Here is a 112,819-nt window from a genome sequence, read left to right on the forward strand (position 1 = left end):
CCGAACTCAGCAGTGAAACCGCTCAGCGCCGATGGTAGTGTGGGGTCTCCCCATGCGAGAGTAGGTCATCGTCAGGCATTTATCCCAAAACCCCAGCTTCCAAAGAGGCTGGGGTTTTTTCATGCGCCCTGGAAAAAGGCGCAGTAATGTTTATGGAACGGAGACACCATGAGCAAAATGATGATGCGTAAGCTTGCGATGCTGTTGCTTGTCGGAATGACGGCTGGAGGCCTGTTGGGTTGCGAGAATGATGCGGGCCCTGCCGAAGAAACGGGCAAGAACATTGACGATGCCATGGAGGAGGCCGGGGAAAGCATCAAGGAGGTGGGCGACAGTATCCAGGAAGAGGCCGAAAGGGACTGAAGTCTCGTTGTGACCGAGCGAAAGCACCGCTGCAAGGGCTACATTTTTCTCCCGTGCTGCCGATGTACTTATATTGACCATGTGGTCAATAGTGGGCAGGTCCATCCCGAATGGGCTCGGGAGAAAATAGAATGAAAAACCTGACGATTTCCCAGAAGCTGATGTTCTGTATCAGCCTCACGATGATAGTGATCGTCGGCGGGGCGACTGCCGTACAGTATCGCCTGTTCAGTGGGCTGGTGACGGAGCGTGTCACAACGGCAGAGCTCCCGGCCACCTTGGAAAGCATTCGCAATGATATCAATGCAACTCTGACGGAGCCGATCACCCTGTCGCGTAGCATGGCGACCAACCCATACTTGCATGCCTGGCTCGATGAGGGTGAGCCCGACCAGGGAACTGAGCGAGCCGTAGACTATTTTCAGGATATTCAGCACCGCACCGGCGCCAGCATCGTCTTCTATGTATCGGCGCTCAGTGGAAACTATTACACGGCAGAGGGCCTCGAGCGTACGCTTAGCCGAGAGCAGGACACCTGGTTCTATAGGCTGGTCGATGATGCCGAGGGCGACGCCTACGGACTGAATATCGATTTCGAAGGCGAAGAGCTTCAAGTATTCATCAATTACGTCATTGAGCGGGAGGGTGAGCGAGTCGGCATCGCTGGGGTCGGCTATACCCTGGCGGGAATGGCCGAGGCGATCCGCAGCTATCGGCTCGGCGAGAGTGGCCTGGTATTCCTGACTAGCAGCGAGGGTATTATCAACCTTCATCCCGATGGCGCATCGATGGTCGGGGAGTCCGTCCTGTCGCTTCCCGGCTGGGAAGGCGTGGCCGCTGAGTTGCTTGCCGATACGGGCTATCGTTCGGGTATGGCACAGGACGCCAATGGTTCGGATCAACTGGTAGCCGCCATTGATGTGCCGGGCACCGATTGGATCGCTTTTGCCCAGATTCCTGAAAATGAACTCTTTGCGGATCTCAACAGGGCTGTGGGGGTGGTGATACTGGCCGTCGCTGCAATCCTGCTCGCCAGCCTCGTGGTGATAGGCGTATTGCTGCGCACCCTATTTCGCCCCTTCCGGCGAACCGCGGATGCCATGCGAGAAATTGCCGAGGGGGATGGGGACCTGACGCAGAGGCTACGCGTTCGGGGCAGGGACGAAAGCACCGAGCTGGCAACTCAGTTCAACGCCTTCGCGGACAAGGTTCATGATGTGCTCTTTCACGTACGAGTCAGTAGTGAAGCGGTTCGCGTTGCGGCCATGGAGATCGCAAGCGGAGGGCGCGACATGTCACAGCGCACCGATAATGCCGCTTCCAGCTTGCAGCAGACCTCGGCCTCCATGGAGGAGATCACCAGTACGGTAGAAAACACCACGGCTTCCTCGCGGGAAGCCAGCAGCTTGTCGCAGACTGCCGCACAGCTTGCTCAGCGTACCGGAGACACCGTGGGCCAGGTGGTGACCACCATGGGTGAGATCCAGAGTTCTTCTCAGCAGATTGCCGATATCGTCAAGGTCATCGACAGCATTGCTTTCCAGACCAATCTGCTGGCATTGAATGCCTCTGTCGAAGCGGCACGAGCCGGCGAGAATGGGCGCGGATTTGCCGTGGTTGCAGGTGAGGTTAGACAGCTGGCGACGCGCAGCGCGGAGGCCTCGCGGGACATTCGTCAGCTGATCGAGGCCTCTGGTAAGAAGGTGGAGGGCGGTACCAGGCTAGTGCGTGAAGCCGGCGATGCCATGCAGCAGCTGGTCGATGGGGTGAATCGTGTGGCGACAATGCTGGGTGAGATCAGCCATGCGGCGAGCGAGCAGAGCGATGGTATTGGCCAGATCAATGTGGCTGTGTCCGAGCTTGACCGCATGACACAGCAGAATGCGGCCCTGGCGGAAGAGTCGACGTCAGCAGCCGACCAGTTGAGGGGGCAGGCAGATCGGCTTGCAGAAGTGGTGGCAAGCTTCAAGTTGCGCAATGAGGCGATAAGCCATGCCGGCTACCTGCAGCAGCACAATCGAGTCGAGGCCACGAACGAGGAGACGTGAAGCCCGCCGCCCGTCAACCAAGTGACGGGCGGCCCTGTACGCTGATTGGGTTCACGCCTGATTGGCACCGTTCTGTTCGATGCCCTGGAGGTACCAGGGCTCGCCCTCACGCAACGCTCGGGTCAGATGCCAGGTCTCGTTGAATTCGACCGGCTCGCCGTTCTCTTCGAGCACGCCATGGAAGAGCACGGTGGCTTCGGCCTGCGGGCCAAGCTCGCGGACGTCACCGAGCTCAACGAAGAGGCGCGCGATTTCCGTCCGATTGTTGGCCGGATGTTTGCTCCGCTCCTCGCGTAGCAGGTTGTAGAGCTCGGGGGTGACGTACTCCTGAATGCCGGCGAAGTCGTTGTTGTCCCAGGCGCGCTGGAGCGTCATGAAGTGCTCCTTCGCCCCGTTCAGGAACTGCTCCCTGTCGAACCAGGCCGGCACGCTTCCGAAGTCACCTCCCAGGGTCGCATTGGAAGCCGGCTGAAAAGCCTGGGTCGGTGCTTCCGACGCCTGATAGGGTGCCGGTGATCCGCTTGCGCCTGCGGTGCGTTGCCGAGCCAGCAGGCGGAACAGCAGGAAGCCGAGTCCGGCGATCAGCAGGATATCCATCAGACGCAGCTCATCGAAGGCGCCACCGAAGAACAGGGCCGCGAGCAGCCCGCCTGCCAGCATGCCCCCCAACATGCCTGGCATGCGAGAGCCGGCCTGATTCGGTTGAGCCTGTCGTGTGGGTGCCGCCTGGTTAGGGGCGGTTGCCGGTCGATCCGCCGAACGGGAGAAGCTGCCGACATTGCCTCCGCCGCCCATGCGGCGAGCTTCGGCGTAGTCCGCAGCCAGGGTGAAACCGAGAATGCCGACTACAAGCATGACAAGAAGGTGACGCATGGAAGGGGCCTCGCTGAACGGGGACTGAAAGAATGGGTTCAAGAGATGCCATTCTAACGGCTATGCTGATGGACGTAATCGAGAAATGACGAGGCAAGAGGAGCGCTCATGCGCCTGAAACGTGAAGAGAGCCTGCTGTTGATCGTCGACCTTCAGGCGGGGTTGCTGCCGGTGGTCGATGGTGGCGAGCAGGCCGTCGCCGAAGCGACCTGGTTGGGCGGCATCGCCGAGGCGTTGGCGGTTCCTGTTTGGATCACCGAGCAGTATCCGGAAGGGCTGGGAGGTAGCGAGCCCAGCCTGGTTGAGGCGCTGCGTGGTCATCGGCTGTGGAAGAAGGTGCACTTCAATGCCCACGCCGAGCCGGACTTTGCCGCCGCCCTGGCCGAGAGCGGCAGGCGGCAAGTCGTGCTCTGTGGCTCCGAGGCGCACATCTGCGTCATGCAAACGGGGCTTGGCTTGCTGGAAGCGGGCTACGAGGTGTATTGGCTGAGCGAAGCCTCGGTGAGTCGGCGTGCGGCGGAGGCGCAGCTGGCACGGGAGCGAATGGTGCGCTGTGGGGCGGTGCCGGTCAGTGCTGACATGGTGGCCTATGAATGGCTGCACCGCTGCGACGGTGAACGCTTCAAGGACGTCCATCGTCGCTTTCTCAAGCCCCGCTCTGCACGGCCGCTGCGTTTTTTCTAGGCGCTATCTGAAAAGTCAGCGAGCTGCCTGGCTCTGGTCCTCACGGCGCGTGAAGACCCATGTATCGCCTTCCGACATGGCCGCATTGAAGCCATATCCCGCCACATCGAAATCCTTGAGACCATCAGGGTCGTCCAGCCGCTGGCGGATCATCCATGCCGCCATGAGGCCGCGTGCCTTCTTGGCATAAAAGCTGATGATCTTGTAGGAGCCGTTCTTCTCGTCCTTGAATACCGGGGTGATGACCCGGGCATCAAGCCGTTTGGTATCGATCGCCTTGAAGTATTCGTTGGATGCCAGGTTGACCAGCACCGGCGAGCCGCTTTCTGCCACCGCCCGATCCAGTGCCGGGGTCAGGGTTTCCCTCCAGAAGGCATAGAGGTCCTTGCCGGCGGAATTGGGCAGGCGGGTGCCCATTTCCAGCCGGTAGGGCTGGATCAGGTCCAGGGGGCGCAGCAGGCCATAAAGCCCGGAGAGGATGCGCAGGTGCTCCTGGGCGAAGGCGTTGTCGTCATCGGTGAAGGTGTTGGCCTCGAGGCCGACGTAGACATCGCCCTGGAAGGCCTGGGCGGCAGGCTTGGCGTTACTCGGCGTGAACGGCGTCTGCCACTCGGCAAAGCGTGCCGCATTGAGCCCTGCCAGCTTGTCGCTGATACCCATCAGTTCGCTGAGCCGCCGAGGTGAATAGTCGTGCAGAATGTCGATCAGTTCACGGCTGCGGTCGAGGAAATCCGGCTGCGAAAAGCTGGACGTCGTGGCCGGGGACTCGAAGTCCAGCGTCTTGGCGGGTGATATCACGCTCAGCATATGGCACTCCTGTACCGGTAAGGTAGGTCTCGAGATGTGCCGAGTATATCAAGGGCGAAGAGAGGGCGGGGCTATCGAGCCGATAGCCCGCCACCCCCGCACGACGTCGCGTTCGTGCAGGGGTGGCGCACTGGTTCAGGAGCAGGTTCTCAGGGGCAGGGGTTGGGCAGGCGCCGATGTACCTCTTCGATGTCATCCAGAACATCCTGCTCGAGCTTCATGGACTCGCTCGCCAGATTGTCCTCGAGCTGGTCCATGGTCGTGGCGCCGATGATGTTGCTGGTCAGGAAGCTGCGCGAATTGACGAAGGCCAGCGCCATCTGTGCGGGGTTCAGGCCATGCTCGTGAGCGATGTCGACATAGGCCCGGGTGGCGTCCTCTGCCTGGGGAGAGGTGTAGCGCTGGAAGCGCTCGTAGAGAGTTAGCCGTGCCCTCGCCGGGCGCGCCCCATCAAGGTACTTGCCGGAGAGCACGCCGAAGCCTAGCGGCGAGTAGGCCAGCAGGCCGACGTTCTCGCGATGGGCGATTTCGGCGAGGCCGACCTCGAAGGTGCGATTGAGCAGGTTATAGGGATTCTGGACCGAAGCGACACGTGGGAGGTCGAGTCTCTCGGCCAGGTTCAGTGCATGCATGACGCCCCAGGGCGTTTCGTTGGAGAGGCCGATGGCGCGCACCTTGCCCGCATCCACCAGTTCCTTAAGGGTACCGAGGGTCTCCTCCAAGGCAATGGCATCCTCTTCGTCGTCATGCTCATAGCCTAGTTTGCCGAAGAAGTTGGTACGCCTGTCGGGCCAGTGCAGCTGGTAGAGGTCGACGTAGTCGGTCTGGAGTCGCGACAGGCTGGTATCGATGGCCTGGAGGATCTGTTGGCGGGTTAGTCGTGAGCCGCCCCGAAGGTGGTCCATTCCCGGGCCGGTAACCTTGGTGGCAACGATGACATCGTCACGGCTCTCGCGTCGTTTGAGCCAGCTGCCGATATAGGCTTCGGTGCGCCCCTGGGTCTCGGCCTTGGGCGGTACCGGATACATCTCGGCGGTATCGATGAAGTTGATGCCGAAGGCGACGGCGCGGTCGAGCTGCTCATGGGCCTCACTTTCACTGTTCTGTTCGCCAAAGGTCATGGTGCCCAGGCACAGGCGGCTGACCTCGATGCCCGTGTTGCCTAGCTGTCGCGTCTGCATCACTGCTCCTGTCGCGGTTTCGTCCGGTATCGAATGCCATGCTAGCCGAGGCCTCTCAAGGCAGCAAATGGCAGGGGTTGAGTCGCCGGCAGGGCGGGCGTATGCTGGCCACCCTCAACGGCCCCGGCGGAGTCCGGACGGCGAGCTTACGACAGGCCATGACGATGACCAGGGGATGGTGCATCTCGTCATGCTACTGACACACGCACGCAAGGTTGTTTGCCCATGACGCAGGCATCGTCACTGTTCACTCGGCTCGAGTACCGTCTAGCAGAGCAGCTGTTTCATACTAGCTGGTTGCCGCGATCCCCGCGTACCCAGCGCCTGACCATGCGCCTCTTCAAGCGTTGCGCCGATGCCGGCCATCCTGGGGCGCTCTCGCTCTATGGACATGTGCTGTTCCATCGTGGCGCCAGCCCCCAGGACAAGGCCAAGGGAGCTAGCTATGTATTGGAAGCTGCCCAGGCGGGAAATCTCAAGGCACAGTACCAGGCAGCTCGGATCCATGAGCATGGCTGCCTGCAGTACCCGAGGCGTGAGGACAGAGCCGTGACCTGGTATGCGCGCGCAGGCGAGGCGGGACACCCCCTGGCAGCGGCGCGGTTGGCCAAGGCCTATCGCCATGGCGAACTCGGGTTGACGGTGGATGCGGCTCACGCTGCTCACTGGCAGGCGCTGGCCGACCGACACGCCAGGCTGGAAGGCGCCGAGCTGGACATCCACGGTGCTCAGACACGACACTAGACTGCCGGCCACCTGGCGACGCTGACATCGCCCGGCCCCATCACGAGGAAGCGCCCATCCGTGACGCTGCCCACACTGTTGGATATCGAGGCGTCCGGATTCGGGCGCGGTAGTTACCCCATCGAAATCGGCCTGGCCAGGGCCGACGGCAGCAGCTGCGCCTTTCTCGTCCAGCCGCTGGACGAATGGACCCACTGGGATCCCAAGGCCGAGCTGTTGCATGGCATTTCGAGGGCGCGGCTGCAGCGCGAAGGATTACCTGTCCAGCAGGTAGCGCGCTGGCTCAACGACGAACTGGGCAGCATCGGGATCGCCTATAGCGACAGCTGGGGATATGACAATACCTGGCTCTCGCTGCTCTTCCATCACGCCGGTATGCTGCCGGCCTTCCGCCTCGAGGCGCTACGCATCCTGCTCGAAGAGCGCCAGCTGGCTCTGTGGCATGCCACACGGGAAGCGCTGATCGAGGAACTGGACATCCACCGCCACCGTGCGGGTGAGGACGCCCGCCTGCTGCAGCTCACCTATCTGCGGACGAGAGAGCTGTCGAGCGAAACCTGAGCCAGGCTTTCCTGCTCGACTGCCGTGGCATTCATTTGCGATCTCCTCTGTGGATACGTCAGCCGCTGGCCAGGCGAGCTTCCAGGGCATCGAGCAGTGCGGCCGGCTCCTCGGCATCAATGAGACAGGTTCGGGTTCGAGAGTTGAGAAAGCCGTGTTCCACGGTGCTGTCCAGGAAGGCCAGCAGCGGCGAATAGAAGTCCGCCGTGTCCAGGACACCGATGGGCTTGTCGTGCAGCCCCAGGTACTGCCAAGTCCAGGCCTCGAACAGCTCCTCGAGGGTACCGATACCGCCCGGAAGCGCAATGAAGGCGTCGGCATGGGCGGCCATGCTGGCCTTGCGCTCATGCATGTTGTGGACGCGTATCAGCTGGGTCAGCCCCTCGTGGGCCTGTTCGCGTTCCACCAGATGGTCGGGCATCACCCCGATCACCTCACCACCTTCGGCCAGCACGGTGTTGGCCAGTTCGCCCATCAGGCCGATGCGCGCACCGCCATAGACCAGCCCATGGCCGCGTGAGACCAGCTCGCGCCCCAGCGATCGGGTAGCTTCCACAAAGGCAGGGTCCCGTCCGTCGCGGGAGCCCAGGTAGACGCAAAATTTCGACATGCTTTTCTCCTTGGCAAGGGAGGTATCCTAGCAGTCGAGGCATGCGAAAAGGAGTGTCAGGGTAGACAGTCGGCAACGGCGTATTCCCGGTCCATCCACTGGCCGACGACGTTGTCGCCGCACAGGTGGTGCGCATACTGCGTATGCAGGCAGCGAACCTGGTCCCAGTTGGCGATGCCGCCGATGCCGCGCTCGCGCAGCACCGTTTCATAGCCCAGCCGGGCCACCTGTTCGCGCTGGGCCGGGGCCATGTAACGCCAGCGTGCCTCGACATAGTCCCGGTGGCTGGCATGGTAGGCGGCGAGGAAGTCGGCGTCCTCATGGAGCCGGGTTTCCAGTGCCTTGATCACGCCCCGGGCTTCGATGCGCGATATTTCGATCTTCAGGCGCTCGGAGCAGAGCCAGTAGAGGGTCGGGAAGGGCTTGCCTTCGACGATAGGGGACATGCGCAGCACCAGCGGCGTGCCTTTACCATCGGTGGCCGCCACGGCCTCGATACCCCGGGGGGCCCGCCCCAGCTGGCGGGTAATGATCGCCAGCTGATGTTCATCAGGCGTCTGATCGGTCTGGATTACCATCGCTTGGGTCCCGTACGAACTTGTTGGAGCGGCCCACGGCGCGGAAGAAGGTCCGATTGAGCTGCTCGGGAGAGGGCACATAGCCCACCCAGCGTCGTTCGCAGTACTCGTTGGCCCTTGCCATCAAGACGTCGTAGAGGCGATTGAACGGCGCATCATAATCGTAGGGGTCTGCTCCGAACAAGCGGATGTGGGGGTAGTCCGCGAAACGCTCCATGAAGTAGCGCTCCAGATCCTCTTCCACCGCACGGTGCTGATCGACGTTGTCGGGATCGAGCCAGAGGTTGTAGCGGATGGCCATGATCAGCTCCTGGCGAAATGTATGGGCCCAGGTGGGGCATGGTTTTGTGACCGCAAAGCAGTAACCACAATGCGGTGACCACTATTCTGTGACTACAAGGGAGCAGTTTTGGCTCAGGGCGATGTCAGCGCCGTGCGAGTGGTGCCAGCCTTGCGCCACTCAGGCGTACCAGATCGTCGGGCGCCAGGCGGATCTCCAGGCCGCGACGGCCACCACTGACATGTATCACAGTGAAATCCTCGACGCTCTCGTCCAGAAAGGTGGGCAGGTGTTTCTTCTGCCCCAGGGGGCTGATACCACCCAGTACATAGCCGGTGACCCGTTCCGCCTCGGTGGCCTCTGCCATGCCCGCTCGCCGGGCCCCGGCTGCCTTGGCCAGCGCCTTGACGTCGAGCTGGGTCGTGACCGGCACAATGCCCACGACCAGGCGGCCATCATCCAGCCGCGCGACCAGGGTCTTGAACACGCTCCGGGGATCCAGTGACAGCGCACGGGCGGCCTCTTCACCATAGGCTGCAGCGTGGGGGTCGTGGTCGTAGCTGAGCAGCTCGAAGGAGGCGCCATCCCGCTCCAGCAGCTTGATCGCGGGTGTCATGCCTTCGTCGGCTCCTCGACGGGGCGCAGGTGCTCCTCCAGCGCAGCGCGTAACTCGCCTTCGATAGGCACGGACCGCTTCTCGCCATGGTCGAAGTGTACCAGCACGGTATTCCCCAGGTTGGTGAGAACGCCCTTCTGCCACGCCTCCTGGGTGACGGTGAAGGAGCTGTTGCCAAGCCGCGAGAGATAGGTGCGCAGCTCGATGTCGCTGCCGTAGTGGAGCTCGGCGCGATAGTCGATTTCCATGCGGGCCATTATCAGCCGCCACTTGCGCGGATCCAGGTCCGGCGTGAACAGGCGAAAGAGGTCGTTACGAGCCATCTCGAACCAGGCCGGAAGCCGGGTGTTGTTGACATGGCCGAGGGCGTCGGTGTCGTAGAAGGCGGGCTCGATGGTGCGCACGAACATGGCAGTGATCCTTGTTGGTCAGACAATGTTGTCCTGTCTAGGCGAGGCGGTAAAGGCCCCCGAGGCCAGCATTGCCCCGAGCAAGCGCTAGGTCAAGTGCCTGTCGCCGTCCGAGCCGCCCGCCAGGCGTGTAGCCGAGTCCATGCCAGCAGCCAGAGCGTGGCCACCCCGAACCCGGCCAGGGTGCCCAGGAAGAGACCCAGGGTGGCGTAGGTGAGGGAGACGCACAGGGCGTAGCAGAGCAGGGCGCCGAGGCCGGCCGGATAGTGTTTTATGACCGTGGCGGCCGGCGCCGCGCCGTGGGTGAGATGCAGGATCACGAGCAGCGGGAACATGGAAATCGGGAAGGCCGCCAGCATACCCGCCCAGGAGGCGGGCAGCACATGAGCGAGACCGGTCACCAGGAACACGATGGCGGTAGCCAGTGTCGCCCGCATACCCAGTGCCGGCCAACGGAAGCCGCCGGGCCTGCTAGTGGTCTGTGTCTCCGCAACGTGCCGATAGAGCCAGGTAAAGACAAGGATGGCCAGCAAGGTGGTAAGGGTGCCGGTCAGGCGGGTGAAATCGAACCGGGTCAGCAGCAGGCTGACCAGGAACCAAGCCGTCAGGCCGCCGGCCGTACCCGCAAGCACTCCCCTGATGCCGTCGCGCCGGCCGCAGATCAGATAGCCGCCGCCCAGCGCCATGGTGGCGGTAAAGCCGGCCAGGCTGTATACCGCACTTTCGGCGGCAAAGCCTGGCGATATCTCAAGCCCGATGAAGAACAGGGCAATGGCTGTACCCAGTGGGTAGCCTGCGAGCAAGCCGGCCATGCGGGTGCTGACGCGCTCGGCGACCATCGCCAGGCCCAGTACGATGCCGATCGACACCGCCAGCTTGGCCAGCTGCCAGCTGAGAGGAACATCCATTGAGAGGGTCCTTGTGGTCTAGACGAGTCGAAGACCCTGGCGGTCGGCCCAGGCGGCGCCGACTGCATGGGTGAGTTTGTCATGAAGGTGCGCCGGGAGGGCGGCCCTGGCGGCCTCCACGTCATCGAAGCTTCGGTTGAGCAGCCAGCAGTAGGCCCAGGCGCAGGCCTCGTCGTCACTGTGAGGTACGGGGCGTGCTGGCATCTGCATCAGCAGGAACGCGGCGGTACGTGCCGCCCAGAGCGGGATGACGTCGCTGGCTGCGGGACGACTCCAGGCCACGAGTGTGTCACCGTTGGGCGTTTCGTCGGGTTGGCCCAGCTTGGCGACTCGGGCGGTCTCGGCCAGTATCAGCGCGAGCCTGTCCGGGTCGCCGCTACCCAGCTTGCGCCACTGTTCGATCAGGGCGGGCATGCCTCGACGTACCTTGGCATAGAAGCCGCTTTGCGGCATGGTTTCGTTCATCGTCGTTGCTTCCCGAGGAAAGAACATGGAGTTCGATTTTGCCACGCTCGTCGAGCGTCGCCACCCCGAACAGGGAAAGAACCCGTCACAAACGTGGCCTTCGCAGAAATGGCACCGCTATGACGACAGGGTGCTGCCACTGTGGGTTGCCGATATGGACTTTCGATCACCGCCAGCGGTCATCGAGGCGCTGCGGGCCCGCGTCGATCATGGCGTCTACGGTTATGGCATGGTACCCGACTCGTTACGCCGGACTCTATGCGAGTGGAGCGCCAGGGAGTACGGCTGGGCGATCGAGCCCGAGTGGCAACTGTGGCTTCCCGGCGTGGTGCCGGCGCTGCACCTGGCCAGCATGGCACTGACCGAGCCGGGTGACGGCGTATTGACCATCACGCCGATCTATCCGCCCTTCCTCAAGGTGGCCGAGCGTACGGGTCGGCTGCCCCAGCGGGCCGCGATGGCTCCGCCCCAGGCATCGGGCGAGCAGTGGCGCCTCGACATCGAGGCGCTGGAAGCGGCGATCACCCCGCGGACTCGTCTGCTGCTTTGGTGCCATCCTCATAACCCCACCGGACGGGTCTGGCGGCATGAGGAGCTGGCCGCCCTGGCGGAGCTGGTGGAACGCCACGACCTGCTGCTGGTCTCCGATGAGCTGCACTGCGACCTGCTGCTGGACGAGGGTGCTGCGCATCGCCCGCTTGCGGCGGCCTTCCCCGAGTTGGCTGCCCGCACGATCACCCTCTGGGCGCCCTCCAAGACCTTCAACCTCGCAGGTTTGACCACTGCCTGTGCCGTGATCGAGAACGAGGCGCTGCGCCATCGTTTTGCCGCCGCCCTTCGCGGCCTGATGCCTGACAGCAACGTGCTTGGCCTGGTGGCCGCCGAGGCGGCCTATGTCCATGGCGATCCGTGGCGCCGGGCGTTGATCGAGGTGCTGCGCGGTCATCGCCATACTCTGGTCGATCGGGTGGCCGCCTGGCCCGGTGCTGCCCTGAGTGTGCCCCAGTCCACCTACCTGGCATGGCTGGACCTGCGTGGCGCCGAAGGGCTGGCCGGAAGAACGGGTTCACCCCAGCAGGTGCTGTTGGAGGATGCCGGGGTGGCCCTCTCCGAAGGCAGCGATTTCGGCTGGCCGGGGTTTGTGCGCCTCAACTTCGGCACCACCGCCGCTCAGCTCGATGAGGCCCTGACACGGCTTGATGGTGTGTTGAAGCGGTGAACCGAAAAAGAGGCGGTCCCTGGTGGGGCCGCCTCCTGAAACGATCAATCCTGCGAAATGGTGCTCAACAACGTCGCGCTCAGTAGAGCAGGGTGAAGAGCCGGCGACGGTAGGTCACGGTCAAGGGGTGATCGGCCCCCAGGGCATCGAAGACCCTCAGCAGCGTCTTGCGGGCGGCGTCGTCGCCATAGGCGCGGTCCGCCTGCATCAGCTTCAGCAGCGCTTCCAACCCCGCCTCGTACTGGCCATCGGCCACCTGGCGCAGCGCGCGCTTGAACTGCGCTTCGCTGTCGTCGCGCCCGGCCAGGGCTTCCAGCTCCTCACCGCTGGGCGCCTCCTCCCTGAATTCGACGCTGGCACGGACTCCCCTGGCCGGTGCCGCGTCTCGCTCTTCGGGAGGCAGGTTGTCGAGCAGTGCCAGGGCCTCCCCGCTACGCTCCTGAGCCACCAGTGCCCGCGCCAACTCCACCTGGTAGGCGTAATGCTCGGGATGCTGCTGGACCAGTTCCTCGTAGAGGGAGCGGGCCGTCTCGGCGTCGCCCTGGGCCAGGGCCTCGGCGGCCTGTTCCTCGGGGCTGGCTGGGGCGTCTTCCGGGGCGGGGAAATAGCGTCCGAGCCACTCGCGGATCTCCTTTTCGGGCAGCGCACCCTGAAAGTGGTCGACCAGGCCGCCCTGGCTGATCAGCTTGACGTCAGGGACCGAGCGTACGCCCAGCTGGGCAGCGATGTCCTGGTTGTCTTCGATATTGAGCTTGGCCAGGATAAAGGCACCGTTGTACTCCCGGGTGAGCTTTTCCAGGATGGGCATCAGGGCCTTGCAGGGCTCACACCAGGGGGCCCAGCAGTCGAGCAGTACCGGCACCTGGGTGGAGAACTCCAGCACTTGCTGGATGTTGTTGCGATCGACATCGATGATCAACTGCTCATCGCTCGGGGCCGCTGCAGGCGATGGGGCGGGCTCCGGGGGTGTCAGGGGGGCGCCGCTGCGGGGATCGACGATGGACATGAGCACAGACCTTTTATAAAGGTGAATTTGTTCGATAGATGCGGGTGACGGGCCCATGATTCAAGGGCAGGGGTGCGAATCGTTTCAGCCTGGCGTTGGCGATCTGGCCAAGCCGGCGGGGCATCCTGGCATGCGCTGTGGTAGTCTCGGATTCGTCTGGCCGGAACGGTGCCAGGCGTCACGATACGAGGAGCCGTCGATGGCGACATACCAACTCAACAGCAGTAGCGACCTGATCGAGAACCCCTCTCCTCGCTGCGCCTGCATGCTGGTGCTTGACACATCCGCTTCGATGTTCGGCCAGCCGATCCGTGAGCTGAACTCGGGTGTTCAAGCCTTCATCTCTGCGATCAAGGAAGATGACATGGCAGCCTGCTCGGTCGAGCTTGGCGTTATCACGGCGGGAGGCAAGGTCACCGAACAGCTGCCGTTCACCACCGCCATGAATATCTCCCAGTGTCGTCACTTCGCTGCCTCCGGCCTTACTCCGCTGGGGGAGGCCATGGAGCTGGCGCTGGATCGGCTGGAAGAGCGCACGGCCGCCTACCGCAAGGCCGGTGTTGCCTACTACCAGCCATGGCTGGTAGTCATCAGCGACGGTGTGCCCACCGACCAGTGGCAGGCGGTATCGGCCAGGGCTCGCTCCCTGGCACAGCAGCGCAAGATGGTGGTGATGCCAGTGGGGGTCGAGGAAGCCGACCTCGAGGCACTCAGCGCATTTTCCACGCGCCCGGCCAAGCGGCTCGACGGCCTGAAGTTTCGCGAGTTCTTCCTCTGGCTTTCGGCCAGCATGAGTCGCGTCTCCGCCTCGGCCTCTACCACCGAACAGGTCCGGCTACCGCCGACCGACAGCTGGGACAGTATCTGAGCATGTCCCCCGGCGTCGATGGGAGGGAGGACTAGTGGCATTGCGGGCAAGGGTCGTGACCGATTCGCTGGGCAAGACGCGCCGGCTCGGCAAGCGCCTGGAGCGCGGCGGGGAAGGGGAGATATTCGCCCTGCAGGAGCGCCCCGACGTGATCGTCAAGTGGTACTACCCCGAGGTGCTCAAGAAGCGCGGCGACGAGCTGCACCGCAAGGTGGAAGCGATGCGCGAGCTGCGCGATGCGCACATGACCCGCGATGTCTGCTGGCCCTTGATCCGCGTCTTCGACGACAAGCACCGCTGGATCGGCTTCGCCATGTATCGGGCGCGGGGCGTCAGGATGGGCTTTCTGGCCCATGCCCTGCTCTATCAGCGCTACTTCCCTGGGCTGGATCGCCGGCAGATCGTCGACTATCTGATCCGCTTCGTCGAGATCGTCCAGCAGTTGCATCGTGCCGGCGTCTGCATCGGCGACTATAACCTCAATAATATCTTCTGCGTGCCCTCGACCCAGGAGGTCACGCTGATCGACTGCGACAGCTACCAGCTGCGCATGGGCGGCACCTTCTACCCCTGCCCGGTGGGCAGCCCCGACATGACCCCCAAGGAGCATCAGGGCGTCGCCTTCCGCGATATCGTGCGGACGCCACGGAGCGAGGCGTTCTCGCTCGCCATCGTGCTCTTCAAGTGCCTGATGCTGGGACGTCACCCCTACGACATCGTTGGCGGCGACGATCCGGTTCGCAATCTCCGTCGCGGCAACTTCGCCTACGGTCACGGCCAGCGCGATGTACCCCAGGGGGCCTGGTACGACCTCTGGCGCGAGCTGCCAGAGCCGATTCGCGACTTGTTCGTCACCACCTTTACCGCGGGCGCCACTGCACCGAGTCGCCGCGCGACACTCGCGCAGTGGCATGCCGCCTTGACGACATATCGTCAACAGTTGGAAGCCGGTGAGTGCCCCCGTGAACTTGCCAGGCCAAGCGCGAAGCCGGATTCGCAGGTGCTGCATGCCCGATGAGCTGAGCCACGCCGAACCCGAGCGGCAGGAGGGGGCCTGGGCGGCCCTGGCCACGGCGGTGCCGGGGCTGGCGCACCTGGAGGCGGCCGCGCCGCTGCCCTGCCAGGACGCCGCCGCCGCTGTGGGGGGGCGACGTCCCGTTGCGATAGTGGCCGATGGCGCCGGCAGCTCGCTGGCCTCGGACATGGGGGCACGCACACTGGTCGCCGCCATGTTGCGTCTGGCCGACACTTTGGAACCCCAGATATCCTGGTTGCTTGATGGGCAGGATGCTCCCGGGGCGGAGCCGCTTGGTCAGTTCGCCGAGCTGCTGGTTCGCCACGCCAAGGGAACCCAGCTCGACCGCGCCGCCGAACTGCAGCGCCCGGTGCGCGACCTTCGCTCAACGTTATTGCTGGCGCTGGGGGGCCGCGAAAGGCTGCTGTGGCTCAAGGTGGGGGATGGCGAGATCGTGCTGGAGCGGGCGGTGCCCATCGAATCTCCGGCGGGCGACGAGCCCGCGCTGGCGCCCGAGCTTGTCACGCTGGGCGAGCGGGGTAAGGGCGAATTCGCCAACCAGACGCTGTTCGTCGACGATCGGCTGACATTCGAACAGGTGCAGTACGGCTGCGAGCCGATGGCGGCCATGACTGGCATCGCCCTGATGAGCGACGGCGCCGCCGAGAAGCTGGTGGCACACGACGGCGGACGGGTGGCAGGACAGCTCAGCCACTGGCTCGACGACCTGCGACGGGGCCGGCTGCGTCAACGTGACCTGATCCGGCTCTTCTACAGCGATGCCTTCTGTCGCGGCACCAGCGGCGATGATCGTAGCGTCGCCCTCGCCGCCCGCGACCTTACGTCCCACGATATAGTCCAAACGTAGTGAGAACGTAGTGATTTCAGGAAGACTTGCAGCTGGCTGCGAGAATCACATCGTGCATGCTGACAGTCCAACCCTTCCTCTCCTTCAGCTCTCCAGCGTCGGGTGGCTCTGTACGTCACCGAACAGATAGCCCTCTCGCCCTGTTTTATTCTGCGGACAGCTCATGCGTCCGGCCCTCTCCATGCCCTTCATGTCGGCCTCGATGTCCACGCTATCCATTCAGCGATTAACCCCCAATAGGCCCGATCACATGACACAGAAACCCAAGCTCATAAACCTCGCCCTTCAGGGCGGAGGTGCGCATGGCGCTTTCACGTGGGGGGTGCTGGATCGGATTCTTGAGGACGGGCGGTTGCAGATCGCCGGGATTTCGGGGACTTCGGCGGGAGCGATGAACGCGGTGGCGCTGGCCGATGGCTTTACCCGCGATGGCCCCGAAGGCGGGCGGGCTGCCCTCGAGCACTTCTGGCGACGCATGGGCGAGGGCGCGAAGAACAGCCCGCTGAAACGCACGCCCTACGACGTTCTGACGGGCCGCTGGGGGCTGCAGAACAACCCCATGTATCACGCCATGGATGCACTCTCCCGAGTGGCTTCGCCCTACCAGCTGAATCCCATGAATATCAATCCATTGCGTGATCTGGTGGAAAAGAGCATCGATTTCGACAGGGTGCGTAGCTGCACTGCGTTCAAACTGTACATTTCGGCCACCAACGTGGAGAGCGGCAATGTCAAGATTTTCCCTCGCGAGGAGATAACGTTGGACATGTTGATGGCCTCGGCCTGTCTCCCGCATATCTATCAGGCGGTTGAGATCGACGGCGTGCCATATTGGGATGGCGGCTACATGGGTAATCCGTCGCTGTTTCCCTTTCACGGCGAGACCGGTACCAACGATATCGTGGTGATCCAGATCAATCCGATCGAGCGTAAGGGCGCGCCGAAGAACTCCCAGGACATACAGAACCGGATGAACGAGATCAGTTTCAACAGCAGTCTGCTCAAGGAACTGCGCGGGATCGACTTCGTTGACCGGCTGATCCGTCAGGGCAAGCTATCGGCCGATGAATACCGTCAGGTTCGGGTGCATGTCGTGGAAAACCAGGCGGAGCTGATACCGCTCGGCGCTTCATCGAAGATGAATGCTGAATGGACGTTTCTCACCAAGCTGCGCGACCTCGGCCGTGACACCGCTACGCACTGGCTGGAGGAAAATTTTTCCGCTATCGGTGAGCATTCGAGTGTCGATCTTCGTCAGATTTTCCAAGGCATCGGCGCCCAGCACCAGGGTTAGGTTCGACAGCAAACTTAAGCATGAGGCTAGCCGGCCATTCTTTGGGGCGTCGGACAGCCATTCGGTGGCTGGCCACAGGCGTGCCACCATCGGATTTTATGGCGGGCAACGAAAAGAGGCGGATCGGCAATATGCTGATCTGCCTCTTTAAGTATTGGTCGCCGGAACGCTGACGTTGAATAGAAAGCGAACCGATGACTGTCGCCGTAATGGCGCCCAATAAAAAACCGAGGCTTGGAAGCCTCGGCCTTTTCGAAGATGGTAGCGGGGACCGCTGAATTGGTATCGAAAGCGAACCAGTGACCGGTCATCGTGCTGACGCCCAATAAAAAAACCGAGGCTTGGAAGCCTCGGCCTTTTCGAAGATGGTAGCGGGGACCGCTGAATTGGTATCGAAAGCGAACCGATGACCGGTCATCGTGATGACGCCCAATAAAAAAACCGAGGCTTGGAAGCCTCGGCCTTTTTGAAGATGGTAGCGGGGACCGGATTTGAACCGATGACCTTCGGGTTATGAGCCCGACGAGCTACCAGACTGCTCCACCCCGCATCAACGTGGGGCAAATACTACTCCTTTTCTGCGTCATGTCAAGGGTATGGTCGTTGTTAGTGCACTTGCCGCTCAAGGGTCCATAATCATAAGGGATGCTTGAAGGGGGACCGTTCAGGAAGCATCCTGTTAAGGCTGGCCTGCTGCTTCAGGTCACGCCATTTTGCATAAGCATGCGCCATGATCAGGGAGGTGGAATATGACCCAAACAGCACCCGTTGCCTGGGTAACCGGCGGAACCGGTGGTATTGGCTCGGCGATATGCCGCGGCCTGGCCTCATCGGGCTATCTAGTGGTCGCCGGGTATCATAATCCGGAGAAGGCGAAGACCTGGCTTGAAACCCAGAAGGCCGACGGTTTTGACAACATCGCCCTGTCGGGCGTCGACCTGACCAGCTTCGAAGCGTGTGAGGCCGGTATCAAGGAGATCGAGGAGAATCACGGCCCCGTCAGCGTGCTGGTCAACTGTGCCGGGATCACTCGGGACGGCACCATGAAGAAGATGACCTCCGAGCAGTGGCACGAGGTCATCGACACCAACCTCAACAGCGTCTTCAACACTTGCCGTAGTGTCATTGGGGGTATGCTCGATCAGAAGTATGGCCGCATCATCAACATCTCCTCGATCAATGGCCGCAAGGGGCAATTTGGGCAGGTCAACTACTCCGCCGCCAAGGCAGGCATGCATGGTCTCACCATGGCGTTGGCCCAGGAGACCGCCACCAAGGGGATTACCGTCAACACCGTGTCGCCGGGCTACATTGCCACCGACATGATCATGAAGATTCCGGAGAATGTGCGCGAGGCGATCCGCGAGACTATTCCGGTCAAGCGCTATGGCACGCCGGAAGAGATTGCGCGCCTGGTCGTCTTCCTGGCCGACAAGGAGTCAGGTTTCATTACGGGGGCCAACATCGATATCAACGGTGGCCAATTCATGGGCTGAGACCACTACGCCGGTATTCCATCCAGCTGCGGGAGGCGATGCCTCCCGTTTGCATGTCTGCGGGTGTGAATGCCTTGCCGTTCGGCGTCGCTGTATCGGCCGCTCAGGGGGGTGGCAGGTGGGTCAGTCGTGTCAACAGGGCGTCGAACTCACCAACCTCACGCGCCCATTGGTCCGGCGAGACCGGGCCGGTGGCCAGCAGGTTGCGCAGCACGATACGAACTTCCTCTGCGCGATCAAGCTCACGGCTCAGCCCTTCGTTGAGCCGTTCGACCTGAATGGCCAGGCGCAGCGGCTCGTCATGCTGGCTGACGCGGCCCATGGCCAGTAGCGAAAGGTGAACGCGCAACCGTGCCAGCTGCTCAGCCACGTCGGCCTCGGAGGGGGGGGAAAGCCGTACCGCATTACGCTGCTGATGAGCCGTGCGCATATCCTCTGGCAGTGAGAGGTGGTCATCGGCGGCCACGTTCTCGACAGTGCCCTGTTCGATCAGTCGAGCGTCGGCCTTCAGGTGGGCATCGAGCAGGGGGCGGTAGGCCTGCCAGTGCTGGATCTCCTCGGCTACCGCCAGGCGGTTGAGACGCTCCCGCCGAGCACGCACGATACCGCTCCAGCGGCGCCGCATTCCCTCCGTCCGCCGCCCTGAGGGCAGTGGCTCCAGGGCCGCCGCCTCATCGAGCGCCTGCTCCAGGGTCGTGCTGTCCGCATGACGGCTAGGCTGCCAGGCGTCCAGTCGGTCGATCAGCGCCTGCATCGCCTCAAGGCGTTGGCGGGCCCGCTGAGAGCGATCATCCCGCTGGGCTTCACGAACCGCGAAGATCTGGTCGCAGATCTCGCGAAACTCTCGCCACAGCGTCTGCTCCTCGCCTCGCGGGGCGCGGCCCAGGTCACGCCAGCGCTGCTGCAGCATCTTGGCCTCTTCGGCTCGGGCGGCTGCCGGCAGCTGTCGTTCGAGCAGGGCTCGGGCTTCGTTGACCAGAACTCGCTTGGTGTCGGCCACTTCCCGGGCCCGTTGGTCGATCAGGCCCTGCAGGGCGTAGCGAATGCGACCGAACCGCCGCCCGATGGCTTCCGACTGATCTCTGGGGACCGGGGAGTGGCGACGCCACTCTTCCCGGGCGTGGTCGCGGATACGGCGCAAGGCGTCAGGGTCGGCGTTCGCCGCGGGGGCTTCCAGCAACTCTTCCAGCTGTTCGCAGAGTGCCGTACGGGCTTCGAGATTGCGGATGCGCTCGGCGTTGAGCCGGTCGCGCCAGGGTGCCAGGCGCTCGTGAATGCGGTCCGATGCCGCGCGAAACTGCTCCGAGAGTTGGCGGTTGGCGGCGGCATCGCCGAGCATCTTCCAGTCACGCACCAGCTGCCGGTGCTGGCGGTCGAGCTCGACGTCGGTCAGCGATGATTCCTCGGCCAGACGATCGATGGCCTGGCAGAGCTGCTCTCGCTTGGGGCCGGCAACGAAGCCACGCCAGTCGCGGAGTTCGGCAAGCCTGGCGCCCAGGCGCTTGAGGGTGGCCCGGTGGGGGCGGAGCCTGTCGGCAGGAAGCGATTCGGCACGATGCCTGAGGCTCTGATGCAGACGGCTGGCCCCCTTGAAGGCGCCTCGGTCGAGCAACTGTTCCAACTGCCCGAGGTCGGCGGCGAACCGCTCCAGACGCGCATCGAGGTCGCCATCCGTGTTCTTTTCGCCAGCGAGTTTGTATCGGGCGCGGGCAAGCAGCGGCGTGGGGGGAAGGGTGTCGGGCCACTGGCAGGCGTCGACGCTGGCTGCCAGGCGTTCTGCATCCCGCTCCGACAGGGCCGCTTCGATCTCCGGCACCTGCGTGACCAGCCGCTCCCAGGCGGTGAGAACCCGGTCATAGTCGGCCAGCACGGCGTCATAGCGCTGGCGTAGCGCTTCATCGGTGACATGCAGGTCGGAGAGTGTCTGCCAGCGATTGGCCAGCAGCAGCTTCTGCGAGCGCAGGCTGGCGATATCCTGCTCGGTGAGAAGGTCCCCGCGAGGCAGGCCGGCAAGGCTCTCTTCCAGTGCTTCGAGCAGCGATTCACGGGCCTCGGTCGCCAGCTCGCGGCGGCGGTCCGCCTGGGCGTGGGCATGCTCTCGTGCCTCGTGGTCGGAGATGACCTTGCGGCAGCGTTGGCAGGCATCCTGATAGCGACGCTCCTGGCTGGCATCGGGAAGACCCGGCATCGACTCCCACTCCCGGGTCAGGTGTCGGTACCGGCCGGCATAGAGCGGCTCCCAGGGGGCGCGGCCGTGAGCTTCCAGCTTGTCCAGCAGTGCCTTGCGATTTTCGCGCTCGGCGGTCAGGGAAGCGGCGTCGGCTTTCAGGCGATTCAGGCGCTCCCTGGCCTGACGCATGACCTGGCGGTCGCGGCGGGCCTTCTGGGCCAGTTGCTGCAGGCCGATTTCGCTGGATACCCGGGCCGCCGCAGCGTGTCGGACGGCGGCGATTCCGTTTTCACAGGCCTGGAGGATGAGGTCCTCCTCCGCGCTGAGGCGTGCCAGGGCGGCCAACCGCAGTTGCTGGTTGTCGCCCTGCATGGCCACAGCGGAGAGCAGCCCGCGATCGTCGATGCTTTCCAGCAGTGCCAGGCGCCGAGATAGTTCCACGCCTCCGGTCTTGCCGGTGAGTACGTCGATCAGGCGGCGATGCAGCTCGGGGTTGTACGGCTGTTCGCCAAGCAGGCGAAGCAGGGTATCGGGCGCTTCGATCCGCTCCAGTGCCTTCCTTCGAACGTCGGGGTCGCCGTCGAGGCAGAGACGCTCCAACGCCTGTCGCTGGTTCGGGTGCGACGGGTCGAGTTTGTCGACGGCTAGGCGTCGGACCTGAGCGTCGTGGTGTTGCCAGCGAGGGGCAAAAAGGCGTCGAAGGAATCCGGGCATGGGCTATCCTGAGCGTGAAGTGCGCAAGGCTCAGTGCCTGCGCAAGCCGTATTATTGCTATCGTGTCGGCATCTTTCGTCTAATGTATGTATCTAAGCACGCGCCGCGGCTGGGGAAAAGCCTAACTCCGCCGGGTGTGGCCAATCTGCGACTCTGTCATCCCGGCCCGGCTGGCCGTATGATCAGTTGCAGGGGCGCAGGGAGTCGCTTAGCTTTAGACCCACGACCCGACAACACCCGAGTGGAGTCCGGCAATGAGCCTCAAAGTGGACAGGGCAAGCATGGCATTTACCTTCAAGGGGGGCATGCTGCCGATGACGGTCATGGAACTGGCCAGCGCAGACCCGGAACGCATCCGCGAGCAGCTTTCCGGCAAGCTCAGCCAGTCGCCTGCCTTCTTTCAGCATACCCCCGTGGTTCTCAGTGTAGAGAAGCTCGATGAACCTCACCTGGCACTGGAACGCATCTGTGCCGTGTGCCGTGCGCACAAGCTGTTGCCGGTGGCGGTGCGCGGTGGCCCCGACCCGGTCAAACAGTCGGCCTGGGCACTGGGGTTGGGCTGGTTTCCGCCCAATGACGGCGCCCGTGCTCGCACGCTGGAGGGCGTATCTACTGTCGAGCCGTCGCCTGCCGTGCCGGAACCTTCTCCGGAGCCGGCCAGTACGGCCAGCGGTGGCCGTATCTACCGGGGGACGGTACGTTCCGGGCAGCAGGTTACCGCCCCGGATGGCGATCTGGTGGTGATCGGTGCCGTCAACGCCGGTGCCGAGGTACTGGCCGCAGGCAGTGTGCATGTCTATGGGGCCCTGCGCGGGCGCGCCCTGGCCGGTATTCATGGCGATACTCTGGCCGGTATCTTCTGTCGCGAGCTGCGTGCCGAATTGCTGTCGGTTGCCGGCAACTACAAGCGCCTGGAGGATATCGACCCTCAGCTGCTTGGGACCTCGGTCCAGGTCAAACTCTGCGATGCCCAGTTGGGGATTACCTCGCTCTCCTGACCGGCACACCTGTACCTGATTGACGCGCCTTTTTTCACCGTTATCCATAGGGAAGCACAACTTGGCCAAGATTATCGTAGTGACCTCAGGCAAGGGTGGGGTCGGCAAGACAACCAGCGCAGCGGCCATCGCTACCGGCCTGGCACTGCGAGGCAACAAGACCGTCGTCATCGATTTCGACGTGGGGCTGCGCAACCTGGACCTGATCATGGGCTGTGAGCGTCGTGTGGTATACGACCTGGTCAACGTGATCCAGGGGGAGGCGGGGCTCAATCAGGCGCTGATTCGCGACAAGCGCGTCGATAACCTGCATATCCTGCCGGCCTCTCAGACCCGCGACAAGGATGCCCTGACCTCAGAGGGCGTGGAGAAGATACTCGAGACCCTGAGCAAGGATTTCGACTATATCCTCTGCGACTCGCCTGCCGGCATCGAGCGGGGCGCTCAGCTGGCCATGTACTACGCCGACGAGGCTATCGTGGTGACCAACCCCGAAGTGTCCTCGGTGCGCGACTCCGATCGTATCCTGGGGTTGCTGGCCTCCAAGACCCGCCGCGCCGAGCGTGGCGAGGATCCGATCAAGGAGCACCTGCTGATCACCCGCTACAATGCGACGCGCGTCGACGATGGCGACATGCTCAACCTCGACGACATCCGCGAGATCCTGGCCATTGACCTGCTCGGCCTGATCCCGGAGTCGGAAGCGGTGCTGCGTGCTTCCAACCAGGGGGTGCCGGTCACCCATGACGACAACAGCGATGCGGGTCAGGCCTATGCCGATACCGTCTCGCGTCTTCTCGGTGAGGAGGTGCCGCTGCGCTTCCACGAAACCCAGAAGAAGAGTCTGCTGAGCCGCATGTTCGGAGGAGGTCGCCGGTGAAGTTGCTTGAATTCCTGAAGCGCGAACGCAAGAAGTCCGCGTCGGTCGCCAAGGAGCGACTGCAGATCATCGTGGCCCATCAGCGCAGCCAGCGCGGCCAGCCGGACTACATGCCGATGCTGGAGAGGGAGCTGCTGGAGGTGATTCGGCGCTATGTCCAGGTGGATGACGATGCCATCAATATCAGCCTGGACAGCGAGGACAACTGCTCGGTGCTTGAGCTCAACGTCACCCTGCCGCGCAGTTCGTAGCCGAGCCTTTGGCTGCACGGCCGGGTCGACGCGATGGGCTGAGGCGTCGGCAAGGCTATGCTAGGCTGTGCCATTCAGCGACGCAGAGTCAGGAGACACCGCGCCCATGGCGAAGCCCGATGCCGCCCCGATGACCTTCCTGTGGCACGACTACGAGACCTTCGGCGCCGACCCGCGTCGCGACCGACCTTCGCAGTTCGCCGCCATTCGCACCGATGCGGACTTCAACGAGATCGGCGAGCCCGTCGAGCTTTTTTGCAAGCCCGCCGACGACTACCTGCCGCACCCCCAGGCCTGCCTGATCACTGGCATCACTCCGCAGCAGGCGCGCCGCCGCGGGTTGCCGGAAGCCGAGTTCGCCGGCCGCATCCATGCGCTGATGAGCGAACCCGGTACCTGTGCCCTGGGCTACAACAGCCTGCGTTTCGACGACGAGATAAGCCGCTGTCTCTTCTACCGCAACTTGCTCGATCCCTACTCCCGAGAGTGGCAGAACGGCAATTCCCGCTGGGACCTGATCGATGCCGTGCGTGCCTTCCACGCCCTGCGACCAACTGGCATCGAATGGCCGCGTCGGGAGGACGGGGCGCCCAGCTTCCGCCTCGAGGACCTGACTGCCGCCAACGGCATCGCCCACGAAGGCGCCCATGACGCCGTCGCCGACGTGCGAGCCACCATCGCCCTGGCGAAGCTGCTGAGGCGCTGCAACCCCCGGCTCTTCGATCATCTGCTTGCACTACGCAACAAGCGGGAAGTGGCGCGGCGACTCGACGTACCCGGTCGCAAGCCGGTGTTGCACATCTCACGCCGTTATCCTGCGAGCCGAGGCTGCAGCGCGCTGGTGATACCGCTCGCCGAGCATCCCACCAATTCCAACGGCGTGATTGTCTACGACCTCTCGGTCGACCCCGAACCGCTGCTGACCCTGAGCGCCGAGCAGATTCGACAGCGCATCTTCGTCAGCAACGACGACCTGGCCGAGGGCGAGGCGCGTATACCGCTCAAGGTGATCCACATTAACCGCAGCCCGGTGATCCTGCCGACCGCGTCCTTGAAGGATGTGGAGGGCCCCCGGCAGGGCGAGTATGGCGATATCGTCGAGCGACTGGGGCTGGACCTGGCCGCCTGCCGCGCTCACTGGAAGCGCCTGGCCGGCAGCGCCGACGCGACGAGCAAGGCCGTGGAGGTATTCGCCGCCCCCCCTCCCGAGGGGCCGCATGATCCCGACCTGATGATCTACTCGGGCGGTTTCTTCTCGCCCGCCGATCGCCAGCAGATGCAGCGCGTTCGCGATACCGCGCCCTGGGACCTGGTGGATGCCCGCTTCGCCTTCCAGGACCCGCGGCTCGAGGAGATGCTGTTCCGCTATCGGGCTCGCAGCTATCCGGAGACCCTGTCCAGTGACGAGCTGGTGCGCTGGGAGGCCTTCCGCTGGGAGCGGATGAACGACGCCGCGGTGGCCGGCTTCACCCTGAAGGACTTCGCCCGGGAGATCGAACGGCTCAACCAGGTGGCGCTGGGCGATCGCGACCGTCAGGTGCTGGAGGAACTGGTGATGCATGTGGAGGCGATGATGCCGCCCCAGGCCTTCGACTAGGATTGTCCGACAACTGATCGAAACCAGAACCATGACGCACCAGCGCCCGGCCATTGGCCGGGCGCTGTCGTTGAGGCGATGATTGGATGCCGACAGGGTCAGTCGTCGGCCTCGGGCATGGGCGCGAGGTGTTGCGTCAGGTCGGCTACGTCACTGGGCTCGTCGCCCGGGTCGTAGCTGACGGTGGCGGTGGCGGATTCGCGCAGTTTGGGCCAGGCCTGGCGCAGCTCATCGGCACTGACCTCGAGTACCCGTTCGGCCAGGCGCTCGCGGCGGTCGAAGTCGGTGTCGCCATAGGAGAGGGCGCGCCAAAGCCGGTTGGTGCGGCCGGAGAGGCTGGTATCGCGCTGCAGCAGATTGTCATGGACCGCCTGGCGGTACGCCGCCAGCTCGTCGTCCTCCAGCGCGCCCAATCGCTCGCCGAAGGCGTCCAGGAAGGCGTCGATATGAGTCAGGATCTCGTCGCTGGGGGTGTCCGGCGACTGCACCAGCAGGCTGAGGCCCGGCGCGTCGAGCAGCGGTGAGTAACCGGCGTTGACCACGTAGCCGAGCTGCTCCTCGGTACGCAGGCGCTGATAGAAGGGCGTCTCGATCAGTTGGCCGAGCACGGCGAGGCGCGCCTGGCTCTCGAGCGAGCGGTCGCTTCCCTGGAGATACCGCAGCACCAGCGACTCCTCACGCGAGGTAACCGGATGCAGGGTCGGCAGGCCCTCCACGATGCGCAGCGGTGTCAGGTCGGGAATTGCCTCCTTCCTCGCTCGAGGCTGCAGCAGTTCGGCGATCTGGCGCCCCTCCCGCATGGCCAGTTGCTCGTCGAGGTTGCCCACGGCCAGGGCTTCCACGTGCAGGTGGGAGAGGAAGGCGTCACGGAAGTCGCGCAGCGCCTGGACATCGAGCTCCCGGCTGGCCTCCAGCAGGTCGTTGGTGGGCCACTGGGGGCGTACCAGGGCTTCGGTCAGCGTGCGGTGGGCCTGGCGGAAGAGGGCGGCCTGGGGGGCGTTGCGCCACTCCCTCTGCAGGCGGTAGCGTGCACGCTCGAAGCTGGACTCATCGATCTCGCCCTGTTGAAGCTGGGTGAGGGTGCGTTGCATGACGCGGTCCTGGCGGTCGCGCCAGCCGGAAAAGGAGAGGGTGATGCCGCGAGCATGGGCATAGGCTTCGGCATGGTGGCCGGCCAGGCGAGCCGGGTAGAAGTCCTCGTTGAGGCTGTCGTCCAACCAGCCCGACAGCAGATGTGCCAGTGCCGCTTGCCGCGGGTCCGCGTTGGCATCCGGATGCTGCAGGCTGATACGCCACTCCACCTTCGGGGTGTTGAAGGTGGCGTCCGCCATGTGCCAGAGGGCGAAGCTTGATTCATCCAGCAATTGGGTGGGGCGCTCGTGCTGTTCGGCGAGCAGCGTCAGGTCCTCGGCGATGAACGGGTTGGGCTCGGGCAGGGCCAGGCCGGCCAGGGGCGCCGCCGCCGTCTGGTCGGTATTGCTGACCTTGCGCCAGGGGGCATTGAACCAGGGCGATGTCTGCTCTCCTTCGACATCCGGGGCGCTGTAGAAGCGCAGTAGCCGGTCGGGTCGAAGCTCGCCGAGATAGCGCTCGACCAGCTCGCGGTCGAAGCCGTCCATGCGATAGGCGGCATACTGCACGTCCTCTACCGGGTAACGGGCCAGGTTCATGGCCAGGCGCATGGCGCCCTGGAGCGGCGAGCCATGCTGCTGGAAGCGGAATTGCTGCTCGGCGAGCCGGGCCTGTTCGTCGTAGCGCCATTCATCGAGACCCGAGTCACGGACCTGGTCGATGGCGGCAAAAAGGGTGGCCTCTATCTCGTCGAGTCGCTCGGCGCCGGCAGGCGTCAGGCTGATACTGACGGTGAACAGGGCGTCGCGCTCGTCGCTGCGTCCGACGCCGGCCGAGAGCCCATCGGCTAGCCCGGCCTCGCGCAGCACAGCGAGCAGGCTGCCCTCTCCTTCGTGGCCCAGCAGGTGGGCCAGGTAGTCGGCGGGCTTGTGCTCATAGTGCTGGATGGGATCGGGAACGGGGAACATGAAGCGAGCATGGCGGCTGTCCCTGATCGACTGCATTTCCAGCTGCAGGGGCAGGCTCTCCTCCAATACGAGCGGCTCCTCGATCACCGGGCGCTCCAGGCCCCGGTCGGCGATACCGGCGAAGCGCTCGATGACCATCGTCTCCAGCTCGTCCAGCGAGTGCGGTGCGATCAGGGCCAGATGCATGACGTTGGCGTCATAGTAGCGCTCGTAGAAGTCGATCACCCGCTCGCGCAGTGATGCCTCTCCCTCGGGCGGGTCGAGTGTCTCGCGGCTGCCGACCGAGAACCCGACGCTGGGGTTGTCGGGATTGAGCACTTCGTTGAGCACATCGAGTTCGCGTCGCCCATCGTCACGGATGCGTGCCATGTACTCCGAGTGCACGATATTGCGTTCGCTCTCCAACTGGTCGGGATTGAACAGCGGCGTCAGGAAGAATTGACTGAAACGATCCAATGCGCCGGTCAGGGCCTCGGGCTCGATGTCGAAGAAGTAGTTGGTGTCTTGGGGCGCGGTGAAGGCGTTATGGCTTCCGCCATGGCGACGCAAATAGCCCTGGTAGGCATCCGCTTCGGGAAAGGGTTCGGTGCCGAGGAACAGCATATGCTCCAGAAAGTGGGCCAGCCCGGACAGGTCATCAGGGTCCTGGGCGCTGCCCACGCCCACATTCATCGAGGCGGCCGCCTGGTCCACGTCGGGGTCGCTCACCAGCAGGGCGGTGAGACCGTTTTCCAGCGTCAATACCCGGTAGTCACGCGTGTCGTGTGGACTGACCCGAGGGGTGACGACGTCGTCGATGGCGGCCTTGGCGTCGGTGCTCTGCTCGGCGGTCTGGGCAGCGACGGCTGTCGACAACAGGGCGCCGGTCAGCAGCACGCCCGCAAGCGGGACCGCCCGGTGCCGTAGATCCTGGCGGTAGGTAGCAAGACTGGACATCATATCTCCTGGTCACTCCAGCGCAGCATGGGTCCGGTGGGATGCGCGCAGGCTGGGTCCTGGTTCTTGGGATCGTTCACTCGTCTAGATACCGGAAAAGCGCCCAACAGTTCCCCTGGAGCGGGACGCAGAAGGGCCTTTGCTGTGGGCAGTGGTGTCTGCGGGTCAAGCCAGCAGGCGGCATCATCGGCGGCGATCAATGCCGGAAGCCTGTCGCTGAGTGGCGCCAGGAGGCTACCTGTAGGCACGGTGATCAAGGCCATGGAGTCGGCATGTTCGCTGAGGCTGGTGTGGTAGCGACACCACACACCGGCCAGCAGCAGGGGGCCGCGGTCGACACGGGTGATCAGGAAGGGCTGCTTGAAACGCGGTTGAGGCTTCCAGACGTAGACGCCACCCACCGGGACCAGGCTGCGCCGCGCGGCAAAGGCCTCGCGAAACATGCGGCGCGACTCCAGCGATTCGGCACGCGCGCAGTGGGGGGCATGGTCGAGCACCGTCAGCCACGGTGGCGTCAGGCCCCAGAATACCGGCGACAGCCGGGCGATGCCGCCCTCGAGGCGAATGTGCGATACCGGCCGTCGCGGTGACAGGTTGGCCGCGGTGATCAGTGGGGCGTCTTGGCACAGGTCCGGCAGCAGTCGAGCGAGATCGAGGGGAGGAATGAACAGTCGACCGGCCATGGCAACTCCGCGAGTCGGGGCAGTCAGGGTAGCCAAGTCGGGCGGAGCTGAAAAGGGCTGGATGCGTAATGGTCGAAAACAGTGTTCGATGTGCGCTATCCTAAGTAACGCGAAGCATGGCAGGTTCCATGCATGCTCACGAGCTGACCACCGCCCCTGCGAGGAATTCATGGCCCGTCCCCGACAGCATGCGCCCGAAGCGCTACATGCCCAAGTCATGGCGGCAAGCGATGCCTGGCTGCAGGGCAACCCCGTGCATACGCTGTCGCTGCGCGCCCTGGCGCGTGAGGTCGGCTGTGCGCCAAGCACTTTGCTGAAACTCTACGGCAGTTTCGGCAACTTGCTTCAGCATGTGAACATCGAGACCCTGGCGCGCCTGCGTACGGTGATCGAGCCCTTGACCGAAGGCGCCTCTCCCGAGCGGCAGCTTAACGCCCTGGCTCTGGCCTACTGGCAGTTCGCTCAGCGTGAGCCCTATCGTTGGCAACTGCTGTTCGACTACCCGCTGGCCCAGGAGGGTGAGCTCGACCAGCGTCAATCCGACATGATCGAAGCCCTGTTTCTGCGGGTCGAGGCGAGTCTCAAAGAGTACCAGCCGGCGCTGGGTGACCTGGAGGCACGGCGGCTGGGGCGCACCCTGTGGGGCAGCGTTCACGGCCTGGTGCAACTTGGCCTCAATGAGCGGCTGGGTTACTGGCAGGGGCAGCAGCTCGAGGTCGGTGAGCTGCTCGACCAACTGCTGGCGACCATTCTTGCCGGTCTCAGGAACAGGTCCAATATCGCGTGAACCTGGCCTTCCTCGGGCTCTTCGGCACCCTGATGGCGGCGGGTGCCTGGCGTGTCTCCCGCGCGCCGCGGCCGATCATTCGACGGTCGATCTATCTGCTCATCCATTGCCTCTATCGCCTGCGCTTCCGTGGCCGGCGCTTCATACCGGCCAAGGGGCCGGCGGTGGTGGTCTGCAATCATGTCAGCTTCATGGATGCGCTGGTGGTCGGCGGTGCCAGTCCTCGGCCGCTGCGCTTCCTCATGGATAGGCCGATCTACGACTCCCCCTGGCTCAACTGGCTGTTTCGGCTGGTGGGGGCGATCCCGGTGGACTCCGACCGGCATGACCCCGGCAGCGTGCGCCGAGCACTGGAAGAGGTCAGTCGGGCGCTTCGCAACGGCGAAGTCGTCATGCTGTTTCCCGAAGGCCGGCTGACACCGAACGGCGACGTGCACGCCTTTCGCCGTGGGCTGGAGACGATCCTGGCGCGGGATCCGGTGCCGGTGATCCCGGCTGGCCTGGCTGGCCTGTGGGGTTCGTGGACCTCGCATTGCGATGGGCCGGCCCTCTCCAAGCGTCCCCGCCGATTCCGCGCCCGTGTGGCGCTCTATTTCGGCGAGCCGATTCCACCCCGCCTGGCACGGCGCGACAGAATGGAAGCCCGGGTACGGGCGCTCAAGGCCGAGGCCGATGGCTGGGCCTGTTCTGTCTGTCAGTAGCGGATCCGTCACCAAGGGCTACGTCAGTGAGCGCCCCGGAGACGCTGGTCATTCCTGACGGCGACGGCCAGTGCGAGAGGGTTGTGGCCAGCAGCGTGCCGCGGTGATCAGGTTGTCCTGCACGTCGAGTATCTCCATGCGAATGATGCCGATCTGCAGGCAGGCGGGGCCGTCGGGAAAGGATTCCAGGTGCTCGAGGATCAGGCCGTTCAAGGTCTTGGGTCCGTCAGTGGGCAGCTTCCAGCCGAGCAGCCGGTTGATGTCGCGGATGTTGGCCGTACCATCAATGACATGGCTGCCATCGTCCTGTCGATGGATATCCTGGTCCTGGCCCGCCACGTCGGTGGTGAATTCGCCGACGATCTCCTCGAGGATGTCCTCCAGCGTCACCAGTCCTTCCACATCGCCATATTCGTCCACGACGATACCGATCCGTCGCTTCTGCTTCTGGAAGTTGAGCAGCTGGGTATGCAGCGGAGTCGACTCGGGAATGAAGTAGGGCTCCCGCGCCTCCTGAACGATAGACGCCTTGGTCACCTCGTCCCGGGACAGGAAGCGCGCGGCGTTGCGCAGGTGCAGCATGCCGATGATGTTGTTGATGTCGCCCTTGTAGATGGGCAGGCGCGTGTGCTGGCTGGTGCGTATCTGGGCCAGGATCGCGGGAAGCTCGTCGTCCAGATCAATGCCCATCACCTCGTGGCGCGGCACCATGATGTCGTTTACCGTGACGTTTTCCAGATCGAGAATCGACAGCAGCATGGCCTGGTGGCGGTGGGGGATCAGGGTGCCCGCCTCGTGTACCACGGTGCGAAGCTCGTCGCGGGTCAGGCTCTCGCCGCCACCCTCGATGCTCTTGACCCCCAGCAGCTTGAGCAGGTTGTTGGAGATGACGTTGACCAGCCAGACCAGCGGATAGAGGATCTTTAGCAGCGGTTCCAGTATCAGCGAGGTGGGATAGGCGATGCGTTCGGGTTTGATGGCGGCATAGGTCTTGGGGCTGACCTCGGCAAAGATCAGGATCACGATGGTGAGGACCAGGGGGGCAATGGCGGGGCCGGTAACATCGCCGAAGAAGTGAATGGCAAGCACCGTAGAGATGGCGGCGGCCAGGTTGTTGACCAGGTTGTTGCCGATCAGGATCACGCCGATGAGTCGATCCGGCCTGGCCAGCAGCCGCAAGACCCGCTTTGCACGGCGGTCCCCGCTGCCGGCCTGGTGGTTCAGCCGGTAGCGGTTGATCGACATCATGCCGGTCTCGGAGCTGGAGAAGAAGGCAGAAAGACAGACGAGTAGGAAAAGCAGGCCGAACAGCAATCCCAAAGGGAAGTCGTCGCTCAAGTCGAAGGGTCCTCGCTGACGTGTCAGCCACGTTTGTAGGGATTCGGCCGGGCAGTGTCAAGGCGACCTATGATTCAGGTGCGGTTTAAAATGACCTCCAGCACGAATTTGCTACCGAAATAGGCCAGCAGCAGCACCGAGTAGCCACCCAGCGTCCAGCGCACGGCCCGCATGCCGCGCCAACCCAGGACATGATGACTGATCAGCAAGATGGCAAAGATCACCCAGGCCGCCAGGGCGAGAATGGTCTTGTGCGCCAGGTGCTGGGAAAACATGCTCTCGACGAAGATGAAGCCGCTGACGATGGCCAGGGTCAGCAGGATCATGCCTGACCAGATCAGTTCGAAGAGCACCCGCTCCATGGTGGTCAGCGGCGGTAGTACCTGTACCACGCCACGCGTGTGGTGGTGTCGCAGCGCCTGGTTCTGCAGGCCGAGCAGCACCGCCTGGAAGGCGGCAATGGCCATCACGGCGAAGGCCAGCGCCGAGCTGATCGCATGCAGGGCGATGCCCGGCGTCATGCCCCCGGTGCGTTCGGGGCTGGGCAGTCCGACTGCCAGCAGCAGGGCCAGGCCGGACAGGGGGAAGAGGCCCACCGCCACGTTGAGCACCGGCTTGGCCATGCTCACGGCCAGCAGCAGGACCACCATGATCGCTGTCAGGAATACCGCGCTGGTCGAAAGCCCAGGCATCAGGCCCGGACTCTGGTCGATCAGCTTGAGTGCGACGGGCAGGTGAAAGAGCAGGCCCAGCAGACCGAGGGCGCGGACCATGGCGGGGCGCTGCGGAACACGTCGCAGCAGAGTGAGTCCCTGCCAGGAAGCAGCACCCAGATAGAGGATGAAGGCCATGATAGCCAGAGGAAGCGCCTGCATCAGTTGTCATCCGTGCGCCGTCGCCGGCGTCAATGCATCTCGAAGGTGGAAAAGGAGTTTGCCGATGCCACTATACCCAATCCGTGCAGCGTCGCACAGCCATGGTAGCCGGCTCCATGGAGACTGGGGGCCACAAGGCGTATAATTCGCCGTCAAGAACTCTCAACCGCAATTTTCAACAACTGTTTTACAGTATTACGGGCAATGCGGGATGCCTGGCGAGCGTGACCGATCGTCGCACGACGGTATTCACAGCGACGGCCGGGAGGGTTGCCAACCTTGCCAATATACCTGCCAGTATCGTAGCCGGAGTGGCCCATGTTCCAGAATCTCAGTGAGCGGCTGTCGCAGACGCTCAAGTCCATCAAGGGTCAGGCGCGCCTGACCGAAGACAACATCAAGGATACCCTGCGCGAGGTGCGCCGCGCCCTGCTCGAGGCCGACGTTGCCCTGCCGGTGGTCAAGGACTTCATCGAGCGCGTGCGCGAGCGTGCCGTGGGGCAGGAGGTGTCGAAGAGCCTCTCGCCGGGCCAGCAGTTCGTCAAGATCGTCCAGCAGGAGCTGGAAGCGACCATGGGCGAGGCCAACGAGGGGCTGTCGCTCAAGGGTTCGCCTGCCGTCGTCCTGATGGCCGGTCTACAGGGCGCGGGCAAGACCACCTCGGTGGCCAAGCTGGCGCGCTATCTGCGCGAGCGCGAGAAGAAGAAAGTGCTGGTGGTCTCCGCCGACGTCTATCGTCCGGCGGCCATCGACCAGCTCGAGACGCTCGCCTCCGAGGTGGGTGTCGACTTCTTCCCGTCCCGCTCCGACCAGAAGCCGGTGGACATTGCCGAGGCGGCGCTTCGCCACGCCAAGATCCAGTTCCATGACGTGGTGATCGTCGATACCGCCGGCCGGCTGGCCATCGACGAGGCGATGATGGCCGAGATCGCCGAGTTGCACCGGACCTGCCAGCCGCAGGAAACCCTGTTCGTGGTCGACGCCATGACCGGCCAGGATGCCGCCAATACGGCGAAGGCATTCCATGAGGCGCTGCCGCTGACCGGGGTGATCTTGACCAAGGCCGACGGCGATGCCCGCGGCGGTGCGGCGCTGTCGGTACGTCACATCACCGGCAAGCCGATCAAGTTCATGGGTGTGGGCGAGAAGGTCGATGCCCTCGAGCCCTTCCACCCGGACCGGGTGGCCTCGCGCATCCTCGGCATGGGCGACGTGCTCTCCCTGATCGAGGAAGCCGAGCGCACCGTCGACAAGGACAAGGCCGAGCGCCTGGCCAAGAAGGTCAAGAAGGGGGATGGCTTCGACCTCGAAGACTTCCGTGACCAGCTCCAGCAGCTCAAGAAGATGGGCGGCATGGGGGGGCTGCTCGGCAAGCTCCCCGGCATGGGCCAGATGGCCGAGATGGCTCAGGGCCCCGGGCCGGAGAAGGAGCTGGGCAAGCTCGAGGCCCTGATCAACTCCATGACGCCCAAGGAGCGGCAGCGTCCCGAGATCATCAACGGCTCGCGCAAGCGGCGTATCGCCGCCGGTGCAGGCCTGCAGGTGCCCGACCTCAACCGTCTGCTCAAGCAGCACAAGCAGATGCAGAAGATGATGAAGAAGGCGGGCAAGAAGGGCGGCATGCAGAAGATGATGCGCGGGATGTCGGGCATGATGGGCGGTGGTGGTCCCGGCGGCCCGGGTGGCATGGGTGGCCCCGGCGGCATGGGCGGCCCGGGCGGATTTCCTCGCCGTTGAGGCGGTGCTGGCCGCTGGATGGCAAAAGGATTGTCGGTCGGGCTTTCCAAGACGGGCTGATTTCCGTAGAATGCTGCGTCTTCATGGCAGGACCGGGCATCTGTCCGGCTGCACGCTTGATAAGCAACAGTGACCGAATGACGCGGAGGTGGGCTCATGGCCCACTTTCCGAGCAGGATGTCGACACCTCCGGCCGTTAGCCGGCGTCGGCACGCATCGGTATTAAACGTAACCTCAACTGAAGGACAGTTAACGCCATGGTTACCATTCGTCTGGCACGTGGTGGCGCCAAGAAGCGTCCCTTCTATCACCTGACCGTGACCGATTCGCGCAACGCTCGCGATGGCCGCTTCATCGAGCGTCTGGGTTTCTTCAATCCCATCGCCCGTGGCGGTGAAGAGCGTCTTCGCGTCGACCTGGACCGCGTCACTCACTGGCAGAGCCAGGGTGCACAGCTGTCCGAGCGCGTGGCCGAGCTGGTCAAGGAAGCCCGTAAGCAGGCCTGAGCCTGTTGCTTTCCGGTGACGTCATGAGTGAGCAAGCCGAACGCATCGAGTTGGACGACCATGTGGTGCTGGGCAAGCTGACCAGTCCCTATGGCGTCAAGGGGTGGCTCAAGGTCTACTCACATACGAGCCCGATGGACGGCATCCTGGAGTACCCCGAGTGGGTGCTGCGGCAGGGCACGGCCCTGACCCGTCATCGCTTGTTGCAGGGGCGCCGGCACGGCAAGGGTCTGGTCGCGCTGCTGGAAGGTGTCGATGGCCGTGAGGACGCAGAACGCATGGCCGGTGCCGAGATCCTGCTGCCCAAGTCGGCGCTGCCTCGCCTGCCCCGCGGCGACTATTACTGGCATCAGCTGGAAGGGTTGCTGGTAGTGACCCGCGACGGTGATGTGCTGGGCCGTGTCCGCTACCTGTTCGAGACCGGGGCCAACGACGTGCTGGTGGTCAAGGGCGACCCGGAAGGAGACCCGCCGGCCATCGATGACCGGGAACGTCTGCTTCCCTACTTGCCCGACGAGGTGATCGTCGGGGTGGACCTGGCGGCCGCGGTCATGACCGTGGACTGGGATCCGGCATTTTGACGGCCGAGACGCTCCCCCAGGGTACGACGATGGTTTCGACGATGTGGGTTGGTGTGGTGTCGCTCTTTCCCGAGATGTTCGATGCCATCACCCGGCATGGCGTAACGGGCCGGGCGGTCAGCCAGGGGCGTGTGGCGCTGGAATTCTATAACCCGCGCGACCATGCTACCGACCGTCATCGCACCGTGGATGATCGTCCCTACGGTGGTGGCCCCGGGATGCTGATGAAGGTCGACACGCTGCGTGCGGCCATCCATGCCGCCCGCGACCGGGCCGTCGAGGCGACCGGACAGCGTCCTCGGGTGATCTATCTGTCGCCCCAGGGGCGCCGGTTGGATCAGCAGGGTGCACACGAACTGGCCTCGGGCCCACCCTTGGTGGTGGTGGCCGGGCGCTACGAAGGCATCGATGAACGCGTGGTCGAGAGCGACATCGATGAAGAGTGGTCGGTCGGCGACTATGTGCTCAGCGGCGGCGAGCTGCCAGCCATGGTGCTGATCGACGCTGCGGCAAGACTGGTTCCCGGCGTGCTGGGGCATCAGGACTCCGCGGTGGAGGACTCCTTCAACGAGGGGTTGCTGGACTGCCCGCACTACACACGCCCTGAAGTGATTGACGGGCGGCGGGTGCCGGATGTCCTGCTCAGCGGGCATCACGGCGAGATCCGGCGCTGGCGGCTCAAGCAGTCGCTGGGGCGGACCTGGCTGAGGCGGCCCGATCTGCTTGAGGGCAGGACGTTGAATCCAGAGCAGCAGGCGCTGCTCGAGGAGTTCATCGAAGAATACGCGCTGTCCAACAGGTAGCCTGTCTACCAGGTTGGCGGAGCGGAGGTGCAGGACATCGGTTCTCACAAGCGGTGGACCTGCGTCACCCATTATCTCCCGCGCTCTCGAGTCAGGCTCGAGCGCCGGGATCACGCTTCGTCATCCAGACGGCGAAGCCATGTTATCGAGGAGTCATGTCATGAGTAGCAAGAACAAGGTGATCCAGGCGCTTGAGACCGAGCAGATGAGCAAGCAGGTGCCGGACTTCGCCCCGGGCGACACCATCGTCGTTCAGGTCAAGGTCAAGGAAGGCAGCCGTGAGCGTCTTCAGGCCTTCGAAGGCGTGGTGATCGGCAAGCGTAATCGCGGCCTGAACTCCGCCTTCACCGTGCGCAAGATCTCTCACGGTGTCGGCGTCGAGCGTACCTTCCAGACCTACAGCCCGCTGGTCGACTCCATCAGCGTCAAGCGTCGCGGCGACGTGCGTCAGGCCAAGCTCTACTATCTCCGTGAGCGCAGCGGCAAGTCTGCCCGCATCAAGGAAAAGCTGGGCTGAGTCTAGCCGGCTGACGGCGCACCCACGGGTGCGCCACCTGCGAAACCCCGTCTCCGCTTGCGCGGGGCGGGGTTTCGTTGCAATGGGGCCAGGTAACGGCACCGTCGGGGAGATCCTGCATGCCGCACGACGATGAATCCCGCGTCCTGATCGACACCTTTCTCGATGCGCTGTGGCTGGAGCGTGGGGCGAGCGACCACACGCTGACGGCGTACCGTCATGACCTGGAGGCTTGGGTCGTGCGCCTGGATGCAACGGGGAGTTCACTGCTCACTCCCGGCGATGGCACGCTGCCCGCCTGGCTCGACGAGCGCCGGGCGGCCGGCTATCGTCTGCGCAGCAACGCGCGGCTGCTGTCCAGCCTGCGAAGCTTCTATCGCTGGGCGCTGGCCGAGTCGCGCACCGAGCGCGATCCGCTGGCTGAGGTGCGCCTGCCTCGGGTGCGACCGAATCTGCCGGATACCCTGGAAGAGGCGGAGGTAGAGCGCCTACTGGCAGCCCCCGATCTCTCCACGGACCTGGGGCTGCGCGACCGGGCCATGCTCGAGGTGCTCTACGGCTGCGGGCTGCGGGTCTCGGAGCTGGTGGGGTTGACCGTGGAGGCAGTCAATCTGCGACAGGGCGTGGTGCGTGTGCGTGGAAAAGGGGACAAGGACCGGCTGGTCCCGCTGGGGGAAGAAGCCGTACACTGGCTGTCACGTTATCTTCGCACGGCCCGCGGCGCGCTGATGGACGATGTGACGCGGCCGGCGTTGTTCCCCGGCAGGGGAGGCGGCTGCCTGACCCGCCAGGCATTCTGGCATCGCATCAAGGCCCATGCCAGAACCGCGGGAATCGCGCGTCCGCTGTCGCCCCATACGCTGCGACACGCCTTTGCGACGCATCTATTGAATCATGGGGCCAATCTGCGTGTCGTACAGCTGCTGCTCGGTCACAGTGACCTGTCGACCACTCAGATCTATACCCATGTCGCGCAGGCTCGACTCGAAGCCCTGCACGCCGACCATCATCCTCGAGGCTGACTCATGATTGCTCCATCCCGCCGCATCGCCAGTACCCTGCTTGCCCTGTTTTTACCGCTGATCGCCCTGACCCTGTCTGCCAGCGTGCTGGCGAGCGAAGTCGACCGGTTGGCCGAACGTCTGCAGGTTGGTGGCCAGCCCATGCCCGTAGCCAGTATTCGCGACACGCCCATTGAGGGGATCTATCAGGTTCGCCTGGAGACCGGTGAAGCCTTCTACAGCGATGTGGAAGGGCAGTACTTCCTGGTCGGCGACCTTTACGAGAACAGCGGGCAGGGCCTGGTCAACCTGACCGAGCAGTCCCGTAACGACGAGCGGGCGGCGCGCCTGGCCGACGTGGTCGATGCGGAGAGGGTCATCTTCCGCGGCACGTCCGAGAGTCGGGCGGAGATCGTGGTCTTCACCGATACCACCTGCCCCTACTGCCGCCAGTTTCATGAAGAAGTGCCCGACCTCAATGCGATGGGCATCGAGGTGCACTACCTGGCCTTTCCGCGCACCGGCATGAACGGAGAGGGCGCGCGCCAGCTGCAGCAGATATGGTGTGCGGACAATCGCAGCGAGGCGATGTCGTCGGCCAAGCGCCAGGAAGCCCTGTCGGGAGCCGTCGACTGCGACAATCCGGTCGAGGCACAGTATCATCTGGGCATGGAAGTCGGGGTGCAGGGCACGCCGGCCATCGTGCTGCCCGACGGTCGCATGGTGCCGGGCTATGTGCCCGCCGAACGCCTTGCCGAGATGCTTGGCCTCGACGGCTGACAGGCACTGAATCATTCAGTGACATTGATACACAACAGGGGAGCGCGACATTGAAACCGGTGAGAGTGGGAATCTGTGGTCTGGGTACCGTAGGCGGCGGCACATTCAACGTGTTGACGCGCAATGCCGACGAAATCGCGCGGCGTGCGGGCCGCCCGATCGTCATCGAACAGGTGGCGCATCGCAGCCTGAACCCGGAGTGTGACCTCACCGGTATCAAGACCACCACGGATGTCTTCGAGGTGGCCCGTAACCCCGACATCGATGTCGTGGTCGAATTGGTTGGAGGTTATGAGCTGGCCCGGGAGCTGGTGCTCGCCGCCATCGCCAACGGCAAGCATGTGGTCACCGCCAACAAGGCGTTGATCGCCGTGCATGGCAACGAGATCTTCCAGGCCGCCCACGAGCAAGGCGTCATCGTCGCCTTCGAGGGCGCCGTGGCGGGTGGCGTTCCGGTGATCAAGTCCCTGCGCGAGGGCCTGGGTGCCAACCGTATCGAATGGGTGGCCGGCATCATCAACGGCACCGGCAACTACATCCTGACGCACATGCGCAGCGAAGGGCGCGCCTTCGAGGACGTACTGGCCGAGGCCCAGGCGCTGGGCTATGCCGAGGCGGACCCGACCTTCGATGTGGAGGGTATCGACGCCGCCCACAAGCTGACCATCCTCGCCTCCATCGCCTACGGGGTGCCGCTGCAGTTCGAGAAGGCCTACACCGAAGGCATCTCCCGGGTCACCTTCGACGACGTGGAGCAGGCCGACAATCTTGGCTACACCATCAAGCACCTGGGTATCTGCAAGCGGACCGATGCCGGCCTCGAGTTACGCGTGCATCCGACGCTGATCCCCAAGGAGCGGCTGCTGGCCAACGTGCATGGGGTCAAGAACGCCATCGCCATCATGGGCGATGCCGTGGGACCGACTCTCTACTATGGTGCCGGCGCCGGGGCCGAGCCCACCGCATCAGCGGTGGTTGCCGATCTGCTCGACGTGGCTCGCGACATCGCCACCGACCACCACTATCGGGTGCCCTACCTGGCCTTCATCGGCATCGGAGACGACGACGGCAGCATGCCGATCCTGCCCATGGAGGATATCGTCACCGCCTATTACCTGCGCCTGCTGGCGGTCGACCGCCCCGGCGTGCTGGCACGGGTGGCGACCATCCTTGCCGAGCAGGGCATCTCCATCGAGGCCCTGGTACAGAAGGAAGCCACCGAAGGGGAGCTGGTACCGATCATTTTGCTGACCCATCGCACCCGCGAGAAGAACATGAACGAGGCGATCCGTCATATCGAATCCATGGCCGACATCGCCGGGCCGGTGACGCGGATCCGTGTGGAATCGCTGGACGAGCAGGAATAACCGCCATGCGCTACATCAGTACTCGCGGGCAGGCGCCCGCGCTCTCCTTCGAAGAGGTCGTGCTCACCGGCATGGCCGGTGACGGTGGCCTCTACGTACCGGAAACCGTGCCACAGCTCTCTCCCGAAGCGCTCGAGGCGATGGCCGGGCTCTCCTACGCCGAGATCGCCTTTCGCGTCATGAAGCCGTTCGTCAACGGCGAGATCGACGATGAAACGTTCCGTGGCATCGTGCGCGATGCCTACGCCACCTTCAGTCATGATGCCGTGGTGCCGCTCAACCAGCTCGATGCCAACCATTTCCTGCTCGAGCTGTTCCATGGGCCCACCCTGGCCTTCAAGGATGTCGCCCTGCAGCTGCTCGGCCGGCTGCTCGACCATTTCCTGGCCAAGCGCGGCGAGCGTGCGGTGATAATGGGCGCTACCTCCGGTGACACCGGTTCGGCGGCGATCGAGGGCTGTCGTCACTGCGACAACCTCGACATCTTCATCCTGCATCCGCACAACCGGGTCTCGGAGGTGCAGCGTCGCCAGATGACCTCGGTGCTGGCCGACAACGTCTTCAACATCGCCATCGAGGGCAACTTCGACGATGCCCAGGCCATGGTGAAGGCGAGCTTCGCCGACCAAGGCTTCCTCAACGGCACCCGCCTGGTGGCGGTGAATTCGATCAACTGGGCGCGCATCATGGCCCAGATCGTCTACTACGTGGCCGCCGGCGTGGCACTGGGCGCGCCGCATCGCCAGGTGAGCTTCTGCGTGCCGTCGGCCAACTTCGGTAATGTCTTTGCCGGTTACATGGCCTATCGCATGGGCCTGCCGGTCAAGCAGTTCATCATAGCCACCAACGCCAACGACATCCTGCATCGCACGCTGGCCGCCAACGACTTCTCCAAGCAGGAGCTCAAGGCGACCCTGGCGCCATCGATGGATATCGTGGTGTCGTCCAACTTCGAGCGGCTGCTGTTCGAGGCCTACGAGCGTGACGGCGATGCGGTGCGCGGCCTGCTCGAGCGCTTCCAGTCCGAGCCCACGGCGTTGGCCGAGGCGCCGCTGGCCAGGCTGCGCAAGCTCTTTGCCAGCCACAGCGTCGATGACACCACCATCCTCGAGGTGATCCGCGAGGCGCATCACCGTACCAAGGAGATTCTCGATCCGCATACGGCGACCGGCTACCGCGCCGCCGAGCGGGCACGGGCCGATGCCCAGACGCCGATGATCACCCTGGCCACGGCCCATCCGGCCAAGTTCGCCGAGGCGGTGGTCAAGGCCGGCTTCCCCGGGGTGCCGCTGCCGCCGCATATGGACGACCTGCTGGAGCGGGAGGAGCGCTACACGGTGCTGCCGGCGGAGCTGGCAGAGGTGCAGAAGTTCGTGGTGGAAAACCGCCGCTAGTTAAGAGCGTGGCAGTAATGCCATCAAGCTAGCGAGGGGCGAAGGGGACAGGTCGAAGAGGAGGTCATTTGTCAGGGATGACAAATGTAGCGCCCAGGGATGGGTTTACAGCGCCTCCTCGGAGACCTGTCGCCGGCAGGCCCCGAGCGGTACTGCAGCGCCTCTTCGGTGGTACGGCACTCCGGGACCTGTCCCCGGCGTCCCTCGCCATGGATGCCAGCCCTGAGCCATGCCGCGATTCGGTCTGATGCGGTATGCGCTCGAAGTCCCCTTGCTGCGATATACAGGAGCCACGCTTGGACGTGACTGCGCCCCCCGACCTGCATGCCCGACTCAGGCCACGGCTGCTGCCGCGGCCGCGCAACCAGGCGCTGTATGCCCGCGCCCAGGCCGAAGGCCTGACCGAGCTGCAGGCCCGCGTGCTGGCCGGTCGCCTGGCCGGTTACGACGGAGAACTGGCGCCCCTGACCCAGCCCAGCCTGCGCTATCTCGAGCACCCGGAGCGCCTCGCCGACGGTCGCCGTGCCGCCGAACGTATCGCCCAGGCCGTGGTAGACGGTGAACATATCGGTATCCTCACCGACTACGACGTCGACGGCATCACCTCCCACGTGGTGATCCGGCGCACCCTGGTCGAGCTGTTCGGCGTGCCCGAGGCGCGTCTGCACAGCCTGATAGGTCACCGCATCTTTGATGGCTACGGCATCAGCCTGCCGCTGGTGGAGCGTACGCTGTCGCTGAAACCGCGGCCAAGGCTGGTGATCACCGCCGACTGTGGCAGCTCCGACGAGCCGCGCATCGCCCGGCTCAAGGCGGCCGGCATCGACGTGGTGGTCAGCGACCATCACGCCCTGCCGGTGGAGGGGCCGCCGGCGTCGGCCCATGCCGTCGTGAATCCGACGCGGGACGACTGCGACTATCCCGATGCCACCATCGCCGGCTGCATGGTGGCCTGGCTGGTCATGTCCCTGGCGCGGCAGGTGCTGATCGAGTGGGGTGCGATACCCAAGGCCACGCCCAAGCTCTCCGCCTGGCTCTCCTACGTGGCGCTGGGCACCGTGGCGGATTGCGTCTCCCTGGGGGCGAGCCCGGCCAATCGCGCGGTGGTCAGCCATGGGCTGACGCTGATCAATCGCATGGAGGCGGCCTGCTGGCGCGCCATGGCGGCCCGGCTGGGGGCAGATAGCATGCCCTTCACCGCCGAGACCCTGGCCTTCCAGATGGGGCCACGAATCAACGCCCGCTCGCGCCTCGATGATCCCTATGCGGCCCTGCACTATATGCTCGCGGTGGATGATGGGGTGGCTCATCGTCACCTCGAGGTGCTGGATCAAGACAATCAGTCCCGCAAGGCCATCGAGGCCGACATGACCGAACAGGCGCGTCTGCTGGCGGCACCCCAGCTTGACGCGAATCAGCCGGCCATCGTGGTGTTTCTCGAGGACGGCCATGCCGGGGTGCAGGGCATCGTCGCCTCGCGGCTGGTTCAGGCCTATGGCCGGCCCGCCCTGGTGATGACTCCGGCGGCGTCGCCCGGCATGCTCACCGGCTCGGGACGCTCCATCGAAGCGTTGCATCTTCGTGACGCCCTGCAGCGGACCTTCGAGCTGGCCCCCGAGGCGCTCCCTCGTTTCGGCGGGCATCGTGGCGCAGCAGGGGTCGGCGTGCCGGTCGGTCAGTTCGATGCTTTCTGCACGGCTTTCCTGAAGGCGGTAGCTGAACAGCTGGGCGGGATTGAGCTCTTTCCACAGGTGCTCACCGACGGCGAGCTGCTACCGGCCCAGTTCGGCCTGTCGACGCTGGACGAGCTGGAGAAGCTGGGACCCTACGGACGAGAATTCGACGCCCCCCTGTTCGAAGGCGATTTCCTGGTGGAGGCGCTCAGGCCAGTGGGAGCCGACGGCAGCCACCTGATGATGACGCTCTCGGCGGGAGCCGTGAGCCTGCGGGCGATCTGGTTTCGCGCCCTGACCCCCGGCGAGCTGCCGGCCTTCGGCCTGGGAGATCGACTGCGCTGCGCCTATCGGCTCAGCCGCAACCGCTGGAAGGGGCGGGAGTCGCTGCAGCTGATGGTCGAACATGCCGAGACGTTCGACAGCGCCTGAAGACGAGCTGGATCAACTGGCTTGCCCGATCCATCCGGTAAACTCCTTTTCCCATCGCTGGCCACCGCGCGGGCTTGCGGAGCTCGACGTCACACAAGGAATGCTGCATGGATCCACAAGATCTATCGACCGACCCACATCGTCCCTACGAGGATGTCATGGCGATGCTGGTGGGCACGCTGTTCGTGGCGCTGGGAGTGGCCTTCTATACCCAGGCGCTGTTGCTCACCGGCAGCACCGCCGGAATGGCTTTTCTGCTGCAGTACGCGACGGGCTGGCGCTTCGGCGTGTGGTTCTTCCTGATCAACCTGCCGTTCTACTACCTGGCCGTGAAGCGCATGGGCTGGTCGTTCACCCTGCGTACCTTCGTCGCCATCGGCCTGGTGTCGCTGTTCTCCGAGCTGACTGGAAAATGGATCACCATCGAGAGCCTCAACCCGCTCTATGCCACCCTGATGGGGGGAAGCCTGATCGGCATTGGCATGCTGGTGCTCTTTCGACACCGCACCAGCCTGGGGGGCATCAATATCCTGGCGCTCTATCTGCAGGCCCGCTACGGCCTGCGCGCCGGCTATGTGCAGCTCGGCATCGACGGGGTGATCATGCTGGGCGCGCTGCTGGTACTGCCGGCCGACAGGGTCGGGCTCTCGGTGCTTGGGGCCGTGGCGCTCAACCTGATTATTGCCTTGAACCATAAGCCAGGACGCTATATGGGCGTTTCCTAATAATTAGGCCAGACGCCTGGCGTCGCCAACTCGATCAGATGCCCGTCGGGGTCGCGAAAGTAAATGCTTTCGCCGCCGCGGGGCCAGTGGGTGCGGCCCTCGATGATCACGCCATGGTCCTCGAGCTGGGCCTCCCACATGGGCAGCGCCTCTGCTGAGATGGCGAAGGCCAGATGGAGCCGGCCCTTGCCATCATGGGGCGGTATGGTGCCCATGTTCTTCGGTAGCACCACCGTCTCCAGGGTTTCGCCCTGGCCGAACAGCAGCAGTACCGAGCCTGCGCCGGCATCGTAGGCGGTGAAGCGATGGTCGGCGTTGAACGGTTCGAGCCCCATCACGCCTTCGAAGAAGGCGCGTGCCCTGTCCATGTTCTCCACGTAGAGCGCGGTTTCCAGGACGCCGTCGAGTCGGGGCATGCTCCTCTTCCTCTCTTGCCGTGTTCCTTTCAGCCTAGCACCCGGCTGCTTGGGATTCACCGTGGCGAGCCAGAGAGGATCCTTAGCCTTGGAGCTGGCAGGGAAGGGCATCTGGAGTATCAGCCAGCACTTCCTGGAAGGGTTGCCTGTATTGGGTAGAGCCATGAAAGTTCAGGCATTAGACAATCCATTAGTCTAAAGTATGAGCTAAATTGGTATTAAAACGAACGTTTGGCCTTGATCCGAACGAATGTTTGGCGAAAACTGGTTGGGCAAGGCACCGCTCCGGTGAGGGCGGAACAAATAACCAGCTCCAGCTCGCATCTGGAAGAGGACATCGAGACATGCAGAACAAGTTCAACAAGCTTACCTGGGCCGTGGCGGTTGCCGCCGCTGCTTTCGCCAGCCACGCTAGCGCCGGTGGCTACCAGATCAACGAGCAGAGCGTCAGCGGCCAGGGCTATGGCCACGCCGGTCGAAGTTCCAACGTCAACGATGCCACCATCGTCTTCGGCAACCCGGCGGGCATGTCCTTCCTCGACCGGGCGCAACTGACCGCGGGCGGGACCTACCTGAACGTCAATAGTCGGGTTCGGAATGCTGAGGCGACCCGCTCCAACCTGCTTACAGGCGGGCTTGAGCAGCAGACGACTGGGTCGTCGGATGGCGACATGGTCCCTGGCACGCTGATCCCCTTTGCTTTCTATGCCCATCCGGTCAACGAGCAACTTGCCTTTGGTTTCGGTGTTTACGCCCCGTTCGGTTCCAAGACGGACTACGAAGACGGCTTCGTTGGCCGCAACCTGGGTAACTATACCGAGCTGAAGGTGGTGAGCGCTCAGCCTACCGTTTCCTACCGTTTCAACGACCAGTGGTCGATTGGTGCTGGCATTACCTATAACCGTGTAGAGGGTGAGCTCCAACGCCAAGTGCCACAGCCTGGTATGGGTATGGCAGATCCTGACCAGGACCTGGACTCACGGGTGGAGGGGGACGACGATGCCTGGGGGTATAATCTGGGCGTCATCTTCCAGCCGGTTCCTGAAACCACGCTGGGCCTGACGTATCGCTCGAAAGTCGACTACACCCTTACAGGCAGCTACAGGGCAACCAATCCCGATGGATCTGTCGCTACCAATCCCCTGACAGGCGCGGCGTTGGAGGACAACGCACGCTTGAACCTGGTAACGCCAGAAACCGTCAACTTCTCCGTGACCCAGCATATGAGCGATCGCTTGAAGCTGATGGCGGGTGCCTCCTGGGTTCGCTGGAGCCGCTTCGATGAAATCCATGTAACGAATGATGCGGGTGACACGATCACTCGGGAAACTCAGAATTATTCGAATGCCTGGGCTTACGGTGTGGGCGGTGAATACCAGCTCAATCCGCAGCTGGCGCTGCGTGCCGGTGTCACCCTCGACTTCACGCCCACCACTGACGAGTTCCGCAGTGCGCGGATTCCCTCGGACGATCGCCGTATCTTTTCGATCGGTGCCGGCTGGACACCCATGGATAATCTGACGGTTGATCTGGCTTACTCTTATCTGACCGAGCGCAGTACGCAAGTTGATCAAACACGAACGGATCATGCTGGCACTATGGCAGAAACCGAGTTGGCTTACTCTGCCGACTACAAGAACGAAGCCCATGGCTTCGGCGCTCAGTTGACCTACCGCTTCTAAGCGGCAGCAGCGGCGCATGACTCGCGACCCGGCTCCGGCCGGGTCGCTTGCATTGTGGCCGTGCGATGGATGCGTGCCATTGGCGAATTCGCTACAATAGCTGCCTTTTCCGCGCCGCCGTGGTTCTGGTTCGATACCTGCGCCCCGGCGGCCGTTTTTCCCATGCGATTCAGGCGAGCGAGCCCATGCTGGAAACCAACCCGATTCACAACCTCATCAAGGACCTGTCCGAGCGGACAGACGTCCTGAGGGGGTATCTTTGACTATGCCGAACGCAAGGATCGGCTAGAGGAAGTCACCCGCGAGCTGGAAGACCCCGCTGTCTGGAACGACCCGGACTACGCCCAGAAGCTCGGCCGCGAGCGTGCCTCGCTGGAGCAGATCGTCCAGACCATCGACGAACTCGACCAGGGGCTGGCGGATAGCCGCGACCTGCTCGAACTGGCCGAGATGGAAGAGGACGAGGAGACCGTCGCCGAGGTTGAGAAGGAGCTGGATGGCCTCAACGCCAGCCTCGAAAAGCTCGAGTTCCGGCGCATGTTCTCCGGCGAGATGGACGCCAACAACGCCTACCTCGACATCCAGGCCGGCTCCGGCGGCACCGAGGCCCAGGATTGGGCCAACATGCTGCTGCGCATGTACCTGCGCTGGGCCGAGCATCATGGCTTCAAGGCCGAGATCACCGAAGTCTCCGCCGGCGAAGTGGCGGGCATCAAGTCGGCTACCGTGCATGTGCAGGGCGACTACGCTTTCGGCTGGCTGCGTACCGAGACCGGCGTGCACCGCCTGGTGCGCAAGAGCCCCTTCGACTCCGGCGGCCGTCGCCATACTTCCTTCGCTTCGGTGTTCCTGTCGCCGGAAGTGGACGACAGCTTCGAGGTCGAGATCAATCCAGCGGACCTGCGCACCGACACCTATCGCTCCAGTGGCGCGGGCGGCCAGCACGTCAACACCACCGACTCGGCCGTACGCATCACCCACGAGCCTACGGGCATCGTGGTGGCCTGCCAGAGCCAGCGCAGCCAGCACGCCAACCGCGATTTCGCCATGAAGCAGCTCAAGGCGAGGCTGTGGGAACACGAGATGCAGAAGCGCAACGCCGCGAAGCAGGAAGCCGAGGACTCCAAGGCCGATATCGGCTGGGGCAGCCAGATCCGCTCCTATGTCCTCGACGACCAGCGGATCAAGGATCTGCGCACCGGCGTGCAGACCAGTAACTGTGACAAGGTGCTGGATGGCGACCTGGACCAGTTCATCGTCGCCAGCCTGAAACAGGGCCTGTAGCCCGCTTCACTCGACGATACGACGTTGCCCCTCCGCTAGAGAGGCGCCTTGTCTCGGCTTCGCTCGCGCGGCGACAGGTGCGCCTTTGATACCGCACACGATATTGCCAACAGGTAGTGATATGGCCAACGAGAGCTCTTCACCGGATAGCCCGCAGCACGACGAGAACCGCCTGATCGCCGAGCGCCGCGCCAAGCTGGCCGATCGCCGCAAGCTGGCCGATGCCCGTGGCGAGAGTGCCTTTCCCAACGACTTTCGCCGTGACAGCCAGGCCGCCGAGCTGATCGCAGAGCTGGGCGACAAGGAGAAGGACGCACTGGAGACGCTGGGGCGCGAGGCCGCCGTGGCCGGGCGCATCATGCGCAAGCGGGGCCCCTTCCTGGTCATTCAGGACGCCACTGGGCAGATCCAGCTCTATGTCGACAAGAAGGGGCTGCCGGAAGAGACGCTGGAGGACATCAAGGGCTGGGACATCGGCGATATCGTGGCTGGCCGCGGTCCGGTGCACAAGTCCGGCAAGGGCGATCTCTACGTGATGATGGAAGAGGCCAGGCTGCTGACCAAGAGCCTGCGTCCGCTGCCCGACAAGTTCCACGGTCTGACCGACATGGAGGCGCGCTACCGGCAGCGCTACGTCGACCTGATCATGAACCCCGACTCGCGCAAGGTGTTCGAGACCCGGGCCGGGGTGATCAGCGCCATGCGCCGCTTCTTCGAGGAGCGCGGTTTCATGGAAGTGGAAACCCCCATGCTGCAGCCGATTCCCGGCGGCGCCACCGCACGCCCCTTCATTACCCACCACAATGCGCTGGACATTGACATGTACCTGCGCATCGCGCCGGAGCTCTACCTCAAGCGCCTGGTGGTGGGGGGCTTCGAACGGGTCTTCGAGATCAATCGCAACTTCCGTAACGAGGGGCTCTCCACGCGGCACAACCCCGAGTTCACCATGATCGAGTTCTATCAGGCCCATGCGAACCACAATGACCTGATGGACCTCACCGAGGAGATGCTGCGCAGCGTGGCCTGGCAGGTGCTGGGCACCACCACGGTGGCCAACACCGTACGCAACAGCGAGGGCGATGTGCTCGAGACCTTCGAGTACGATTTCGGCAGCCCGCTGAAGCGTATCACCGTGTTCGACGCCATCCTCGAATACAACCCGGACATCCACGCCGAGGCGCTGGCCGACGAGTCCGCCGCGCGCCAGATCGCCGAGCGGCTGGACATCGACGTCAAGGATGGCTGGGGGCTCGGCAAGATCCAGATCGAGATCTTCGAGAAGACCGTCGAGCACCGCCTGAAGCAGCCGACCTTCATTACCGAATACCCCACCGAGGTGAGCCCGCTGGCGCGGCGCAAGGACAGCAACCCCTTCGTCACCGAGCGCTTCGAGTTCTTCGTCGGCGGGCGCGAGATCGCCAACGGCTTCTCGGAGCTCAACGACGCCGAGGACCAGGCCGAGCGCTTCCGCGAGCAGGTGGCCGAGAAGGAGGCCGGCGACGTGGAGGCAATGTACTACGACGCCGACTACGTGCGTGCGCTGGAGTTCGGCATGCCGCCCACTGCCGGCGAGGGTATCGGCATCGACCGGCTCGTCATGCTGTTCACCGACAGCGCCTCGATCCGGGATGTGCTGCTGTTTCCGGCCATGCGCCCTGAAGTGGAGTGAAGGGGCTGCGCTTCGGCCGTCCCGATCGCTGAGGCGACGGGGGAATACCGGAGCGCCTAGCCTGGCCTTGGCTCGCCTCCTTCCGATACGCGGTGGCTGGACGAGGGGCGCCGGGGGGAGGCCGAAGAGGAGGTCATTCGTCATGGGTGAGGAGCATTGCTCCGAACGGGTTGGCCATGGATGGCCAACCCCGGCCCTGCAAGCGGAGCAGGAGGCGAGAACGCAGCAGGACGAATGTAGCGCCCAAGGATGGGTTCACAGCGCCTCCTCGAAGGCCTGCCCCCCGGAAAAGCCCTCGGCATTCTCTGTGTCGACCGGCGGAAGTATTGGTAAGCAGCGGCACTAGCACCCATAATGATCACCGTTTCGACGTCGAGGAGACCGTGATGAAACTGCTCAACCGCTCCGCCCTGAGCGTCAGGCCGACCCGGCATTTCGTGGAATGGATCAATGCGCTGGAACCCACGGTGGGGGACGACGACCTCACCCTGGCCGACGTCGAACGCGAAAGCACCGTCTACCTCATTCCCGAGATGGACACGCCGGAGGCGCTGGAAGGCTTCGTCCGCGAGCGCTACCTGGAGATCCTCGAGACCGAGCTGCGCGCCTGGGAAGAGGACGAGCGGCAGTGGCCCGAGGCCGTGGACTGGGCCCTGTTCCAGCGTTTTCTGCAGATCGAGCACAGCTACCTGGCCATCGACCTGGATAATGAAGCGGCGCTGGAAATCTCCGAGGTGGACGATTCGCTGCTGCTGGAAACAGACCAGGACTAGGGAAAGCGCTTACAGCAAGATAAGGAGAACCGGCTAAGGCCGGTTTTCTCGTTACGGACCCCGCTGTGATGGAAACAGGATGAGCCGACTCTTCGAGACCCGGCCTGGCGACGATGGGCTGCCGGGCCCCGAGCGGCGCCTGGCGGTACTGGCGCTGATTCTCGGCACGCTGATGGCCGTGGTGGACACCACCATGATCAACCTGGCGCTGCCTTCGATCGCCCGCGACCTGGAGGTGTCCGCCGCGCGTGCCGTCTGGGTCTCCAACCTCTACCAGATCGTCTGTGCCGCCTTCCTGCTGGTGTTCGCCTCCTTCAGCGAGATGATCAGCCGTCGCCGTCTCTATGTGGCGGGCCTGATACTCTTCGTGATTGCCTCGCTGGGTGCCGCCCTGTCGCGCAGCCTGGAGCTGCTGCTGGTGTTCCGTGCCCTGCAGGGGCTGGGAGCCGCCGCGACGCTCTCCATCGGCCCCTCGCTCTATCGCTCCATCTTTCCCACCCGGCTGCTGGGCTCCGCGCTCGGCTTGAGTGCGCTGATCGTGGCCGGTGGCTATGCCTCCGGCCCGGCCCTGGGCGGCCTGGTGCTGTCGGTGGCCAACTGGCCCTGGCTCTTTGCCCTGCACATTCCATTGGGCCTCTGTTCACTGTGGCTGGCGTGGCGGGCGCTGCCCCGGGAGCCGGGCCGCCGTGGTGGCTTCGATGGTCGGGGAGCACTGGGCTCCGTGATCATGCTGGGCAGTTTCTTCCTGGGCCTGGATGCCCTGGGACACAACGCACCGGTCTGGCAGTGGCTGGGCTGGCTGGCCTTGAGCTTGGCGACCGGGTATCTGTTCCTGCGTCGCCAGCGGCGCGCCAGCCATCCGCTCCTCCCCCCGAGGCTCTTTCAGGAGCCTCGCTTCAGCCTTGCGGTGTCGGCCTCGGGGCTCGCCTTTGTCGGTCAGGGGCTGGCCTTCGTGGCGCTGACGTTCCTCTATCAGCAGGAGATGGGCTTCACCCCGCTGGAGACCGCCTGGCTGTTTACGCCATGGCCGCTCGCCATCATGCTGGTGGGGCCCTTTGCCGGCCGGCTGGCGGACAAGGTCAACCCCAGCATCCTGGCCAGCGCGGGCCTGCTGCTGTTGTTGGCGGGGCTGGCTTCGCTGGCGCTGCTGAAGAGTGATGCCAGCGTGGTGGACAGTCTGTGGCGCACGGCGCTTTGCGGCATGGGCTTCGGGTTGTTCCAGCCGCCCAACAATCGCGAGATGATGACCAGTGCCCCCCGGGAGTTGAGTACCGCCGCCTCAGGGGTGCTCAGCACCACGCGGACCGTGGGGCAGTCGCTTGGTGTGGCGCTGGTAGGCGCCTTCCTGGCCGCGAATGCACCGGTGCAGGCCACGCTGTGGATCGGCTGTCTGGCCTGTATCCTGGCGTTGGCCGCCAGCCTTGCCAGGATGCAGCTGGCCGGCGCCGCTCAGGCGAGCTCACGGCAGACGTCATCACCACCTAGATAGTACAATGAGTGCTCACCCTTCTCCGTGGAGCCCACATGAGTGTCCAGGCCGATATAGAAGCGAAACTGCAGGCCCTCGAGCCCACGTTTCTGACGGTGGAGAACGAGAGCCACCGGCATTCCGTGCCGGCCAATTCCGAGACCCACTTCAAGGTCACGATGGTAGCCGAGCACTTCCAGGGGCTGATGCCGGTCAAGCGCCATCAGCGGCTCTATGCGGTGCTGTCCGATGAGCTTTCCGGCCCGGTGCACGCCCTGGCATTGCATCTCTATACACCGTCCGAGTGGGAGGCTCGCGGCAGCGCCAGGCCCGACTCTCCCGACTGTCGTGGCGGCGGCGCGTGACATCCGAACCGCAGCGCCTGCAATATCTGGAAGCCATGGGGCTGACTGCCTGGGTGGCCCGCTACCGACTGCCCAACGCCCGGCCCTCCGAAGCGTGTGAGTGGGCCCCACCTGAGCGGCCCGCCACGGCACCGCCCGCCGAGCGCCTTCATGCGTTGCTGGAGGACGCCGAACCGCCAATGGCGAGGCAGCCTGCCAGCGTAGCCTCCCCACCGCCATCGCCGCGGGCTGCGCAGCCCGGCCGAGCCCGACTGTTGTTGGGCGGAGGCGGCGTGGAGGCCGGGGCCGGCCAGGCAGCGGACGCCGCCGAAGCCGCTTCGGCCAGTGAAGCGCCGGCCAATCAGGAGCCGCTGCGCTTTTCCTTGCAGGTGGCTTGCCTTGACGACCGCTGGCTGCTCCTGATGCCGGGGGACGAGCCACCAGCGGAAGTGCATTTGAAACTGCTCGCCAACCTGCTGCGCGCCGTGGGCATCACGCCGTCACGTCTCCCTCGCTTCCAGGGCTTCCGCTGGCCTCCGGTGGAGGGGCTTCCCGCCGAGTCGCCGCTGGAAGAGGCGAGGGAGGGGTTGCAAGCCTTCATTGCCGGGGCGGGTCGACACGGCTGGGCGCCGGAGCGGGTACTGCTCTTTGGCAGTGACGAGACGCTCGATCGGGTACTGAGCCTGGATAGCGAGCATTGCGAACTGCTGGACCTGCCCGGCTGGCACGGGCCTGGGCTCGACACGCTGGCGAGTAGTGGCGAGGCCAAGCGCGCCCTGTGGCCATCGCTGGTTACCTGGCGCAAGGCCTGGCACAGCAATAGTGAGGAAGAGTCGCTTTCGAGGCCAGGTGGCGAGGCCCCGGGCCATGACTGAAGGGGTATTCCGGCGTCTGGGCGTGGCCGACCTGGAGCGCCTGGTGGTACTGGAGCGGGCACGCCCCCGCCCCTGGACACGCGACCAACTCGAGACGATCCTGACCGACGAAGCGGTCTGCGTCCTGGGTGTCGAGGTGGAGGGCCGGCTCGCCGGACACGCCGTGGTGGCTCGCCAGCCCTTCGAAGCCGAACTTCAAGCCATGCTGGTAGCGCCGAACATGCGTCGACGCGGCCTGGCGACGAGCCTGCTCACGGCAGTGATCGACCAGACGCTGCGCTGGGAGAGCGAGCGCCTGCTGCTGGAGGTCAGGGCAAGCAATTCAGGCGCCATTGCCCTGTATCGCCAGGCGGGCTTCTGTGAGGACGGCAGGCGTCGTGGCTACTATCCGGCCCTTGAATCCCCTGCCCTTAAAACCAGGGCCGAACCGCAAGCCGGCGGTGGCGTCGCTACGTGGGGAGGCGTTGGGCCAGGGGGCGCACCGAGCGCCGGCGCGGAGCGGGAGGATGCGATACTGATGTCGCGCCGACTGCTGTAGGTGAGCTCATGTAGGTGAGCTTATGTAGGTGAGCTTATGTAGGTGAGCTCAGCCGTTGCTCGTTTCCACCTCATCGAACTTGCCCAGCAGGGCGGTGAGGCGGCGTTCCCACTCCTCGCGCTCCTGCTTGAGCTGGCTGTTCTCCTCGCGCAGTTCCTCGGCTTCCATCTTCAGCAATTCCAGTGCCTCGACGGCGCTGGCGACTTTCTGTTCGAGCCGATTGAAGAGTTCGGTGCTCATCCTGTGTTCTCCTGAAAAGACGTCCTGCGCGACGGACCCATGCCCGCCGTCGATCTCCGACGCGCAGCGTAACGCCGAGGGCCTCGGCTCGGCAAGCGTTGCCGGAAGGCGACGATGAAGCGTCAACTGTCGTCGGCCGGCAGCCGTCGATAAAGCCGCCCGGTGCTGTCCCCGGCACGTACCTCCCGGTGCAGTTGCCAGCTGCCCGGCACCTGGGGGGAGAGCTCCGATTCGGTTTCCACATAGATGTAGGCTTCCTCCGCCAGCCAGCCACGCTCCAGACGCTCGCAGCAGGGCTGGGCCAGCTGTTGGCGAAAGGGCGGGTCGAGAAATACCAGCGTGAAGGGCGGGGTGGCGTCGGCGGGGGGAGCGGTCAGAAAAGCGAGCGCATCGGCGGTGATCACCTGGCCGCGCTGTGCGGCGCCCAGGGTTTCGAGATTTGCGCCAAGCGCCTGGGCCACTCTGACGTCACGTTCGATGAACGCTGCCTCAAGGGCGCCGCGGGAGAGCGCTTCCAGGCCCAGCGCCCCGGTGCCGGCAAAGAGATCGAGTACCCGCGCGCCTGGCGTGGCCGTCGCCAGCCAGTTGAACAGCGTTTCTCGTACCCGGTCGGGGGTCGGGCGTAGGCCGGGGCTGTCCAGCACCGGCAGCAGGCGGCGGCGAAACTCGCCGCCGATAAGGCGCAGGCGACCGCCGCCCTTGTCCTGGCGGGTATCGCTGGTGGAGCGGTGGGGGCGGGGCGTCGGGCGGCGGCGGGTCATGGGGGAATTGTACCTGTCGACTTGTCCACAGTCATGGTGCGCGGTGGTAGGATGTAGCGATCATTCACCCGTGAGGCTGAATTCCCCCATGTTCGGTTTTTTCAAGCGCAAGAAGCAGCAGGAAGAGCAGCAGCGGCCAACGGAATCGGAGCACTTGGCCGAGGAAGAGGCATCGGCGACACCCGCCCAGGCGGCTGAGGAATCCTCCCCCGAGCCGTCTGCTTCGGCGCCGGCCCCGTCGGAGCCGGCGATCACCGAAGCGCAGCGACCCGAGGAGGTCGCCATGGCCGGCCCGGCCGCTGACGAGGTGCTCGCTCGCACAGAAGCCGTCGAGGAAGTCAGCCCCGAGGAGGAGAACGCGGCGTTTCGGGATGAAGCGTTGGCGCCAGAAGCTGAGCCCGCGCCATCAGCGCCCGGGCCAGCGCGGGTGCCCGACGCCGAGCCGTCGATGCCCGAGCCTGAGTCGGCCCGCACGCCGCTGCAGGAAAAGCCGGTCTCCGAGAAAAAGGGCTGGTTCGCGCGTATTCGCTCGGGACTGGGCAAGACCCGCGCCAACCTCACCGATGGCATCGCCGGGCTCTTCCTGGGTAAGAAGCAGATCGACGACGAGCTGATCGAGGACCTGGAGACCCAGCTGCTGATGGCCGATGTGGGCATCGAGGCCACCACCGAGATCATCGACCGGCTGACCGAGCGCGTTTCCCGCAAGGAGCTCAAGGATCCCCAGGCGCTTTACCGGGCGCTGCAGGACGAGTTGACTGTGATGCTCGACTCGGTGGCACAGCCGCTGGCGCTGCCACCCAAGGGTGAAGGCCCCTTCGTGATCCTGGTGATAGGGGTCAACGGCGTGGGCAAGACCACCACCATCGGCAAGCTGACCCAGCGCTTCCAGCGCGAGGGCCGAAGCGTGATGCTGGCTGCCGGCGATACCTTCCGCGCCGCCGCGGTTGAGCAGCTCAAGGTGTGGGGTGAGCGCAACAGCGTACCCGTCATCGCCCAGCACACCGGCGCCGACAGCGCATCGGTGATCTTTGACGCCGTCGCCGCCGCCAAGGCGCGCAAGGTGGACGTGCTGATCGCCGATACGGCCGGCCGGTTGCACAACAAGGGCCACCTGATGGAAGAGCTCAAGAAGGTGCACCGGGTCATGGGCAAGCTGGACGGCACGGCGCCCCATGAGGTGATGCTGGTGCTCGATGCCGGCACTGGCCAGAACGCCCTCTCCCAGGCTGCGACCTTCAACGAGGCCGTGCCGGTGACCGGGATCACTCTGACCAAGCTTGACGGCACCGCCAAGGGCGGCATCATCTTCGCCCTGGCCAAGCAGCTCGGTACGCCGATCCGCTACATCGGCGTGGGCGAGAGCCTGGACGACCTGCGGCCCTTTGCGGCCCGGGATTTCGTCGATGCCCTCTTCGACCAGGATAACGATAGCGACGCTGCCTCCGCATGATCGTCTTCGAACATGTGGGGAAGCGATACGGCGGGCGTTTCGACGCGCTCGCCAACCTCGACTTCCGCGTAGACCGGGGCGAGATGGTCTTTCTCACCGGCCACTCCGGTGCCGGCAAGAGTTCGTTGCTGCGGCTGATCATGCGCCTGGAGAGGCCGACCCGGGGCCGGGTGCTGGTGGCGGGTCACGATATCGCCCGACTGCACGCCAGCCAGGTGCCGTTCTATCGTCGCCAGATCGGCGTGGTCTTCCAGGATCACCAGCTGCTGCTGGACCGCTCCATCTATCATAACGTGGCACTGCCGCTGGAAATCCGCGGCGTCGAGCACCGCGAAGCCGCGCGCCGGGTGCGGGCGGCGCTGGACAAGGTCGGCCTGCTGCATCGCGAGAAGGCGTTGCCCATCGAGCTCTCCGGCGGTGAGCAGCAGCGCGTGGGCATCGCCCGGGCAGTGGTCAACAAGCCGTCGCTGCTGCTGGCCGATGAGCCTACCGGTAACCTCGACCCCCAGCTCTCCGCCGATATCATGGCACTGTTCGAGGACTTCAACCGGATTGGCACGACGGTGGTGATCGCCAGCCACGACCTGGCGCTGATCACCCGGCTGCGCCACCGCATGCTACGGCTTCGGGATGGGCGGCTGGTGGCCGACGAGGAGGCCGCATGAGCCGAGGCGACGCTCGTCAGCCCCCTCGTGGGGCGCGCAGCCAGGGCGGGCCGCGTACCGGCAGCCGGTTGCGTGCCTGGGGACGCCACCATCGCGCCATGTGTCTGGATAGTGCCCGGCGGTTGCTCAAGCACCCGGTGGGCAGTCTGCTGACCATGCTGGCCATCGCCATCGCCCTGGTATTGCCGGCGGCCCTGTGGCTGACACTGGACAGCGCCCGGCTGCTTGACGCCGAGCTGGAGGAGAGCGCCACCCTGACCGTCTATCTGGCACATCAGGTCGATGAAGCCGAAGCCGGCCGTATCGACGAGGCCATCGGCGCCCACGAGGGAGTGGCGCGTACCCGCCTGATCACTGCAGCCGAGGGCATGGCCGAGTTCCAGCAGGCGCTAGGCCTGGCCGATGCCCTGGGTCGTCTCGACGAAAACCCACTGCCGGCAAGCGTGGTGGTGACACCGCTGGACCCGGCGCCGGAGGCGGTTGACGCACTGGCTCAGTCGTTGCAGGAGTTGACCGGGGTGGATGAAGTGCGCCTCGACCTGGCCTGGCTGGAGCGGCTGCGTCACCTGGCCGAGCTCGGCAGTCGCGTGGCCCTGGCCCTGGCCGTGCTGTTCGGGCTCGGCGTGCTGTTGGTGGTGGGTAACACCATTCGCCTGGCGGTAGAGAGCCGGCGCCGGGAGATCGAAGTGGTCATGCTGATCGGCGCGACCCACGCCTTCGTGCGCCGGCCCTTCCTCTACAGCGGCGCCTGGTATGGTCTGGGAGGCGGTCTGCTCGCCTGGGGGCTCCTGGGGCTCGGTAACGAGTGGCTGGCGGCCCCCGTCAGCGCCCTGGCCGCCAGCTATGGCGCCACCTTCCGGCTACCCCAGTTGGGTATCTCGGGCTCGGCAACGCTGCTGATCTGCAGTACACTATTGGGCTGGCTGGGTGCCTGGATCGCTGTGAGCCGCCACCTCGCGGAGGTTCGGCCGCGTTAAAGTGGGTCGCGGAGATTCGGCCGCGATAAGGAGCGGCGGAGGTTCGGCCGCGATACGGGTCGCGGAGGGTTGGATTTCATCCGCTGGTACATAGCCGCGGAATCTGCCACGCTAGCCAGCAAAGACGGAACATTCTATGGTCGTGGCCGTCAAACATAGCGACCACGAACAGTACGAACCAGGGTTTCGAGGGAGACAACCTGCATATGAGCACCAGTCTTCTACCGGTGGGACAGTTATCGCCGGGCCATGACCTCAATGGGTATATCCAGGCGGTAAACGGCATTCCGATGCTTACCGCCGATGAAGAGCGCGAGCTCGCCTTCCGCCTCTATGACGAGGGCGATCTTGAAGCGGCGCGCCGTCTGGTGCTGTCGCATCTGCGCTTTGTCGTGCATATCGCGCGCAGCTACTCCGGCTACGGCCTGCCCCAGGCCGATCTCATCCAGGAAGGCAACGTTGGCCTGATGAAGGCGGTCAAGCGCTTCGATCCGAACCAGGGCGTACGCCTGGTCTCCTTTGCGGTGCACTGGATCAAGGCGGAAATCCACGAGTTCGTGCTGCGCAACTGGCGGATCGTCAAGATCGCCACCACCAAGGCCCAGCGCAAGCTCTTCTTCAACCTGCGCAGCGCCAAGAAGCGTCTGGCCTGGCTGAACAATGACGAAGTCGACGCCATCGCCAGGGATCTTGACGTCAAGCCGGAGGTGGTGCGTGAGATGGAAGGTCGCCTGTCGGCACACGATGCCGGCTTCGATGCCTCGCCCAGCGACGATGAGGAGTCCACCTACCAGTCGCCGGCACACTACCTGGACGATGCCAGCGCCGATCCGGCAACTCTGCTCGAGGACAGCGACTGGGAGGGTGATGCCAGTCGCCGGCTGCAGTTCGCCCTCGAGGCGCTGGACGAGCGCTCCCGCGACATCCTGCAGCGCCGCTGGCTGGCCGAGAGCAAGGCCACCCTGCACGATCTGGCCGACGTCTACGGCGTTTCTGCCGAGCGCATTCGCCAGCTCGAGAAGAACGCCATGAAGAAGATTCGGCTACAGTTGGGTGACACGCTGGCCGCTTGAGCCGCACCGATCCCGCGCATGCACATCGAAGCCCCGGTCACTGACCGGGGCTTCGTGCATCTGGGCTGCGTGGGGGAGGGATCAGGCGCTCTGTCGTGCCTGACGCATCAGCTGCGCCGAGAGCAGGGCCCACTGGTCTTCCCAATGCTCGGTGGGAAGGCGGCGGAAGTCGCTGCGCACATACTGCGAGATGCGACCTTCCACCTGGGCCATCAGCAGGTTGGCCGTCGCCGATACCGGCAGGGTGGGGCGACAGCCTTCGCGCAGCTCGGCCTCTCGCAGCACCTGCTTGAGCTGGGTTTCCAGGCGCTCGAAGAGCTGATGGATACGCAGGCGCAGGCGGGCGGTCTCGCCGGTCAGCACGTCGCCGCCGAGCAAGCGTGAAAGCCCCGGGTTCTTCTCGGCGAAGGCGAGCAGCAGGGTGAGGATCTGGCCGCAGCGCGGAATGGCGTCGGGGACTTCCTCGAGGATGCGGGTAATGCGTTCGAACAGCGTCTCTTCGATAAAGGCGATGAGACCCTCGAACATGCGTGCCTTGCTCGGAAAATGTCGGTAGAGCGCGGCTTCGGACACGCCCACCTGGCGCGCCAGCGCCGCAATGGTGATGCGCTTGCCGCTGTCTTCCTCCAGCATCAGTGCGAGCGCCTGCAATATCTGCTCGCGGCGGCTGGATGGGTTGGTTGCCTGCGTCATGTCGGTATCTTTTTTTGGTTGTCTGACTTGGTCCGGGGGCGTGTCCGCCACGGCACGGTGCCGTGACGAACATAACGCTCAGCCGGCGTCGTTGCCGTGGCGTTCGGCGTCGGTGATCAGGGTGCCGACGCCGGCGTTGGTGAATATCTCCAGGAGGGTGGCATGGGGGACGCGGCCGTCGATGATATGGGCGCTCGCCACGCCCCCCTTGACCGCATCCAGGGCGCAGCGAATCTTCGGCAGCATGCCGCCGTGGATGGTGCCGTCGGCGATCAGCGCATCCACTTGGGCGGTGGTCAGGCCCGTCAGCACTTCGCCTTCGGCATTCATCAGTCCGGCGACGTTGGTCAGCAGCATCAGCTTCTCGGCGCCCAGCGCCTCTGCGACCTTGCCGGCCACCAGGTCGGCGTTGATATTGTAGCTGTTGCCCTTGGCGTCGACGCCGATGGGGGCGATCACCGGGATGAAGTCGCGTTCGGCGAGCATCTCGATCAGGTCGGTGGAGATATGCTCGACCTCGCCCACATGGCCGATGTCGATGATCTCGGGCGCGGTCATCTCGGGGGTCTGGTGTTCCACCTTGAGCTTGCGCGCCCGGATCTGTGAGCCATCCTTGCCGGTCAGGCCGATCGCCTTGCCGCCGCACTGGTTGATCAGGTTGACGATCCCCTTGTTGACCAGGCCGCCCAGCACCATCTCCACCACATCCATGGTCTCGGAGTCGGTGACCCGCATGCCGTTGACGAAGCGTGACTCGATCTTCAGCTTGGTCAGCAGGTCGCCGATCTGCGGGCCACCGCCGTGGACCACCACCGGATTGATGCCGACCTCCTTCATCAACACCATGTCCCGGGCAAAGGAGTCGATCAGGGTGTCTTCGGTCATGGCATTGCCGCCGTACTTCACGACGACGGTCTTGCCGGTGAAGCGCTGAATGTAGGGAAGTGCCTCGGAGAGCACTTCCACTACCAGGCGCGGATCACGGGTCGGTTGGGTCATGGTCATTCCTTGCGGGTACGGTAGACGTTGCCGATCACAGCGGCAGCGTCAGTGCTGGGTCGATTTGCTTCAGGGCGTCGGCAAAGCGGGCTCGGATACGTGCCAGCGCCTCGTTGCTCTTGCCCTCGAAGCGCAGCACCAGCACCGGTGTGGTATTGGAGGCACGGCAGAGACCCCAGCCGTCCGCATAGTCGACACGAATGCCGTCCAGGGTGGTCTTGACCCCGTCCTCGCCGAAATCGCCCTCCCGGGCCAGTCGCTCCACCAGGTCGAACTTGGTCTCGTCGGTCACCTGGATGTTGATCTCCGGCGTGCCGATATCCTGGGGATAGCGGGCGAAGAAGGCATCGGCGTCCTTGTCCTGCTTGGAGAGGATTTCCAGCAGCCGGGCGGCGCCGTAGATGCCGTCGTCGAAGCCGTACCAGCGCTCCTGGAAGAAGATGTGTCCGCTCATCTCGCCAGCCAGCAGGGCGCCGGTCTCCTTCATGCGCGCCTTGATCAGCGAATGGCCGGTACGCCACATCTCCGGCTCACCGCCGGCGTCGTCGATGACCCGGGCCAGGTTGCCCGTGCACTTGACGTCGAAGATCACCTTGGCGCCCGGGTTGCGCGAGAGCATGTCCTCGGCGAAGGCCATCATCAAGTGGTCGGGGTAGATCAGCTTGCCGGTCGGCGTGACCACGCCGAGCCGGTCGCCGTCGCCATCGAAGGCCAGTCCGATATCGGCACCGCTTGCCTTCACCTCGCGGATCAGGTCCTGGAGGTTCTCGAGCTTGCCCGGGTCCGGATGGTGGTTGGGGAAGGTGCCGTCGATCTCGGCGAACAGGGGGATGGTATCGGCGCCGAGCCGCTCGATCAGCTTCGGACCCAGCTCGCCGGCCACGCCGTTGCCGCAGTCCACCACCGCCTTGATCGGCCGTTCAAGCGTGATGTCGCCGAGAATGCGCTCCAGGTAGGCATCGCGCAGGTCGTCCTGGCGCACGCTGCCCTGACCCTCGCTGAGGTCGCCCGACGCGATGCGCCGGTAGAGCGCGGTGATCGCCTCGCCGGAGAGGGTCTCGCCGCCCAGCACGATCTTGAAGCCGTTGTAGTCTGGCGGGTTGTGGCTGCCGGTGACCATGACGCCCGAGGCGGTGCCTTCCAGAACGTGGGTGGCGAAGTAGAGTACCGGTGTGGGCACCATGCCGATGTCGATCACGTCACGGCCGGCGGCGGTCAGGCCGCGTGTCAGCGCCTCGCTCAGCCGGGGGCCGGAAAGGCGTCCGTCCCGAGCCACCACCACAGTGGATTCGTGACGGGCAGCGGCTTCCGAGCCGATGGCGCGACCGATCAGCTCGACGGTCTCCTCTGTGAGGGTGTCATCGACGATGCCGCGAATGTCATAGGCACGGAAGATGGAGGCCGGTACGGGGCTGTTCTTGACTGGGCTCATAGCGGTTCCTTGTCAGACAGGTGTGATTTCAAGTGCAGGTTGCGAAGACCCTGCCGGGCGGCCCGTTCCTTGGGACGGCCGACGCAGTGTTTCGATGATCAGATCAGCGGCGTCCCGAGCTGCCGAAGCCGCCTTCGCCGCGCAGGCTGGCCTCGAAGCCATCGACGATCTCGAGTTCGGCTTGCACCACCGGTACCAGTACATACTGGGCCAGACGCTCGAAAGGCTCCAGTACGAAGGTAGTGCTGCCGCGGTTCCAGGTCGAGATCATCAGCTCGCCCTGGTAGTCGGAGTCGATCAGCCCCACCAGGTTGCCGAGTACGATACCGTGCTTGTGACCCAACCCGGAGCGCGGCAGGATCAGGCCGGCGAGATTGGGGTCGCCGATGTGGATGGCGAGACCGGTACGCACCAGTTCGCATTGACCGGGTTCGAGGGTCAGCGGCGCATCGAGCAGTGCACGCAGGTCCATGCCGGCGGAGCCCAGCGTGGCGTAGCGGGGCATGTAGTCGTGCAGGCGCTCGTCGAGCAGCTTGACCGCAAGCCTGGGCCTGTCGGTCGGTGGGGTGACGGGCGATGTGGGCTGAGTCTCGGTCATCGTGGTTCCGTTGTGTGCGGCTACATTCGGTTTGCGTGTGTCGGGCTCAGTGCGTCGGGCCGTCGGGCAGGCAGCTCAGGGCGCGCCTCAAGATGGCGTCCGCCAGCCGTGTCTTGGTCTGGGGCGGCAGGTTTTCGCCGCCTTCGCCTTCGCCTTCCCGCCACAGCAGCAGGGCGGCATTGTCATCGGCACTGAAGCCGAGGCCTTGGGTAGAGACATCATTGGCGACGATCATGTCCAGCTGCTTGCGCGTCAGCTTGTCCCGGGCGTAGGCCTCCAGGTCGCGGGTCTCGGCGGCGAAGCCCACCACGAAGGGGCGGCGGCTGGCCGAATCGCGCTTGAGGGCGACATCGGCAATGATATCCGGATTCTTGATCAGCTTCAGCGTCAGGCCGTCCTCGCCTTCCTGCTTCTTGATCTTGTGCTCGGCGACCGCATCGACGCGGTAGTCGGCCACCGCGGCACAGCCGATGAAGATATCGCATGCGGCGACCAGGCCCCGACAGGCTTCCAGCATCTCCAGCGCCGTCTCCACGTCGATCCGTTCGACCCCCTCGGGTGTCACCTGGGTTACCGGGCCGCTCACCAGAGTGACTCGGGCGCCCAGCCGGGCGGCGGAAGCGGCCAGGGCATAGCCCATCTTGCCGGAACTGTGGTTGGAGAGGTAGCGCACGGGGTCCAGCGGCTCGCGGGTGGGACCGGCGGTGATCACGATATGCAGTCCCCGCGCCGGCAGCTCCTGCGGCGGCGTCTCGGTGGGCTGAGCAAGGAGTTCTGCAACGATAGCCTCGGGCTCCAGCATGCGCCCCGGCCCCACGTCGCCGCAGGCCTGGTCACCGCTGTCGGGCCCCAGCAGGCGCCAGCCATCCTGCTGCAGGCGCTCGGCGTTGCGCTGGGTGGCCACGTGGCGCCACATGGCCTGGTTCATGGCCGGCGCCATGACCTTGTCGGCCTCGCTGGCCAGGCACAGGGTCGTGAGCAGGTCGTCCGCCATGCCCGTGGCCAGGCGCGCCATCAGGTCGGCGGTGCCCGGGGCGATGAGCACGACATCCGCCCAGCGAGCGAGCTCGATATGGCCCATGCCGGCCTCTGCCTCGGGGTCGAGCAGCGAGGTGCGTACCGGCTCCCCCGTCAGCGCCTGAAGCGTCAACGGGGTGATGAAGGCCTGGGCGCCCTCGGTCATGACCACGCGCACCTCGCAGCCCGCCTGCTTTAGCAGGCGGGCGAGCTGAGCACTCTTGTAGGCGGCGATGCCGGCGCTGATGCCGAGCAGGATGCGTCGGCCGGCCAGCCTGGTGCCCGAAAGCGTTGACATGGCTGCTTCCTGAACTGAAATTCGACCGTCTACCATACCATCGAGAAGGGCTCGACGCAGCCGGGGTAATCTTTTGTGTTGTGTCTATAATGCCTTGTTATCAAGGATGCATGACGGGAGAAGACAGGGATGTCGATTCGTGACTGGCCCGAGGGCGAGCGCCCGCGAGAGAAACTGCTGGCGCTGGGCGCCGAGGCACTGTCGGATGCCGAGCTGCTGGCGATCTTCCTGCGGGTGGGCGTGGCCGGGCGTTCGGCCGTCGACCTGGCCCGCGACCTGCTGTCGGCGTTTGGCGGGCTGCGACAGCTGCTGGAGGCCGACCAGTCGCGCTTCTGCGCCGAGCGGGGCCTGGGCATGGCCAAGTTCGTCCAGCTGCAGGCGACCCTGGAGCTCTCCAAGCGCCATTTGGCCAGCCAATTGGCCCGCGGCGATGCCTTGACCTCACCGAGCCTGGTGCGAGCCTATCTGGCCGCACAGCTGCGCCACCTGGGGCATGAGGAGTTTGCGGCGCTGTTCCTCGACACCCAGCACCGGGTCATCCAGTTCGAGTCGCTGTTTCGCGGTACCCTCGACAGCGCTTCGGTGTATCCCCGGGAGGTGGCGCGACGCGCCCTCGAGCTCGGCGCCGGTGCCATCATCTTCGCCCATAACCACCCCTCCGGCGTGGCCGAGCCCAGCGACGCCGACCGCCGCATCACCCAGCGGCTGCGCGAGGCGCTGGGTCTTTTCGAGATAAGGGTGCTGGATCACTTCGTCGTCGGCGACGGAGAGGTGGTGTCCTTCGCAGAAAGAGGGTGGATCTAGGTGCGGAACCGGCTGCGCTCGGCCATGCGGCGTTGAACCTTGCCTGGTCTTCGCTCGCTCGGTTCGCTGGTCGGTCGGGGTGGGCATGAAAGCTTGCGGGAGTAGGGGGCAAAGAGTGTAGAATACGCGGCTGCTATTGCCTGACGGGGTGTACTCTGCTATAAAGTGCAGCCTTTGAATTCCCTTGGGTCAAATGACAACGGGCTCGTTCCCGGTTTGCCCGACAGGTTTTGAACACTCAGGTTGAAATCACCTGGCCAAGCGGTTGGAGGCTCCCATGTCCAAAGTATGTCAGGTTACCGGCAAGCGCCCGGTGACTGGTAACAACGTTTCACACTCCCAGCGCAAGACCCGTCGTCGCTTCTTGCCGAACCTGCACTCCCACCGCTTCTGGGTGGAGTCAGAGAATCGCTTCGTGAAGCTGCGCGTCTCTTCCAAGGGTATGCGTATCATCGACAAGAAAGGTATCGACGCTGTGCTCGTCGATCTGCGCAAGCGCGGCGAAGCCGTCTAAGCGATACAGTCCAGGGAGAGAGCAGTCATGCGTGACAAGATCAGAATGGTGTCCAGTGCCGGTACCGGCCACTTCTACACCACCGACAAGAACAAGCGGAACACCCCGGACAAGCTGGAAATGAAGAAGTTCGATCCGGTCATCCGCCAGCATGTGATGTACAAGGAAGCCAAGATCAAGTAAGCCTTGGTCGTCTTCCGCAGGTGTTCAAACCTGTTCTTCTGAACCCGGCTCATGCCGGGTTCAGGCGTTTGTGAAAACACCATTGGTGGGCGGCGTTGGGCAGCCCATCGACCAAGTTGAGCGAGCGACTTCATGCCCGAACTTCCCGAAGTCGAGACAACCCGCCGCGGCATCGCCCCTCACGTGGAGGGCCGCGAGATCGTGGAGGTGATCGTGCGCCAGGGACGCCTGCGAGTGCCGGTGCCCGACGACTTCGTCGACCGCCTGGTCGGGTCGCGCATCGGCCCCCTGGCTCGCCGCGCCAAGTACCTGCTGATACCGCTGCGGCCCGCCGAGACCGATACGCCCGGCGGGAGGCGCGAGGACGCGGGCGCAGCGGGAGTCGAAGTTCCGTCGAGCGGGACACTGCTTTGGCACCTGGGCATGTCGGGCAGCCTGCGTATCGCCCGACTGGGCGAGCTGCCGAAGAAGCACGACCACATCGACCTGGTGTTCGACGATGGCGGGCTGTTGCGCTACCACGATCCGCGTCGCTTCGGCTTCGTCGACTGGCTGGCCGGCGGGGTAGAGCAGGATCCGCGCCTGGCTCGCCTGGGGCCCGAGCCGCTCTCCGACCCCTTCGACGGGGAGCGGCTCTACCGGCTCTCGCGCGGCCGGCGCATGGCGGTGAAGCCGTTCCTGATGGACAACGAGGTGGTCGTGGGCGTGGGCAATATCTACGCGGCCGAAGCCCTCTTCCTGGCCGGTATCGATCCGCGCCGTGCCGCTGGGCGGATTTCGCTCGAGCGCTATGAGCGGCTGGCGGCGGCGGTTCGGGAGGTGCTGGCAGCGGCGATTACCCAGGGCGGCACGACCCTGCGCGACTTCGTCAGCGGCACCGGCGAGCCCGGCTATTTCAAACAGCGGCTCAACGTCTACGGTCGCCATGGACAGGCTTGCCGACGCTGTGGCGGCGAACTGCGACTGGTGACCCTGGGGCAGCGTGCCAGCGTTTTCTGTATCGAGTGTCAGCACTGATCGACGGCTGTCGTCGACCGGTACCATTTTTTCTGAACTTCCGGGTGCTGCCAGGCATCGCCCGCACTTGCCGAGAAGCATCATGACGAACAACGTGACCCAGAACCTGCGCCTGAAGAAGAACGCCGACCGCCGCCTCAAGGCCGGCCACCTGTGGCTCTACTCCAACGAGATCGACATCGAGGCGACGCCGCTGAAAGGCATGGAGCCGGGTGCACAGGTGATTGTCGAAGCCGCCAACGGCAAGGCGATGGGGGTCGCCTACGTCAATCCCAATTCGCTGATCAGCGCCCGGGTCGTCTCCCGTGACCCCAACATGCGCCTCGACCGCTCGCTGCTGGTGCATCGTTTCAACCAGGCGCTGGCGCTGCGCGAGCGGCTCTACGCCAAGCCCTTCTACCGGCTGGTGCACGGTGAGGGCGACCTGCTGCCCGGCCTGGTTATCGACCGCTTCGACGACGTCCTGGTGGTTCAGCTCAATACGCTTGGCATGGAGCGGCTCGGGGAGGAGGTCGTCGCTGCGCTGGACAAGGTGCTCTCGCCGCGGGTCATCGTGTTCAAGAACGACTCCTCTGGTCGTCGCCAGGAGCAGCTGGAACGCCAGGTCGAAGTGGTCAAGGGCGAACTCTCCGGCCCGGTGTTGATGGAAGAGAACGGCGTGCGCTTCAGCGTGCCGGTGCTCGATGGACAGAAGACCGGCTGGTTCTATGACCACCGCGCCAATCGCGCCTGGCTCAATGGCCTGGTGGCCGGCAAGCGGGTGCTCGACGTATTCAGCTATGTGGGGGGCTGGGGCGTACAGGCGGCGGCGAATGGGGCCAGCGAAGTGCTCTGCATCGACAGCTCTGCACAGGCGCTGGAGCATGTCGCCGAGAACGCGGCCCTCAACGGCCTGCAGGAGCAGGTGGCGGTAGGCGAGGGCGACGCCTTCGAGGCCCTGGCGGCCCTCAAGGCGGATGGCGAGCAGTTCGACGTCATCGTCCTCGACCCGCCGGCCTTTATCCGCAAGCGCAAGGACATTCCCAACGGCGAGCGCGCCTACGGCAAGCTCAATCGGGAAGCGATGCGTCTGCTGGGCCGCGATGGCCTGCTGCTCTCGGCCTCCTGCTCCATGCACCTGGCGCCCGAGCGGTTGATGGAAGTCGTGCGGGGCGCGGTGCGTCATCAGGACCGCCACGGCCAGGTCGTGTTCCAGGGGCATCAGGGGTCTGACCACCCGGTGCACCCGGCGATTCCTGAAACCGCATATCTGAAGGCGCTGGGTGTCCGCGTCTTCCGCGACTAGGTGTGCCATGACTCCTGAGTACGTCCGTGTCTTCGCCCACTCCAATGCGCTGCTGGTCAGCCACGTTCGCAACGTGCTGGCCGCGGCCGATATCCCGGTGGAGCTGCGCAACCTGACCCTGGGCGGCGGTGCGGGTGAGCTGCCCCTGGGGGAGTGCGAACCGGAGGTCTGGGTGGCGCCCCACAACCGTGCGCGGGCCGAGTCGCTGATACGGGACGCCATGGCGGACAGTGACGATCGCCCCGACTGGACTTGTCCGGGTTGTGGTGAAACCCTTGAGGGGGTCTTCGAGTCCTGTTGGCAGTGTGGAACGGCAAGGGAGTGATGGATGAGCCTGGATTGGGACCTGCCCACCCCGTTCGTGATCGATATCGAGGTCAATGCCACCGATATCGATGGTTATGCCCACGCCAATAATACCGCCTACCTGCGCTGGGTCGAGCGAATCAGCTGGGCGCATTCGGAATGCCTGGGCCTCGACCTGGATCGCTACCGGGCGCTGGACCGGGCCATGGCCGTGCATCGTCACGAACTCGATTACCTGGCACCGGCCTTCGAGGGTGAGCGCCTGAAACTGGCGACATGGATCGTCGGTTGCGACGGCCGCCTGACCCTGACTCGCCGCTTCCAGCTGATACGCCCGGCCGACGGCCGTACCCTGCTGCGGGCACGCACCCGCTTTGCCTGTATCGAGCTCTCCAGTGGCCGACCGCGGCGGCTGCCGGTCGAGTATGCGTCGACCTACGGCGATGCGCTCGTGGCCGAGTAAGCCTTTGTTGATTTCCTGATATACGCTTTCCTCATGAGATGATTTTCTGCACGAAAGCAGAGATTTGTGGATTTTTATCGTATTGATCCGTGGATACTTCGTGTATGGACTGGCTGTGCTGTAATGGAAGCCTAGAGCAACAATAACGCTGGCCAAGCCCCAGGAGTTCCCATGAAAATTGCCGTGCCGAAGGAAATCAAGAACCATGAATATCGCGTCGCCCTGACCCCGTCCGGGGCGCGGGAGCTGGTGGCCCGTGGCCACTCGGTTACCGTGCAGGCCGGCGCAGGCGAAGGTGCCGGTTTTCCCGATGCCAGCTACGAGGCGGCGGGCGCGAGTCTCGAAGCGAATGTGGACGCCGTCTGGCGCGACGCGGAACTGATCCTCAAGGTCAAGGAGCCCCAGGCCGAGGAAGTGGCGCGGCTGACGCGCGGACAGACGCTGTTCACCTACTTGCACCTGGCTGCGGAAGAGACGCTGACGCGCGGTCTGATGACGAGCGGCGCGACCTGCATCGCCTACGAGACAATCACCGACCATCAGGGTGGCCTGCCGCTGCTGGCACCGATGAGCACGGTGGCGGGGCGCATGGCAGTCCAGGCCGGCGCACACAGCCTGGAGAAGGCCCAGGGCGGTGCCGGTGTGCTGTTGCCCGGCGTACCTGGCGTGGCCCCGGGGAAAGTGGCGGTGATCGGTGGCGGGGTGGTGGGCGAGAACGCGGCGCGCATGGCCCTGGGCCTGGGTGCCGAGGTTACCGTGCTCGACAAGTCGATTGCGCGTCTCGAGGTGCTCGACGACCGTTACCAGGGGCGCATGAAGACGGTCTTCTCCACGGCCGATGCGATCGACGAGGCGGTGCGGCAAAGCGACCTGATCGTGGGCGCCGTGCTGATTCCCGGTGCCGCCGCACCCAAGCTGATCACTCGTGCGATGCTCGCCGACATGAAGCCGGGCAGCGTGCTGGTGGACGTCGCCATCGACCAGGGCGGCTGCTTCGAGACCAGCCATGCGACGACCCACGCCGAACCGACCTATATCGTCGATGGCATCGTCCACTACTGCGTGGCCAATATGCCGGGGGCGGTGGCCCAGACCTCCACGCTGGCACTGACCAACGCCACCATGCCCTTCGTCATCGCCCTGGCCGACAAGGGCTGGCAGCAGGCGCTTGCCGACGATGCGCACTTCCTGCCGGGGCTCAATGTCCACGACGGCCAGGTCACCTACCGTGCCGTGGCCGAGGCCTTTGGGCTGGAGAGCGTCGACCCCGTGCGCCTGGTGTAACAAATGTCTGCGCGAGCGAATCGCTGCGTTGCGCGGTGCTGGTGCGCCAGCCCGGTCGGAATCCTCACATATACCCCATTTGCTCCGGTTGACTCGAAGCCTTCGGCTTCTCGCTCCTTCGGAGCCATCCTGCGGATGTTTGTCGCTTCGCTCGGTTCTGTGCTCCGTGCGCCTTGCGCTTCATCTCGCTCGCCAATTTGTTCAGCGCTTCCCTAATTGCTAGGCGCCTAGACATTCCAACCTTGGTGAGCGGCGCCGGGGACAGGCCGTAGTGGAGGTCCGGTGCAATGGAAGGTCTCTTGCTCTTGTGGGGCAACAAGCCCAACTGGCTGTTTACGGCTGAGCCGCAGCCAGCGGGGCTGTTCCGGCGGCAAAGGTTGCCAATGAGGCGCTGTAAATCCTTCCCTGGACGCTACATTTGCCTTCCCTGGCAAATGACCTCATTGGCAACCTGCCCCCGGCGCCCCGCTATCCTGGCTAGTCGCCTTGATCGCCCCCTCGCGTTACCATAGCGGGCATTTCCGCTAGCAGAGTCCGCCTTTCATGAGTGCAGCATCCCAGAAGACACGCGTTCTCACCGGCATCACCACCACCGGTACCCCACACTTGGGCAACTATGTCGGGGCGATCAAGCCCGCCATCGCCGCGAGCCAGGATCCGAGCGTACAGTCCTACTACTTTCTCGCCGACCTGCATGCGCTGATCAAGTGCCAGGATCCACAGCGGGTGCAGGAGTCGCGCCTGGAAATTGCCGCCACCTGGCTGGCGCTGGGTCTGGATACCGACAATGCCATCTTCTATCGTCAGTCCGACGTGCCCGAGATTCCCGAGTTGACCTGGATGCTCTCCTGCGTGTGCGCCAAGGGGCTGATGAACCGCGCCCACGCCTACAAGGCGGCGGTGGCCGAGAACGAGGCGGCGGGCAACCAGGATCCGGACAAGGGCATCACCATGGGGCTGTTCGGCTATCCGGTCCTGATGGCCGCCGATATCCTGATGTTCAATGCGCACAAGGTGCCGGTGGGCCGCGACCAGATCCAGCACATCGAGATGGCCCGCGATATTGCCGGGCGTTTCAACCATCTCTACAAGGGCGACTTCTTCACCCAGCCCGAGGCGGTGGTGGACGACAACGTCGCCACGCTGAACGGCCTCGATGGGCGCAAGATGTCCAAGAGCTACAACAACACCATTCCGCTCTTCGTCGCCGAGAAGAAGCTGCTCAAGCTGGTGCGCAAGATCAAGACCAACTCGCTGGAGCCGGGTGAGCCCAAGGATCCGGACACCTGTACCCTGTTCCAGATCTACTCGGCCTTCGCCAGTGTCGAAGAGACGACGGCCATGCGCGCCGAGTACCAGGCCGGTATCGGCTGGGGCGAGGCCAAGAATCGGCTGTTCGAGATGCTCAACGAACAGTTGCGTGAACCCCGGGAGCGATATCTGGCGTTGATGGAGGACCCGGGACACATCGAGCGGGTGCTGCTCAAGGGTGCCGAGCGAGCGCGGGCCGAGGCGGCTCCCTTCATGGATCGCCTGCGTCATGCCGCGGGGCTTGGCCGCTTCGTCTGAGTGGAACCTCAGCTTACCGATCAGGGCGCCTCCGGGCGCCCTGTCTCATTCTGTGACGTGCTGGCGGACTTCCGTCGGGCTTGCCAAGCTTCAGGGGCGAATCGAGAGGAGAGGTTTGATGGCCACTGCAATGGATGTGAAGCGTCCGCTTCAGATGTCTGTGCTGCTGGGAGCGCTGCTGCTGGCGGTGGCACTGCTGATAGGGCTCGCCTTCGGCGTGCGTGTGGGAATGCTGATGGTCGTCGGGGGGCTGCTCGGCGTATCGCTCTACCATGCCGCTTTCGGCTTTACCGCTGCCTGGCGGGTGTTCATCAGCGAGCGCCGTGGCCGCGGCCTGCGCGCCCAGATGGTGATGCTGGCCATTGCCGTGCTGCTGTTCTTCCCCGCACTGGGTGCCGGCACCCTGTTCGGTCGCGAAGTGATAGGGTTCGTCGCGCCCATCGGCGTTTCGGTGGTGGTGGGCGCCTTTCTGTTCGGCCTCGGTATGCAGCTGGGCGGCGGCTGCGCCTCGGGCACCCTGTTCACCGCCGGCGGCGGTAATGCGCGCATGATGATCACGCTGGTTTTCTTCATCGTCGGTTCGTTAATCGGCACCGCCCATTTCTCCTGGTGGATGGCGCTCCCCGCTTTTCAGCCCGTCTCTCTGGTTCAGACCTTCGGTGCCGGTGGCGGCATCGCCGTGAGCCTGGCACTGTTCGGCGCCATTGCCGTCTTCACCGTATTCATGGAGAAGCGCCGCCATGGCCAGCTGGAAGACGTGCCGCGGATCAACCTGAGCGAGCGCCGTTGGCTCACAGGGCCCTGGCCACTGCTGCTGGGGGCGGTGGCCCTGGCGCTGCTTAACTTCGCTACCCTGGCCCTGGCCGGGCGCCCCTGGGGGATTACCTCGGCCTTCGCCCTTTGGGGTGCCAAAGGCTATGAGCTGCTGGGCGGCGATGTCAGCACCTGGAGCTACTGGCAGGCACCCGGTAATGCCGCGGCACTTCGCGCCAGCGTATGGAGCGATATCACCACGGTAATGAACGTGGGCATCATCCTCGGCGCCATGGTGGCGGCCACCCTGGCCGGTCGCTTCGCCCCCAGCTTTCGCATCCCACTGAGGTCGCTGGTCGCCGCAGTGATCGGGGGGCTGATGCTCGGCTACGGCGCGCGGCTGGCCTTCGGCTGCAATATCGGCGCCTATTTCAGCGGCATCGCCTCGGGCAGCCTGCACGGCTGGGTCTGGCTGGTGGCGGGCTTCGCCGGCAACATGGCGGGCGTCAGGCTGCGGCCCTTCTTCTTTACCGATGGGCCGAGCCAGCCGGCACGGGTAAAGGGGAGCTGAGCCGGGCGCCGTTGGGGGCCTGGCATGATAAAGTTGGCGCCAAGGCGCCGTTAGAGCGCCTATAGCCTGGATTCCAGTCAACGCATCGAGATCACAATGACCACCGAAACCAAACGCCCACTTTACATTCCCTATTCCGGCCCTTCGCTGCTCGAGATGCCGCTGCTCAACAAGGGCAGTGCCTTTTCCCGCGAGGAGCGGCTCGAGTTCAACCTGATCGGTCTGCTGCCTCAGAACGTGGAGACCATCGAGGAACAGGCCGAGCGGGCCTATCGGCAGTATCGGCAGTGTCACAGCGACCTGGATCGCCACATTCACCTGCGTGCCATTCAGGACGATAACGAAACCCTCTACTATCGACTGGTCTCAGAGCATCTCGAGGAGATGCTGCCGATTATCTATACCCCCACGGTGGGGCAGGCCTGTGAAGAGTTCTCCAATATCTATCGCAACCACCGCGGCCTCTTCATCTCCTACCCGGACCGGGAGCGGATGGACGACATCCTGCGCAGCGCGACCAAGGACAGGGTCAAGGTCATTGTCGTTACCGACGGCGAGCGTATCCTCGGCCTCGGCGATCAGGGTATCGGGGGCATGGGCATTCCTATTGGAAAACTGGCGCTCTACACCGCCTGTGGTGGCATCAGCCCGGCCTATACGCTGCCGATCATGCTCGATGTGGGCACCAACAATCAGACATTGCTGGACGACCCCATGTACATGGGCTGGCGACACCCCCGCATCTCCCAGGAAGAGTACGATGCCTTCATCGAGTCGTTCATCGCCGCGGTAAAACGCCGCTGGCCTCATGTGCTGCTTCAGTTCGAGGACTTCGCCCAGGCCAACGCGGTCCCGCTGCTGGAGCGCTATCGCAACGAGCTCTGCTGCTTCAACGACGACGTCCAGGGCACTGCCTCTGTCTGCGTCGGCACCCTGATGGCGGCCTGCCAGGCGCGCGGCGAGACCATGGCCGATCAGCGGGTGGTCTTCGTCGGTGCCGGTTCGGCGGGCTGCGGCATCGCCGAGCAAGTCGTGGTGGCGATGCAGACAGAAGGCCTTTCCGAGCAAACGGCGCGCAGTCGCGTGTTCATGGTGGACCGGGAAGGTCTGGTCACCAGCGACCAGAGCTGGCTGCGCGATTTCCAGCGGCGACTGGCGCATGACCCCGCCATGACCGAGGGCTGGGACGGTCAGGCGCTGGCCGAAGTGGCCCGCCGGGTGAAGCCAACCGTCATGATCGGTGTCTGCGGTCAGAAGGGCATCTTTACCGAAGAGGTCGTGCGTGCCATGCATGCTGGCTGCGAGCGGCCGCTGATCATGCCGCTCTCCAACCCCACCTCCCGTGCCGAAGCGACCCCTTGGGATGTACTCAACTGGACCGACGGGCAGGCCCTGGTAGCCACCGGCAGCCCCTTCCAGCCGGTAGTCTACGACGGCGAGACCTATCCCATCGCCCAGTGTAACAACGCCTATATCTTTCCCGGTATCGGCCTGGGTGTCGTGGCCAGTGGGGCCAGGCGCGTCACCGATGCCATGCTGATGGCCGCTTCCCGAGCGCTCGCGCGGGAAGCGCCGCTGGTCAAGGATGGCGAAGGCGCCCTGCTGCCGGCGCTTTCTCAGATACGTGAACTGAGCAAGGCCATTGCCTTCGACGTTGCCGCCCAGGCTCAGGGTGAAGGCGTCGCGCTCAAGACCGACGGTATCAAGTTGCGCCAGGCTATCGAGCGCAGCAGCTGGGAGCCGGAATACAGGCGTTACCGCCGCCGGTCGTTCTGAGCCGTATCCAAACCTCTGAGCCATGCCGAGCATCGGCGTGGCCTTTCCTGATCTCATGCCGGTCGACGCGCCGCGCGTAGCGTTGATCCAATGCAACGTGTCGGCCGGCAAGCGAACGCCAGCTGTTCTAGGCTGCGAAGTAAGACTGGCGATTTTCCAGGGAAGGCCAGCGGGGGGGAAGGTGGCTGAAGCAGACGAGGGGCAAGGCGTTGACGACTACATGGCACCCGAAATTCCAACCGACGAGGCGGCGCGGCTGGAGGAGCTGCATAGCCTCAAGCTGCTCGACAGCACATCCGACCTGCGCTTCGATCGCTATACCAACCTCGTCGCGGATATCTTCGACTTCCCCATCGTGCTGATTACCCTGGTCGATCGCGATCGCCAGTGGTTCAAGTCCAGCTGTGGGTTGAGCATGCGTGAAACCAGCCGCGACATTTCGTTCTGTGCCCACGCCATCAATGCCCAGAGCGTCATGGTGGTACCCGATACTCATGAAGATCGACGATTCGCAGGCAATCCTCTGGTCACGGGCGATGCGTGTATCCGCTTCTATGCTGGCGCCGTGGTCCATGGTCCTTCCGGCCAGCCGCTGGGCACCCTCTGCGTGCTCGACCGAAAGCCTCGCTCGTTCGACGAAGTGAAGTGCCGCCGTCTCAGGGAATTTGGTGATCTGCTCGAAAGTGAAATCGCCCACCGTAATGATCTGGAAAAACTGCGGGCCTCGATTCAGTTTTCAGCCTATTACGACCCCCTCACCGGCCTGGCCAATCGCCGCCTGCTTCAGGATCGCCTTAGTCAGCTGATCGAGTGGGCCGATTGCGAGCAACGCACCGTCGGTGTGCTTCTGTTCAATATTTCCGGCCTGCGCTTGATCAATCAGAGCTTCGGTAGCGAGGTCGGCGACGACCTGCTCTGCCAGTTTGGTGAGCGACTCAAGACCCTGTGTCCGCCGGGCGGTACCCTTGCACGCCTTCAGGCTGATGAATTCATCATCTGTTTCTCCCCTTACAAGGGTGATGATCGTTACATCGATGCCAAGGCCAGTCACGCCCGAGAACAGCTAAGTCGCCCCTTTCTGGCTGGCGGACGCCAGCACTACCTGCAAGTCAAGATCGGTGCCAGCGTCTTTCCGCAGCATGGCACGACGCAGGCGGGGCTGATTGAGCGGGCATCGGCGGCAATTCGTTTCACGGCTAGTGGAGAAACGCCGGGCATCTGTTTCTTTACCCATGAGGAGGCGCTGGATATCTCGGAGCGGCTGAAGATCGAGTCACGACTTCAGGTCGCTCTGGAAAATCGAAGCCTGGAACTGGTCTTTCAACCCATCATCGATCTTTGGACCGGTCGTATTGCTGCTGTGGAAGCGCTTTGTCGCTGGCAGGATGCCGAATTGGGAAGAGTGGGACCGGACCGCTTCATCCCCATTGCCGAACAGAGCGGATTGATCTACCTGCTGGGACGCTGGGTCCAGCAGGCGGCCTGTGAACAGATTCGACAGTGGCAGCAGCTGAGCCAGTGCCGGGTTCCAATTGCCATCAATGTGGCCGCAGCGGAGCTTCAGCACCCGGATTTTGCCCGAGACCTGCTGGCTAAACTGGATAGCGAGGGTATCGAACCCGATCTGCTCTGGCTTGAAGTCACGGAGCACTCCCTGGTGTCGGACAGCCCGTTGCTGGCTCGCAATCTGGCGCTACTGACACAGGCGAATATCCATTTGAGTATCGATGACTTCGGCACCGGTTATTCGTCCCTCTCCTACCTCTGCCGCCTTCCTATCAGTGGCCTGAAGATCGACCGAGCTTTCATCGAACGATTGCCGGATGGAGAAAAGGAGTTGGCACTTGCTCGGTCGATCATCCGTATGGCAGAAGCATTCGATATCGAGACGGTGGCAGAAGGGGTGGAAACGCAGCAACAGCTGGCATGCTTGGTTGAGCAGGGGTGTCGGTTTGCCCAAGGTTTCTACATTGCCCGACCTGTACCGCCCGGGGAAATACCCGCCTTGTGTCGGCGTGTGTTGGTGAACGGCCTAGGTACACCGGACTCTCCCGGTAAGCGATAGCCAAACTGACAAAGGACCTGCTTGCAGAACCACATGGCCCCACCGGGAGGCCGGTGGGGCCATGTGCCTTCAGGTGGGGCTGCTCATGCCATCAGGCGGTCCCGATCATCCTCCGCAACACGTAGTGGAGGATGCCGCCGTGGCGGTAGTAGTCCAGTTCGTTGGTGGTGTCGATACGACACAGGGCCTCAAGCGTCTTCTCGCCCCTGTCGCTGCGCACTGTTACCCTGACCTTGCCGCCCGGGGTGAGGTCGGCCAGGCCTTCGATGGAGATCGTCTCATCGCCGGTCAGGCCCAGCGTCTTGCGATCCTCACCTTCCGGGAACTGCAATGGCACCACGCCCATGCCGATCAGGTTGGAGCGGTGGATGCGCTCGTAGGATTCGGCAAGTACGGCGCGTACGCCGAGCAACCGCGTGCCCTTGGCCGCCCAGTCGCGGGAGGAGCCGGTGCCATACTCCTTTCCGGCTATCACCACCAGTGGGGTGCCTTTCTCCTGGTACTTCATGGCCGCGTCGTAGATCGCCATCTGCTTGCCCGAGGGCACATGACGGGTCTCGCCGCCCACCACGCCGTCGAGCATCTCGTTCTGGATGCGCACGTTGGCGAAGGTGCCGCGCATCATCACCTCATGATTGCCGCGACGTGAACCGTAGGAGTTGAAGTCCACCGGCTTGATGCCACGCTCCTGCAGGTAGCGCCCCGCCGGGCTGTCGGGCTTGATCGCACCGGCCGGCGAGATGTGGTCGGTGGTCACCGAGTCGCCCAGGACGGCGAGGATATGGGCATCCTTGACGTCTTCGATGGGGTCCGGGTCGCGCCCCATTCCCTCGAAGAAAGGCGGGTGCTGGATGTAGGTGGAGTCCCTCGACCACTCGTAGACCTTGCTCTGGGGCACCTTGAGTGCCTTCCAGGTATCGTCGCCTTCGAACACCTCGGCGTACTCGCTGCGAAACATCGAGGTCTTGACCTTCTCGACGGCGGTGGCGATATCTGCCTGTGAGGGCCAGATGTCCTTCAGGTAGACCGGGTTGCCGTCCTTGTCCTCACCCAGCGGTTCGTTGGAGAGATTGAGCCGGACGTTACCGGCCAGGGCATAGGCGACCACCAGTGGTGGGGAGGCTAGCCAGTTGGTCTTCACCAGCGGGTGAATGCGCCCCTCGAAGTTACGGTTGCCCGAGAGCACCGAGGCGACGGTGAGGTCGCCATCCTCGATCGCCTTCTCGATGGGCGGCGGCAGTGGGCCTGAGTTGCCGATGCAGGTGGTGCAGCCATAGCCGACCAGGTTGAAGCCCAGTGCATCGAGGTCATCGCTGACCCCGCCGGCCTCCAGGTATTCGGTAACCACCTTGGAGCCCGGCGCCAGGGAGGTCTTGACCCACGGTTGGGTCTTGAGTCCGCGGGCCAGGGCGTTGCGGGCCAGCAGGCCTGCGGCCATCATCACGCTGGGATTGGATGTGTTGGTGCAGGAGGTAATGGCGGCGATCACCACGGCGCCGGGGTGGAGCTTGAACGATTCGCCCACGTACTCGACGGGTTGGCTGTCATGGTGTTCGTAGCTGTCATGGACACCGACGGCGGTCTGGCCGCCCTCGGACATCAGCTTGCCGTTTTCGGTGAAAGAGGAGGGCTTCTGGCCCTCGTCCCCCATCAGCTTGGCGAAAGCCTGGGGCATGTCTTTCAGCGCCACCCGGTCCTGGGGGCGCTTGGGCCCGGCCAGGCTGGCCTCGACCTCGTCCATGTCCAGGTGCAGGGTGTCGCTGAAGATCGGTTCGTGGGCGGGCTCGCGCCAGAGGCCCTGCGCCTTGCAGTAGGCCTCGACCAGTGCGATCACGTCGTCGTCGCGGCCGGTCAGGCGCAGGTAGTTGAGGGTTTCCTCGTCCACCGGGAAGAAGCCGCAGGTGGCCCCGTACTCCGGCGCCATGTTGGCGATGGTGGCGCGGTCGGCCAGCGGCAGGTCGGCCAGGCCGTCGCCATAGAACTCGACGAACTTGCCGACCACGCCGCGGTTGCGCAGCATCTGGGTGACGGTCAGCACCAGATCGGTGGCGGTAATGCCCTCCCTGAGCTTGCCGGTGAGCTTGAAGCCGACCACCTCGGGGATCAGCATCGATACCGGCTGGCCGAGCATGGCGGCCTCGGCCTCGATGCCACCGACGCCCCAGCCGAGTATCCCCAGGCCGTTGATCATCGTGGTATGGGAGTCGGTGCCCACCAGGGTGTCGGGGTAGGCGAAGCATTTGCCGTCTTCTTCCTTGGTCCACACCGTCTTGCCCAGGTACTCCAGGTTGACCTGGTGGCAGATACCGGTGCCCGGCGGCACGACGCGAAAGTTATCGAAGGCGTCCTGGCCCCATCGCAGGAATTCGTAGCGCTCCCGGTTGCGCTCCATCTCGATGGCCACGTTGTCGCGAAACGCGGTGGGATTGCCGAACTTGTCGACCATCACGGAGTGGTCGATGACCAGGTCCACCGGCGACAGGGGATTGATGCGTGCCGGGTCTTCGCCGAGTGCTTCCACCGCCGCCCGCATGGAGGCCAGGTCCACTACGCCAGGTACCCCGGTGAAGTCCTGCATCAGCACACGCGCCGGGCGATAGCCTATCTCGCGATCGGAGCGGCCCTGCTGCTGCCAGTCGACCAGGGCCTGCAGGTCCTCTCGGGAGACGCTGTCGGCGTCGGAAAAGCGCAGCTGGTTTTCCAGTAGAATCTTCAGGGTCATCGGCAGGCGGTCGATGTTGCCCAGCGCCTCGGCTGCCTTCGGCAGGCTGTAGTAATGATAGGTGGTGCCGTTCGCGTCCAGCGTCTGCCGGGTATCCGGTATCTTGTCACGGCTCATGAAAGCCTCCTGTCACGGTAGTGAACGGTCCTTTACTTAGAACTCGTGTTTAGAACATGGTCATCATAGGCTGCCCTTTCAAGCACTGCCCAAGCTTTCTATGCTGAACGAAAGTTCGTTGTGTGGTGCTGATGTTCCGCCGCAAGGAGGGGCTGGCGCCCAGGGAGACTCCGTTATGAATGAAGAGCGCCTCGATACGCGGTCGGTACACTGCCCCTACTGCAACATGCCCTTCGAACTGCTGGTGGATGCCTCGCAGGGGAGCCACGAGACCTGGGAGGACTGCCCCTACTGCTGTTCACCCATCCAACTGCGCATTGTCGTCTCACCCATCGATGGTGAACTGGAGGATGTCCTGGTGGGGCGTGACGACGAGGTCCTCTAGCGGGTCGTTGCCGGATGCGCCGCCCGGGGGTTGGGCTGCTACAATGGGTCTCTTTGCTTTCGGGGGTCCGGCGCTGGCGGTTGCCATGCCGCAACGACAGGGCCGGCAACCGATACTCATCTATCCAGCGAGTCACGAGGTTCTCCATGAGCGAAGCGCGTCACGAACGCCTGATTATTCTCGGCTCCGGCCCGGCCGGCTATACCGCCGCGGTCTATGCTGCCCGTGCCAACCTCAAGCCGGTACTGATCACCGGGATCCAGGCCGGCGGCCAGTTGACGACCACCACCGACGTCGACAACTGGCCCGGGGACGATGCCGGCGTTCAGGGCCCCGAGCTGATGGAGCGCATGAAGCGCCACGCCGAGCGTTTCGATACCGAGGTGCTGTTCGATCACATCCATGAGGTGGAGCTGCGCCAGCGCCCCTTTACCCTCAAGGGCGACAACGGGGCCTATACTTGTGACGCACTGATCATCGCCACCGGCGCCAGCGCCCGCTACCTGGGGCTGGAATCGGAGCAGAAGTTCATGGGGCAAGGGGTCTCGGCCTGCGCCACCTGCGACGGCTTCTTCTATCGCAATCAGGAGGTTGTCGTGGTGGGCGGCGGCAACACCGCCGTGGAGGAGGCGCTCTATCTATCCAATATCGCCTCCAAGGTGACCCTGGTGCACCGCCGCGACACCCTGCGCGCCGAGAAGATCCTGCAGGACAAGCTGCGCGAGAAGGCCAAGAACGGCAACGTGGTACTCGAGTGGAACCATGTGCTGGAGGAGGTGCTGGGTGACAATACTGGTGTCACCGGGGTGCGGATCACGTCCACCCAGGACGGCAGCACCAAGGAGATTGTCGCGCCGGGCCTGTTCATTGCCATTGGCCATAGCCCCAATACGGGCATCTTCGAGGGACAGCTGGACATGGCTGGCGGCTACATCAAGGTGCAGTCGGGCCTGGCGGGCAACGCCACGGCTACCAGCGTGCCGGGTGTGTTTGCCGCCGGCGACGTGATGGACCATGTTTATCGGCAAGCCGTCACCTCTGCCGGTACCGGCTGCATGGCGGCACTGGATGCGGAGCGTTATCTGGACGAGCTGTAACGATCCAATACACTCAGTGGCGCTGGTCCTCGAGTCGGCCAGTGCCTGCTTGGGTGTCTGTAGCCGCGCCTCGCTCGCCTTTACTTTGGACTGGTCCTACGGGACAGCTCGTCAAGCGCCTTCACGCCTTCCAGTGCCGCAGAAACGGCTTGCCGAAAGACTTTGCTTTTTGCCTCGACCTGTTCGTCTTCTCGAGAGAGGCGCTCCTTGGTCCTGGAGAGGAGGGTTGTACTCTCGGGGAGGGCGGCGCGGGCCTCGGTAACGAACTTGGTGTTGTCCATGTGTTTCAGTGCCTCCCGGCGAGTCTCGGAAGCGCGACTGAAGCTGTCTTCGATCTGACTACCGAGGGCCTGAAGGCGCAGCGCTGTCTCGCCCATCAGGCCTTTACCGTCAGCGTCGGCGGTGCTGACATCTTCAGTATGTGTCAACCCGCTGAGGGTGGGCACGACAATTCGTCTACCGGCATGGAAACCCCCTGCACTGGAAAGCCGCGGGTTGGCTGCAATCAGTGCGGCCTCGGCGCGGTGCTGGAGATCGGTGCTACCGCGGCCCTCGATCCTGTAAAGACGGCGGGCCAGCGTGGCGATGGTGCGTTCGCGGCCGAGAGTGGCAATTTTGGTCGGCATGACCATTCCCTCCGGTCAAGCATTCAAGTTGAGCGCCGCGAAGGGCGCGGGCAGGCCACCGGGATGGACGATGATCGCGGCGGAGGTGATATTGCCGATGGGCGTGGCGGCGCCCTCGCGGCCAGTGACGATGCGCAGCGAAGTGGATTCGCGGTTAAAGTGGGTCAAGTTGTTGCCCGCCGCGGATACCCGCGGTGCGGCCAGAAACACCAGCTCGCGTATGGCGATTTCGCCGGGCAGATTGCATTGGTTGTTGGCGAAAGAGAGTCCGGTAGAAGCGGGATCGACAATGGTCACCATTGCGCTGAGGAGGTTCCGCGCGGATCGCGCGTGGTTGCCGATACACGTCATCTGAGAGGGTGATACGGGAAGGATAGCCGCGAAGTGCCCAGCGGATACAGTCCAGGTCTCTTCCCCAACATTGAAATAGATCAGCTCAGTGGCCTCGAAAATGGGTATCGCAGCAGTGAAGCCATTCGCGGGTGTGCCCAGGTCGTCGCCGAAATCGTCAATCGGGGCACCGACCAGGATGGCTCGCCAGTCGACCTGTTCCTCGCCTTGTTGGGGGTCCCCCATAATGCGGTTCGAGCCGATATTCAGGCCGAGAAAAGGCTGCCGGGCGAGGATCCCGACCGATGAGCTCTCAGGCAGGTTGCCGCCGATTTCCGACACGACATTGGACGATATGTCCACACTGCCGACACCCTGGATACCAATGCCGACGTAGCGCTGGCCGGAGAAACCTGCTTCCCCCACACGACGGATCGAGTTGCCGATCACCTGGCCGGATTCGACCGAGGTTAGCGCAATGCCGATGGCGGCATCCAGGCCCGCATTGATTCCGACCCGTTCGACCGCGTTGTTATCGATGGCGAGGTGACGAATAGTGGCGTCGGGACTGGTGGTGATACCCGCCTCTGCACTGTCGCGAATGATGTTGCGCTTGATGAACAGGGTGTCGTGTGCTCCGGCGATACGGATACCCGTGCCGCACTCGAAGATGGTATTGCCAATGATCTGGGCGTCGGTCAGCGTTTCGGGCAGGATGCTCGGGGCGAGGAAGATGCCGTCGCCGCCCCCCTCATTACCGCCGGATATCTCGCAATCCTGCACCCGTGTGGTGCCGGCTGAAATATTCACGGCGGTGCGGTTGGCGACGACTATGCTGCCGTCGATTGACAGGGATGCCGCAGGGAGTTCGGCCCAGTTGATGCGGATGCCGCCCCCGGTCGAAAAGACCAGGTTGCGCGACAGCCTGGCAGCGGAGATATTCATTGCCGCGCGGTCGATGCGCACGGCGTCGCGACCGCCGAACAGAATGCAATCGAGTGCGCGCAACTCGGCGAAGGCGGCGAATGGCAGGTCGCCGTCCTCATCGAGTTCGTAGGAGGAGCGCGAACCGAGCGCGTGAGGTGCTATGGAGACGCATTCCTCGACTTTGGTGCCGAGCTGGACGCCATCGAGTGCGATGCCGAAGTCGAAGCGATCTTCCGGAGTTGCCGATGCCACAAGCACGGCGAGCCGGCGCAACGCCAGAAGCGAAGTGCTGACTGCCACAACCCCGTGCACCGGCAGCGAAGCGCCATCATCGCCGGTTGCCGGGGCGACGAGGAGGGTGAAATCCTCGAGTTCGATATCGCTGCAGGTTTCGATCCTCAGGGCCCCGCCTGCGCCCTGGTACACGAGCATGGTGCCGAGTCCCTGGCCGACCATGCGGATGGCGTTGCGGTTGGACAGGAGCACCGGCTGGTGTAATACATAGGTGCCGGCCTCGAGGCACACGGTACCACCCGCCGCGCCGATCTGGCCGATGGCATCTTGAATGGTCAGCTCTCCGGAAGTGTGTCCCTCGGCGGTGACGCATACGGTGCAGGCGCAGCCTTCACCCGCCTCGAACAGGGGGGGCCAGAAGCTGCGGCAGTCGAGCACGGAGGCAGCCCCGTCTTCCTGGCGCAAGATGGCGAGGCGGCTGTAGTGGCCCTGGACGCCGTCCGGAGGCGCTGCGTGGAGGGTTTCGATCTGGGTACCCGCGGTGCGCGCGGCAAACCGCCAGTGGTCCATCTCGCGGTAACCGCCGGGTCCCGCGGCGGTAGAGAAGGAGGCCGTGATCCCGCTTTCCAGTACGACGGCGCGGTCGTCGGGGGGCACCGGAATCAGCCCGTTGGAGTCCTCGGTGTCGAGGTCTATCCACACGCTGCCGTCGTCTAGCCGAACGACGCCCTGCTGGTCCCAGCGGATAAGCCGGGTATGCCGTGTGGCCACCGTGTCACCGTCCATGCCCGAGGGCAGCAGGTCGGCCTCGATGGCGTTCTCGAACTCGATCTCGCGGGTCTCAGGATCGACATCGGCCACACGCAGCATCTGGCCCGAGCGGTGGTTCAACTCGCGGTGATCATCGGTGATCTCGGCCCAGTCGCCCGGGCGGAAACGCAGTACCTGGTCGCGGCCGATGCGGCCGACGGTGACACTCTCTGTATCCTCGGCGATCGATACCACCGAGGCTCGGACCGAGGCGTTCTCGCGGCTGAACTTGAAGAGGGCCTCTCCCTGGGACGGCGGGTTGCCATCATCATCCGGTTCGCCGGTGGAGTGGATCTCGATTCGGTAAAACTGGTTCTCGATGCCGGAGTAGCCTTCGGTCGGTGGTACCAGGCAGGGGTCTTCCGGGTCCTCGATGTCGATGGTGCCTGTGGTCAGCCGCGCGGTGGAGGGTGCGATCTCGTCGAGCCAGCCGCCGAGTTCTGCGTCGGACGTGGCGCAGGTGGCGGCGTCGCCGATATCCGGCAGAACGCGGACCTGCCACACGGACTGCCATCGCGTCGTTGTGTCGAGCCCGTCGAGGGCGGGCTCCAGCAGGCCGGTAAATTCAGTGGGGGTAATCTCTCGCTGCCAGCTCACAATATAGACGAGGTGGGTGCCGGCCTGGGGCAATTCTTGGGGGGTGGGCCAGTAGGGTTGGTCGAAGTAATCGATATAATCGCCCGCAGGCGGTGCGATCATCTCGTCGAGTACGCCTTCGGGGCCGCCTGCCCCGGGGCGCGTGCGGTCGAAGATGGGGTCGGGCAGGGAGGTGTCACCGTCATCGAAATTGGCCGAGCCGTGGCACTCCAGGAGCTTGCCGTACTGGTAAAAGCGGCCACGGCCAACTTCGAGGCCGGTATCCGTCAGGCGGATTTCGAAGCCGAGCGGCGTTTCCCGCGGGACCACGGCGCGGCCGATGGTGTCCACCGTTCCCGCGCGGATGCGGCGCTCGAACATTGTCACCAGTTCGTTCCAGTCGCTGTCGAGCACTGCACGGCCCTGCTGCAGGAATACCCCGGCATAATCCCGCAGGGCATCGAAACTGTCTCTGCTGTAGTCACCGCTCATGGAAGTTTCCTCCTTTCCAAGCTGATACGTTGCAGAAAATTATGTTTCGTAGAAGATCCCCGCTTCCAGGCCGAAACGCAGGTACTCCTCCAGCCGGATACGCAGGTTGGCCTCGCGTTGTGGCGCGGCGAGGAGATGAAAGGCACCCATTTCACCCTCGTCCGACGCGCCGGTGCGGATCTCCAGTGGGCTGGCGAGGCGAAGCTGGGCATAGGCGGGTTGACTGGCGCTTTGCGCCTCGAAGCCCGGACGCATTCGGCGGAGGATTCGGGAGTGGATCAGTGCCCTTTCCGCGGCGGTGATGGATCCGCCGGCTTTGGCTTCCGCCGTGGCCACCGCCTGGTCGATGGCGAGTTGCGGCTGGCAGCGGTAGCGGCGCGGGGTCACTGAGGCCTGCGGTACAAAGCTGAAGCGCATGCAGCCCTGCTGCCGCCGCAGGGCGCGGACCGGTGCGCTGCCGTCGGTGGTTCGCGCGTGCAGTATGGCGTTGGAAACCAGCGGGAAGCTGCGCGCGAACAGGCGGCCGATGATGGTGCTGGCGACAATCGTCAAGGCACCCGCGGGGTCGCCTTCGCCGGAGGGGCCGGATATGGCGAGCCCCTCTGCGCTGTTGCGGGCCGGCAGTGCGGCGGCGTCGACGATGCTGTCGCGGATATCCGCGTTGGTGGATTCATGCATGCGGATCGGGCCACAGATGGCGCGGTCGATGGTGAGTTCGAGGCCGCTGGTGGTGACTGCCAGGCTGGTGGCGCCCGGGCTCTGGGGATCGCCAGCGGCAGTGAACGCGAGGCCGGGGATCAGGGTCAGGTGGCGCAGGGTCATGGACTTGGGCGATTCGCCGTCCCCGGTGGGCAGAATCTCGATGGGGAAGCCCTCGATGACCAGGCCGTTGAGCACGATCCGCGACTCGGCGCCGCCGGTGATCTGTATGGCGGCGGGCGGGCGCAGTATGGGGCGTACGTTGTTGGCCGCGCGCAAGATCAGTTCGACATCGGGCTCGACCGCGATGGCGAGGCTCTCGGCGAACACATCCGAAGTGGTGATCTCGACGATTCCGCCAGTGGGCGCTACGGCGTCGATGGCGCTCTGAAGATTCGGATGATCGGGGCTGGGATAGCGTATCAGCGTCTGCCCGGGATGGCGCTTCAGGGTGGACGCGCGATTGTACTGGCCGCCGCCGATACGGGCGGGGAAACCGGCGTGGAAACGGGTGCGCACCTCCCCGGGTTCCTCGAGGGGAAAAGCGATACGGCCCAGCGCGGGATCGACGCGCACCGGTGCGTTGTTTCCGGGGATGGCGTCGTGGGGCGAGTGGTTCCAGCCCGGCCCGTCATTGGAGAGATCGCAGGCCTGGATATGCGCCAATGGCACCGGTTGATCGTCCACGAAGATCTCGAAGGCGCGGCCGGGGCCGTACCAGAGAGAGGGATCGGCGTGCAGCGTGCGGCGGGAGATATCGCCGGGCACATGCTCGGGGCGCGAGATCGAGGTGATGCTCTGCTCCGGCTGGGGCAGATTCACCAGCTGGCGCGGCGCACCCAGTGGATCGAAGAGGTAGCGGCGGCCGTCCCATTCAGTCGCCGGCACGTGGATGTGGGGCATGGGGATCAGACGCCAGAGGAAGAGTCCGATATTGGCAAAATTGTGTTTGCCACCGAGGCTTCTGCGTGACCGGGTCTGCTGGATCGAACGGACATCCACCGTGTGCGAGATGTTGTCGAAGGCGCGACCCAACGGCTCCAAGTCCAGCGGATCGCGCAGGTCGGGCGTCAGGTGGTGGGCCGGCCGTACCTGGTTCATATGCTGGCAGGTGGCGGTGGTCTGGAAGAACTCCACCACATGAGCGGGCCAGCCGGTGACGTCGCGGGCCAGGGCTTCCAGCACCGCGGCGGTGCCTTTGCGACGGCGGTAGCCGATGGTGTTGGCGACTTCGGCGCGGTTGCTGATGTCGGCACCCTCGAATTCGTAGAGCGCCCGGTAGCCGATAGTGCCGCCGATATAGGGCGAAGCCCAGTCGGCGCAGGTTTCGATAAACAGGTTGTCGAGCAATTGCTCGATATTCTCCTCGACCACTGCCCCCTCACGGGCGAGGACCGCGACCAGTGCCCTGAGCGGCTCACCTTCATCGGCGTCGCGCAGCCGATGGACGGCGGGCAGCAGTCGGTACAGGGCTTCGGGGGTGATCCGGTTCATGCCATCAGCTCCAGCTTGTCCAGCGGGCCCGGGGCCAGGGTGAGTATCTCGGCCGGCAGCAGCGTGCCGTCTGCGCCCAGGCGCGCGCCCAGGGAAAGCAGGCGCGCATGGGCGATCGGCAATGTCTGCGGGCTGCTGGTGCGGTACAGCCGGTCGATGTCGACCGCCCTCAGCCCCTCCACCTTGTGCGCGGCGGCGGCGACTTCAGAGAGACTCAGCACCTCGCCGAAACCGCGGCTGGCGAAGGAGAATGCCCGGCGCAGCCGCTGTTCGGTGGCGGCGAGCACGGTTTCGCTGTCGTAGGCGCTGTCCACCGCGACCTTGAGCCCCACCCGGAAACTGGCCGGTTGGTAGGAAAGCAGGTCCACGCCCACCAGCGGGTCGCCGAGGTTGCGCAGTGCGTCGAGAAGATTGCTGAAGGTGGCGGAGCGGGGCGCAATAGTGGCGCCGCCCTCGCCGGCGATGGTGACAAGAATGCGTCTTGTCTCCCCCTGCCAGACCCAGCGGGCCTCGGCCCTGGCGATGCCGGGGAAGCTGAGCGCGAAATCGCGATAGTCGGTGAGCGAGACCACCCGGCCCAGGGTGAGTGTAAATAAGGACGCGTTGATACGGGCCTCTTCGGTGGCTTCGGGATCGGCGCCCCCGGCTGCGGGCAGCGGGTTGTCGGTCGCCTTGAGTCCGAGCGGGCGGTCGAGAGGCAGCGTCAACTGCCCCGCACGCAGGTTGCCGTCGCGCCCCAGGCCGCGGGAGTGCTCGACGACGATATTGTCGCGGCCAGCGGGAGGGCGGGCGCCGGAGATGCCGTCCCCAAATTCGATCACCGTCTTGCCCTCGTCCGTGAGCGAGGTCTTGTAGACCCGGGCTGCTGCGCCGCGCTGGTAGAGGTCGGGGACCTCCCGCCATTCCACGCCATCGATACGCAGCTGCAAGGTGCTTTCGACACCGGTCTCGGTGGGGGCCAGGCGGTGGGTGACGGGGGCCTGCTTGAGCTGGAACTTTTGGTAAGGTGAAGATGGATTGCCGCTACCGAGTATCTCGGCGGCCGCCTCGCCGTGGGCGGCGCGGACGACATTGGCGTGGATGCGCAGGCTGGTGCGGTCGAAAGCGGCGCCGAGAGGTTCCGCCAGCTCCAGGCGGGAGTGGCTGGCGTCCACGGCGACGATCCGCTCCAAGGTGGCGGCGAGCGCGATTTCCTCGGAGTCTTCAGGCGCGGCAACCGGCTCGAGCGCGGTGGGCGGCTCGACGGCGGTACCGATAAAACCGGTTTCATCACGCAGGTGAAAACGTAGAGCGGCCCCTTGGGGGACAGGGTCATCCATCAGCGTGACAATTGCACCTCTGGTGACTCCGCGGATGGCACCGTCATCCGCTGTCAGACCGACAACCTGAGCCGTCACCCGTAGCTGCGCCCGGAGTCCGCGGAGGATCAGCTTGCGCCCCTCCGGCAGGTCATCCATTGCCTGATCGAGTTCGATCTTGTCGCCCGCCACCCATGTGTCGAGTGGGGTCTCGGCGAGCGGAATTTCCTGGCTTCCGCCGTACACCGCAACACGCCGGTATTGTTCCGCGAACGAAGATATCTGACCGGACTTGTCCAGAGTCAGGCGGGTCGTGCGCCCGCCTATCGCATATCTCGCCTCGGTGTCCGCCTTGGCATCTTCTATCCGGTACAGCTCTTCGAGGCCGGAGCGGAGTGAGAGCAGTGCCCAGCTGTGGGGGACAAACGGCTTGTAGACCGTATCGAGCGTGATCCCTGTGCCCGCGGCAAGTGTGAAGTGCCAATCTCCCGGGTGTTCGGGGATACCGCGAATGACCGATGGTGACGGTTCGGGGATCGGCTCTCCTGGCTCGATGATTGGAAGTTCATCGCTGATAAAGCCGAAGCTTTCCCGAATTTCCTCTGACAGAACCCGGGGATGTGGCGCGTTGTGGCCGAACAGTGAGGCCCGTTCGCGCAACTGATAGAGCGTCAGACCGGGGGTCGGTTGATTGCCCGCAGTCGCCACGCTGTCGAGAGCCGTGTTCCAGGTGATGCGGGTTCGCTGGCCGTCGGCGGCGGTTTCCACCGAGGTGATGAAGCGGAAATCCCACAGCGTGGAATTGACGTCGAAGCCGAAGAAATCCTGGTCACTCCTTTCGCGTGAGATGAAAACGATGGCGTCGCCGACCTGCAGCGCCGGCGTGCCCTCGGCCCAGGCGGAGTTGTCGCCGTTCCCGGGCAGAATCGGACGCGTCAGGCGCGGGCGCAGTGTGTTCCAGGCGACCCGGGCGTCGAGGTCGGCGAGGGTCTCGAACACCTGGGGGGATTCGTCCGGCCCCGGCTGGCTCTGCACGTGGGTACCGGCGGGCACCAGCAGATCGGAGACATCGGGAGCGGCGCCGGGTGGATCCTCCATCAGGATGACGAGATCGGTTTCGGCGGCCGCGCCGGGGTGCAGGCGGTAGCCGATCAGTCGTGCGAGTTCGCCCACCGACAGCCGCTCCGTGGCCGTGCCCATGTAGGCTTCGTTGGCGAGGCGCTCCTGGTAGAACGTCAGTACATCGCAGACCGACGCCCAGGCATCGATCAGGGCGATGGAGAAGTCATCGTCCTCGCGGGTGCGCAGTTCGGCAAGTGCCGGGTGGGCGGCGGACGCGAGGTTCGTGAGCATTGTCGCCTTGAAGCTGGCGTGGTCGCCGGCACGAAAGGCGATGGCCGACAGGTTTGGGCGGTTTTCCGTCGGCTGTAGCGTGGCCAGGGCGGTTCCGTCGCAGCAGCCGCAGGGCGATGTTGTCACGCCGGCATCAGGGTGCCCGACGCGGATGGGTGCGCCGCTCATTTTCCGCCTCCCATTTCTATTTCCAGGGTGCCGTGCTCGGGGTAGTTCGGGTCGTTGTCGAGCCGGGCTATTTCCAGCCGCCCGAACGCCAACACGCCATTTTCCAGCGCCTCGGTGCGGGTGCTGCCCCGTCGGCGGAAGTGTCGAGCCTCTACCGAGGCGACGCCCTCGACCGCCATTGTTCGGGCGTAGATTGCACTGAGATAGACGGCGTTGCCGAAGGTCAGTCTGTCCGGGTGGAAGAAGCCCGTGCTGCCGTCCGGATTGCGGCTTGCGCCGAGCGCGCGTAACAGGTCCTGCCGTACCTGTGAGCGGAAGTGGTCACGGTGTGCGCACACGAAAAGGCCGATTTCGAGCGCGATAAAGCGCGGCGCGTCTATCTCCAGGTCGTACCCCGCCATGCGCACCGCGTTCAGTTGCTCGCGCAGTTCCGCCTTGAATTCCGGTGTCACGGGTCGGTTGCCGAAGCGATCTACGGTGACGAAGACGGTGTGGCCGTGGCCATTCCAGCGGAAGGTCGCCGCGGCGCGCTGGACGTCGCGATGGCGTCGGGCCATTTCGGCGTAGTCCTCGGGTGTCACCGCACGTTGTTGCCGGCGGTAGGCGTAGGGTGCGGCCTGGCGGACATCTTCCATGGATTCCGGATCCAGGCCGCCGCTGGCGGGGATGGGATTGCGAACGGCGGTGATCTCGGAAAAACCGCTGATAACGTGGGAGATGGCCCCGGCGCCGACATTGCCGCGGCGGCCATTGCCGACGCGGTAGCCGGCGACAAAGGGTGTACCGGTTGCAGGGCGGCGGCCATTGCGGTTGTCGCCGAAACGCAGCAAGGCGGCCCCATCGGCTTCGGTCTCCACGACAAAATGAGTGTGTTCAGGGAACGACTGGAGCAGATCGGGTCGGGCCTGCCACTCCTCCTGCATGGGCGCTTCGCCCGAGAGAAGAACGACCTTGGGCCGGCGGCTCATGAGGTCCGGGTGGGTGGCGGCGTAGGCGGACGGTGCAGGCTCGTCGAAAGGGGCGACTTGCGATATCGGACCCTCGGCGAGGCGTGGGCGAAAGCGCGGCGGTACGGTGCGCGTTTCGGGGGGCGCGCAGGGGCCGCCGCCGGCCTCAGGCACCAACTGTAGATGTGACTGTGGCACGACACCCAACGCCTCGTCCGCGATGGTCTGGCCGTGGTCGGCGAGCAGCACATTGCCGAGCGCATGCGAAACCTGGCGCTGGAGTCCGCCGCCAACGGCTTCGTCGAGCTCGGAGGAAAGACAGAAAGGGAAGGGCAGCGCATCCTCCTTGGCCCAGCGGATCTCGGTGATTGGCGCGCCTTCGAGCACGTCGGTCTCACCCGCTTGTACCGCGGTCAGACGCACCGCGTGACGAATGGCTGGGTCCGCGTCGGCGGCGCGTCCGGTACGCGGGCCGAGGCGCTCCTCGAAGATCAGCACATCGCCGGGGGCGAGACTGGGATAGTCGCCGGCGAGTGTGGCGCGGGTCGCCCCTCCGGGCAGGCAGCATTCCGCGTCGGACCATTCGTAGAAGGGCATGGCGTTTTCCACGACAGTCAGGGTCTTGGCATGCAGAGACTCGAAAACCAGCGGCGACAGGCGCAGGGCAGCCTCTTCATCGTCTTCGGGAATTACCGGTTCGAAGCTGTTTACCCGGGTCAGGAAGCGCGTTCCAGCCTGCAGTGTGATGCCATCCGCGGATGACTGCACCTGAACCCACACGCGCGCGTTGGCGCCGTCGTGCATCCGGTAGTCCACCAGCCGAGCGTGACGGCGCACCGAGGAGCGCCGTCGGGCGGTGGCGAGATAGGCTTCGGTGGCCACCGCGTCCTGGGCGTAGGAGAGGCGGTCAGCGGTGTAAGCCAGCGCCTCGACCAGGGTGATGCCCAGGTCCGCCGCGTTGCGCTCTCGCCAGTCGGGCATGAGCTGGGCCATGCGGTCCAGCATCAGGCGGCGGAAGCTCTGGTAGTCCTTGGCCAGATAGGAGAGCGCGGGCTGTTCGACCGGCTCCTCGGGACAGGCATGCAGCGGGGCACAGTCGAAATCGGTGGGGCATTCGACCTTGAAGGAGAAGTCGATCTCGGAGAGCACCTGGTCGATCCCCGGCGGTGGAACCAGAGCGCCCGGCGAGACGACGAGGCGGAGCCGGTAGCCCGCGTGGTCGCCTGTGGACGACGTGCGCAACACCAGCACCTGTTCGGGGGCGGGGAGGGTGGCGAGATAGGTGATCAGTCCCGGCTCGGCCAGTGCGGCATTCGGCGCGTCGGCGCGAGTGACCCACTCGAGTTCGACGTCAGTGATGCGCTCGCCGCCGCTGAGCTCGAAGTTCTCGAGCGCCAGCGCCGGTGCGGTATCGAGGAAGCGTAGCAGCAGTGTGCGCTGCGCCGGCGTATCGGCGGGGGCCTCGCGGTCAAGTGCCTCGAGGAAATCGATGCCGTTGATCGCCCTACCATCGGTGATCGCCTGCAGCACGCGCTCGCGCCGCCGAGGATCACAGCAGTGATAGATCATGGGCCACCTCCCACCTTGAAGCTGGCGGAACTCGATGCGCCGCTGCGCAGGATCTGATAGGCGATGGTGAGATGGATGGTGGCATCCACCGCCTGGGCGGTGATGTCCCCCACCACGATGCGCTGGCCGAGATGCTGCTGCAGTGCACCGCGGATCATGAACTCGGTGGTTGCCGCCTGTTCAGTGCTGGCGGGGGCGAAGAGCAATTGATAGATGCCTGCGCCGAAGTCGGGGCGATTCACCCGCTCGCCGGGGTTGGTAAACAGGAGCTGCTCGATCAGGTCGCGGATGTGGTCCTCCTCGGAGGTTTCCGAGGTGCGCTCGCGGCCGTCGAAGTGATAGGGAAAGTCGATCTGCATGGCCTCATGTCCCGATTACGCGCGTCTGGGCCTGCACCGGGATAAGCGGTGTCCCGGTCGGGGCGCAGATGCTGACGGAGGATTGCAGTACCGCGGGCTGGCCCTCGATCAGTACCCGGGACGCTGCCACCACGTAGCTGGCACTGACGCAGGGGCCGTTGCCGCCGGGGGGGGCGAAGCCACAACCGGCGACGGTCCAGGGCGAGGCTTGGGCGACGGCGGGCTGGCCGGAGACGAGCACCCGGGTCGATGGTGTGACCGGCAGGGCCTGTCCGCCATGGGAGCAGGTTACGGTGGCACCGAGGTGCAGAATGGGACCTGACATGGCTTGTCTCCCTTTCAAATGACGGTCAGTGCGCCGTTGTTCACGGTGACGGTCGGGCCCGTCATAACGATCGAGGCACCGCGTCCGTTCTGGATATAGATGCCGGTGTCGTTGACGATCAGCGATGCGCCGGCGGCCGTTTTCAACACGATCCCCCCGGTGGGGCCGGGCAGGTCGGTGACGGTAATGCCGTTCTGCAGCAGCGTCTGAATCGTCATGGCACTGACCCCCGGCGGGGTAAGCTGGTGAAGCGACGGGACCTCCGCGGCGGAGCCGTAATAGCAGCCGGTCCAGATCGGTGAGTCGGGGTCGCCCTGTTCGAACTCAATCCAGACGCCGGCGCCGATGGGCGGCACACCGAGTGCGCCTGTCTGGACGCCCGATACCGGGAAACAGGGCATGCACCAGCTTGTCAGTGCCACTGCCGAGACATCCGGCACGATGGCCTGGATGCGGCCCGTCAGCATCGGGTCCACGTTATTTACCACCGTGCCGCGATATTTGCCGTAGTAGTGTTCCGTCATACCGACACCGATGTACGGGCCGGAAGGAGCCCGCTCCTCTTGAGGGTGAACGATTGTCTGTAGCTGCCGCGGCTGAGGTCGTGGGTGACGCTATCGACATAGTGCACGCCGTCGAAAGCCCTCCCCGCCCCACGCACGCCGACCAGGTTGCGCGCCCGTAAAATCCGGCCGTAGCGCAGCACGTCGATGCTGCCTCTGCCGCTGACGGCGTCGCTGTGCTGTGCCGCGTGGGCGAAACCGCGCACCAGTGCCTCCATGGGGTTGAGGCGCGCGGTGTCCTGTAGCCGTGCAATTTTCGGCGGGATCGGTGGTACCAGGCCCAGTGGCGGTTGGAAGGGGATCGACGAGGGAATGGGCACCGGGATCGGCACCTTGGTTTGGGGGTTCTGAATATAGACCACGGGAATTTCTACCCCCTCCTTGTCGAAACTGAAGCTCATCTCCTCGGTGTTGGTGGAAAAGCCACTGTCGACGGTAAGGGCGGGTTGGACTTCGCCGATGCGGATCTCGGGACCCCAGTAAGCGATAGACGTGGCCGGCGCCGGCCCCGGTTTCATGAAGAAGGTGTAACCCGCTTTCTCCGCCAGGGAGCGGATGTAAGCGAGGTCGGTGCCTTGATGACGTGGGATCTTCTCGGTTGGGAGCGGCGGGCCTTCGAGACTGGGAATCACCTGGGGGATCACACCCAGCCAGGCGTATTTTGCGAGTATGAGTGCCACCCGCGCGACGGGCGGCATGGCCGGGTAGGGAATGCCGGAGAAATCGATCTCGTCCATCGTCGCGGTCAGGTCCTTGCCCTTGACCGATAGGGTACTCGGCGCACCGCCAGAGCCCGGGTTGAGATCAGTCCTGGTTACCACGCCGTTGATCAGTGCCGTCGCTCTGCCGTTGATGGTTGCCATCAGGGCTACGCGCAGGATCGGCAGTGCCGAACCGCCAGCGAGCAGAAACAGAGTGTTGAGCGGTGAGTCCTTGTCCAGTGCGAAGATCAGATCGAATCCCGACTGTACCGCGCCGGCGTTCTCCTCGATCTTCACGGACTGCAGTGCTTCGATCACCGCGCGCGGCGCGGCTACCGGCACCCCCGGGCCAAACAGCAGGGACAGGTCGATGCCCTTGATCACGATCCCTCCTCCGCGGTCGGCACACCCTCGGGTAAAGTCAGGCGCAGTTCATGGCCGGGTACTTCCAGCTCCTCGGCCCAGATGGCCCGGTTGGCATCGCAGTGCATCCAGAAGGCCACTGCGTTGCCGATGGTCTCTGCAGCAATCTGATCCAGCCGTTCGCTCTCGGCCACCATCCGGTAGCCCATGGTCGCGAACCTCTCGGGAGCGGGAACGAACCGGCGGGTCAGATAGGGGAGTTGCCGCCCGTCGGGGGCGGTAAAGTAGCGGGTCGGTACGCCGTGGTAACGGCTGTCGGCCGGGAAATCGGTGGCTTCTACGATGCCCGCCTCGTACATGGCCTGGATAGGGTTCTTCATGCGAGCCTCCCCGCGCCCAGAGCGTCGAGCGTGCCGCCGGCGAACTTGGCAGAGAGCTGCTCCTTGGATTGAAGGTAGGCCATGAACAGCCCGCTGCCGCGGTGGCCGAAGCCGAGGTCGTCCACCGACAGCACCCGCAGCGACAGCGACACCTTGGCGCGGATGGGGTTGAGATTGTGGTCGAAAAACTCCTCGGTGATCTGCAGCGAATCCAGCCGCACCGGCACTATGCGGCGCGCGCTCCAGACAAACAGCGCAAGCGGCGTTTCTGCCGGTGCGATCTCGAAAGACCCGGCTGCCGCCTGGGCATTCTGTCGTTCCAGTTGTGCCGAGGACGGGTACACCATGGTTTCCAGTGCCGAAAGCGCCGGGAAGATGCCCGACTCGGTGATGATGGTGTTCTGCGCGGGAAACTCGAGCTGATCCGTTGCGTCGATTTCTGCTTCCAGCGTGATCGTCTCCTTGGCCGGCCCGGTCAGGCGCAAGGGTTGCGAGCGATCGCCACCGTCCTCGATCGCCTGGGCTTCCAACTGCCTGGAGAGGGTCTCGGGGGCGTATTGCAGCGTGATGATGCGCTCTACCGAACCGTTGTCGGGCGAGATCAGCACCAGGCCGGCGCGAATGAGTTTGGGAGAGTTCGGGAAGCCAGTCATATTAGCCTCATGGATTTCCCGTTGAGACCACGCAGGTGGTCGTGGCTGTGCCGTTGTCGGCGTTGTAGTCGTCGATAGTTGTTCCCACACAATCCGTGGCCAGTACTGATGCCCGGTTCATTCGCCGGACGTAATCCTGCAGTGCAGTCTCGAATTGAGTAATCCGGGCGCTGAAGGCTGTGGCACTCTGGCCGTTGTGGCCGGTGAATTCGGGATAGGGATTGTTCCGCAAAAAATTGATGAAATCGCGGCCGTGTTCGCCTTCGTGAAAGCCCAGCGAAGTCGATTCGGTTCGCTCATCGGCCTCTGTCGTGCCGCGGCCGTAGCCGGAGGTCGACGCCGCTGTAACCCCGGGGCCGTAGGTTGTCTGGATGGTGAGATTGAAAGCAGCGGGGTTGACCGAAAACGACGTCGCACGGCCATTCATTGTGTCTGCTTCTACCAGATGTGTTCCGGCTGCCAATGTCTGTGGGCGGATCTCTGTCTCAGCCCTGTCTTGCATGGCTGGGTCGTCCGACTGGGCATCCGGCAGAATCGTCAGGTTGACCAGCCCGATTCGAAGTGTGGCTGCACCTGCCGAAGACACGTGAGAGCGAAAGGGCACGGGAGAGGAGATGCCGGCGACCGATCTCCATTCCGGCAACGGGGTCCCTAGCACCATGTGCGCGCATTCCGCCCGCGCCACTTCGCCGTCACCCATTGCATCTATACAGCGATTGAGTTCGCGGGATTGAGCGTAGGTCAGTGTCGAGTGGGGACCGGGGCCGCGCGGATCGTCCATATGCGGTAGCCGGTCCGGGAAATCAAGGGTGGCGCTCCGCCGCTGACCGTCATTCATTCCTGGAATCGTAGGCAACCGGCGGATGGTGCTGCTTGATCCCTGTTGCAGCGTGTGGGTCAGTTCATGTGCGATAAGTCGCCGGCCCTCGATGGAGTCGGGCCGGTACTGCTCGGCGGCAAAGACGATATGGTTGTGCAGCGTGAAAGCGCGTGCGCTCAAGTTGCGAGCAGCCTCGGCTGCCGCGGTGTCCCTGTGGAGACGCACGTGGGACAGGTCGCGGCCGAAACGGGGTTCGAAGAAAGTCCGCTCAGAGCGAGAGAGAGGCTGTCCACCCTTAGCGACAGCAGCACTCGGGAGGGGAGAGGTTGCAGTTGAGTCGCCAGCGCCCACTTGATCGGCGATTTCGTCGGCTTCCTGCTCAAAGGCGTCGTCCTGAGGGCCGATGGTGAGATTCGGTTGTATGCCGTATTTCTCCTCGGTAGCACATGATGCGCATTTACCTGATAGTTCAGTTTCGGCTCCACAGTCGCAGGACCTCTGGATCTGAAGATGAGGAGGGGTTGTTGTCTTGCTGTACCGAGAGAAGGCATCGGCCATCTCTCGGATTGACACTGAGGTCGCTACGGAATCATGGGCTTTTCGGGCACTCATTTTTTCGTCCTCTTTGCGAGTTCAAAAGAGCGCAGCAAATAGGTGATGAGATCTATCGCGGTCATCTCAGAAAATCCCCAGGTTAGCTTCACCGGGCACGAGCCGAACCCGTAGGCGCCTTTCCACTGATGAGGATTCTGGAGCGTCGCGATAAAGTGTGGTGTTGAGGACGACTTCTGCTTCTGTTTCACCGGCGTCATGAAGGTTGCGCAGCCGCTCCTTGGTCTCTTCGGGCACATAGGCAATCGGCTTGACCGTCATGCCCCTGATCTCATCGGCGGCAAGAGGCAGACTTTCGCCACCCACGTCAATTGCCCAGTGATAGCTGAAGCCGCTTGCCGCAGGCGCCCCTGTCACAACGAAGTGCTCAGTTCGCTCGGGTTCATCGATGTAAACCTCGTTGAAGAGCGCCACGTCGAGAATGCTCTCTGGATAGTCAATCTGGATGTCAAGATTGGCACCGCGAAAGGCTTCCGCACGTTCCGTGAGGGGGTCGTTTGCGCTTTCCTCTTCAGGATCTTGAGTGGTGAGTCTCGCGAGGTAGAAGACAAAACAGCTGTAGGAATCCGCATTATTAAAGCGTTCATCGGCCGGCCGACCAGAGGTTCCACAATTCTCTCGGGTGCCGTTGAGGCAGCTCCTGGCGTACTCGGTTTCATCGCATTGATCGCCGAAGTATCCGTTGTCGTCAACGCGCAAATAGAAATGTGCTGCCTCGTGAGTGATGAGATTGCTCTTTGCTGCATCATTCGTTTCCTCAGCGAGGTTTGCCGCATTTTCGCCTGAACTCGACATGAAACAGATACTGACGCCATTGCCAGTAGGTCCGAGCGATGCATGCCCCCCGGCGCCGTTGTTGCATGAGCTCGACATCTCCTCGCCGTGATCGCAAATGTAGTGGACGCGTCCTACGCCTTCGCGGACAGCCTTCAATCGGGCGATCATGGTATTGATCTGCTCCGTGCTGGGGTCTTCCACACGAAAAGCGAGATAGAAGCTGTTGCGGACGGCTTCAGACACTCCGTCGGACTCGAGCAGTTCGATGGCCTTGGCAATGTCGGCTCGGCTCAGGCGCATGGCTTCCGCGATGGCGTTACGCTCAACAGGCTGGCAGGCTTCGTAGTTTTCCTGTGCCTCGAGACCTTGTGCGGAGATGCCGAGCGCGTTTAACAGACTGTCGAGGCGTTGTCGGTTATCTCCATCAATATCTGAGCGCAACGTATTCGCGTCGAGAGCATTGGGTCCCTCAAATAGTTGCATAATTTGCAGGGCATCTAGTGATGTCATGAGATAAAGTATCGCCACCTCCTCATCGCCGAATGTGACACCGTCCTGCATATCGAGAATCAGTATCTTGCGCAGATCGACTGTGTCGGTATGGCCGAAGAGACCATTACCCGCCTCGATTCTATTGGCAACGGAAAGCGCCTTGTTATCGCTGACGTAATCGAGAGCGGGCCCCCCCAGCTCCTCGATCTGATTGAGGTAGGTTTCCATCTCGGAGTCGCTGACTTTTGCACCAAAAAACAAGGCGATGTTGCGGAAGAAACCGCGGAAGGTTCCTCCTGACTCGGCTCGTTGCAATGATGCTGCGGCTGGTTCTTGCTGCAGGGTGTGGGTCAGCTCGTGAGCGATCAGGCGTCTGCCGCTCGGTGTGTGTGGCGCATATTCTCCCGGTGCAAATGCGATATTCGACCCCAGGGTGTAGGCGCGTGCACCTATGGCCCGTGCGGCGGAGCCGGATCGACTGTCGTCGTGTAGGCGGACAGCGGAGAAGTCGCGTCCGAAGCGTGGCTCAAAATAGGTCCGCTCGGCTGAAGAAAGCGGACGACCGCCGCTGTTCAGTGCAGCAGCGGCTTTGGATGCGGCAGCGACCTTTCGGGATATTCCGCGAGAAGTGGAGGGTTTGGTCTGTATCTCTTCCCGATCCTCCTCCTCTTCCTCATCAACTTGCCGTTGCACCAATGGTGTCACGGAAAGAGGCTGCTCCGGCGCCCGCGAGTGCTCTGAAACCACTTTGTCGGCAATACGATCCGCCTCCCGCTCCCAGCGGTCGTCAGGAGGGTTGATTCCGAGCTTGGCTTGCAGGCCCAGCCGCTTCGCGGCGGCACAGTCCGGACACTCGCCGGAAATACCCGCCGCCGCGCCGCAGGCGCAAACCCGTTGAATCCAAGCTGCCGGGCCCGGCGTGTCAGTTAGCTGTGTCGGTAATCTTGTAACTTCCACGCTAGCCGGCGTTGTTGAGGTTTTGGCCGCGGCGGTCATGGCGAGCTCCCTCGGACAAGAAACATCTCGACACGGCGGTTCATGGCGCGGCTAATGGCGTCTTCTTCGGTAACTGTCGGTACCGCCTCGCCGAAATGTGGCGGGTTATCGGCGTCGATCATACGGTTCCAGGGCACGCCTTCACGCCGTGCCATTCGGTAAAAGGCGACCGAGCGCTGGCGCGACAGCCTGTGGTTGACGTCCGCGCTGCCGGGGCTGGACGCGTGGCCGACAAAACGCAGCTTGCGTTCCGGGGATGGGTCGAGCTGCGCAGTTTTGATTTCCTGGAAGGCAGTGACGTGTTCGGTTTTCGGTTGCGCTTGATCGAAGCCCAGATTCAGGAACCGGTAATGCGCGCCGGGGCGCACTGTCTGGAAGAGTCCAGGGGCGGTTCGCGAGGCGGTGCGCTGTTCGGCTTCGATGTCAGATTCACTGATCCCTGTCTGGGCCGAGAAGGCGTCGCGGGCCTCGGCACTGCGCGTCTCTAGCCGCCACACCTCGCCGAGGAAAAAAGCGCGTGCGATATCATCCTCCGATACGTGTTGGGCAATTTGGTTGTCTATCTTGTCGACGCGTTCCTGATAAGACGTGCGACCGGTGAGTTCAGTCGTTGTCATAACCTTGCGCGCCAGCCATTCGGTCATGCCTTCGTTGTACAGCCGGGGATCCGTCGTGCTGTTCACCCAGGCGAGATAGCTCGGGTGAGAATAAAAATGCGTCAGCTCGTGAACCAGCACCGGTCGTCGCCCGGCGTCGCTGACACCTCGATGTATAAAAATTTCGCGGGAGCTGCCCGAGCCGCGCTGGAAGCCCGACTGGCGACTGGCAAGTGTGCGGAGTTCCGTGTCGATGTCAGCGTCTGCCAGGATATTATCGAGCATGGCGACAAACCGCGGGTCCGAGTCGTCAATGTCGAACTGGGCAATGTCGGTCCACCCGCGCAGCTTGTTTGCGAGCCACTGGTGCAGAAAGTCCTGGTCGCTGGTGATTCCGGGGCCGAGGACATCAACCGCGTTTCTGAGATCGGCCTCCGAGACCGAACGGGTGATCTGCGGGTAGCGGGCGCGAATCCGCTGGTCGATATCGATAGCATCGGTCTCGAGCGCGGATTCGGTGGTCCGCGTGCGGATTTGTCCACCCACACTGGCTGGATTCTGACGCACGAGTTGTTGGACTGCGCGCTTTGCCTGTTGGTGAATTAACGCGGCCGTGCCAGCTTGGTCGGGGGCTGGGGCTTGCCAGGGCTGCAGGCTGCCGCCCCCCGGGGCCTGGATAAAAACGCTTTCATGTACTTCTCCGAGGCGCCCTGGATCGATGAGGTCGAATTGGATTCGGGGTGTTTGTCCGCGCTCGACAGGTCCGCCGGCCTGTGCCGCATCGGCGGCCGATTTTTCGGTGGGATCATGGTGCGGCGCTATCGGGACCACGCCACTGGGTGGCTCGGCCATATCCTGCTGCAGCGCATGGGCGGCCTCGTGGATGAGCGTGGTGACGGCGGCGCGGCGCGACAGCGCGATATGCCGTCCCAGTGCAAACCCGCGTGCACCCATCTGCCCGGCCACCCGGTCGACCTCATGGCCCTCATGGATGCGGAGCGCGCTCAGGTTGCCGCCGAGCTGAGTTTCCAGAGCTTGGCGCTCCGCTCCGAGGCTGCGGCCAGGGGTGGACAGCGTTGCAGATACCGCGACGCTGAGGGAATCGTTGTTGCGCGCCTTGTGCGATCTCATTGACTCAGGGCACCGATGGTTGCTTGCGCTACTGCTTGACCGAGTCCGCTCTCTCCGGGGCTACGGGCCTGAATGGAGCCGCCGTCGAGTCGCGGTGTCCAGCCCCCGTTGCGTAGCCTCGCAACGACATCGGGCTTGCTGAGCTGGCTCTGTAGTTCGTTCGCGATCGACGCCGAGAGGGCTGCGCGAGACAGGCTTGTGCCGGTGACGGTGACTCGGTCGATATGCAGCGTGATGCGGGGCTGTGGACGGCTCATCGGAAGGCCTCCTGTTCCGTTGCGGTAAAGGATTTCTCGAGCTTGGCGAGCTCCCGTCGGGCGGCCCGATGGATATGTGTCATCTGCACCGGTTCCGGTATGGCTGCGGCCAGGTAGGTGGCGTTGAGCGCGACGGAGCGGATGGAACCACCGGAAATGCTCAGGCGCGCAAGCGCCTGCGGGTCCAGCCCCTGTCTGGGCGTGTCGTCGGGAAAGATGCGTTTCCATATCTCTGCGCGGGCCGCCGCGTCAGGGAAGGGGAAGTTCACGATATAGCGCAGCCGCCGCAGGAAGGCGGTGTCGAGAGCTGACTTCTGGTTGGTGGTCAGGATGGCGAGGCCACGGTAGGCCTCCATTTTCTGCAGCAGGTAGCTCACCTCGACATTGGCGTAGCGGTCGTGGCTGTCCTTGACGTCGGAGCGCTTGCCGAACAGGGCGTCAGCTTCATCGAACAGCAGGATGGCGCCGCCGTTCTCGGCAGCGGCAAAGATACGGGCGAGGTTCTTTTCCGTTTCGCCGATGTACTTGCTGACCACTTGGCTCAGGTCGATTTGGTACAGATCCAGGGACAAGACCCCGGCTATCACCTCGGCCGCAAGTGTCTTGCCGGTGCCCGAGGGGCCGGCAAAGAGCGCCGTTGAGCCCAGACCCCTGGGGCTGTGGGCGGCCCAGCCCCAGCGATGGTTGACACGCCAGGCATTGCGCAGCTGGCCGGCGAGGTCCTGCAACACCTGCAACTGACCGGGTGGCAGTACGAGATCGTTCCAGTTCGCGCTGCTTTCTATCCGCTCGGCCAGCCCGTCCAGTGCCCGGCGGCCTTGGGCGCGAGCGGCACTCCAAAGTGTCGGCGCCAGTGCTTCCGGGAGGGTCTCGGGATTGGCGGCAAGTGCCGTGGCCGCTGCGATCGCGGGTGCATCGAGGGTAAATTGCGTGGCCAAACGGTCGAGATCCGTGCCGAGGGCGTCGGCCCTTGTGCCCAGAGTGTTGCGCCAGATTTCCCGGCACTCATCGGGGCTGGGAGGGAGAAGCTCGAGTCTCAACCTGGGAGAGCGGTCGGACAGGGGCGGATCCACGGCGGAGAGGATGGTCGGGCCGGTGACCAGGTTGGTGAGAGTTGCCGCGACCGCGCTGTTGTCCGCCTCGGTCTCGATCAATGTTACCGCGTTGGACAGTGCCATTTCCCGGTCGAGCAAGACGGCAAGGGCGGAGCGTTGTGCCCAGTCAGACGGGATGTCAGCGGCGTGGAGGCGGTAGAGCTGCACCCCGAGTTCCGCCGCCGCAGCGGCGGCAAGCGCTCGCTTGGACAGCGGGTCGGGGCCGCCGAGGAGTATGACCGGCAGTCGCTCCGTTGTCCGCCATGCCGCGATTATAGCGCGGACAAGCTGGTGTCCGGGCAGGCCGATGGCCGGTTCGGCGACGGTGCGATGCAATAGCCCCTCCAGCCTGGCGTCGATATAAGTCGTGCCGAGCAGTGCGTGCAGGATACGCTCGTCAAGCTGCAGCCGTCTCTGGTGCAGCGGCCCCTGGCCAACCAGCTCGACGATTCGCCAGAAGCGCAGCGGAGCCTCCGGACACAGCAGGTCCCACACCTGCGGGCCGAACAACTGTCTGGCCAGCGCGAGGTCAAGGTGGCCGCTGCCGTTGCAAGCCTTGATCGACTCGCCGATCACCGGGTCGGTTTCATGGCCTGCTGCCAGACTGATCAGCGCAAGCTCCGTATCGTTCAGGTTGAAGGTCCGGGCGATGGTTGGCAGTGCCGAGGCTTCGGGAATGGCAACAGGGGGCAGTGACTTGCCTTCAGCCAGCGCCCGCAGCCGCGTGGCGACATTGTCGAGGGCCGCATCCAGTCCCTGGCGGAGCATTGCCAGTGTCATGTCGCGTGGCCTACCTATGGCGGCCGTCATGGGATGACCACCGTTTCAAGGCTGGGTGGCATGGTGGCCAGGTTGATGACCGGGCTGTCGATGCCATCGACGCGCAGGCGCACCGGCACCTCGGCACCGCTGGTAAGGCCAGCGAAGGTCGCGGTGGCGTTGGAGGTTGCGGTGGCGGGGCTGGTCACAATCTCCATCTGCTGGCCGGCGAGGATGGCGAGCGTCTGGCCCGGTCGAATCGGCGGACTACAGGTCATGGTGATCTCGACGTCCGGCGGCGCTGCGACGGCGCTCGGGGCGCTGGCAGGCGCCAGGGCCAGCGGCAGGGCGTTTGACACGAATTCGCGGCCGTCGACGTGGCGGACCAGTACGTCGATGACATAGGGGCCGACGCGCCAGCTGGTCGGATCGTTCACAGTACCCTCTGCGAGGCTGCCCGGAGTGACGGCGGTGGTAGTCGGGAGTTGGACCTCCAGCCGGATCGGTGCGGCGGGGGACAATGGTGCCATCGTCAGCACCACTCCGGTCCCGGGTTCGGTGAAGCGTACTGTAACCTCGGTTCCGGCCGCGCCTCCGTCAAGGGAGAAGCCGGTGATCTCAACGGTGCCTCCGAGGCGCATTACCGGATGGCCATCTGTGGGCAGGACAGTGGTGATGGTGGGCACGCTGGTGGAAAGGTTTGGGCGTACGCGTACCCCGGGGTCGCGTCCGGTAGCAGGGTCGGTCAGGCCACCGCGAGACAGGACCGGCAGTGGTGCGCGGGTGGGCAGTTCGCGTTCGATCAGGACTAACGAGACGTTATACGCGACCGTGGTACGGTAGCTGGCCTGGAATGCGGTCCAGAGCTTGGACATGTCGTCCATGGACAGTGTCTGGGGTGTGATTTTCAGCAGTTCGATCTGGTCGGCGAGTTGCGAGACGCGGATGGGGTCGAACTCTTCGGGCAGGATATCGTCGATCGCGGCCAGCTCAAGGGCCGCGCGGATGGTTTCGCGGCCCAGGATCGCCTGTTCGTGGAAGAGCTGCATGGCGTAGCCGAGCAGGATTTCGGCGTGCAGTTCCTCTCCCGAGACCGCCGTCAGGATGTAATGCAGGTCCAGAGCCATCCGGGGGCGCTGCGTAAGCCGGCCCTCCCGGTTGCGCGTCGGCAGATCCTCGTTGCGCAGCGCCGCATTAGGGGATAGGCGGTACAGGAAGAGATTGAGCTGGGTCGACTGATCCGCTCCATTATCGGAGACCACGCGATCTGGTGGCAGCGCGGTTACTGTGAAATCGGCGCCTAGCGCTTGCGAGACGTTGCCGTTGATCAATGTGTCGTTGATCAGATCCTTCAGGAGTCGGGTGACGGCAGCTATGGCAAGCACGTTACTCATGACCGTCTCCCTCTGAGGTAATCCGAGAGCGACGGCAGGCTGCGGGCGGGTGTTGCCGGACGCTTCTGTGGGGCGGGTTTCGGGGCCTCGCTGCGGATGTCGAGCCGGCCGATATGAATACTGATTTCTGGGGATGTCTCTTCGTCCGGTGCAAAGGGCCCGTTGATTGCATCGAGCGGCGATACAGTGTCTGCCACTGCCAGGTTCCCGGTGAGGCTAGTGGCCGGCTTGGTCGGCAGGAGCGGTTCCGGGGCAAGGTGCGGTGGTTCGCGGTGTTCCGGCTGAGTATGCTCGAGATCATCTCTGTGGCTGGGTATCTGAGGCCTGTATCCCGAGGGCTCTTGCAGGGGTGCGAGCGGTGGCCGTACCGACGGGGCTTCCGGCAGGAGCGGAGTGGGAACCGTTGGGGCAGTCAATATTGCGGGTGCTGCATCGCCGGTTTCTGGGCGCTTGGGGGTGATGGGGTGAGAGCCGCCTGGGCGCGCTTTGGATACCGTTGTTTGCAACGGCGCAGGTGCCGTTGGGGTTGTGCGTCGGTGCTGCTCAAGGGAGGCCGTTTTGGATTCAGTAGAAGAGGCAGAGGTAGGGCGTGGATCTTCCTCTTCGGATTCAGTTGACGGTGCAGGAGTTGGGTGTGCGCTTTGCTCGGCGTAACGTTCCTGAAATCCGGTCTCTCGGATGCCGGATTCGAAGCGGGAGGGAAGACGCGGACGGAGGCCCGCGAACGAATCCCCCGTCGCGCGGCCGACTAGCCTTTGCAGTACCTCGTTCATACCCGCCTCGCATGGGTCAGGTAGATCATGCGGCGGGCCGGGCTCAGCGACAGGATGTCACGCTGGGACCAGCCGAAGGCGGCGGCTAGCTCGGACACTTCACTCAGTAGCCCAAGTGCCGCCGCTTCAATCTCGGCCCAAACATGGGTTGCCACATCGAGCGTTTCCGACCAGTGGGCGCCGCATTCGGAACATGTGATTCGGATGGTAAGTTCCGCCGCGCTGGCTTCCTCCGCGATTCGCCGGTCGAGCGCCTCCGCCTCTGCCCCCACTACCTGGCGTACCGACAGCCGGGCACGGAGCGCCGAAGCCAATTTATCGGGCGATACACCACAGACGGCGGCCAAATCGCGGCTGGTCAGCGGCCGCAGCGTCCCATCCCCTGCGTTGGCCGGAGGGAGGATCTCGCACAGACTGTTTACGTCGAGTTCCATCTCCAGCTCGGTTCCGCAGTCGGGACAGGCAGTGCGAGCCGGGAGTGTCGGGCCAAAGGCGTCGGCGCGAATCGATAGCAATAGCCGGTCCCGTTCGGCAATCGGCAGATCCGCAGGATCACCATTTTCATGAGCACCTGCAGCCCACAGGATTGCCATGGCCCGGTCGAGCGGGCGTCGCATGACACCGGTCTCCCATGCCGCAAGAATGCCAGACGCAGCCAGTCTATGTTCCATCTGACCCCCTCCTTTTAGGACGCACCTATCCAGAGTCCAGCCAACCCCTTCCTTCAATCAGTCGATGGTCGGTTCTGCGGGTTCCTGCACCTCGACGTCGCGCGCCCAGCCCTCGTTCTCGAGCTTGATGGACTGGATGGCAACAGCATTGGCGTTGCTGTCGAGTTCCGGGAGGGCCTGAAACTCGGAGACCCAGCAGCGGAATACCTGGTAGGCGATCGCAAGCTGGCCGGCCTCGTTGTACATTTCGATGATGATGTCCTTGCGGAAGTCGGCAAGCGAACTCTCTGCACCAAGACCGGCGCCAAAGTTCCACACTTTATTTGCCCAGTTCTCAAATTCCGGATCGTGGGTGACACCGCGTTCCAACATGATCGGTTCGAACTTGGAGCGGCCGGGAGATTTCCGGTCCGTGGAGGGATCGCCGCCAACTCTATGTTCGACCACTTCGGTCGTGCGTTTTAGGGCGCCGACCTTGGAAATACCCGCGACGAAGCGACCGTCCCAGCGGATACGGAATTTGAAGTTTTTGTAGGGATCGAAACGCCGCGGATTCACACTGAATTCAGCCATGGGACTCTCTCCTCAGCTCTCAACCTGACCGGCTATTTGCTGGAGTTTGATGACCACGAATTCGGCCGGTTTGAGCGGCGCGAAGCCCACGTGGATATTGACGATTCCCAGATCGATGTCTGCCTGGGGGGTTGTGGTGGAATCGCACTTCACGAAATAGGCCTCGCGCGGAGAGGTTCCCTGGAAGGCGCCCTGCCGGAAGAGGCGGTTCATAAAGGAGCCGACCGCCAGCCGAATCTCCGCCCAGAGCGGCTCGTCGTTGGGCTCGAATACGGCGAACTGGGTGCCGCGGTAAAGACTCTCTTCAATGTAAAGTGCGGTGCGGCGGATGGGGATGTATTTCCATTCACTGGTGCGAGCGTCCGCGCCTACCAGCGTGCGTGCACCCCAGCTCACCGTGCCGTAGACGGGGAATGTGCGCAGACAGTTGAGGCCCAGCGGGTTGAGCACGCCGTTCTCCGGATCGGAGAGTAGATAATCGAGTGCTTGAACGCCCCGCAGCCCGGCCTCGATTCCGGCGGGGGCCTTCCAGATGCCGCGCCTGTTGTCCGTGCGCGCCCAGAGGCCGGCCATCAGTCCGGAATTGGGGAAAGAGCGGAGCCGCCCCTTTTGCAGCGGATCGGCCAGGTGAATACGCGGGAAATATGCTGCGGCGTTGTTGCTTTTCAGTGAAGTATTGGCACCGTCGTTGATCCAGTCCCGCGCCTCGTCGAGCGTGTCCACATTCGGGTCCATGTCGACGATCACCATTGACCGACGCTCCTCCGCATAGGTGATCGCCTCACCGAGCGCGGCAATATTATGCACACCGGGAATACAGAGGATGTTGACGATGTCGGCGTTTTCCAGTGCGTAAATCCCCGTCTTCTCCGCCCGGTTGCCAGTGAGTTGGGCGGTGCCCGTGGGTGGGTTGCCGTCGCTGCCGAGAGTGCCGGGCTGCTGGGCGGCCTTGCTTTCCCCGATTCCAGGCTGATAGGCGGTGATATTGACGAAGGTGTCCGTTCCGGAGAGCAGCAGGGCATCCGCGCCGTCGCCCTCGAAGGTGAAACCGAGCCCCGGAACCGAGGCGCTGGGAACAATGACCAGGGCATTGTCCACGACTTCCACGCGCGCGCCGGAAAAGGCAGGGATGGCACTCGCAGTGAGCCCCGCCTGTAATTGAGTGCGCGCTGCACCGAGAGTGGCGGGAACGGGGGTCAGGTTGATGGTGAGTGTTTCGATCGCCCCGCCGATGACGGCACCACTCGAATCTAGATTGACGAGGTTGACCGTTACGGGGTCGTTATCGGCCAGCCCCACTGTGCTGAAGTCTTCGATGCGTCCTCCCGTGGTACCCGAGGCGGCGGGGCGGGTTGCGGCGGCGCCGGCCACCTCGCGCCCGCCGTTGACCACCCCGAGGCCGAGCACCGCCGCCACGTTCTGAGAGGAGGCGTTGCGGAAGACGACGGATGAATGTCTGTTGCTGGTAGCTGACTGGCATTCCAGCACACCCGCGTTGTTGGTACAGGTGAAGCCGGTGACACCATCGATGGCGTTCACCTGCAGGGCGATCCGATCTGCCAGCGCGTCGACGCTGGCCAGATCATTTGCGCCGTCGAAGAGCCGGATTTCGGTCATTATGCCGCCGTCGACCGAGACGCTGAGCCGGCGGGTGTTCTCGGTCAGCGCGGTCACATCGGCATCTGTCAGTGTTATGCCGCTGACAGAGGTACCCGCCGTAGTGCCCGGCAGATCAGCGTCGGTAAGCTCAACCAGATTCGAGGCTGCATTGACCGTATCGGGGGCATAGGTCGCAGCGCGGTCATTCATGGACAGGTTACGGTGGGTCTCGGTCCGCAATGGCACCAGACGGCCGTTGCGCTCGCCCATCTCGGTAACGGTGAGGTTGAAAGTGTTGGCCGGGTCCGCCGTGGCGTGATCCACCATGAGCATCAGACTGTTGCCCCAAACGCCTTCACTCGACGCCGTGACGGTCAGGGTGAGAGTGCCGTCAGTCGTTTCCAGGCCGACGCTAGCGACCTCAGCGTTTTCGGCGATGCGCACGATCCAGCAGGTCCCGCCTCCGTTGAGGAAGAAATGGTTGACCGCGTAGGAGAGATCGCTGTCGACGTTCAGACCACCGAAACTGCGTTCGAAATCTGCAAAGCTGAAAATTTGCTGGGCCTTGTCCACCGGCCCTCGGCCCGTGTAGCCGACAAATGCCGCGATGGATGTTGGGACGCCAGCGATGGCACGCGACCCGCTGGGAACTTCTTCGATATAGACGCCGGGGTAGGTCAAGGAAGAAGGCATGACGCGGTTCCTCTCTCGGGAAAGTCACGGCGCTTGTTTATGGCAACAGCTCACCGCGCCGTAGTTCAAGACATAGTTCAAGAACACGGTGCTGCGCATGCAAGTGTGATTGATGCATGATTCAAGCTAGTAAGGGGAGGGGGGGAAATCCAGTAATTATTTCTCTAGGAAAGAAGGGTCTCATGGAGTGTCGGGATTGAGGGACATGTCGCAAGGTTTCATCGAGATGAAGCTTTTGTGGGAGAAAATAAGGCGACCCATCAAGAAAAGCTATATATGAGAGAAACAATGGAAAAGCATGAGCTATCCAGGAAGAAGGCAGGAAGCCTGTCCCCATGATCGCTTGTCGAGCCCTGATCGACGGCCGGGAACTGACTTGTTGTCGGCAGGGGGCGCCCATGGAGCCCCCTGCTGGTGACCGCTCCCGGTCGTCGAGGATCGCGGCCGCGGCGCTAGTAATGCGGTGGCACCTCGTCCTGTGGTGACGGTGCCGCCATATCGATCTCCTGCAGCGCCTGCTGCTGGTCGCGTAGCTTCTGCTGCATCACGCTGTTGATCCTCTCCAGCTGCATCAGGCGCTTCTCCTGTGCCGCCACCGCTTCGTCCAGCGTATCCAGCCAGTGCTCCTGATGGGCGATGCGGCTTTCCAGCGCTTCCAGTCGCGATAACAGCCAGGCGGACGTCTGATCGGGGCTCATGCTAGAATCGTTGCGCTGTGTGTCTCTGTTCATCGTGACACCTTCGTCGGGCGATGTGGCCGTGTGCCGTCTCGTCATCGGACATCCTGTTTCGTCGTATCACCATCACCATTTCACCACAACAAGTGAGCATTACGGATCCATGAATCGCAAGGTTATGTTTCGTTGCACTCTCATCAGTCTGCTGCTGGCCGCTCCGGCGCCACTGCTGATTGCCCTGTTCCTCTATTTCGCCGGAGGCGATACGTCGCGCCAGCTCCTCGCCACCCTGGAAGTCGGCGGTGTCGCGGCGGTCTATCTCGCTACGCTGGTAGCCGTCTTCCTGCTGCTGCTGGTAGCCACGCTATTCGTGCATGGCGTGAGCCCACGGCTGGCTGCCATCGCCGATGTCGAGAATGACGATCGCGAGATCGGCGAGGTCAAGTGGTTCAATGTCAACAAGGGGTACGGTTTCATCAAGCGTGACAGCGGGGAGGACGTCTTCGTGCACTTTCGCGCGATTCGCGGCCGTGGGCACCGAACCCTGGCCGAAGGACAGAAGGTGCGCTACTACGTGATCGAGAATGAGCGGGGGCTTCAGGCCGACGACGTCACCGTCATTACTTAGGCGGAGAAAAGCGGCTGCGCTCGGTCATACTGCGTTAAAAATCGACTTAAAGTACTCATTTACTAAAGTAAACTCCGTCTTTGGGCTCGCGACATCCCTGTCGCTCGCTCTTCGAGCAGCGGAGCTGCCCAAATCGGCTTCCTGCCGATTTGTCGTCGATTTTTGCCTTGTGACCCACATGGATGTGGGAAATGCGAAGGCCCGTAGGGAACGGGCCTAGCCCTGACCTTCGCTCACCGGCTTTCGCGAGGTTTATGGTGCCGCTCGGCAGCTTCTTGTGCCTACTTGATTTGCTGTATGCAATGACATCGCCCCGCCTGTTCCGGAAACAGGCGGGGCGATGTCGTTTGGGTCACTGGCCGGAGTCGGGCCATTCGATGGCCGCTTCGTTGCCGTCAGGCAGCACCTGCCAGAAGCGGTCGGGGTCGTCACCGGGCTGCCAACTGCCCAGCGAGCAGCGCACTTCGCAGCCGAGGCGAGCGGCGGCTTCCCTTGCGCAGTCGCAGTCTCGAGCCCAGGGCGTATGGGCGCTGTCGAACCACAGGCTGGCGTAGCCGTCGGCGGCTTTCTCCACCAGCAGTACCGGCACGCCATGGCCGTCGTGGTGGCCACGGGTCTGCCACTGGCTGCGGCCTGCCGCGCTCAGCGGAGGGCTGTCCAGCCGCTCGCCGAGCCAGGCATTCAACGCGTCCAGCGGGGCCTTGGCCAGGTAGATCTCGATATCCGGGTAGTCAGTCATGCGAAACCTCGGGGCTGGGCGGTGCCGTTGACGAAGAGCTTGGCGAGGATCGCTTCGTAGATCCGGCTAAGATCGTCGAGGTCGGTGGCTCGCACCTGTTCGTTAGCCTGGTGGATGGTGGCGTTGCGAGGCCCCAGTTCCACGACCTGACTGCCCAGGGTGGCGATGAAGCGCCCATCGGAGGTCCCGCCGGAGGTCGAGAGTGCCGGCGTGCGGCCGAGTACGGTCTCGACCCCTTTCAGGGCGGCTTCCACCAGTTCCCCTTCGGGTGTGAGGAAGGGCTCGCCGTTGAGCGTCCAGTCGATATGGTATTCGATGCCGAAGCCGTCGAGGATAGCGGCGGTACGCTCGCGCAGCTGCCCATGGGTCACTTCGGTGGAGAAACGGAAGTTGAAGATCACCTCCACGTCACCGGGAATCACATTGGTGGCACCGGTGCCGGCGCGAATATTCGATATCTGGAAGCTGGTGGCGGGAAAGAAGTCGTTCCCCGCGTCCCAGTGCTCCTGCACCAGGGCGTCCAGTGCCGGCATCGCCTGATGGATGGGGTTGCGCGCCAGATGTGGGTAGGCCACGTGGCCCTGCTTTCCCCTGACGTGCAGTACGCCGCCCAGCGAGCCGCGCCGACCGTTCTTGATCACGTCGCCCAGTACGTCGGTGGAGGAAGGCTCGCCCACCACGCAGTAATCGAGTCGTTCGTTGGTTTCGCGCAGGTGCTCGACCACGGCACGGGTGCCATCCACCGCCGGCCCTTCCTCGTCGGAGGTGATCAGAAAGCCGATCTTGCCGTGGTGGTCGGGATGAGCTGCGACGAAGCGTTCGGCCGCGGTGATCATCGCCGCCAGGCTGCCTTTCATGTCGGCGGCCCCGCGGCCCCTGAGCATTCCCTCGTCGTCGATACAGGGCTCGAAGGGCGGATAGTCCCAGTGCACGTGAGGGCCGCTCGGTACCACGTCGGTATGGCCGGCAAAGGCGAGCACCGGGCCATGATGACCGCGTGTCGCCCAGAAATTCTCCACGTCACCGTATGGCAGGCGCTCGACATGGAAGCCGATGCGCTCGAGCCGTTCGATCATCAACGCCTGGCAGCCGAGATCGTCGGGGGTCACCGACGGACGGCGGATCAGCTCCATGGCCAGCGCCAGTGTCGGAGAGAGGGGTTCAGTTGTGGGCATGCAGTGCCTCGTTGAGTGCGATGGCACTCTTGTTGGTGAGGCACTCGATGCGACCGTTCTGTGAGTTGCGACGCAGCAGCAGGTCGTCATGGCCGGCGAGCTCGCGGGCGGCCACGGTCTTGACCTCCTGGTTCTGGTCGTCGAGCAGGGTGACCTTGGCCCCGGCGGTGATGTAGAGCCCGGACTCGACGGTGCAACGATTGCCCAAGGGAATGCCGATACCGGCGTTGGCGCCGATCAGGCAGCCTTCGCCCACCTTGATGACGATATTGCCGCCGCCGGAGAGTGTGCCCATGGTGGAGCAGCCGCCGCCCAGGTCGGAACCTTTGCCGACCATGACGCCGGCGGAGATGCGACCCTCGATCATACCCGGGCCTTCGGTGCCGGCATTGAAGTTGACGAAGCCTTCGTGCATTACGGTAGTGCCTTCGCCCAGGTAGGCTCCCAGGCGCACTCGAGCGGTGTCGCCGATGCGCACGCCGGTGGGCACCACGTAGTCGGTCATCTTGGGGAACTTGTCGACACAGTCCACCGAGAGGGCGCGTCCCTCCAGCCGCGCCTTGAGACGGCGGGCGGGCAGCTCCTCGATATCGATGGGGCCTTCGCTGCTCCAGGCGATATTGCGCAGCAGGCCGAACATGCCGGTCAGGTCGAGCTGGTGCGGCTTCACCAGGCGGTGCGACAGCAGATGCAGCTTGAGATAGACCTCGGGTGCGCTCTGCGGTGGCAGGTCGCTTTCCAGGAACATGGCGACCAGCGGTCGCTGGCTGGCGGCAAAGGCGTCGACCAGCTCCGCCTGGGCGGTGTGGCCGGCGGCCTTGAGGGCTTCTCCCAGCGCGGCACAGTGCTCGGGCAGGAAGCTGATCGCAGCATTGCCGGCAGGAACGTCGAGCACCTTGCTGACGGCGGCGATCAGGCTGTCGTCGGGATTGAGCAGGGGGGCGGGAT

General features: G+C 64.0%; 105 protein-coding genes, 1 tRNA gene and 1 rRNA gene (1 of these 107 cut by a window edge). 56 read left to right on the plus strand and 51 right to left on the minus strand.

Going from position 1 to position 112,819, the window contains the following annotated elements:
* The 3 genes from rrf to DU505_RS22720 form a co-directional block, all read left to right on the plus strand.
* A 5S ribosomal RNA gene (rrf, locus tag DU505_RS23105) occupies positions 1–77 on the plus strand; the annotation flags it as partial.
* Positions 78–168: 91 nt separating this feature from the next.
* Complete coding sequence (locus tag DU505_RS10950) at positions 169–363, plus strand: hypothetical protein (protein WP_220250638.1); 195 nt, start codon at positions 169–171, stop codon at positions 361–363.
* A 131-nt stretch (positions 364–494) separates the two neighbouring features.
* The gene (locus DU505_RS22720) at positions 495–2,411 is read left to right on the plus strand and encodes a methyl-accepting chemotaxis protein (RefSeq protein ID WP_245947901.1); all 1,917 of its coding nucleotides are present in this window, start codon (positions 495–497) and stop codon (positions 2,409–2,411) included.
* Positions 2,412–2,462: 51 nt separating this feature from the next.
* Here DU505_RS22720 and DU505_RS10960 read toward each other — a convergent pair whose 3' ends face one another.
* Positions 2,463–3,284: a Tim44 domain-containing protein gene (locus tag DU505_RS10960; protein ID WP_114479032.1), complete on the minus strand. Its 822-nt coding sequence runs from the start codon at positions 3,282–3,284 to the stop codon at positions 2,463–2,465.
* A gap of 108 nt (positions 3,285–3,392) precedes the next feature.
* Between DU505_RS10960 and DU505_RS10965 the strand changes: the two genes are divergently transcribed.
* On the plus strand, positions 3,393–3,968 hold the full coding sequence (locus DU505_RS10965; protein WP_114479033.1) for an isochorismatase family protein: 576 nt from the start codon (positions 3,393–3,395) through the stop codon (positions 3,966–3,968).
* Between the two features lie 15 nt (positions 3,969–3,983).
* On the opposite strand, the gene yaaA is transcribed toward DU505_RS10965, so the two are convergent.
* Both yaaA and DU505_RS10975 read right to left on the minus strand, forming a co-directional pair.
* Complete coding sequence (gene yaaA, locus DU505_RS10970; RefSeq protein WP_114479034.1) at positions 3,984–4,775, minus strand: peroxide stress protein YaaA; 792 nt, start codon at positions 4,773–4,775, stop codon at positions 3,984–3,986.
* Positions 4,776–4,924: 149 nt separating this feature from the next.
* Positions 4,925–5,956, minus strand: a complete 1,032-nt coding sequence (locus DU505_RS10975) for an NADP(H)-dependent aldo-keto reductase (protein ID WP_114479035.1) — start codon at positions 5,954–5,956, stop codon at positions 4,925–4,927.
* Between the two features lie 225 nt (positions 5,957–6,181).
* On the opposite strand from DU505_RS10975, the gene DU505_RS10980 reads away from it, so the two are divergent.
* Positions 6,182–6,700, plus strand: a complete 519-nt coding sequence (locus DU505_RS10980) for a tetratricopeptide repeat protein (protein ID WP_114479036.1) — start codon at positions 6,182–6,184, stop codon at positions 6,698–6,700.
* Between the two features lie 60 nt (positions 6,701–6,760).
* Positions 6,761–7,261, plus strand: coding sequence for a 3'-5' exonuclease (locus tag DU505_RS10985; protein ID WP_114479037.1), 501 nt, complete (start codon positions 6,761–6,763; stop codon positions 7,259–7,261).
* A 58-nt stretch (positions 7,262–7,319) separates the two neighbouring features.
* On the opposite strand, the gene DU505_RS10990 is transcribed toward DU505_RS10985, so the two are convergent.
* The 7 genes from DU505_RS10990 to DU505_RS11020 all read right to left on the minus strand — a co-directional run bounded on the left by DU505_RS10990 (position 7,320) and on the right by DU505_RS11020 (position 11,116).
* On the minus strand, positions 7,320–7,871 hold the full coding sequence (locus tag DU505_RS10990; protein WP_114479038.1) for an LOG family protein: 552 nt from the start codon (positions 7,869–7,871) through the stop codon (positions 7,320–7,322).
* A 56-nt stretch (positions 7,872–7,927) separates the two neighbouring features.
* On the minus strand, positions 7,928–8,449 hold the full coding sequence (locus DU505_RS10995; protein WP_114479039.1) for a DUF501 domain-containing protein: 522 nt from the start codon (positions 8,447–8,449) through the stop codon (positions 7,928–7,930).
* Positions 8,421–8,750: a hypothetical protein gene (locus DU505_RS11000; RefSeq protein WP_114479040.1), complete on the minus strand. Its 330-nt coding sequence runs from the start codon at positions 8,748–8,750 to the stop codon at positions 8,421–8,423. Before DU505_RS11000 ends, DU505_RS10995 begins: the two co-directional genes overlap by 29 nt.
* Positions 8,751–8,874: 124 nt before the next feature.
* Positions 8,875–9,345, minus strand: a complete 471-nt coding sequence (gene ybaK, locus DU505_RS11005; protein ID WP_114479041.1) for a Cys-tRNA(Pro) deacylase — start codon at positions 9,343–9,345, stop codon at positions 8,875–8,877.
* Positions 9,342–9,755 (minus strand): acyl-CoA thioesterase, encoded by a 414-nt coding sequence (locus DU505_RS11010; protein WP_114479042.1) that lies wholly within the window; start codon positions 9,753–9,755, stop codon positions 9,342–9,344. Before DU505_RS11010 ends, ybaK begins: the two co-directional genes overlap by 4 nt.
* 92 nt (positions 9,756–9,847) lie before the next feature.
* Positions 9,848–10,663: a hypothetical protein gene (locus DU505_RS11015; RefSeq protein ID WP_114479043.1), complete on the minus strand. Its 816-nt coding sequence runs from the start codon at positions 10,661–10,663 to the stop codon at positions 9,848–9,850.
* Positions 10,664–10,681: 18 nt separating this feature from the next.
* Positions 10,682–11,116: a hypothetical protein gene (locus tag DU505_RS11020; RefSeq protein WP_114479199.1), complete on the minus strand. Its 435-nt coding sequence runs from the start codon at positions 11,114–11,116 to the stop codon at positions 10,682–10,684.
* 37 nt (positions 11,117–11,153) lie between these two features.
* Between DU505_RS11020 and DU505_RS11025 the strand changes: the two genes are divergently transcribed.
* Complete coding sequence (locus DU505_RS11025) at positions 11,154–12,347, plus strand: MalY/PatB family protein (protein ID WP_114479044.1); 1,194 nt, start codon at positions 11,154–11,156, stop codon at positions 12,345–12,347.
* A gap of 79 nt (positions 12,348–12,426) precedes the next feature.
* On the opposite strand, the gene DU505_RS11030 is transcribed toward DU505_RS11025, so the two are convergent.
* A complete protein-coding gene (locus DU505_RS11030) occupies positions 12,427–13,353 on the minus strand; it encodes a tetratricopeptide repeat protein (protein WP_114479045.1) in 927 nt (308 codons plus the stop codon).
* Between the two features lie 199 nt (positions 13,354–13,552).
* Between DU505_RS11030 and DU505_RS11035 the strand changes: the two genes are divergently transcribed.
* Genes DU505_RS11035 through DU505_RS11045 form a run of 3 tightly spaced genes read left to right on the plus strand, consistent with a single transcriptional unit; the run spans position 13,553 to position 16,104 of the window.
* Positions 13,553–14,221, plus strand: coding sequence for a vWA domain-containing protein (locus DU505_RS11035; RefSeq protein WP_114479046.1), 669 nt, complete (start codon positions 13,553–13,555; stop codon positions 14,219–14,221).
* A 55-nt stretch (positions 14,222–14,276) separates the two neighbouring features.
* On the plus strand, positions 14,277–15,239 hold the full coding sequence (locus DU505_RS11040) for a kinase (protein ID WP_245947903.1): 963 nt from the start codon (positions 14,277–14,279) through the stop codon (positions 15,237–15,239).
* Positions 15,229–16,104 (plus strand): protein phosphatase 2C domain-containing protein, encoded by an 876-nt coding sequence (locus DU505_RS11045; protein WP_114479047.1) that lies wholly within the window; start codon positions 15,229–15,231, stop codon positions 16,102–16,104. Before DU505_RS11040 ends, DU505_RS11045 begins: the two co-directional genes overlap by 11 nt.
* An 84-nt stretch (positions 16,105–16,188) precedes the next feature.
* Here the strand turns inward: DU505_RS11045 and DU505_RS22980 are convergent, their stop codons facing one another.
* Entirely contained in the window at positions 16,189–16,323 is a 135-nt protein-coding gene (locus tag DU505_RS22980; protein ID WP_281271458.1) for a hypothetical protein, read from the minus strand.
* Positions 16,324–16,354: 31 nt separating this feature from the next.
* Between DU505_RS22980 and DU505_RS11050 the strand changes: the two genes are divergently transcribed.
* Positions 16,355–17,398, plus strand: coding sequence for a patatin-like phospholipase family protein (locus DU505_RS11050; RefSeq protein ID WP_114479048.1), 1,044 nt, complete (start codon positions 16,355–16,357; stop codon positions 17,396–17,398).
* Positions 17,399–17,871: 473 nt separating this feature from the next.
* On the opposite strand, the gene DU505_RS11055 is transcribed toward DU505_RS11050, so the two are convergent.
* Positions 17,872–17,948 (minus strand) — tRNA-Met (locus DU505_RS11055).
* A 199-nt stretch (positions 17,949–18,147) separates the two neighbouring features.
* Between DU505_RS11055 and phbB the strand changes: the two genes are divergently transcribed.
* Complete coding sequence (gene phbB, locus DU505_RS11060) at positions 18,148–18,894, plus strand: acetoacetyl-CoA reductase (RefSeq protein WP_114479049.1); 747 nt, start codon at positions 18,148–18,150, stop codon at positions 18,892–18,894.
* Between the two features lie 103 nt (positions 18,895–18,997).
* Here the strand turns inward: phbB and DU505_RS11065 are convergent, their stop codons facing one another.
* The gene (locus DU505_RS11065; RefSeq protein ID WP_114479050.1) at positions 18,998–21,778 is read right to left on the minus strand and encodes a DUF349 domain-containing protein; all 2,781 of its coding nucleotides are present in this window, start codon (positions 21,776–21,778) and stop codon (positions 18,998–19,000) included.
* Between the two features lie 254 nt (positions 21,779–22,032).
* Between DU505_RS11065 and minC the strand changes: the two genes are divergently transcribed.
* The 4 genes from minC (at position 22,033) to sbcB (ending at position 25,504) form a co-directional block, all read left to right on the plus strand.
* Positions 22,033–22,776, plus strand: a complete 744-nt coding sequence (minC, locus tag DU505_RS11070; RefSeq protein WP_114479051.1) for a septum site-determining protein MinC — start codon at positions 22,033–22,035, stop codon at positions 22,774–22,776.
* A 61-nt stretch (positions 22,777–22,837) separates the two neighbouring features.
* Positions 22,838–23,656, plus strand: a complete 819-nt coding sequence (minD, locus tag DU505_RS11075) for a septum site-determining protein MinD (RefSeq protein WP_114479052.1) — start codon at positions 22,838–22,840, stop codon at positions 23,654–23,656.
* Positions 23,653–23,907, plus strand: a complete 255-nt coding sequence (gene minE, locus DU505_RS11080; protein ID WP_114479053.1) for a cell division topological specificity factor MinE — start codon at positions 23,653–23,655, stop codon at positions 23,905–23,907. The genes minD and minE overlap by 4 nt, the downstream gene beginning before the upstream one ends.
* A gap of 106 nt (positions 23,908–24,013) precedes the next feature.
* Complete coding sequence (gene sbcB, locus DU505_RS11085) at positions 24,014–25,504, plus strand: exodeoxyribonuclease I (RefSeq protein WP_114479054.1); 1,491 nt, start codon at positions 24,014–24,016, stop codon at positions 25,502–25,504.
* A 98-nt stretch (positions 25,505–25,602) separates the two neighbouring features.
* Here the strand turns inward: sbcB and DU505_RS11090 are convergent, their stop codons facing one another.
* Both DU505_RS11090 and DU505_RS11095 read right to left on the minus strand, forming a co-directional pair.
* Complete coding sequence (locus DU505_RS11090; RefSeq protein WP_181872802.1) at positions 25,603–28,479, minus strand: insulinase family protein; 2,877 nt, start codon at positions 28,477–28,479, stop codon at positions 25,603–25,605.
* Positions 28,479–29,162, minus strand: coding sequence for an SOS response-associated peptidase (locus DU505_RS11095; protein WP_114479056.1), 684 nt, complete (start codon positions 29,160–29,162; stop codon positions 28,479–28,481). The genes DU505_RS11090 and DU505_RS11095 overlap by 1 nt, the downstream gene beginning before the upstream one ends.
* A 169-nt stretch (positions 29,163–29,331) precedes the next feature.
* On the opposite strand from DU505_RS11095, the gene DU505_RS11100 reads away from it, so the two are divergent.
* Both DU505_RS11100 and DU505_RS11105 read left to right on the plus strand, forming a co-directional pair.
* Positions 29,332–29,949 (plus strand): TetR/AcrR family transcriptional regulator, encoded by a 618-nt coding sequence (locus DU505_RS11100; protein ID WP_114479057.1) that lies wholly within the window; start codon positions 29,332–29,334, stop codon positions 29,947–29,949.
* Between the two features lie 32 nt (positions 29,950–29,981).
* On the plus strand, positions 29,982–30,650 hold the full coding sequence (locus DU505_RS11105) for a 1-acyl-sn-glycerol-3-phosphate acyltransferase (protein WP_114479201.1): 669 nt from the start codon (positions 29,982–29,984) through the stop codon (positions 30,648–30,650).
* A gap of 48 nt (positions 30,651–30,698) precedes the next feature.
* Here DU505_RS11105 and DU505_RS11110 read toward each other — a convergent pair whose 3' ends face one another.
* Positions 30,699–31,988 carry an HlyC/CorC family transporter gene (locus tag DU505_RS11110; protein ID WP_114479058.1) on the minus strand — a complete coding sequence of 430 codons (1,290 nt, stop codon included), beginning with the start codon at positions 31,986–31,988 and terminating at the stop codon, positions 30,699–30,701.
* A 74-nt stretch (positions 31,989–32,062) separates the two neighbouring features.
* On the minus strand, positions 32,063–32,863 hold the full coding sequence (locus DU505_RS11115; protein WP_114479059.1) for a cytochrome C assembly family protein: 801 nt from the start codon (positions 32,861–32,863) through the stop codon (positions 32,063–32,065).
* Between the two features lie 318 nt (positions 32,864–33,181).
* On the opposite strand from DU505_RS11115, the gene ffh reads away from it, so the two are divergent.
* The 11 genes from ffh to DU505_RS11170 all read left to right on the plus strand — a co-directional run bounded on the left by ffh (position 33,182) and on the right by DU505_RS11170 (position 44,379).
* Positions 33,182–34,600 (plus strand): signal recognition particle protein, encoded by a 1,419-nt coding sequence (gene ffh / locus DU505_RS11120; protein WP_114479060.1) that lies wholly within the window; start codon positions 33,182–33,184, stop codon positions 34,598–34,600.
* A gap of 257 nt (positions 34,601–34,857) precedes the next feature.
* The gene (gene rpsP / locus DU505_RS11125) at positions 34,858–35,106 is read left to right on the plus strand and encodes a 30S ribosomal protein S16 (protein WP_114479061.1); all 249 of its coding nucleotides are present in this window, start codon (positions 34,858–34,860) and stop codon (positions 35,104–35,106) included.
* 23 nt (positions 35,107–35,129) lie between these two features.
* Complete coding sequence (gene rimM, locus DU505_RS11130) at positions 35,130–35,687, plus strand: ribosome maturation factor RimM (RefSeq protein WP_114479202.1); 558 nt, start codon at positions 35,130–35,132, stop codon at positions 35,685–35,687.
* Positions 35,688–35,728: 41 nt separating this feature from the next.
* A complete protein-coding gene (gene trmD, locus DU505_RS11135; RefSeq protein WP_114479062.1) occupies positions 35,729–36,490 on the plus strand; it encodes a tRNA (guanosine(37)-N1)-methyltransferase TrmD in 762 nt (253 codons plus the stop codon).
* Positions 36,491–36,650: 160 nt separating this feature from the next.
* Positions 36,651–37,007, plus strand: a complete 357-nt coding sequence (gene rplS / locus DU505_RS11140) for a 50S ribosomal protein L19 (RefSeq protein ID WP_114479063.1) — start codon at positions 36,651–36,653, stop codon at positions 37,005–37,007.
* Between the two features lie 119 nt (positions 37,008–37,126).
* Positions 37,127–38,029, plus strand: a complete 903-nt coding sequence (gene xerD, locus DU505_RS11145) for a site-specific tyrosine recombinase XerD (RefSeq protein ID WP_114479064.1) — start codon at positions 37,127–37,129, stop codon at positions 38,027–38,029.
* A 3-nt stretch (positions 38,030–38,032) separates the two neighbouring features.
* On the plus strand, positions 38,033–38,788 hold the full coding sequence (locus DU505_RS11150) for a DsbC family protein (protein WP_114479065.1): 756 nt from the start codon (positions 38,033–38,035) through the stop codon (positions 38,786–38,788).
* A gap of 50 nt (positions 38,789–38,838) precedes the next feature.
* Positions 38,839–40,155, plus strand: a complete 1,317-nt coding sequence (locus DU505_RS11155) for a homoserine dehydrogenase (RefSeq protein WP_114479066.1) — start codon at positions 38,839–38,841, stop codon at positions 40,153–40,155.
* 5 nt (positions 40,156–40,160) lie between these two features.
* Positions 40,161–41,549: a threonine synthase gene (thrC, locus tag DU505_RS11160; RefSeq protein ID WP_114479067.1), complete on the plus strand. Its 1,389-nt coding sequence runs from the start codon at positions 40,161–40,163 to the stop codon at positions 41,547–41,549.
* 302 nt (positions 41,550–41,851) lie between these two features.
* The gene (locus tag DU505_RS11165) at positions 41,852–43,654 is read left to right on the plus strand and encodes a single-stranded-DNA-specific exonuclease RecJ (protein ID WP_245947909.1); all 1,803 of its coding nucleotides are present in this window, start codon (positions 41,852–41,854) and stop codon (positions 43,652–43,654) included.
* Positions 43,655–43,761: 107 nt separating this feature from the next.
* A complete protein-coding gene (locus DU505_RS11170) occupies positions 43,762–44,379 on the plus strand; it encodes a YitT family protein (RefSeq protein ID WP_114479069.1) in 618 nt (205 codons plus the stop codon).
* Here the strand turns inward: DU505_RS11170 and DU505_RS11175 are convergent.
* A complete protein-coding gene (locus tag DU505_RS11175; protein ID WP_114479070.1) occupies positions 44,376–44,795 on the minus strand; it encodes a VOC family protein in 420 nt (139 codons plus the stop codon). The genes DU505_RS11170 and DU505_RS11175 overlap by 4 nt on opposite strands.
* A 344-nt stretch (positions 44,796–45,139) precedes the next feature.
* On the opposite strand from DU505_RS11175, the gene DU505_RS11185 reads away from it, so the two are divergent.
* From DU505_RS11185 to DU505_RS11220, 8 genes are all read left to right on the plus strand, one after another.
* Positions 45,140–46,477: an OmpP1/FadL family transporter gene (locus tag DU505_RS11185; protein ID WP_114479072.1), complete on the plus strand. Its 1,338-nt coding sequence runs from the start codon at positions 45,140–45,142 to the stop codon at positions 46,475–46,477.
* A 185-nt stretch (positions 46,478–46,662) separates the two neighbouring features.
* Positions 46,663–47,761, plus strand: a protein-coding gene (gene prfB / locus DU505_RS11190; RefSeq protein WP_114479203.1) for a peptide chain release factor 2 whose coding sequence is annotated in 2 segments (ribosomal slippage) — positions 46,663–46,737 and positions 46,739–47,761 — 1,098 coding nt in all. Because the reading frame shifts where the segments join, the coding sequence is not laid out codon by codon here.
* A 121-nt stretch (positions 47,762–47,882) separates the two neighbouring features.
* Positions 47,883–49,433 carry a lysine--tRNA ligase gene (gene lysS, locus DU505_RS11195; RefSeq protein ID WP_114479073.1) on the plus strand — a complete coding sequence of 517 codons (1,551 nt, stop codon included), beginning with the start codon at positions 47,883–47,885 and terminating at the stop codon, positions 49,431–49,433.
* A 386-nt stretch (positions 49,434–49,819) separates the two neighbouring features.
* Complete coding sequence (locus DU505_RS11200; protein WP_114479074.1) at positions 49,820–50,206, plus strand: hypothetical protein; 387 nt, start codon at positions 49,820–49,822, stop codon at positions 50,204–50,206.
* Between the two features lie 79 nt (positions 50,207–50,285).
* Positions 50,286–51,695: an MFS transporter gene (locus DU505_RS11205; protein WP_114479075.1), complete on the plus strand. Its 1,410-nt coding sequence runs from the start codon at positions 50,286–50,288 to the stop codon at positions 51,693–51,695.
* A 35-nt stretch (positions 51,696–51,730) separates the two neighbouring features.
* On the plus strand, positions 51,731–52,039 hold the full coding sequence (locus tag DU505_RS11210) for a BolA family protein (protein WP_114479076.1): 309 nt from the start codon (positions 51,731–51,733) through the stop codon (positions 52,037–52,039).
* Positions 52,036–52,893 (plus strand): hypothetical protein, encoded by an 858-nt coding sequence (locus DU505_RS11215; RefSeq protein ID WP_181872803.1) that lies wholly within the window; start codon positions 52,036–52,038, stop codon positions 52,891–52,893. The genes DU505_RS11210 and DU505_RS11215 overlap by 4 nt, the downstream gene beginning before the upstream one ends.
* Positions 52,886–53,431 carry a GNAT family N-acetyltransferase gene (locus DU505_RS11220; RefSeq protein ID WP_114479077.1) on the plus strand — a complete coding sequence of 182 codons (546 nt, stop codon included), beginning with the start codon at positions 52,886–52,888 and terminating at the stop codon, positions 53,429–53,431. Before DU505_RS11215 ends, DU505_RS11220 begins: the two co-directional genes overlap by 8 nt.
* Before the next feature lie 48 nt (positions 53,432–53,479).
* Here DU505_RS11220 and DU505_RS11225 read toward each other — a convergent pair whose 3' ends face one another.
* Both DU505_RS11225 and rsmD read right to left on the minus strand, forming a co-directional pair.
* Entirely contained in the window at positions 53,480–53,671 is a 192-nt protein-coding gene (locus DU505_RS11225) for a cell division protein ZapB (protein ID WP_114479078.1), read from the minus strand.
* A gap of 122 nt (positions 53,672–53,793) precedes the next feature.
* Positions 53,794–54,432 carry a 16S rRNA (guanine(966)-N(2))-methyltransferase RsmD gene (gene rsmD, locus DU505_RS11230; RefSeq protein ID WP_114479079.1) on the minus strand — a complete coding sequence of 213 codons (639 nt, stop codon included), beginning with the start codon at positions 54,430–54,432 and terminating at the stop codon, positions 53,794–53,796.
* 88 nt (positions 54,433–54,520) lie between these two features.
* Here rsmD and ftsY point away from each other — a divergent pair, with 88 nt between their 5' ends.
* The 4 genes from ftsY to rpoH all read left to right on the plus strand — a co-directional run bounded on the left by ftsY (position 54,521) and on the right by rpoH (position 58,600).
* Positions 54,521–55,885: a signal recognition particle-docking protein FtsY gene (gene ftsY, locus DU505_RS11235; RefSeq protein WP_114479080.1), complete on the plus strand. Its 1,365-nt coding sequence runs from the start codon at positions 54,521–54,523 to the stop codon at positions 55,883–55,885.
* On the plus strand, positions 55,882–56,550 hold the full coding sequence (gene ftsE / locus DU505_RS11240; protein ID WP_114479081.1) for a cell division ATP-binding protein FtsE: 669 nt from the start codon (positions 55,882–55,884) through the stop codon (positions 56,548–56,550). The genes ftsY and ftsE overlap by 4 nt, the downstream gene beginning before the upstream one ends.
* Positions 56,547–57,527 (plus strand): permease-like cell division protein FtsX, encoded by a 981-nt coding sequence (gene ftsX, locus DU505_RS11245; RefSeq protein WP_114479082.1) that lies wholly within the window; start codon positions 56,547–56,549, stop codon positions 57,525–57,527. Before ftsE ends, ftsX begins: the two co-directional genes overlap by 4 nt.
* 206 nt (positions 57,528–57,733) lie before the next feature.
* A complete protein-coding gene (rpoH, locus tag DU505_RS11250; protein WP_114479083.1) occupies positions 57,734–58,600 on the plus strand; it encodes an RNA polymerase sigma factor RpoH in 867 nt (288 codons plus the stop codon).
* 81 nt (positions 58,601–58,681) lie between these two features.
* Here the strand turns inward: rpoH and slmA are convergent, their stop codons facing one another.
* The 5 genes from slmA to coaBC form a co-directional block, all read right to left on the minus strand.
* The gene (gene slmA, locus DU505_RS11255; protein WP_114479084.1) at positions 58,682–59,293 is read right to left on the minus strand and encodes a nucleoid occlusion factor SlmA; all 612 of its coding nucleotides are present in this window, start codon (positions 59,291–59,293) and stop codon (positions 58,682–58,684) included.
* Positions 59,294–59,371: 78 nt separating this feature from the next.
* Positions 59,372–60,292 carry an acetylglutamate kinase gene (argB, locus tag DU505_RS11260; RefSeq protein WP_114479085.1) on the minus strand — a complete coding sequence of 307 codons (921 nt, stop codon included), beginning with the start codon at positions 60,290–60,292 and terminating at the stop codon, positions 59,372–59,374.
* A 34-nt stretch (positions 60,293–60,326) separates the two neighbouring features.
* Positions 60,327–61,724, minus strand: a complete 1,398-nt coding sequence (locus tag DU505_RS11265; RefSeq protein ID WP_114479086.1) for a phosphomannomutase/phosphoglucomutase — start codon at positions 61,722–61,724, stop codon at positions 60,327–60,329.
* 103 nt (positions 61,725–61,827) lie between these two features.
* Positions 61,828–62,322, minus strand: coding sequence for a dUTP diphosphatase (gene dut / locus DU505_RS11270; RefSeq protein WP_114479087.1), 495 nt, complete (start codon positions 62,320–62,322; stop codon positions 61,828–61,830).
* Between the two features lie 46 nt (positions 62,323–62,368).
* Positions 62,369–63,637 carry a bifunctional phosphopantothenoylcysteine decarboxylase/phosphopantothenate--cysteine ligase CoaBC gene (coaBC, locus tag DU505_RS11275; RefSeq protein ID WP_114479088.1) on the minus strand — a complete coding sequence of 423 codons (1,269 nt, stop codon included), beginning with the start codon at positions 63,635–63,637 and terminating at the stop codon, positions 62,369–62,371.
* Positions 63,638–63,766: 129 nt separating this feature from the next.
* Between coaBC and radC the strand changes: the two genes are divergently transcribed.
* From radC to DU505_RS11335, 12 genes are all read left to right on the plus strand, one after another.
* Entirely contained in the window at positions 63,767–64,441 is a 675-nt protein-coding gene (gene radC, locus DU505_RS11280) for a RadC family protein (protein ID WP_114479089.1), read from the plus strand.
* Positions 64,442–64,718: 277 nt separating this feature from the next.
* Positions 64,719–64,955, plus strand: coding sequence for a 50S ribosomal protein L28 (gene rpmB / locus DU505_RS11285; RefSeq protein WP_066451038.1), 237 nt, complete (start codon positions 64,719–64,721; stop codon positions 64,953–64,955).
* A 27-nt stretch (positions 64,956–64,982) separates the two neighbouring features.
* On the plus strand, positions 64,983–65,138 hold the full coding sequence (rpmG, locus tag DU505_RS11290) for a 50S ribosomal protein L33 (protein WP_066451035.1): 156 nt from the start codon (positions 64,983–64,985) through the stop codon (positions 65,136–65,138).
* Positions 65,139–65,270: 132 nt separating this feature from the next.
* Positions 65,271–66,155, plus strand: coding sequence for a bifunctional DNA-formamidopyrimidine glycosylase/DNA-(apurinic or apyrimidinic site) lyase (gene mutM, locus DU505_RS11295; RefSeq protein WP_114479090.1), 885 nt, complete (start codon positions 65,271–65,273; stop codon positions 66,153–66,155).
* A gap of 94 nt (positions 66,156–66,249) precedes the next feature.
* The gene (locus DU505_RS11300) at positions 66,250–67,440 is read left to right on the plus strand and encodes a class I SAM-dependent rRNA methyltransferase (RefSeq protein ID WP_114479204.1); all 1,191 of its coding nucleotides are present in this window, start codon (positions 66,250–66,252) and stop codon (positions 67,438–67,440) included.
* A 7-nt stretch (positions 67,441–67,447) separates the two neighbouring features.
* The gene (locus DU505_RS11305) at positions 67,448–67,765 is read left to right on the plus strand and encodes a putative signal transducing protein (RefSeq protein WP_114479091.1); all 318 of its coding nucleotides are present in this window, start codon (positions 67,448–67,450) and stop codon (positions 67,763–67,765) included.
* 9 nt (positions 67,766–67,774) lie between these two features.
* Positions 67,775–68,209, plus strand: a complete 435-nt coding sequence (locus DU505_RS11310) for an acyl-CoA thioesterase (RefSeq protein WP_114479205.1) — start codon at positions 67,775–67,777, stop codon at positions 68,207–68,209.
* A gap of 171 nt (positions 68,210–68,380) precedes the next feature.
* Positions 68,381–69,493 carry an alanine dehydrogenase gene (gene ald, locus DU505_RS11315; protein ID WP_114479092.1) on the plus strand — a complete coding sequence of 371 codons (1,113 nt, stop codon included), beginning with the start codon at positions 68,381–68,383 and terminating at the stop codon, positions 69,491–69,493.
* 543 nt (positions 69,494–70,036) lie between these two features.
* A complete protein-coding gene (locus DU505_RS11320) occupies positions 70,037–71,062 on the plus strand; it encodes a tryptophan--tRNA ligase (RefSeq protein WP_114479093.1) in 1,026 nt (341 codons plus the stop codon).
* A 154-nt stretch (positions 71,063–71,216) separates the two neighbouring features.
* On the plus strand, positions 71,217–72,386 hold the full coding sequence (locus DU505_RS11325) for a YeeE/YedE family protein (protein ID WP_422667020.1): 1,170 nt from the start codon (positions 71,217–71,219) through the stop codon (positions 72,384–72,386).
* A gap of 96 nt (positions 72,387–72,482) precedes the next feature.
* On the plus strand, positions 72,483–74,162 hold the full coding sequence (locus DU505_RS11330) for an NAD-dependent malic enzyme (RefSeq protein ID WP_114479095.1): 1,680 nt from the start codon (positions 72,483–72,485) through the stop codon (positions 74,160–74,162).
* 181 nt (positions 74,163–74,343) lie between these two features.
* Complete coding sequence (locus tag DU505_RS11335) at positions 74,344–76,227, plus strand: sensor domain-containing phosphodiesterase (RefSeq protein WP_181872804.1); 1,884 nt, start codon at positions 74,344–74,346, stop codon at positions 76,225–76,227.
* Positions 76,228–76,318: 91 nt separating this feature from the next.
* On the opposite strand, the gene acnA is transcribed toward DU505_RS11335, so the two are convergent.
* Positions 76,319–79,066 carry an aconitate hydratase AcnA gene (gene acnA, locus DU505_RS11340; protein WP_114479097.1) on the minus strand — a complete coding sequence of 916 codons (2,748 nt, stop codon included), beginning with the start codon at positions 79,064–79,066 and terminating at the stop codon, positions 76,319–76,321.
* A gap of 175 nt (positions 79,067–79,241) precedes the next feature.
* Between acnA and DU505_RS11345 the strand changes: the two genes are divergently transcribed.
* Positions 79,242–79,451, plus strand: a complete 210-nt coding sequence (locus DU505_RS11345; RefSeq protein ID WP_114479098.1) for a zinc ribbon domain-containing protein — start codon at positions 79,242–79,244, stop codon at positions 79,449–79,451.
* A gap of 146 nt (positions 79,452–79,597) precedes the next feature.
* Complete coding sequence (gene trxB, locus DU505_RS11350) at positions 79,598–80,548, plus strand: thioredoxin-disulfide reductase (protein ID WP_114479099.1); 951 nt, start codon at positions 79,598–79,600, stop codon at positions 80,546–80,548.
* Positions 80,549–80,628: 80 nt separating this feature from the next.
* On the opposite strand, the gene DU505_RS11355 is transcribed toward trxB, so the two are convergent.
* From DU505_RS11355 to DU505_RS11455, 21 genes are all read right to left on the minus strand, one after another.
* On the minus strand, positions 80,629–81,174 hold the full coding sequence (locus DU505_RS11355) for a hypothetical protein (protein WP_114479100.1): 546 nt from the start codon (positions 81,172–81,174) through the stop codon (positions 80,629–80,631).
* A gap of 15 nt (positions 81,175–81,189) precedes the next feature.
* The gene (locus DU505_RS11360; protein ID WP_114479101.1) at positions 81,190–84,543 is read right to left on the minus strand and encodes a DUF6519 domain-containing protein; all 3,354 of its coding nucleotides are present in this window, start codon (positions 84,541–84,543) and stop codon (positions 81,190–81,192) included.
* A gap of 39 nt (positions 84,544–84,582) precedes the next feature.
* Positions 84,583–86,736: a hypothetical protein gene (locus DU505_RS11365; protein WP_114479102.1), complete on the minus strand. Its 2,154-nt coding sequence runs from the start codon at positions 86,734–86,736 to the stop codon at positions 84,583–84,585.
* Positions 86,733–89,555, minus strand: coding sequence for a baseplate J/gp47 family protein (locus tag DU505_RS11370; RefSeq protein ID WP_114479103.1), 2,823 nt, complete (start codon positions 89,553–89,555; stop codon positions 86,733–86,735). Before DU505_RS11370 ends, DU505_RS11365 begins: the two co-directional genes overlap by 4 nt.
* Complete coding sequence (locus tag DU505_RS11375) at positions 89,552–92,071, minus strand: putative baseplate assembly protein (RefSeq protein WP_114479104.1); 2,520 nt, start codon at positions 92,069–92,071, stop codon at positions 89,552–89,554. Before DU505_RS11375 ends, DU505_RS11370 begins: the two co-directional genes overlap by 4 nt.
* Positions 92,068–92,430: a GPW/gp25 family protein gene (locus DU505_RS11380; RefSeq protein WP_114479105.1), complete on the minus strand. Its 363-nt coding sequence runs from the start codon at positions 92,428–92,430 to the stop codon at positions 92,068–92,070. The genes DU505_RS11375 and DU505_RS11380 overlap by 4 nt, the downstream gene beginning before the upstream one ends.
* 4 nt (positions 92,431–92,434) lie before the next feature.
* Positions 92,435–92,755: a hypothetical protein gene (locus DU505_RS11385; RefSeq protein ID WP_114479106.1), complete on the minus strand. Its 321-nt coding sequence runs from the start codon at positions 92,753–92,755 to the stop codon at positions 92,435–92,437.
* 14 nt (positions 92,756–92,769) lie between these two features.
* The gene (locus tag DU505_RS11390) at positions 92,770–93,279 is read right to left on the minus strand and encodes a phage baseplate assembly protein V (protein WP_114479107.1); all 510 of its coding nucleotides are present in this window, start codon (positions 93,277–93,279) and stop codon (positions 92,770–92,772) included.
* On the minus strand, positions 93,276–94,403 hold the full coding sequence (locus DU505_RS11395) for a hypothetical protein (RefSeq protein WP_114479108.1): 1,128 nt from the start codon (positions 94,401–94,403) through the stop codon (positions 93,276–93,278). Before DU505_RS11395 ends, DU505_RS11390 begins: the two co-directional genes overlap by 4 nt.
* A complete protein-coding gene (locus tag DU505_RS11400; RefSeq protein WP_114479109.1) occupies positions 94,400–94,762 on the minus strand; it encodes a LysM domain-containing protein in 363 nt (120 codons plus the stop codon). Before DU505_RS11400 ends, DU505_RS11395 begins: the two co-directional genes overlap by 4 nt.
* The gene (locus tag DU505_RS11405) at positions 94,759–95,415 is read right to left on the minus strand and encodes a hypothetical protein (protein WP_114479110.1); all 657 of its coding nucleotides are present in this window, start codon (positions 95,413–95,415) and stop codon (positions 94,759–94,761) included. Before DU505_RS11405 ends, DU505_RS11400 begins: the two co-directional genes overlap by 4 nt.
* A 7-nt stretch (positions 95,416–95,422) precedes the next feature.
* A complete protein-coding gene (locus DU505_RS11410; RefSeq protein ID WP_114479111.1) occupies positions 95,423–96,847 on the minus strand; it encodes an eCIS core domain-containing protein in 1,425 nt (474 codons plus the stop codon).
* Positions 96,848–96,913: 66 nt separating this feature from the next.
* Positions 96,914–99,112 carry an eCIS core domain-containing M35 family metalloendopeptidase gene (locus DU505_RS11415; protein ID WP_114479112.1) on the minus strand — a complete coding sequence of 733 codons (2,199 nt, stop codon included), beginning with the start codon at positions 99,110–99,112 and terminating at the stop codon, positions 96,914–96,916.
* A complete protein-coding gene (locus DU505_RS11420) occupies positions 99,109–100,839 on the minus strand; it encodes an eCIS core domain-containing protein (RefSeq protein ID WP_114479113.1) in 1,731 nt (576 codons plus the stop codon). The genes DU505_RS11415 and DU505_RS11420 overlap by 4 nt, the downstream gene beginning before the upstream one ends.
* On the minus strand, positions 100,836–101,096 hold the full coding sequence (locus tag DU505_RS11425; protein ID WP_114479114.1) for a hypothetical protein: 261 nt from the start codon (positions 101,094–101,096) through the stop codon (positions 100,836–100,838). Before DU505_RS11425 ends, DU505_RS11420 begins: the two co-directional genes overlap by 4 nt.
* Complete coding sequence (locus DU505_RS11430) at positions 101,093–102,970, minus strand: ATP-binding protein (protein ID WP_181872805.1); 1,878 nt, start codon at positions 102,968–102,970, stop codon at positions 101,093–101,095. Before DU505_RS11430 ends, DU505_RS11425 begins: the two co-directional genes overlap by 4 nt.
* A 26-nt stretch (positions 102,971–102,996) precedes the next feature.
* On the minus strand, positions 102,997–104,343 hold the full coding sequence (locus tag DU505_RS11435) for a Pvc16 family protein (RefSeq protein ID WP_114479116.1): 1,347 nt from the start codon (positions 104,341–104,343) through the stop codon (positions 102,997–102,999).
* 769 nt (positions 104,344–105,112) lie between these two features.
* Entirely contained in the window at positions 105,113–105,787 is a 675-nt protein-coding gene (locus DU505_RS11440) for a T4 family baseplate hub assembly chaperone (protein WP_114479117.1), read from the minus strand.
* Between the two features lie 57 nt (positions 105,788–105,844).
* Entirely contained in the window at positions 105,845–106,360 is a 516-nt protein-coding gene (locus DU505_RS11445; protein ID WP_114479118.1) for a phage tail protein, read from the minus strand.
* Between the two features lie 12 nt (positions 106,361–106,372).
* Positions 106,373–108,652, minus strand: a complete 2,280-nt coding sequence (locus tag DU505_RS11450) for a phage tail sheath family protein (protein ID WP_114479119.1) — start codon at positions 108,650–108,652, stop codon at positions 106,373–106,375.
* A 452-nt stretch (positions 108,653–109,104) separates the two neighbouring features.
* Complete coding sequence (locus tag DU505_RS11455) at positions 109,105–109,383, minus strand: SlyX family protein (RefSeq protein WP_422667019.1); 279 nt, start codon at positions 109,381–109,383, stop codon at positions 109,105–109,107.
* A 109-nt stretch (positions 109,384–109,492) separates the two neighbouring features.
* On the opposite strand from DU505_RS11455, the gene DU505_RS22985 reads away from it, so the two are divergent.
* On the plus strand, positions 109,493–109,957 hold the full coding sequence (locus tag DU505_RS22985; protein WP_114479121.1) for a cold-shock protein: 465 nt from the start codon (positions 109,493–109,495) through the stop codon (positions 109,955–109,957).
* 352 nt (positions 109,958–110,309) lie between these two features.
* Here DU505_RS22985 and DU505_RS11465 read toward each other — a convergent pair whose 3' ends face one another.
* The 3 genes in view from DU505_RS11465 to dapD are tightly spaced (each overlapping or abutting the next) and all read right to left on the minus strand, a layout consistent with a single transcriptional unit that may run on beyond the window.
* A complete protein-coding gene (locus DU505_RS11465; protein WP_114479122.1) occupies positions 110,310–110,696 on the minus strand; it encodes a hypothetical protein in 387 nt (128 codons plus the stop codon).
* Entirely contained in the window at positions 110,693–111,871 is a 1,179-nt protein-coding gene (gene dapE / locus DU505_RS11470; RefSeq protein WP_114479123.1) for a succinyl-diaminopimelate desuccinylase, read from the minus strand. Before dapE ends, DU505_RS11465 begins: the two co-directional genes overlap by 4 nt.
* A protein-coding gene (gene dapD / locus DU505_RS11475) for a 2,3,4,5-tetrahydropyridine-2,6-dicarboxylate N-succinyltransferase (protein ID WP_114479124.1) crosses the window boundary here: on the minus strand, positions 111,858–112,819 show its 3' portion. The gene runs 64 nt beyond the window's last position; 962 of the gene's 1,026 nt are visible here — the last part of the coding sequence; its start codon lies off the right edge, out of view; it ends in the stop codon at positions 111,858–111,860. The genes dapE and dapD overlap by 14 nt, the downstream gene beginning before the upstream one ends.

This window comes from Billgrantia montanilacus (genome assembly GCF_003336675.1).
Lineage (GTDB): Bacteria > Pseudomonadota > Gammaproteobacteria > Pseudomonadales > Halomonadaceae > Halomonas > Halomonas montanilacus.

Coding starts and splice junctions, on each gene's coding strand:
- DU505_RS10950 (WP_220250638.1), top strand. CDS start 169: ATGAGCAAAATGATGATGCGTAAGCTTGCGATGCTGTTGCTTGTCGGA.
- DU505_RS22720 (WP_245947901.1), top strand. CDS start 495: ATGAAAAACCTGACGATTTCCCAGAAGCTGATGTTCTGTATCAGCCTC.
- DU505_RS10960 (WP_114479032.1), bottom strand. CDS start 3,284: ATGCGTCACCTTCTTGTCATGCTTGTAGTCGGCATTCTCGGTTTCACC.
- DU505_RS10965 (WP_114479033.1), top strand. CDS start 3,393: ATGCGCCTGAAACGTGAAGAGAGCCTGCTGTTGATCGTCGACCTTCAG.
- yaaA (WP_114479034.1), bottom strand. CDS start 4,775: ATGCTGAGCGTGATATCACCCGCCAAGACGCTGGACTTCGAGTCCCCG.
- DU505_RS10975 (WP_114479035.1), bottom strand. CDS start 5,956: ATGCAGACGCGACAGCTAGGCAACACGGGCATCGAGGTCAGCCGCCTG.
- DU505_RS10980 (WP_114479036.1), top strand. CDS start 6,182: ATGACGCAGGCATCGTCACTGTTCACTCGGCTCGAGTACCGTCTAGCA.
- DU505_RS10990 (WP_114479038.1), bottom strand. CDS start 7,871: ATGTCGAAATTTTGCGTCTACCTGGGCTCCCGCGACGGACGGGACCCT.
- DU505_RS10995 (WP_114479039.1), bottom strand. CDS start 8,449: ATGGTAATCCAGACCGATCAGACGCCTGATGAACATCAGCTGGCGATC.
- DU505_RS11000 (WP_114479040.1), bottom strand. CDS start 8,750: ATGGCCATCCGCTACAACCTCTGGCTCGATCCCGACAACGTCGATCAG.
- ybaK (WP_114479041.1), bottom strand. CDS start 9,345: ATGACACCCGCGATCAAGCTGCTGGAGCGGGATGGCGCCTCCTTCGAG.
- DU505_RS11010 (WP_114479042.1), bottom strand. CDS start 9,755: ATGTTCGTGCGCACCATCGAGCCCGCCTTCTACGACACCGACGCCCTC.
- DU505_RS11015 (WP_114479043.1), bottom strand. CDS start 10,663: ATGGATGTTCCTCTCAGCTGGCAGCTGGCCAAGCTGGCGGTGTCGATC.
- DU505_RS11020 (WP_114479199.1), bottom strand. CDS start 11,116: ATGCCGCAAAGCGGCTTCTATGCCAAGGTACGTCGAGGCATGCCCGCC.
- DU505_RS11025 (WP_114479044.1), top strand. CDS start 11,154: ATGGAGTTCGATTTTGCCACGCTCGTCGAGCGTCGCCACCCCGAACAG.
- DU505_RS11030 (WP_114479045.1), bottom strand. CDS start 13,353: ATGTCCATCGTCGATCCCCGCAGCGGCGCCCCCCTGACACCCCCGGAG.
- DU505_RS11035 (WP_114479046.1), top strand. CDS start 13,553: ATGGCGACATACCAACTCAACAGCAGTAGCGACCTGATCGAGAACCCC.
- DU505_RS11045 (WP_114479047.1), top strand. CDS start 15,229: ATGCCCGATGAGCTGAGCCACGCCGAACCCGAGCGGCAGGAGGGGGCC.
- DU505_RS22980 (WP_281271458.1), bottom strand. CDS start 16,323: ATGGATAGCGTGGACATCGAGGCCGACATGAAGGGCATGGAGAGGGCC.
- DU505_RS11050 (WP_114479048.1), top strand. CDS start 16,355: ATGACACAGAAACCCAAGCTCATAAACCTCGCCCTTCAGGGCGGAGGT.
- phbB (WP_114479049.1), top strand. CDS start 18,148: ATGACCCAAACAGCACCCGTTGCCTGGGTAACCGGCGGAACCGGTGGT.
- DU505_RS11065 (WP_114479050.1), bottom strand. CDS start 21,778: ATGCCCGGATTCCTTCGACGCCTTTTTGCCCCTCGCTGGCAACACCAC.
- minC (WP_114479051.1), top strand. CDS start 22,033: ATGAGCCTCAAAGTGGACAGGGCAAGCATGGCATTTACCTTCAAGGGG.
- sbcB (WP_114479054.1), top strand. CDS start 24,014: ATGGCGAAGCCCGATGCCGCCCCGATGACCTTCCTGTGGCACGACTAC.
- DU505_RS11090 (WP_181872802.1), bottom strand. CDS start 28,479: ATGTCCAGTCTTGCTACCTACCGCCAGGATCTACGGCACCGGGCGGTC.
- DU505_RS11095 (WP_114479056.1), bottom strand. CDS start 29,162: ATGGCCGGTCGACTGTTCATTCCTCCCCTCGATCTCGCTCGACTGCTG.
- DU505_RS11100 (WP_114479057.1), top strand. CDS start 29,332: ATGGCCCGTCCCCGACAGCATGCGCCCGAAGCGCTACATGCCCAAGTC.
- DU505_RS11105 (WP_114479201.1), top strand. CDS start 29,982: ATGGCGGCGGGTGCCTGGCGTGTCTCCCGCGCGCCGCGGCCGATCATT.
- DU505_RS11115 (WP_114479059.1), bottom strand. CDS start 32,863: ATGCAGGCGCTTCCTCTGGCTATCATGGCCTTCATCCTCTATCTGGGT.
- ffh (WP_114479060.1), top strand. CDS start 33,182: ATGTTCCAGAATCTCAGTGAGCGGCTGTCGCAGACGCTCAAGTCCATC.
- rpsP (WP_114479061.1), top strand. CDS start 34,858: ATGGTTACCATTCGTCTGGCACGTGGTGGCGCCAAGAAGCGTCCCTTC.
- rimM (WP_114479202.1), top strand. CDS start 35,130: ATGAGTGAGCAAGCCGAACGCATCGAGTTGGACGACCATGTGGTGCTG.
- trmD (WP_114479062.1), top strand. CDS start 35,729: ATGTGGGTTGGTGTGGTGTCGCTCTTTCCCGAGATGTTCGATGCCATC.
- rplS (WP_114479063.1), top strand. CDS start 36,651: ATGAGTAGCAAGAACAAGGTGATCCAGGCGCTTGAGACCGAGCAGATG.
- xerD (WP_114479064.1), top strand. CDS start 37,127: ATGCCGCACGACGATGAATCCCGCGTCCTGATCGACACCTTTCTCGAT.
- DU505_RS11150 (WP_114479065.1), top strand. CDS start 38,033: ATGATTGCTCCATCCCGCCGCATCGCCAGTACCCTGCTTGCCCTGTTT.
- thrC (WP_114479067.1), top strand. CDS start 40,161: ATGCGCTACATCAGTACTCGCGGGCAGGCGCCCGCGCTCTCCTTCGAA.
- DU505_RS11170 (WP_114479069.1), top strand. CDS start 43,762: ATGGATCCACAAGATCTATCGACCGACCCACATCGTCCCTACGAGGAT.
- DU505_RS11175 (WP_114479070.1), bottom strand. CDS start 44,795: ATGCCCCGACTCGACGGCGTCCTGGAAACCGCGCTCTACGTGGAGAAC.
- DU505_RS11185 (WP_114479072.1), top strand. CDS start 45,140: ATGCAGAACAAGTTCAACAAGCTTACCTGGGCCGTGGCGGTTGCCGCC.
- lysS (WP_114479073.1), top strand. CDS start 47,883: ATGGCCAACGAGAGCTCTTCACCGGATAGCCCGCAGCACGACGAGAAC.
- DU505_RS11200 (WP_114479074.1), top strand. CDS start 49,820: ATGAAACTGCTCAACCGCTCCGCCCTGAGCGTCAGGCCGACCCGGCAT.
- DU505_RS11205 (WP_114479075.1), top strand. CDS start 50,286: ATGAGCCGACTCTTCGAGACCCGGCCTGGCGACGATGGGCTGCCGGGC.
- DU505_RS11210 (WP_114479076.1), top strand. CDS start 51,731: ATGAGTGTCCAGGCCGATATAGAAGCGAAACTGCAGGCCCTCGAGCCC.
- DU505_RS11220 (WP_114479077.1), top strand. CDS start 52,886: ATGACTGAAGGGGTATTCCGGCGTCTGGGCGTGGCCGACCTGGAGCGC.
- DU505_RS11225 (WP_114479078.1), bottom strand. CDS start 53,671: ATGAGCACCGAACTCTTCAATCGGCTCGAACAGAAAGTCGCCAGCGCC.
- rsmD (WP_114479079.1), bottom strand. CDS start 54,432: ATGACCCGCCGCCGCCCGACGCCCCGCCCCCACCGCTCCACCAGCGAT.
- ftsY (WP_114479080.1), top strand. CDS start 54,521: ATGTTCGGTTTTTTCAAGCGCAAGAAGCAGCAGGAAGAGCAGCAGCGG.
- ftsE (WP_114479081.1), top strand. CDS start 55,882: ATGATCGTCTTCGAACATGTGGGGAAGCGATACGGCGGGCGTTTCGAC.
- ftsX (WP_114479082.1), top strand. CDS start 56,547: ATGAGCCGAGGCGACGCTCGTCAGCCCCCTCGTGGGGCGCGCAGCCAG.
- rpoH (WP_114479083.1), top strand. CDS start 57,734: ATGAGCACCAGTCTTCTACCGGTGGGACAGTTATCGCCGGGCCATGAC.
- slmA (WP_114479084.1), bottom strand. CDS start 59,293: ATGACGCAGGCAACCAACCCATCCAGCCGCCGCGAGCAGATATTGCAG.
- argB (WP_114479085.1), bottom strand. CDS start 60,292: ATGACCCAACCGACCCGTGATCCGCGCCTGGTAGTGGAAGTGCTCTCC.
- DU505_RS11265 (WP_114479086.1), bottom strand. CDS start 61,724: ATGAGCCCAGTCAAGAACAGCCCCGTACCGGCCTCCATCTTCCGTGCC.
- dut (WP_114479087.1), bottom strand. CDS start 62,322: ATGACCGAGACTCAGCCCACATCGCCCGTCACCCCACCGACCGACAGG.
- coaBC (WP_114479088.1), bottom strand. CDS start 63,637: ATGTCAACGCTTTCGGGCACCAGGCTGGCCGGCCGACGCATCCTGCTC.
- radC (WP_114479089.1), top strand. CDS start 63,767: ATGTCGATTCGTGACTGGCCCGAGGGCGAGCGCCCGCGAGAGAAACTG.
- rpmB (WP_066451038.1), top strand. CDS start 64,719: ATGTCCAAAGTATGTCAGGTTACCGGCAAGCGCCCGGTGACTGGTAAC.
- rpmG (WP_066451035.1), top strand. CDS start 64,983: ATGCGTGACAAGATCAGAATGGTGTCCAGTGCCGGTACCGGCCACTTC.
- mutM (WP_114479090.1), top strand. CDS start 65,271: ATGCCCGAACTTCCCGAAGTCGAGACAACCCGCCGCGGCATCGCCCCT.
- DU505_RS11305 (WP_114479091.1), top strand. CDS start 67,448: ATGACTCCTGAGTACGTCCGTGTCTTCGCCCACTCCAATGCGCTGCTG.
- ald (WP_114479092.1), top strand. CDS start 68,381: ATGAAAATTGCCGTGCCGAAGGAAATCAAGAACCATGAATATCGCGTC.
- DU505_RS11320 (WP_114479093.1), top strand. CDS start 70,037: ATGAGTGCAGCATCCCAGAAGACACGCGTTCTCACCGGCATCACCACC.
- DU505_RS11325 (WP_422667020.1), top strand. CDS start 71,217: ATGTCTGTGCTGCTGGGAGCGCTGCTGCTGGCGGTGGCACTGCTGATA.
- DU505_RS11330 (WP_114479095.1), top strand. CDS start 72,483: ATGACCACCGAAACCAAACGCCCACTTTACATTCCCTATTCCGGCCCT.
- acnA (WP_114479097.1), bottom strand. CDS start 79,066: ATGAGCCGTGACAAGATACCGGATACCCGGCAGACGCTGGACGCGAAC.
- DU505_RS11345 (WP_114479098.1), top strand. CDS start 79,242: ATGAATGAAGAGCGCCTCGATACGCGGTCGGTACACTGCCCCTACTGC.
- trxB (WP_114479099.1), top strand. CDS start 79,598: ATGAGCGAAGCGCGTCACGAACGCCTGATTATTCTCGGCTCCGGCCCG.
- DU505_RS11355 (WP_114479100.1), bottom strand. CDS start 81,174: ATGCCGACCAAAATTGCCACTCTCGGCCGCGAACGCACCATCGCCACG.
- DU505_RS11360 (WP_114479101.1), bottom strand. CDS start 84,543: ATGAGCGGTGACTACAGCAGAGACAGTTTCGATGCCCTGCGGGATTAT.
- DU505_RS11365 (WP_114479102.1), bottom strand. CDS start 86,736: ATGAACCGGATCACCCCCGAAGCCCTGTACCGACTGCTGCCCGCCGTC.
- DU505_RS11370 (WP_114479103.1), bottom strand. CDS start 89,555: ATGAGCGGCGCACCCATCCGCGTCGGGCACCCTGATGCCGGCGTGACA.
- DU505_RS11375 (WP_114479104.1), bottom strand. CDS start 92,071: ATGATCTATCACTGCTGTGATCCTCGGCGGCGCGAGCGCGTGCTGCAG.
- DU505_RS11380 (WP_114479105.1), bottom strand. CDS start 92,430: ATGCAGATCGACTTTCCCTATCACTTCGACGGCCGCGAGCGCACCTCG.
- DU505_RS11385 (WP_114479106.1), bottom strand. CDS start 92,755: ATGTCAGGTCCCATTCTGCACCTCGGTGCCACCGTAACCTGCTCCCAT.
- DU505_RS11390 (WP_114479107.1), bottom strand. CDS start 93,279: ATGACGGAACACTACTACGGCAAATATCGCGGCACGGTGGTAAATAAC.
- DU505_RS11400 (WP_114479109.1), bottom strand. CDS start 94,762: ATGAAGAACCCTATCCAGGCCATGTACGAGGCGGGCATCGTAGAAGCC.
- DU505_RS11405 (WP_114479110.1), bottom strand. CDS start 95,415: ATGACTGGCTTCCCGAACTCTCCCAAACTCATTCGCGCCGGCCTGGTG.
- DU505_RS11410 (WP_114479111.1), bottom strand. CDS start 96,847: ATGAGTGCCCGAAAAGCCCATGATTCCGTAGCGACCTCAGTGTCAATC.
- DU505_RS11415 (WP_114479112.1), bottom strand. CDS start 99,112: ATGACCGCCGCGGCCAAAACCTCAACAACGCCGGCTAGCGTGGAAGTT.
- DU505_RS11420 (WP_114479113.1), bottom strand. CDS start 100,839: ATGAGATCGCACAAGGCGCGCAACAACGATTCCCTCAGCGTCGCGGTA.
- DU505_RS11425 (WP_114479114.1), bottom strand. CDS start 101,096: ATGAGCCGTCCACAGCCCCGCATCACGCTGCATATCGACCGAGTCACC.
- DU505_RS11430 (WP_181872805.1), bottom strand. CDS start 102,970: ATGACACTGGCAATGCTCCGCCAGGGACTGGATGCGGCCCTCGACAAT.
- DU505_RS11435 (WP_114479116.1), bottom strand. CDS start 104,343: ATGAGTAACGTGCTTGCCATAGCTGCCGTCACCCGACTCCTGAAGGAT.
- DU505_RS11440 (WP_114479117.1), bottom strand. CDS start 105,787: ATGGAACATAGACTGGCTGCGTCTGGCATTCTTGCGGCATGGGAGACC.
- DU505_RS11445 (WP_114479118.1), bottom strand. CDS start 106,360: ATGGCTGAATTCAGTGTGAATCCGCGGCGTTTCGATCCCTACAAAAAC.
- DU505_RS11450 (WP_114479119.1), bottom strand. CDS start 108,652: ATGCCTTCTTCCTTGACCTACCCCGGCGTCTATATCGAAGAAGTTCCC.
- DU505_RS11455 (WP_422667019.1), bottom strand. CDS start 109,383: ATGAACAGAGACACACAGCGCAACGATTCTAGCATGAGCCCCGATCAG.
- DU505_RS22985 (WP_114479121.1), top strand. CDS start 109,493: ATGAATCGCAAGGTTATGTTTCGTTGCACTCTCATCAGTCTGCTGCTG.
- DU505_RS11465 (WP_114479122.1), bottom strand. CDS start 110,696: ATGACTGACTACCCGGATATCGAGATCTACCTGGCCAAGGCCCCGCTG.
- dapE (WP_114479123.1), bottom strand. CDS start 111,871: ATGCCCACAACTGAACCCCTCTCTCCGACACTGGCGCTGGCCATGGAG.